Annotated in this window: 105 protein-coding genes and 6 pseudogenes; 84 read left to right on the top strand and 27 right to left on the bottom strand. The window is 62.4% G+C overall.

Translation table 11 applies throughout. The features are described from left to right. Positions 1-269: 269 nt before the first annotated feature. A complete protein-coding gene (locus H3V53_RS14450) occupies positions 270-1,553 on the bottom strand; it encodes a 4-aminobutyrate--2-oxoglutarate transaminase (RefSeq protein ID WP_336598501.1) in 1,284 nt (427 codons plus the stop codon). Positions 1,554-1,674: 121 nt separating this feature from the next. Here H3V53_RS14450 and pdxR point away from each other — a divergent pair, with 121 nt between their 5' ends. Continuing rightward, the gene (gene pdxR, locus H3V53_RS14445) at positions 1,675-3,237 is read left to right on the top strand and encodes a MocR-like pyridoxine biosynthesis transcription factor PdxR (protein ID WP_336598500.1); all 1,563 of its coding nucleotides are present in this window, start codon (positions 1,675-1,677) and stop codon (positions 3,235-3,237) included. A 21-nt stretch (positions 3,238-3,258) separates the two neighbouring features. On the opposite strand, the gene H3V53_RS14440 is transcribed toward pdxR, so the two are convergent. The 4 genes from H3V53_RS14440 to phnC all read right to left on the bottom strand — a co-directional run bounded on the left by H3V53_RS14440 (position 3,259) and on the right by phnC (position 7,399). Further along, positions 3,259-4,095: a DMT family transporter gene (locus H3V53_RS14440; protein WP_336598499.1), complete on the bottom strand. Its 837-nt coding sequence runs from the start codon at positions 4,093-4,095 to the stop codon at positions 3,259-3,261. A gap of 563 nt (positions 4,096-4,658) precedes the next feature. Then, a complete protein-coding gene (gene phnE, locus H3V53_RS14435) occupies positions 4,659-5,381 on the bottom strand; it encodes a phosphonate ABC transporter, permease protein PhnE (protein WP_336598505.1) in 723 nt (240 codons plus the stop codon). A gap of 113 nt (positions 5,382-5,494) precedes the next feature. After that, positions 5,495-6,463, bottom strand: a complete 969-nt coding sequence (phnD, locus tag H3V53_RS14430; RefSeq protein WP_336598498.1) for a phosphonate ABC transporter substrate-binding protein — start codon at positions 6,461-6,463, stop codon at positions 5,495-5,497. An 84-nt stretch (positions 6,464-6,547) separates the two neighbouring features. Continuing rightward, on the bottom strand, positions 6,548-7,399 hold the full coding sequence (phnC, locus tag H3V53_RS14425) for a phosphonate ABC transporter ATP-binding protein (protein WP_336598497.1): 852 nt from the start codon (positions 7,397-7,399) through the stop codon (positions 6,548-6,550). A 284-nt stretch (positions 7,400-7,683) separates the two neighbouring features. Here phnC and H3V53_RS14420 point away from each other — a divergent pair, with 284 nt between their 5' ends. From H3V53_RS14420 to H3V53_RS14395, 6 genes and pseudogenes are all read left to right on the top strand, one after another. Then, the gene (locus H3V53_RS14420) at positions 7,684-8,718 is read left to right on the top strand and encodes a M14 family zinc carboxypeptidase (protein ID WP_336598496.1); all 1,035 of its coding nucleotides are present in this window, start codon (positions 7,684-7,686) and stop codon (positions 8,716-8,718) included. After that, entirely contained in the window at positions 8,715-9,530 is an 816-nt protein-coding gene (locus H3V53_RS14415) for an alpha/beta fold hydrolase (RefSeq protein ID WP_336598495.1), read from the top strand. Before H3V53_RS14420 ends, H3V53_RS14415 begins: the two co-directional genes overlap by 4 nt. A 380-nt stretch (positions 9,531-9,910) precedes the next feature. Continuing rightward, positions 9,911-14,750 (top strand): annotated as a pseudogene (locus tag H3V53_RS14410) (NAD-glutamate dehydrogenase). A 140-nt stretch (positions 14,751-14,890) separates the two neighbouring features. Beyond that, a complete protein-coding gene (gene selD, locus H3V53_RS14405) occupies positions 14,891-15,952 on the top strand; it encodes a selenide, water dikinase SelD (RefSeq protein WP_336598494.1) in 1,062 nt (353 codons plus the stop codon). A gap of 42 nt (positions 15,953-15,994) precedes the next feature. Further along, positions 15,995-16,921 carry a cation diffusion facilitator family transporter gene (locus tag H3V53_RS14400; RefSeq protein ID WP_336598493.1) on the top strand — a complete coding sequence of 309 codons (927 nt, stop codon included), beginning with the start codon at positions 15,995-15,997 and terminating at the stop codon, positions 16,919-16,921. A gap of 243 nt (positions 16,922-17,164) precedes the next feature. Next, positions 17,165-18,232, top strand: a complete 1,068-nt coding sequence (locus H3V53_RS14395) for a purine-nucleoside phosphorylase (RefSeq protein ID WP_336598492.1) — start codon at positions 17,165-17,167, stop codon at positions 18,230-18,232. 199 nt (positions 18,233-18,431) lie between these two features. Here the strand turns inward: H3V53_RS14395 and H3V53_RS14390 are convergent, their stop codons facing one another. Together H3V53_RS14390 and H3V53_RS14385 are read right to left on the bottom strand one after the other, a co-directional pair. Further along, on the bottom strand, positions 18,432-18,740 hold the full coding sequence (locus tag H3V53_RS14390; protein WP_336598491.1) for a DUF4148 domain-containing protein: 309 nt from the start codon (positions 18,738-18,740) through the stop codon (positions 18,432-18,434). Positions 18,741-18,912: 172 nt separating this feature from the next. Next, on the bottom strand, positions 18,913-19,917 hold the full coding sequence (locus H3V53_RS14385; protein WP_336598490.1) for a LysR family transcriptional regulator: 1,005 nt from the start codon (positions 19,915-19,917) through the stop codon (positions 18,913-18,915). A gap of 196 nt (positions 19,918-20,113) precedes the next feature. Between H3V53_RS14385 and H3V53_RS14380 the strand changes: the two genes are divergently transcribed. The 4 genes and pseudogenes from H3V53_RS14380 (at position 20,114) to H3V53_RS14365 (ending at position 27,189) form a co-directional block, all read left to right on the top strand. After that, positions 20,114-20,980, top strand: coding sequence for an alpha/beta hydrolase (locus H3V53_RS14380; protein ID WP_336598489.1), 867 nt, complete (start codon positions 20,114-20,116; stop codon positions 20,978-20,980). A gap of 33 nt (positions 20,981-21,013) precedes the next feature. Next, positions 21,014-22,363, top strand: coding sequence for an efflux RND transporter periplasmic adaptor subunit (locus tag H3V53_RS14375; protein WP_336598488.1), 1,350 nt, complete (start codon positions 21,014-21,016; stop codon positions 22,361-22,363). A 73-nt stretch (positions 22,364-22,436) separates the two neighbouring features. After that, a complete protein-coding gene (locus tag H3V53_RS14370) occupies positions 22,437-25,622 on the top strand; it encodes an efflux RND transporter permease subunit (RefSeq protein WP_336598487.1) in 3,186 nt (1,061 codons plus the stop codon). 14 nt (positions 25,623-25,636) lie between these two features. Further along, a pseudogene (locus tag H3V53_RS14365) lies at positions 25,637-27,189 on the top strand (efflux transporter outer membrane subunit). A gap of 66 nt (positions 27,190-27,255) precedes the next feature. On the opposite strand, the gene gcvA reads toward H3V53_RS14365, so the two are convergent. Continuing rightward, entirely contained in the window at positions 27,256-28,161 is a 906-nt protein-coding gene (gene gcvA / locus H3V53_RS14360) for a transcriptional regulator GcvA (protein ID WP_336598486.1), read from the bottom strand. 116 nt (positions 28,162-28,277) lie between these two features. Between gcvA and H3V53_RS14355 the strand changes: the two genes are divergently transcribed. The 8 genes from H3V53_RS14355 (at position 28,278) to H3V53_RS14320 (ending at position 36,595) form a co-directional block, all read left to right on the top strand. Then, a complete protein-coding gene (locus H3V53_RS14355; RefSeq protein WP_336598485.1) occupies positions 28,278-29,120 on the top strand; it encodes a DMT family transporter in 843 nt (280 codons plus the stop codon). Positions 29,121-29,161: 41 nt separating this feature from the next. Then, the gene (locus H3V53_RS14350) at positions 29,162-29,584 is read left to right on the top strand and encodes a GFA family protein (RefSeq protein WP_336598484.1); all 423 of its coding nucleotides are present in this window, start codon (positions 29,162-29,164) and stop codon (positions 29,582-29,584) included. Between the two features lie 337 nt (positions 29,585-29,921). Next, positions 29,922-30,722, top strand: coding sequence for a MetQ/NlpA family ABC transporter substrate-binding protein (locus tag H3V53_RS14345; protein WP_336598483.1), 801 nt, complete (start codon positions 29,922-29,924; stop codon positions 30,720-30,722). Positions 30,723-30,727: 5 nt separating this feature from the next. Then, on the top strand, positions 30,728-32,116 hold the full coding sequence (locus tag H3V53_RS14340; RefSeq protein ID WP_336598482.1) for an LLM class flavin-dependent oxidoreductase: 1,389 nt from the start codon (positions 30,728-30,730) through the stop codon (positions 32,114-32,116). A gap of 29 nt (positions 32,117-32,145) precedes the next feature. Further along, positions 32,146-33,312, top strand: a complete 1,167-nt coding sequence (locus H3V53_RS14335; RefSeq protein WP_336598481.1) for a methionine ABC transporter ATP-binding protein — start codon at positions 32,146-32,148, stop codon at positions 33,310-33,312. Next, entirely contained in the window at positions 33,305-33,961 is a 657-nt protein-coding gene (locus H3V53_RS14330; protein ID WP_336598480.1) for a methionine ABC transporter permease, read from the top strand. The genes H3V53_RS14335 and H3V53_RS14330 overlap by 8 nt, the downstream gene beginning before the upstream one ends. A 28-nt stretch (positions 33,962-33,989) precedes the next feature. Next, positions 33,990-35,201: an acyl-CoA dehydrogenase family protein gene (locus H3V53_RS14325; protein ID WP_336598479.1), complete on the top strand. Its 1,212-nt coding sequence runs from the start codon at positions 33,990-33,992 to the stop codon at positions 35,199-35,201. 65 nt (positions 35,202-35,266) lie between these two features. Continuing rightward, complete coding sequence (locus tag H3V53_RS14320; protein ID WP_336598478.1) at positions 35,267-36,595, top strand: Nramp family divalent metal transporter; 1,329 nt, start codon at positions 35,267-35,269, stop codon at positions 36,593-36,595. A gap of 131 nt (positions 36,596-36,726) precedes the next feature. On the opposite strand, the gene flhC is transcribed toward H3V53_RS14320, so the two are convergent. From flhC to H3V53_RS14295, 5 genes are all read right to left on the bottom strand, one after another. Further along, a complete protein-coding gene (gene flhC, locus H3V53_RS14315; protein WP_054920738.1) occupies positions 36,727-37,353 on the bottom strand; it encodes a flagellar transcriptional regulator FlhC in 627 nt (208 codons plus the stop codon). Between the two features lie 16 nt (positions 37,354-37,369). Further along, entirely contained in the window at positions 37,370-37,690 is a 321-nt protein-coding gene (gene flhD / locus H3V53_RS14310; RefSeq protein WP_007585797.1) for a flagellar transcriptional regulator FlhD, read from the bottom strand. A gap of 902 nt (positions 37,691-38,592) precedes the next feature. Next, positions 38,593-39,408, bottom strand: a complete 816-nt coding sequence (locus H3V53_RS14305; protein ID WP_336598477.1) for a 2OG-Fe(II) oxygenase — start codon at positions 39,406-39,408, stop codon at positions 38,593-38,595. 172 nt (positions 39,409-39,580) lie between these two features. Next, the gene (locus tag H3V53_RS14300; RefSeq protein WP_336598476.1) at positions 39,581-40,108 is read right to left on the bottom strand and encodes a GNAT family N-acetyltransferase; all 528 of its coding nucleotides are present in this window, start codon (positions 40,106-40,108) and stop codon (positions 39,581-39,583) included. Between the two features lie 7 nt (positions 40,109-40,115). After that, complete coding sequence (locus tag H3V53_RS14295; RefSeq protein WP_473766657.1) at positions 40,116-40,982, bottom strand: MmyB family transcriptional regulator; 867 nt, start codon at positions 40,980-40,982, stop codon at positions 40,116-40,118. Positions 40,983-41,112: 130 nt separating this feature from the next. Here H3V53_RS14295 and H3V53_RS14290 point away from each other — a divergent pair, with 130 nt between their 5' ends. From H3V53_RS14290 to H3V53_RS14275, 4 genes and pseudogenes are all read left to right on the top strand, one after another. After that, positions 41,113-41,367, top strand: coding sequence for a hypothetical protein (locus H3V53_RS14290; RefSeq protein ID WP_336598474.1), 255 nt, complete (start codon positions 41,113-41,115; stop codon positions 41,365-41,367). A gap of 203 nt (positions 41,368-41,570) precedes the next feature. Then, entirely contained in the window at positions 41,571-41,936 is a 366-nt protein-coding gene (locus H3V53_RS14285) for a nuclear transport factor 2 family protein (RefSeq protein ID WP_336598473.1), read from the top strand. 26 nt (positions 41,937-41,962) lie between these two features. Then, positions 41,963-42,169, top strand: a pseudogene (locus tag H3V53_RS14280) (hypothetical protein); the annotation flags it as partial. A 567-nt stretch (positions 42,170-42,736) separates the two neighbouring features. Next, positions 42,737-44,305 carry a tetratricopeptide repeat protein gene (locus H3V53_RS14275; RefSeq protein WP_336598472.1) on the top strand — a complete coding sequence of 523 codons (1,569 nt, stop codon included), beginning with the start codon at positions 42,737-42,739 and terminating at the stop codon, positions 44,303-44,305. Between the two features lie 72 nt (positions 44,306-44,377). On the opposite strand, the gene H3V53_RS14270 is transcribed toward H3V53_RS14275, so the two are convergent. From H3V53_RS14270 to H3V53_RS14260, 3 genes are all read right to left on the bottom strand, one after another. Further along, entirely contained in the window at positions 44,378-44,779 is a 402-nt protein-coding gene (locus H3V53_RS14270; RefSeq protein WP_336598471.1) for an Hsp20/alpha crystallin family protein, read from the bottom strand. Between the two features lie 15 nt (positions 44,780-44,794). Beyond that, the gene (locus H3V53_RS14265) at positions 44,795-45,235 is read right to left on the bottom strand and encodes an Hsp20 family protein (protein WP_054920743.1); all 441 of its coding nucleotides are present in this window, start codon (positions 45,233-45,235) and stop codon (positions 44,795-44,797) included. A gap of 242 nt (positions 45,236-45,477) precedes the next feature. Beyond that, complete coding sequence (locus H3V53_RS14260) at positions 45,478-46,395, bottom strand: DUF72 domain-containing protein (protein WP_336598470.1); 918 nt, start codon at positions 46,393-46,395, stop codon at positions 45,478-45,480. A gap of 278 nt (positions 46,396-46,673) precedes the next feature. Here H3V53_RS14260 and deoC point away from each other — a divergent pair, with 278 nt between their 5' ends. From deoC to H3V53_RS14160, 20 genes and pseudogenes are all read left to right on the top strand, one after another. Further along, entirely contained in the window at positions 46,674-47,681 is a 1,008-nt protein-coding gene (gene deoC, locus H3V53_RS14255; protein ID WP_336598469.1) for a deoxyribose-phosphate aldolase, read from the top strand. A gap of 13 nt (positions 47,682-47,694) precedes the next feature. Continuing rightward, the gene (locus H3V53_RS14250; RefSeq protein ID WP_336598468.1) at positions 47,695-50,088 is read left to right on the top strand and encodes an aldehyde dehydrogenase family protein; all 2,394 of its coding nucleotides are present in this window, start codon (positions 47,695-47,697) and stop codon (positions 50,086-50,088) included. Between the two features lie 84 nt (positions 50,089-50,172). Next, positions 50,173-50,643 (top strand): RbsD/FucU family protein, encoded by a 471-nt coding sequence (locus H3V53_RS14245; RefSeq protein WP_336598467.1) that lies wholly within the window; start codon positions 50,173-50,175, stop codon positions 50,641-50,643. Between the two features lie 5 nt (positions 50,644-50,648). Next, a pseudogene (rbsK, locus tag H3V53_RS14240) lies at positions 50,649-51,607 on the top strand (ribokinase). 46 nt (positions 51,608-51,653) lie between these two features. Then, the gene (locus H3V53_RS14235; RefSeq protein WP_054920760.1) at positions 51,654-52,673 is read left to right on the top strand and encodes an ABC transporter permease subunit; all 1,020 of its coding nucleotides are present in this window, start codon (positions 51,654-51,656) and stop codon (positions 52,671-52,673) included. 125 nt (positions 52,674-52,798) lie between these two features. Beyond that, positions 52,799-53,803 (top strand): substrate-binding domain-containing protein, encoded by a 1,005-nt coding sequence (locus H3V53_RS14230; RefSeq protein WP_054920762.1) that lies wholly within the window; start codon positions 52,799-52,801, stop codon positions 53,801-53,803. A 76-nt stretch (positions 53,804-53,879) separates the two neighbouring features. Beyond that, on the top strand, positions 53,880-55,412 hold the full coding sequence (locus H3V53_RS14225) for a sugar ABC transporter ATP-binding protein (RefSeq protein WP_336598466.1): 1,533 nt from the start codon (positions 53,880-53,882) through the stop codon (positions 55,410-55,412). Between the two features lies 1 nt (position 55,413). Beyond that, a complete protein-coding gene (locus tag H3V53_RS14220; RefSeq protein WP_336598465.1) occupies positions 55,414-56,460 on the top strand; it encodes an ABC transporter permease in 1,047 nt (348 codons plus the stop codon). An 831-nt stretch (positions 56,461-57,291) separates the two neighbouring features. Then, complete coding sequence (locus H3V53_RS14215; RefSeq protein WP_336598464.1) at positions 57,292-58,548, top strand: MFS transporter; 1,257 nt, start codon at positions 57,292-57,294, stop codon at positions 58,546-58,548. A gap of 29 nt (positions 58,549-58,577) precedes the next feature. Then, a complete protein-coding gene (locus tag H3V53_RS14210) occupies positions 58,578-59,372 on the top strand; it encodes an alpha/beta fold hydrolase (protein WP_054920769.1) in 795 nt (264 codons plus the stop codon). Positions 59,373-59,417: 45 nt separating this feature from the next. After that, entirely contained in the window at positions 59,418-60,182 is a 765-nt protein-coding gene (locus H3V53_RS14205) for a dienelactone hydrolase family protein (RefSeq protein ID WP_336598463.1), read from the top strand. A gap of 317 nt (positions 60,183-60,499) precedes the next feature. After that, positions 60,500-62,038 carry an FAD-dependent monooxygenase gene (locus tag H3V53_RS14200; RefSeq protein WP_336598504.1) on the top strand — a complete coding sequence of 513 codons (1,539 nt, stop codon included), beginning with the start codon at positions 60,500-60,502 and terminating at the stop codon, positions 62,036-62,038. Between the two features lie 12 nt (positions 62,039-62,050). Beyond that, positions 62,051-63,118, top strand: coding sequence for a 3-oxoacyl-[acyl-carrier-protein] synthase III C-terminal domain-containing protein (locus tag H3V53_RS14195; protein ID WP_054920776.1), 1,068 nt, complete (start codon positions 62,051-62,053; stop codon positions 63,116-63,118). Positions 63,119-63,180: 62 nt separating this feature from the next. Next, entirely contained in the window at positions 63,181-64,191 is a 1,011-nt protein-coding gene (locus tag H3V53_RS14190; RefSeq protein WP_054920777.1) for an aldo/keto reductase, read from the top strand. Between the two features lie 814 nt (positions 64,192-65,005). Then, on the top strand, positions 65,006-66,190 hold the full coding sequence (locus H3V53_RS14185) for an efflux RND transporter periplasmic adaptor subunit (RefSeq protein WP_419539497.1): 1,185 nt from the start codon (positions 65,006-65,008) through the stop codon (positions 66,188-66,190). A 15-nt stretch (positions 66,191-66,205) separates the two neighbouring features. Beyond that, on the top strand, positions 66,206-66,331 hold the full coding sequence (locus tag H3V53_RS14180) for a hypothetical protein (RefSeq protein WP_336598461.1): 126 nt from the start codon (positions 66,206-66,208) through the stop codon (positions 66,329-66,331). Further along, positions 66,322-68,028, top strand: a pseudogene (locus H3V53_RS14175) (efflux RND transporter permease subunit); the annotation flags it as partial. The gene H3V53_RS14180 and the pseudogene H3V53_RS14175, both read left to right, overlap by 10 nt. A gap of 10 nt (positions 68,029-68,038) precedes the next feature. Next, positions 68,039-69,547 carry an efflux transporter outer membrane subunit gene (locus tag H3V53_RS14170; protein WP_336598503.1) on the top strand — a complete coding sequence of 503 codons (1,509 nt, stop codon included), beginning with the start codon at positions 68,039-68,041 and terminating at the stop codon, positions 69,545-69,547. A gap of 393 nt (positions 69,548-69,940) precedes the next feature. Continuing rightward, positions 69,941-70,483: an HAD family hydrolase gene (locus H3V53_RS14165; protein ID WP_336598460.1), complete on the top strand. Its 543-nt coding sequence runs from the start codon at positions 69,941-69,943 to the stop codon at positions 70,481-70,483. Between the two features lie 19 nt (positions 70,484-70,502). Then, positions 70,503-71,525, top strand: a complete 1,023-nt coding sequence (locus tag H3V53_RS14160) for an aldo/keto reductase (protein ID WP_336598459.1) — start codon at positions 70,503-70,505, stop codon at positions 71,523-71,525. A 140-nt stretch (positions 71,526-71,665) separates the two neighbouring features. Here the strand turns inward: H3V53_RS14160 and H3V53_RS14155 are convergent, their stop codons facing one another. Continuing rightward, positions 71,666-72,607, bottom strand: a complete 942-nt coding sequence (locus H3V53_RS14155) for a LysR family transcriptional regulator (protein ID WP_336598458.1) — start codon at positions 72,605-72,607, stop codon at positions 71,666-71,668. A gap of 223 nt (positions 72,608-72,830) precedes the next feature. Here H3V53_RS14155 and H3V53_RS14150 point away from each other — a divergent pair, with 223 nt between their 5' ends. Next, complete coding sequence (locus H3V53_RS14150; protein WP_336598457.1) at positions 72,831-73,022, top strand: hypothetical protein; 192 nt, start codon at positions 72,831-72,833, stop codon at positions 73,020-73,022. 262 nt (positions 73,023-73,284) lie between these two features. Here the strand turns inward: H3V53_RS14150 and H3V53_RS14145 are convergent. Further along, positions 73,285-74,005 (bottom strand): annotated as a pseudogene (locus H3V53_RS14145) (DeoR/GlpR family DNA-binding transcription regulator). A 257-nt stretch (positions 74,006-74,262) separates the two neighbouring features. Here H3V53_RS14145 and H3V53_RS14140 point away from each other — a divergent pair. Both H3V53_RS14140 and H3V53_RS14135 read left to right on the top strand, forming a co-directional pair. Continuing rightward, entirely contained in the window at positions 74,263-74,697 is a 435-nt protein-coding gene (locus H3V53_RS14140; protein WP_054920787.1) for a DoxX family membrane protein, read from the top strand. 127 nt (positions 74,698-74,824) lie between these two features. Further along, positions 74,825-75,097, top strand: coding sequence for a hypothetical protein (locus H3V53_RS14135; RefSeq protein ID WP_054920788.1), 273 nt, complete (start codon positions 74,825-74,827; stop codon positions 75,095-75,097). A gap of 129 nt (positions 75,098-75,226) precedes the next feature. Here the strand turns inward: H3V53_RS14135 and H3V53_RS14130 are convergent, their stop codons facing one another. Together H3V53_RS14130 and H3V53_RS14125 are read right to left on the bottom strand one after the other, a co-directional pair. Next, a complete protein-coding gene (locus tag H3V53_RS14130; protein WP_336598456.1) occupies positions 75,227-76,813 on the bottom strand; it encodes an MFS transporter in 1,587 nt (528 codons plus the stop codon). A gap of 165 nt (positions 76,814-76,978) precedes the next feature. Then, positions 76,979-78,298: an MFS transporter gene (locus tag H3V53_RS14125; protein WP_336598455.1), complete on the bottom strand. Its 1,320-nt coding sequence runs from the start codon at positions 78,296-78,298 to the stop codon at positions 76,979-76,981. 268 nt (positions 78,299-78,566) lie between these two features. Between H3V53_RS14125 and H3V53_RS14120 the strand changes: the two genes are divergently transcribed. Continuing rightward, positions 78,567-79,271: a response regulator transcription factor gene (locus H3V53_RS14120; protein ID WP_336598454.1), complete on the top strand. Its 705-nt coding sequence runs from the start codon at positions 78,567-78,569 to the stop codon at positions 79,269-79,271. Between the two features lie 50 nt (positions 79,272-79,321). Continuing rightward, a complete protein-coding gene (locus tag H3V53_RS14115) occupies positions 79,322-79,711 on the top strand; it encodes a hypothetical protein (protein WP_336598453.1) in 390 nt (129 codons plus the stop codon). A gap of 132 nt (positions 79,712-79,843) precedes the next feature. Here the strand turns inward: H3V53_RS14115 and H3V53_RS14110 are convergent, their stop codons facing one another. Both H3V53_RS14110 and H3V53_RS14105 read right to left on the bottom strand, forming a co-directional pair. After that, the gene (locus tag H3V53_RS14110; RefSeq protein WP_336598452.1) at positions 79,844-80,929 is read right to left on the bottom strand and encodes a phage integrase central domain-containing protein; all 1,086 of its coding nucleotides are present in this window, start codon (positions 80,927-80,929) and stop codon (positions 79,844-79,846) included. Then, a complete protein-coding gene (locus H3V53_RS14105; protein ID WP_336598451.1) occupies positions 80,919-81,125 on the bottom strand; it encodes an excisionase in 207 nt (68 codons plus the stop codon). Before H3V53_RS14105 ends, H3V53_RS14110 begins: the two co-directional genes overlap by 11 nt. Before the next feature lie 88 nt (positions 81,126-81,213). Here H3V53_RS14105 and H3V53_RS14100 point away from each other — a divergent pair, with 88 nt between their 5' ends. Continuing rightward, positions 81,214-81,591 carry a hypothetical protein gene (locus H3V53_RS14100; protein WP_336598450.1) on the top strand — a complete coding sequence of 126 codons (378 nt, stop codon included), beginning with the start codon at positions 81,214-81,216 and terminating at the stop codon, positions 81,589-81,591. 71 nt (positions 81,592-81,662) lie between these two features. Beyond that, positions 81,663-81,887: a hypothetical protein gene (locus tag H3V53_RS14095; protein ID WP_336598449.1), complete on the top strand. Its 225-nt coding sequence runs from the start codon at positions 81,663-81,665 to the stop codon at positions 81,885-81,887. A gap of 36 nt (positions 81,888-81,923) precedes the next feature. On the opposite strand, the gene H3V53_RS14090 is transcribed toward H3V53_RS14095, so the two are convergent. From H3V53_RS14090 to H3V53_RS14080, 3 genes are all read right to left on the bottom strand, one after another. Beyond that, a complete protein-coding gene (locus H3V53_RS14090) occupies positions 81,924-82,724 on the bottom strand; it encodes a phosphoadenosine phosphosulfate reductase (protein WP_336598448.1) in 801 nt (266 codons plus the stop codon). Positions 82,725-82,796: 72 nt separating this feature from the next. Then, on the bottom strand, positions 82,797-82,985 hold the full coding sequence (locus H3V53_RS14085; RefSeq protein ID WP_336598447.1) for a hypothetical protein: 189 nt from the start codon (positions 82,983-82,985) through the stop codon (positions 82,797-82,799). A 1-nt stretch (position 82,986) separates the two neighbouring features. Further along, positions 82,987-83,238: a hypothetical protein gene (locus H3V53_RS14080; RefSeq protein WP_336598446.1), complete on the bottom strand. Its 252-nt coding sequence runs from the start codon at positions 83,236-83,238 to the stop codon at positions 82,987-82,989. 929 nt (positions 83,239-84,167) lie between these two features. Between H3V53_RS14080 and H3V53_RS14075 the strand changes: the two genes are divergently transcribed. After that, a complete protein-coding gene (locus H3V53_RS14075) occupies positions 84,168-84,368 on the top strand; it encodes a hypothetical protein (RefSeq protein ID WP_336598445.1) in 201 nt (66 codons plus the stop codon). A 224-nt stretch (positions 84,369-84,592) separates the two neighbouring features. Here the strand turns inward: H3V53_RS14075 and H3V53_RS14070 are convergent, their stop codons facing one another. Continuing rightward, a complete protein-coding gene (locus H3V53_RS14070) occupies positions 84,593-85,375 on the bottom strand; it encodes a LexA family transcriptional regulator (RefSeq protein WP_336598444.1) in 783 nt (260 codons plus the stop codon). A 95-nt stretch (positions 85,376-85,470) separates the two neighbouring features. On the opposite strand from H3V53_RS14070, the gene H3V53_RS43625 reads away from it, so the two are divergent. After that, positions 85,471-85,806 carry a transcriptional regulator gene (locus H3V53_RS43625; protein ID WP_419539496.1) on the top strand — a complete coding sequence of 112 codons (336 nt, stop codon included), beginning with the start codon at positions 85,471-85,473 and terminating at the stop codon, positions 85,804-85,806. A gap of 125 nt (positions 85,807-85,931) precedes the next feature. Here H3V53_RS43625 and H3V53_RS14065 read toward each other — a convergent pair whose 3' ends face one another. After that, complete coding sequence (locus H3V53_RS14065; RefSeq protein ID WP_336598443.1) at positions 85,932-86,165, bottom strand: hypothetical protein; 234 nt, start codon at positions 86,163-86,165, stop codon at positions 85,932-85,934. 91 nt (positions 86,166-86,256) lie between these two features. On the opposite strand from H3V53_RS14065, the gene H3V53_RS14060 reads away from it, so the two are divergent. The 32 genes from H3V53_RS14060 to H3V53_RS13905 all read left to right on the top strand — a co-directional run bounded on the left by H3V53_RS14060 (position 86,257) and on the right by H3V53_RS13905 (position 106,511). Next, positions 86,257-86,478, top strand: coding sequence for a hypothetical protein (locus tag H3V53_RS14060; protein WP_336598442.1), 222 nt, complete (start codon positions 86,257-86,259; stop codon positions 86,476-86,478). Position 86,479: 1 nt separating this feature from the next. Continuing rightward, a complete protein-coding gene (locus H3V53_RS14055) occupies positions 86,480-86,683 on the top strand; it encodes a hypothetical protein (RefSeq protein WP_336598441.1) in 204 nt (67 codons plus the stop codon). Positions 86,684-86,781: 98 nt separating this feature from the next. After that, on the top strand, positions 86,782-87,222 hold the full coding sequence (locus H3V53_RS14050) for a phage regulatory CII family protein (RefSeq protein WP_336598440.1): 441 nt from the start codon (positions 86,782-86,784) through the stop codon (positions 87,220-87,222). Between the two features lie 5 nt (positions 87,223-87,227). Further along, the gene (locus tag H3V53_RS14045; RefSeq protein ID WP_336598439.1) at positions 87,228-87,506 is read left to right on the top strand and encodes a hypothetical protein; all 279 of its coding nucleotides are present in this window, start codon (positions 87,228-87,230) and stop codon (positions 87,504-87,506) included. Beyond that, positions 87,503-88,603 carry a hypothetical protein gene (locus H3V53_RS14040; protein WP_336598438.1) on the top strand — a complete coding sequence of 367 codons (1,101 nt, stop codon included), beginning with the start codon at positions 87,503-87,505 and terminating at the stop codon, positions 88,601-88,603. The genes H3V53_RS14045 and H3V53_RS14040 overlap by 4 nt, the downstream gene beginning before the upstream one ends. Continuing rightward, a complete protein-coding gene (locus H3V53_RS14035; protein WP_336598437.1) occupies positions 88,600-89,091 on the top strand; it encodes a PDDEXK family nuclease in 492 nt (163 codons plus the stop codon). The genes H3V53_RS14040 and H3V53_RS14035 overlap by 4 nt, the downstream gene beginning before the upstream one ends. A gap of 136 nt (positions 89,092-89,227) precedes the next feature. Then, positions 89,228-89,467, top strand: a complete 240-nt coding sequence (locus H3V53_RS14030; RefSeq protein WP_336598436.1) for a hypothetical protein — start codon at positions 89,228-89,230, stop codon at positions 89,465-89,467. Further along, the gene (locus H3V53_RS14025; RefSeq protein WP_336598435.1) at positions 89,464-89,826 is read left to right on the top strand and encodes a DUF4406 domain-containing protein; all 363 of its coding nucleotides are present in this window, start codon (positions 89,464-89,466) and stop codon (positions 89,824-89,826) included. Before H3V53_RS14030 ends, H3V53_RS14025 begins: the two co-directional genes overlap by 4 nt. After that, the gene (locus H3V53_RS14020) at positions 89,823-90,257 is read left to right on the top strand and encodes a hypothetical protein (RefSeq protein WP_336598434.1); all 435 of its coding nucleotides are present in this window, start codon (positions 89,823-89,825) and stop codon (positions 90,255-90,257) included. Before H3V53_RS14025 ends, H3V53_RS14020 begins: the two co-directional genes overlap by 4 nt. After that, positions 90,257-90,571, top strand: coding sequence for a hypothetical protein (locus H3V53_RS14015; protein ID WP_336598433.1), 315 nt, complete (start codon positions 90,257-90,259; stop codon positions 90,569-90,571). The genes H3V53_RS14020 and H3V53_RS14015 overlap by 1 nt, the downstream gene beginning before the upstream one ends. Before the next feature lie 71 nt (positions 90,572-90,642). Continuing rightward, a complete protein-coding gene (locus H3V53_RS14010) occupies positions 90,643-90,819 on the top strand; it encodes a hypothetical protein (protein WP_336598432.1) in 177 nt (58 codons plus the stop codon). Further along, positions 90,816-91,061, top strand: coding sequence for a hypothetical protein (locus H3V53_RS14005; RefSeq protein WP_336598431.1), 246 nt, complete (start codon positions 90,816-90,818; stop codon positions 91,059-91,061). The genes H3V53_RS14010 and H3V53_RS14005 overlap by 4 nt, the downstream gene beginning before the upstream one ends. 29 nt (positions 91,062-91,090) lie before the next feature. Further along, entirely contained in the window at positions 91,091-91,663 is a 573-nt protein-coding gene (locus tag H3V53_RS14000; protein ID WP_336598430.1) for a hypothetical protein, read from the top strand. Between the two features lie 115 nt (positions 91,664-91,778). After that, the gene (locus H3V53_RS13995) at positions 91,779-92,267 is read left to right on the top strand and encodes a hypothetical protein (RefSeq protein ID WP_336598429.1); all 489 of its coding nucleotides are present in this window, start codon (positions 91,779-91,781) and stop codon (positions 92,265-92,267) included. A gap of 220 nt (positions 92,268-92,487) precedes the next feature. Then, a complete protein-coding gene (locus H3V53_RS13990; protein ID WP_336598428.1) occupies positions 92,488-92,625 on the top strand; it encodes a hypothetical protein in 138 nt (45 codons plus the stop codon). Beyond that, positions 92,622-92,939: an HNH endonuclease gene (locus H3V53_RS13985; RefSeq protein WP_336598427.1), complete on the top strand. Its 318-nt coding sequence runs from the start codon at positions 92,622-92,624 to the stop codon at positions 92,937-92,939. The genes H3V53_RS13990 and H3V53_RS13985 overlap by 4 nt, the downstream gene beginning before the upstream one ends. Before the next feature lie 156 nt (positions 92,940-93,095). Next, positions 93,096-94,310 carry a site-specific DNA-methyltransferase gene (locus H3V53_RS13980; RefSeq protein WP_336598426.1) on the top strand — a complete coding sequence of 405 codons (1,215 nt, stop codon included), beginning with the start codon at positions 93,096-93,098 and terminating at the stop codon, positions 94,308-94,310. A 25-nt stretch (positions 94,311-94,335) separates the two neighbouring features. Continuing rightward, complete coding sequence (locus H3V53_RS13975; protein ID WP_336598425.1) at positions 94,336-94,734, top strand: hypothetical protein; 399 nt, start codon at positions 94,336-94,338, stop codon at positions 94,732-94,734. A 2-nt stretch (positions 94,735-94,736) separates the two neighbouring features. Further along, positions 94,737-95,990, top strand: a complete 1,254-nt coding sequence (locus H3V53_RS13970; RefSeq protein ID WP_336598424.1) for a terminase large subunit domain-containing protein — start codon at positions 94,737-94,739, stop codon at positions 95,988-95,990. Beyond that, a complete protein-coding gene (locus H3V53_RS13965) occupies positions 95,902-96,393 on the top strand; it encodes a terminase TerL endonuclease subunit (protein WP_336598423.1) in 492 nt (163 codons plus the stop codon). Before H3V53_RS13970 ends, H3V53_RS13965 begins: the two co-directional genes overlap by 89 nt. Further along, the gene (locus tag H3V53_RS13960) at positions 96,390-97,754 is read left to right on the top strand and encodes a phage portal protein (protein ID WP_336598422.1); all 1,365 of its coding nucleotides are present in this window, start codon (positions 96,390-96,392) and stop codon (positions 97,752-97,754) included. The genes H3V53_RS13965 and H3V53_RS13960 overlap by 4 nt, the downstream gene beginning before the upstream one ends. Beyond that, positions 97,751-98,500: a head maturation protease, ClpP-related gene (locus tag H3V53_RS13955; RefSeq protein ID WP_336598421.1), complete on the top strand. Its 750-nt coding sequence runs from the start codon at positions 97,751-97,753 to the stop codon at positions 98,498-98,500. The genes H3V53_RS13960 and H3V53_RS13955 overlap by 4 nt, the downstream gene beginning before the upstream one ends. A 93-nt stretch (positions 98,501-98,593) precedes the next feature. After that, complete coding sequence (locus H3V53_RS13950) at positions 98,594-99,853, top strand: phage major capsid protein (protein WP_336598420.1); 1,260 nt, start codon at positions 98,594-98,596, stop codon at positions 99,851-99,853. A 65-nt stretch (positions 99,854-99,918) separates the two neighbouring features. Then, positions 99,919-100,200, top strand: coding sequence for a hypothetical protein (locus H3V53_RS13945; RefSeq protein ID WP_336598419.1), 282 nt, complete (start codon positions 99,919-99,921; stop codon positions 100,198-100,200). 3 nt (positions 100,201-100,203) lie between these two features. Beyond that, positions 100,204-100,884 (top strand): head-tail connector protein, encoded by a 681-nt coding sequence (locus H3V53_RS13940; RefSeq protein WP_336598418.1) that lies wholly within the window; start codon positions 100,204-100,206, stop codon positions 100,882-100,884. 144 nt (positions 100,885-101,028) lie between these two features. After that, complete coding sequence (locus H3V53_RS13935; RefSeq protein WP_336598417.1) at positions 101,029-101,349, top strand: phage head closure protein; 321 nt, start codon at positions 101,029-101,031, stop codon at positions 101,347-101,349. After that, entirely contained in the window at positions 101,346-101,816 is a 471-nt protein-coding gene (locus tag H3V53_RS13930) for an HK97 gp10 family phage protein (protein WP_336598416.1), read from the top strand. Before H3V53_RS13935 ends, H3V53_RS13930 begins: the two co-directional genes overlap by 4 nt. Next, positions 101,813-102,169, top strand: a complete 357-nt coding sequence (locus tag H3V53_RS13925) for a DUF3168 domain-containing protein (RefSeq protein ID WP_336598415.1) — start codon at positions 101,813-101,815, stop codon at positions 102,167-102,169. Before H3V53_RS13930 ends, H3V53_RS13925 begins: the two co-directional genes overlap by 4 nt. A 105-nt stretch (positions 102,170-102,274) precedes the next feature. Further along, positions 102,275-102,922 (top strand): phage tail tube protein, encoded by a 648-nt coding sequence (locus tag H3V53_RS13920; RefSeq protein WP_336598414.1) that lies wholly within the window; start codon positions 102,275-102,277, stop codon positions 102,920-102,922. A 104-nt stretch (positions 102,923-103,026) separates the two neighbouring features. Further along, entirely contained in the window at positions 103,027-103,407 is a 381-nt protein-coding gene (locus H3V53_RS13915; RefSeq protein WP_336598413.1) for a phage tail assembly chaperone, read from the top strand. Continuing rightward, entirely contained in the window at positions 103,404-103,715 is a 312-nt protein-coding gene (locus H3V53_RS13910) for a DUF1799 domain-containing protein (RefSeq protein WP_336598502.1), read from the top strand. Before H3V53_RS13915 ends, H3V53_RS13910 begins: the two co-directional genes overlap by 4 nt. A 78-nt stretch (positions 103,716-103,793) precedes the next feature. After that, positions 103,794-106,511: a phage tail length tape measure family protein gene (locus tag H3V53_RS13905; RefSeq protein WP_336598412.1), complete on the top strand. Its 2,718-nt coding sequence runs from the start codon at positions 103,794-103,796 to the stop codon at positions 106,509-106,511. Positions 106,512-106,601: the final 90 nt, after the last annotated feature.

Below are 106,601 nucleotides of genomic sequence, written 5' to 3'. Positions count from 1 at the left end.
GTGCCGCCCCGCACAGGGGTAACGCCTGCGCCGCGAGGCGCCATCGCGGATGCCCGCGCAAAGGGCAAACACACACCGGCAACGCCCGCGCCGCGTAGGCGCAACGCGAATGCCCGCGCAAAGGGCAAACACACCACGGCAACGCCCGCGCCGCCTAGGCGCCATCGCGGGTACCAGCAAAAAACCAAAAACCAAAACAGCCGTCGCAGACAAAAGAACAAAAAATCAACGGCGATTTAAAAACAGCCGCCGCAGGCAAAACATTACGATCAGGCAGCCACGCCAACAGTCTCTTTCAGCACGTCTTCGAGAATCACGAGAGCCTCATCGAAAACGGCATCCTGAATCGTCAGCGGGAACAGGAAACGAACCACATTCGAATACACACCGCACACCAGCAACAACAGCCCGCGCTCGAGCGCGCGCGCCTGCACGCGCTTCGTGAAATCGGCATCCGCGTCCGATGTGCCCGGCTTGCAGAACTCGACGGCGACCATGCCGCCCGGGCCGCGCACGTCGGCGATCTGCGGCACTTCCGATTGCAGCGCCGTCAGCTTCGCCTTCAGCTTGTCGCCCAGCGTGACTGCACGCTCGCACAGCTTCTCCTCGTCGATGATGTCGAGCACCGCGTGCGCCGACGCAACGGCCAGCGGGTTGCCCGCATACGTGCCGCCAAGTCCGCCGGGCGCCGCTGCATCCATCACATCGGCGCGGCCCGCTACGCCCGACAGCGGCATGCCGCCCGCCAGGCTCTTCGCCATCGTCATCAGATCCGGCACGACGTCATAGTGATGCATCGCGAACAGCTTGCCCGTGCGCGCAAAACCCGTTTGCACTTCATCGGCGATCAGCAGGATGCCGTGCTCGTTGCACAGCTTGCGCAGCGCGCGCACGAACTCGGCAGGCGCCGGATAGAAACCGCCTTCGCCTTGCACCGGCTCGAAAATGATCGCCGCGACACGCTTCGGATCGATGTCGGCCTTGAACAGGAAATCGATCGCCTTCAGCGAGTCCGCCGTCGTCACGCCGTGCAGCGGATTCGGGAACGGTGCGTGGAAAACGTCAGCCGGGAACGGGCCGAAGTTCAGCTTGTACGGCGCGACTTTGCCCGTCAGCGCCATGCCCATCATCGTGCGGCCGTGAAAGCCGCCCGTGAACGCGATTACGCCCGGTCGGCCCGTCGCGGCGCGCGCAATCTTGATTGCGTTTTCGACGGCTTCGGCACCCGTCGTGAAGAAAGCTGTCTTCTTCGGATAGTCGCCCGGCGCGCGCTGGTTGATCTTCTCGGCCAGCTCGACATACGACGCGTACGGCACGATCTGATAAGCCGTGTGTGTGAAGTTGTCCAGTTGCGCGCGCATCGCCTCGACAATCTTCGGATGACGATGCCCCGTGTTGCACACCGCAATGCCAGCTGCGAAATCGATGTAACGGCGGCCCTCGACGTCCCAAAGCTCCGCATTCTCGGCGCGCGCGGCGTAGAAATCGCACATCACGCCCACGCCGCGCGGGGTGGCGGCGTCCTTGCGGCTCTTCAGTTCAGCATTCTTCACGGAGATCTCCTGTCATGGGTTCGTTCAGGCGCTCGCGCTCTTCGCGGCACATGCAGCGACTATAATCAGATTTGGCTCTAAACTTCAGAGCCATTTCAGTAAAAAATTAGGAGCCAATTCCATGCGCGCGAGTGTGTTGTCCGACTGGCTGGCCCAGCGTCTGGATCGCGGCAGCGGTCAGCCGATCTACCGGCAGCTGCATCGGCTGCTGCAGCAGGCCATACTCACGCGCGAATTGCCGGCGGGCAGCAAGGTGCCGTCGTCGCGGCTGCTGGCGAGCGAGCTGGGCATCGCGCGCAATACCGTCACGCAGGTGTACGAGCAGTTGGCGCTGGAGGGCTACGTGTCGTCCGCGACGGGGCGCGGGACCTTCGTCGCCGATACGTCGCCGGATGAAATCGTCGATTCGTCCGATGCACAGACGGCGTTCTCGCCCGCATCGGCGTCCGCGCAGCATCTGCAGCAGACTTCGCCCGTGCCGCACGCCAGGGCGCTTGTGCAGGCGCAACAGCCAGCGGCGCGCGCCCTGTCGCAGCGCGGCGCGCGGCTGATCGCAGGTGCGGGCGTGTCGAAGCGCCAATGGGGCGCGTTCATGCCTGGCGTGCCCGACGTCACGCGCTTTCCGGCACGCGTCTGGAGCCGCCTGCATAACAAATACTGGCGTCGGCTGCGGCCCGACTTGCTGACATACGCGCCGGGCGGCGGCCTGTCGCTGCTGCGCCACGCGTTGGCCGACTATCTGCGCACGTCGCGCTCGGTGCGTTGCACGCCCGAGCAGATCATCATCACAACAGGCATTCATCAGTCTGTCGATCTCGCCGTGCGCCTGCTGTCCGATCCCGGCGACGTGATCTGGACGGAAGATCCGTGCTATTGGGGCGTGCGCAGCGTGATGCACGTGTCCGGTCTGAAGTCGCGCCCGATCGCCGTCGACGAAGAGGGCATCAATCCGTCAGCCGACGATCTCGCGCATCCGCCGAAGCTGATGCTCGTCACGCCGTCGCATCAGTATCCGCTCGGCATGGTGATGAGCCTCGCGCGGCGCCGGATGCTGCTCGAATACGCACGGCAAAACCAGTGCTGGATCATCGAGGACGACTACGACAGCGAATACCGTTACGGCAGCCGGCCGCTCGCCTCGCTGCAAGGGCTCGATACGGCGGGGCAGGTGATCTATGTCGGCAGCTTCGGCAAGACGCTGTTTCCTGGTCTGCGGATCGGCTATCTGGTCGCGCCCGAGGCGCTTGCCGAAAGCTTCGCGACGGCGAGCGCCGAGCTCTATCGCGAGGGGCAGTTGCTGCAGCAGGCGATGCTCGCGGAGTTTATCGCCGAAGGGCATTTCACGTCGCACATCCGCAAGATGCGTACGCTGTACGGCCAGCGTCGCGCGACGCTGCTCGATGCCGCCGCGCGCCGGTACGGCGATGCGTTGCCTGCCGTCGGCGGCGATGCGGGCCTGCATCTCGTGATGCAACTGCCAGAAGGCACCGACGACCGGGCCGTCGCCGCGGCTGCGCTCGAGCGCAATATCGTCGTGCGTCCGTTGTCCGGGTATTACGCGCAGCGCTCGCGCGCACAGGCGGGGCTGCTGATCGGTTATGCGTGCGTGCCCGACGAAGAGATCGCGCCTGCTTTCGACACGCTCGCCGACGCGATCGACGCGACGTTGCCACTGTTTGCATGAGCAAGTCGCGCGCTGGCGCGCCTAAAGCCGGATGAGAACCGCGCCGAGCGTGACGAGCGTGCACGCGAAGATACGGCGCGCCGTGAGTTTTTCCTTCATGAACGAGAAGCCGATCAGCACGGCGAAAATCGAACTGAGTTCGCGCAGCGCCGAGACCATCGCGATAGGCAGATACCGATAGGCCTCGATGATGAGGCAGTACGCGCACAGCGCGATTACGCCCGAGAGCATGCCTTTGACCATCATTTCGCGCGACGTGAAGAGTCCCTTTGCGCCGCCGCGCCAGTGCCATACGAGCAGAAACTGCGGCACGTTCCACAGCAGATAGACCCACATGATGTAGCTGAGTCCGTTGCCGGCGACGCGCGCGCCAATGCCGTCGACCACCGAGTACGCCGAGATGAACAATCCCGTGAGCAGCGCATAGGGAACACTTTCGCCCGAGAAGCGCAGGTCGCGGCGAAACGCGAGCGAGACGATGCCGAGCGACACCAGCGCGACGCCCGTTGCCGCGAGCGGTTTCAGCGATTCATGGGCGAACACGAGCGCGCCGGCGAAGACGAGCAGCGGCGAGAGTCCGCGCGCGATCGGATAGATCTGGCCGAAATCGCCGCTGCGATACGCGCGGACCAGCGCGAGGCAGTAGCCGAATTCGAGCACGACGGAGGCCGCGATATAGGGCCACGCGCCGGGCGCCGGAAGCGGCAGGACGACGACGCCGATCGCGCTGACGACGAGGTAGGGGATCGACATGATGCCAAGCAGCCAGATGCGGTCTCCCGCGAGGCGCAGGAAGGCGTTCCAGCTTGCATGAAGCATGGCGGACAACAGGACGAGCAGGACGACGACGGTTTCCATCGGAGGGGATTATTCCGCAAGTTGTGCGGTCTGTGGGGATTTTTGTGGTGATTTGTGGTGGTTTTTGCTCCCTTGCGCTGGGTTTGGTGGACGAACTGGTTTGGTACAGCGAAGACGGGACTTTGATGCTCTTTAGCGCGACTACGACCGTTAAGAGCAGGCGGATGGCTCCAGGCGAACCGTCTTTGAGGCCTTTCCCGCATGTCCTGCAAGACCGTGAAGGATTTTCAGCGTACGCTGGCGATTGCTATGTGTTGGTTAAAGCAGAGAGAAATAGAACGTCATCCATAATGTACTGGATGGGTCCGGCATCGTTTCATCGTTCGAAAGCGCAAGCCGTCAAAGAAGCGACTGATATCTTGCAATCTATAAAACTAAAGTAAATCACCGATCACCGGTCATGTCGTCCGGGCCGCGCAGAAAGGGCACCAGTCGGCATGCGGTTGCAGCCTGATTTTCACTCTCGTATAACAACGCGCGGCGCCGATTTCCTCGCCGATGCGCGGAGTCGCGATGGCAAGCAAAAAAACCGGTTGGCCCCTTCGTGCGAAGAGCGCAAAAAATCAAATAACCCGCTCCCTCAACTTCGCAGAAACCAGATCGATAACCGTCACCACCACAATCACCATCAGCATCAGAGCCGCTGTCTGCGCGTAGTTGAACGACCGGATCGACTCATACAGCACCACACCGATACCACCCGCGCCCACCATCCCCACCACCATCGCCGAGCGCACATTCGATTCGAACCGGTACAGCGCGTAAGAAATCCACAGCGGCAAAACCTGCGGCAGCACGCCATAGACGATTTCGTCGAGACTGGTCGCGCCCGTCGCGCGCACACCTTCGGCAGGGCGTGGATCGATCGCTTCGACGGCTTCGGCGAAGAGCTTTGCGAGCACGCCCGTCGTGTGCACCCATAGCGCGAGCACCCCCGCGAACGGCCCAAGTCCGACGGCGACGATGAACAGCATCGCGAATACCATTTCGTTGATCGCGCGGCACGCGTCCATCAGACGGCGCACCGGCTGCACGACCCATGCGGGCGCCATGTTGTGCGCTGACATCAGGCCGAACGGCACTGCGCACACCAGCGACAGCGCCGTGCCCCACACCGCGACTGCGAGCGTCACGGCCATTTCGTGCACATACGTGCGCCATTCGGTGAAGTCGGGCGGGAAAAAATCTTTCGCGAACTGGCCCATGTTGCCCGAGTCGGACAGCAGGTCGAGGGGGCGCATGTCGGCGGCGCGCCACGACAGTCCGAGTATCGCGATCACCGCCATCCAGCCGAGCAGCGAACCCCAGCTGCGTTTGCCCGCCGAAGCGGCCAATGCTTTTTGCGTCGGCTGTTGCGTGGCCTCAGGCGTCGAACGGCTCGCGCTCAGGTCCGCTGCGTTCATTGCTTTTGCGCGTTGAGTGCGGACAGCTTCGCATCGATCGCGGCCATCTGCGTCTTCTTGTCGGCGTCCGACATCGCCGCATCGTTTTCGATCTTCTGCTTCTGCTGGAACAGCGCGACCTGGCGGATGGGCAGCAATTGCGCATCCGACGACGCCGAGAAACCGCTGTAGTTGAAGATGTTCGCGATCACGGCTTTTTCATGCGCGTCGCTCTTCGCATAGTTGAGGAAGAACTTGCGCACCTTTTCCTTCGTTGCGTCGGGCAGATCCTTGCGCCACACGAGCGGGTCCGACGGAATCAGCGGCGATTGCCATAGCACGCGCACCTGTGCGAAGCGGTCCGGATGCTGTTTCTTCAGCGTGTCGAGCATCTCGGTGTTGTTGGTCGCGATATCGACCTTGTTGTTCACGACGGCGAGCAGGTTCGCTTCGTGGCTCGACGGCAGCACCGTCTTGAACGACGTGCGCGGGTTCGCGTTGTGTTGCGCGAACAGGTAATAGCCCGGAATCAGCGTGCCCGACGTCGAGTTCGGATCGCCAAAGCCGAGCGTCACGTCTTGCGTGTTCCTGAACACGTCGTCGAGCGTCTTGAAGCGGCTGTTGACGTTCGTGATCAGCACCGAGTAGTAGCCGGCTTCACCATTCGAATAGGTGGTTTTCGCAAACACTTCGCCGTAGGAGCGATCGACGGCTTCGATGGCCGACGCGTTGCCGAGATACGCGACCTGCACCTTGTTGAAGCGCATGCCTTCGATGATGCCGGCGTAGTCGGTTGCGAAGAACGCCTTCACGTTCAGACCCGTCTGCTTGTTCATGTCGTCGATGAGGGGCTGCCAGCGTTGCTTGAGCACCGCCGACGAATCGGTCGAAATGATGCCCAGGTTCAGGTCTTCGGCATGAGCGGCGAAGCTGGCAAAAGCCGACACGGCCGCGACGCCGACAAGCAGAGAGCGCAGGAATTTCATGAGTTCCGTTCCAGTTGAGTGAGTCGTTGCAGTGCTGCGTGATGTGCTTTCGTAGGTGACGTCGTTACTTGCGCGAAGCGCGATCTACGCGGAGCGCGCTGTGTTGAACGCGAGCACGCGCACACGGGGCGACGCGTTCGGCGTGCTGCCCGCGGGCTGGCTTTCGTCGAGCAGTTCGCGCGCATCGTCGCCATAGAGCTTTTGCAGCAATGCCGGCGTGAGCGCGGAAGTCGGGCCGTCGTAGACGATCTTGCCGCGCCGCATGGCGATCGTGCGCTGGCAATACTGCATTGCGATATCGACCTGATGCAGCGAAACCAGCACCGTCAGCTTGTGTTCGACGTTCAGCGTGCGCAGCATGTCCATCACGCGACGCGACGATTCGGGATCGAGCGAGGCAATCGGCTCGTCGGCGAGGATGATGCGGGCCTGCTGCACGAGCGCGCGCGCGAGCGCGGCGCGCTGCTGCTGACCGCCCGACAGGTTTGACGCGCGCTCGCGCGCATGCTCGCCGATGCCGACCTCGGTCAACGCCGCCATCGACAGCTCGCGTTCGCTGCGCGGAAAGCTGCCGGTCAGGCGCCGCCACAGCGGCAGACGCGCGAGCGCGCCGATCAGCACGTTCGCTTCGACGCTCAGGCGGTTCACCAGATTGAATTGCTGAAACACGAATCCGATATCGCGGCGAATGCTGCGCACTTCGCGAACGATGCGGCCGTTCTGCTGGATCGGGCGGCCCAGGATCGATATCTGCGAAGGTTGTGCGTCCGAAACCGTGAAGCCTGCGATGTGCCGCAGCAGTGTCGATTTACCCGACCCCGACGCACCGATCAGCGCAACCATTTCACCCTGCTCGACACGCAGGTCGATGTCGTCGAGCGCCTTGCGTCCATTGCCGAATGTCTTGCTCAGACGTTCGATGCGGATTGCTTCCATGTGTGTCCTGTCGATGACTCCGGTGCCTGCCGGAAGTTGTGGGACATTCTAGAAAGCGTCTGTGACGGTTGAGTGAAGGCGTCGCAACATCTAGACGACTATATCTCTCAGGAATGTCGCTCGCACGTTGTCATTGCCTGTTGCGACGCATCGTCGTGTGTCACGAATATGACAAACGCAGCGATGCAGGCCCGCTGTCATCCATTGGGAAGCGCGAACGGCTATAGTTGGAGCGTCAAGCGTGAGCCGTCTCCAATAACCTCGCACCACAACCGGCGCAGCCCATGCAGGCCTTCAGCTTTCTGCCCAACACCTTCACGGAGTACGAAGATTTGCAGGCGCTGCTCGACGAGGGCGCGCGCTCGTTCGACATCACGAGCGTCGCCAGCGTCGAAGTGCGGGGGCGCAGTTTCGAGGTGTACGTTGCGTCGATCGGATCGCGTGATCCCGCGGCGCCCGCGGTGGGATTTTTCGGCGGCATTCACGGGCTGGAGCGCATCGGCTCGCGGCTCGTGCTGGAGTACATGCGCTCGCTGCTGTCGCGGCTCGCGTGGGACGAATTGCTGATCCAGCAACTCGATTCCATCCGCGTGTATATCGTTCCCATCGTCAATCCGGGCGGCATGTGGGCGGCCACGCGCGCGAATCCGAACGGCGTCGACCTGATGCGCAATGCGCCGCAGGACGCGGAAGAGCGCGTGCCGCTGCTGGCGGGCGGACAGCGCGTCGGCGCGTGGCTGCCGTGGTATCGCGGGCGGCGCGGCGCACCGATGGAAGCGGAAGCGGCGGCGCTGCTGCGGGTAGTCGAAGACGAGCTGGCGACGCGTCCGCTGTCGTTCGCGCTCGATTGTCATTCGGGTTACGGATGGAGCGACAGCATCTGGTTTCCGTACGCGAAGACGCGCCGCGCGATGCCGCATTTGCCGGAAATGTACGCGTTGAAGACGATGTTCGAGCGAGCGCATCCGCATCACGGCTATACGTTCGAGCCGCAGAGTCACCAGTACCTGCTGCATGGCGACCTGTGGGATTGGGCATACGACCGCGTGCCGCCGCCCAACATCTTTCTGCCGATGACGCTCGAACTCGGTTCATGGCTCTGGATCAAGAAGAATCCCCGGCAGATTTTTTCGCGTCAGGGCATGTTCAATCCCGTGAAAGCGCATCGTACGGCGCGCGTGCTGCGGCGTCACGCGAACCTGCTCGACTTTCTGACGCGCGCTGCCTACGCGTCGCAGCGCTGGCTTCCGCAAGGCTGCCGCCGCGAGCAACTGCTCGATAGCGCGCTCGAACTCTGGTACAAACCCGCACAAAAATGAGCACATGGATTCTGTTGCGTGGGTTGACACGCGAAGCGCGGCATTGGGGCGTGTTGCCCGAAGCGCTGCGCGCGTCGCTGGACGGGATCGCGGACGGCGTGCCGTCGCGCGTGCTCGCGATCGACCTGCCCGGCAACGGCGGCCACGCGCGCGTGCGGGCGCCGCAGGAGGTCGGCGCAATGGTCGATTTCGTTCGCGTGGCGGCGCGCGAGAGCGGTGCGCCAGGCCCGTACTGCGTGCTCGCGATGTCGCTCGGCGGCATGGTCGCGACGTGCTGGGCGCAGCGCCATCCTGCCGAGATCGCGCGGCTCGTGCTGATCAACACCAGCATGCGGCCGTTCAGCCGCTTCGACGCGCGGCTGCGTCCCGCCGCGTGGCCGGTGCTCGTGAGGATCGCTGCGCACTGGGGCGACGCGCGGCGAGCGGAGAACACGATTCACCGGCTGACCTGCAACCATCGCGAGTCGCGCGACGCGGACGTGCAGACGTGGGCGGCGATACGCTCGAGCGCGCCCGTGAGCCGCGCCAATGCACTGCGTCAACTGATCGCGGCCGCGCGCTTCAAGGCACACGCGCAGCCGCCCGCATGCGGGACGCTCGTGCTGTCGTCGAGCGGAGATGGACTGGTCGACCCTGCGTGCTCCGCCGCGCTCGCCGCGGCGTGGGGCGCCGAACACTGGCGGCACCCGTGGGCGGGCCACGACTTGCCGCACGACGACCCCGCGTGGGCCGTCGCGCGCATTCGCGCCTGGCTGCTGCAAGCGGACGCCGAACGGACATCGGTGACCGCCGGGCGTGACATTAAGTACTAACCCTGAGATGTCGTCGTGTTGGCGGTTCGGGGTTCCGCGCATGGCTCGTGTGAATCGAATGCTTTTCTCTACGTGTATCCGCGATAAGGCTTTCTGCCCGATGGACTCGTGCCTTATTCAGAGCCTTAAAAGCTAGCGCATCAATGGTTAGAGCGCTAACAAGCGCAACCGTGACCTGTGATGGCTAGCCAACAGAGCGAAGCAATTTCGTTCTCTCTTTAACGCCCTTTGCGCTGCTATCGCCGGCTCGATTCGACATGCTTCTGTCACACGCGCGATCATGCATCGACCATGTGCGCGTGCACAATCCGTTTCTGCTCAACGGGTGCATAATGCGCATCTGTCGATGCAGTCGATTGTCGCCCGCCGCGGAGGACGTCATGCAAGCGAAGAACGAAGAAGCCGTTGCTCACCTGCTCAACGATGTCGTCGAATTCGCGCGAGGACGGCTGCCCGAGCCCGCATTCGCAGCCGTCGAACCTTTCCTGCGTCACTACTACGATTTCGCCGACGCGGACGACCTGCAAAGCCGGAGCATCGCCGACCTGTACGGCGCCGCGATGGCGCACTGGCAAACGGCGCAACGCTTCGTCCCCGGCAGCGAACGATTGCGCGTCTACAACCCGATCCTCGAACAGCACGGCTGGCACTCCGATCACACCGTGATCGAAATCGTCAATGACGACATGCCGTTTCTGGTCGACTCCGTGTCGATGGCCGTCAACCGTCTTGGGCTCGCGCTGCACTCCGTGTTGCACCCGGTGTTTCGCATCTGGCGCGGCCAGGGCGGGGGCATCGAGCGCGTGGCGCCCGGTGGCGCCCCGGGCGACGAAGGCGGCTCGCAACTCGCGTCGTTCATTCATTTCGAAGTGGACCGCTGCGGCGACGCCGCGAAGCTCGACACGTTGCGCAGCGAGATCGCAAAGGTGCTCGGCGACGTGCGCGCCGCCGTCGAGGACTGGCCGAAAATCGTCGAGATTGCGCGCGCGACCATCAAGGACATGGCCGCGCGCGAGACGAGCCCGGAAGGCGTCGAGGCGCGCGCGTTCCTCGAATGGATGGTGGCGGATCACTTCACGTTTCTCGGCCAGCGCGACTATGAGCTTGTCGAGCAAGATGGCCAGTATGGCCTGCGCGGCGTGGCGGGCTCAGGCAGCGGCATTCTGCGCGAGTCGCTGCGGCCACAAGGGGCATCGGATGTGACGCCGTTGCCGCCCGCGGCCGCGGGCATCATCGCGGGCGCGGCGCCCATTTTTCTGACCAAGGCCAATTCGCGCGCAACCGTGCATCGCCCGGGCTATCTCGACTATGTCGGCGTGAAGCTGGTGGGCCCCGAGGGCAAGATCAGCGGCGAGCGGCGCTTTATCGGCCTCTATACGTCGACGGCGTACACGTCGTCCGCGTCGGACATTCCCATCGTACGCCGCAAGTGCGCGAACATCGTGCGGCGCGCGGGCTTTCTCCCCAAAGGACATCTCGGCAAGTCGCTCGTGACGGTGCTCGAAACCTATCCGCGCGACGAGCTCTTTCAGGCCGACGAAGACGAACTCTACGACACGGCCATGGGCGTGCTGCGTCTGCAGGAACATCAGCGCACGCGCATGTTCGTGCGCCGCGACCGCTTCGACCGCTTCGTGTCCTGTCTCGTGTTCGTGCCGCGCGAAAAGTACAACACCGATTTGCGGCGGCGCATTGCGAAGCTGTTGCGCTCGGCGTTCAACGGCACGAACGTGGAGTTCACGCCGCTGCTGTCCGAGTCGACGCTCGCGCGGATTCACTTTGTCGTGCATGCGGAGCCGGGCGCGATGCCCGATGTCGACACGCGCGAACTCGAAGCGCGGCTCATTCAGGTGTCGCGCCGCTGGCAGGACGATCTCGCCGATGCATTGCTCGACGCATTCGGCGAAGAGCAGGGCAACCGTCTGCTGCAGCACTATGCCGATTCGTTTCCAGCGGGCTATCGCGACGACTACCCCGCGCGCACGGCGGTGCGCGACATCGAACTGATCGAGCGTGTGCAGGGCACCGAGCAGATCGCGATGAACCTGTACCGGCCCATCGAGGCTGGCCCGCGCGCGTTTCGCTTCAAGGTGTATCGCGTCGGCGATCCCATCGCGCTGTCGCGCAGTTTGCCGATGCTCGAACATCTCGGCGTGCGCGTCGATGAAGAACGGCCATACCTGATCGAAGCACCGGGTGCGGCGCCTGCGTGGATTCACGACTTCGGCCTCGAACTCGCCGACGACACCGAGTTCGACATCGAGCGCGTGAAGGGCCTGTTCGAAGACGCGTTCGAACGCGTGTGGACGGCCGACATCGAAGACGACAACTTCAATCGCCTCGTATTGCGCGCGCAGTTGAGCGCGCGCGAAGTGACGATCCTGCGTGCGTACGCGAAGTACTTGCGGCAGGTCGGTTCGACATTCAGCGATGCGTATATCGAACGCGCGTTGACGGGCAATCCGGCAATAGCGCGCATGCTGGTCGAGCTGTTCATCGCGCGTTTCGATCCCGCTGCGCAGGCGCAGCGCGAAGCGCGCGTGGAGCTGCTGCTGAAAGCAATTGAAGGCGCGCTCGACGAAGTCCCGAATCTCGACGAAGACCGCATCCTGCGCCAGTTCCTCGGTGTCATCAACGCGACGCAGCGCACGAATTACTATCGCCGCGACGCGGGCGGCAAACCGCGTCCGTATCTGTCGTGCAAGTTCGATCCGGCGAAAGTGCCCGGCTTGCCCGAGCCGAAACCGATGTTCGAAATCTGGGTGTACGCGCCGCGCGTCGAAGGCGTGCACTTGCGCGGCGGCCGCGTGGCGCGCGGCGGTCTGCGCTGGTCCGATCGTCGCGAGGACTTCCGCACGGAAGTGCTCGGTCTGATGAAAGCGCAGATGGTGAAGAACGTGGTGATCGTGCCTGTCGGCTCGAAGGGCGGCTTCGTCGTGAAGAACCCGCCGCCGCCGACCGACCGCGAAGCATGGATGCGCGAAGGCGTCGCGTGTTATCAGACTTTCCTGCGCGGCCTGCTCGATCTCACCGACAACCGCGTAGGCGGACAGATCGTGCCGCCGCCCGAGGTCGTGCGCCATGATCCCGACGATCCCTACCTTGTCGTGGCCGCCGACAAGGGCACGGCCACGTTCTCCGACTATGCGAACGCGATCTCGCAGGAATACGGCTTCTGGCTTGACGACGCTTTCGCGTCGGGCGGCTCGGTTGGCTACGACCATAAGAAAATGGGCATCACGGCGCGCGGCGCGTGGGAATCCGTGAAGCGTCACTTTCGCGAGATGGGCGTCGATACGCAGACGACGGACTTCACCGTGGTTGGCGTCGGCGACATGTCGGGCGATGTGTTCGGCAACGGCATGCTGTTGTCGCAGCATATCCGTCTCGTCGCCGCGTTCGACCATCGGCATGTTTTCCTCGATCCGAATCCCGACCCGGCGACGAGTTTTGCCGAACGTCAGCGGCTATTCGCGCTCGACCGTTCGAGCTGGGCCGACTACGACCCCGCGCTGATTTCGGCAGGCGGCGGCGTGTTCGCGCGCACCGCGAAGACGATTCCGCTGTCGCAGGCCGTGCAATCGATGCTCGGCGTCACGGCCGCCGCGTTGTCGCCCGCCGAACTGGTACGCGCCATTCTTCAGGCACCCGTCGATCTTCTGTACAACGGCGGCATTGGCACCTATGTGAAGGCGAGCCGCGAAACGCATGCGCAGGTCGGCGACAAGGCCAACGACGCCGTGCGCGTGAACGGCTGTGATCTGCGCTGCAAGGTCGTGGCGGAAGGCGGCAATCTGGGGCTCACGCAACTCGGACGCATCGAGTTCGCACAGCATGGCGGCCGCATCAATACGGATGCGATCGACAATTCCGCGGGCGTCGATTGCTCGGACCACGAGGTGAACATCAAGATTCTGCTTGGCCTCGTCGTCGCCGATGGCGAGATGACGGAGAAGCAGCGCAATGCGTTGCTCGCGGAAATGACGGAGGAAGTGGGCTTGCTGGTGCTGCAGGACAACTATTACCAGACCCAGGCGCTGTCGATTGCAGGCCGCTATGCCGCCGACATGCTCGACTCTGAGACGCGCATGATGCGTTATCTCGAACGCGCGGGACGTCTGAACCGCGTGATCGAGTTCCTGCCGACCGACGACGAAATCAACGAACGCGCGAGCGCCAAGCAGGGCTTGACGTCGCCCGAGCGTGCCGTGCTGCTCGCGTACAGCAAGATGTGGCTCTACGATGCGCTGCTCGAATCCGATGTGCCCGAAGACCCGCTGGTCGCGGGCATGCTGACGGAGTATTTCCCGAAGCCGCTGCGTCAGCGCTTTGGCGAACCGATGCATCGTCATCCGCTGCGCCGCGAAATTCTGGCCACGCATCTGACGAATGCGCTGGTGAATCGCGTCGGCTGCGCATTCGTGCACGGCATGATGGAAGAGACGGATGCGACACCCGGCGACATCGTGCGCGCATGCATGATCGCGCGGGACGTGTTCGATCTGAACGACGTGTGGCGCAATATCGATGCGCTCGATAATCGTGTCGCCGACGACGTGCAGGCGCGCATGTTCGTCGAGATCACGAAGCTGCTTGAGCGCGCGGCGTTGTGGTTCCTACGTCATCTGCAATCAGGCGAAGTGAAGAACGGGACCGTGACGGATCTGATCGTGCGCTGCCGCGACGCCGCGCAACGGCTCGCACCGCAACTGCCGATGCTGTTGCCCGCAGCGGAGCTGGAAGCATTGTCCGAGCGGCAGCGCGTGCTCGTCGATGCGGGCGTCGACAGCGAACTCGCGGTGCGCGTCGCGAGCGGCGACATTCCTGCCGCGCTGCTCGATATCGCCGACGTGTCGGCAACCACGGAGCGTGGGCTCGAACTGGTGGCGGGCGTGTACTTCGCGCTCGGCACGCAGCTCAATTACGGCTGGATCGGCGAACGCGCGGCCGCGCTGCCCACCTCGACGCATTGGGACGTGATGGCGCGCGCCGCGGCGCTTGCCGAACTGGCGCGTCTCAAGCGCGTGCTGACGACGAGCGCGCTTGCCGAAGCGCCCGAGGCGACGACGGCGGAAGGCGTCGTGGAAGCGTGGCGCGCGAACGCGACACGCGCTCGCGCGCTATGCGCAACTGCTGACGGACTTGCGCGCGGCAGGCGGCGCGAGTTTGTCGATGCTGCTCGTGGTCGTGCGCGAAATGTCGACGCTCGAACGGCGCTGACGCTCGCGCGGCGGCGGCTGTTGGCAACGCGCCTTCGCCATTGCAGGCGAGGGCGCGTTTTCATTGCGCCGCGCGCTTTGCCAGCAAGTTGGCGGATTGCCCGATAATAGACGCTATCGACCATCCGTCACTTCACCACCATGAACGAATCCGCTGTCAGTTCCCCTGTTCCCCGTCTCACGAGCCTGTCGCACGGCGGCGGCTGCGGCTGCAAGATCGCGCCCGGCGTGCTGTCCGATCTGCTCCGGCGCAAGCTCCCGATGCCTACGTTTCCGGACCTGTTGGTCGGCACGGAAACCTCGGATGACGCCGCCGTCTACCGGTTGAACGACGAGCAGGCGATCATCGCCACCACCGACTTCTTCATGCCCATCGTCGATGATCCCTACGACTTCGGCCGCATCGCCGCGACCAATGCGCTGTCCGACGTGTACGCAATGGGCGGCAAGCCGATTCTCGCGCTTGCGCTGGTCGGCATGCCGATCAACGTGTTGCCGCACGATGTGATCGCGGCCGTGCTGCGCGGCGGCGAGGACGTGTGCACGCAGGCGGGCATTCCCGTCGCGGGCGGTCATTCGATCGATTCCGTCGAGCCGATCTACGGGCTTGCCGCGCTCGGCGTCGTGCATCCGCAGCGCGTGAAGCGCAATGCGTCGGCGCAGGCGGGCGATGTGCTCGTGCTCGGCAAGCCGCTGGGCGTCGGCGTGCTGTCGGCGGCACTGAAGAAGGAGCAACTCGACGCCGCGGGCTATGCGGCGATGATCGCGGCGACGACCAAACTCAATCGCCCCGGCGCCGACCTGGCCGCGCTCGACGGCGTGCACGCGATGACCGACGTGACCGGCTTCGGGCTGCTTGGCCACACGCTCGAACTGGCGCGCGGCGCGCGATTGACCGCGCGCGTGCGATACGCGGATCTGCCGTGGATCGCGGGCGTCGACGCGTTCGTGGCGGCGGGTGTGTTCACGGGCGCGTCGGGTCGCAACTGGGCGTCGTATGGCGAGGACGTGCGTCTCGCGGATTCGCTGCCTCGCACGGCACGCACGTTGCTGACGGATCCGCAGACCTCGGGCGGCTTGCTCGTGTCGTGTGCGCCCGCAGCCGTCGACGACGTGCTCGCGATCTTTCGCGCCGACGGCTTCGATCAGGCCGCGGTGATCGGCGAATTGCACGACGGTGCGCCGCGTGTCGAAGTCGTGTGATCGTTATTCAATCCATTTGCATCGCGACAATTCGAAGAGCCTATGAACGAAGAATCACCGAAGGCCATTTTTTACGCGCTGGCGGCAAATCTCGGCATTGCCGTGTGCAAGTTCGCGGCGGCGGCATTTACCGGTTCAGGGGCGATGTTCGCCGAAGCGATTCACTCCACAGCCGATTGCGGCAATCAGGTGTTGCTGCTGTTCGGGCTCAGGCAGGCGCGCAGGCCGGCTAGCCCGCTGCATCCGCTCGGCGCGGGGCGCGCGATCTATTTCTACTCGCTGATCGTCGCGCTGTTGCTGTTTTTCGTGGGCGGCGCGTTTTCGGTGTATGAGGGCGCGCATCGTCTGATCGCGCACGAGCCGTTATCGCATGCTTATATCGCCTTGGGCGTGCTCGGCATATCGGTGGTGCTCGAAACGTTTTCGCTGATGGGCGCGATCAGGGAAATTCGCAAGACCAATGCCGGCAAGTCGATGTGGCGGTGGTTTCGCGAGACGCGCGAATCCGAACTCCTCGTCGTCACGGGCGAAGACGTGGCCGCGCTGCTGGGCCTTGCCATCGCGTTCATCGCCGTGCTGCTCACGATGATCACGGGTAATCCCGTGTTCGACGCGTGGGGTTCGATTGGCGTCGGCGTGCTGCTGATGGTGATCGCGTTTCTCGTGGCGCGCGAGGTGAAGTCGATGATCATCGGCGAGTCGGCGAGCCCCGAAGTGCGGCGCGCGATCGAAGCGCATTTGCGCACGCGTCAGGAGATACGCAGCATCATCAATCTGATTACGCTGCAATGGGGGCGGCATGTCGTCGTCGCGGTGCAGGCGGAAATGATCGATTACGAAAGCGGCCGCGCGATGGTCGATGCGATCAATATCGTCGAAGCGGATTTGCAGGAGACGTTTCCGCAGGTACGGTGGGTATTTTTTGAACCGGATGTGCCGCGTGTAAGAACGGCAGCATCGCCGGATTAAAGCACTGCGCTACACCAATGGGTCCGCGAACAATGCACTGAATGCATGATTCGCGGATCTTTTCTTTTGGGGACGCGGCATGGGAAACCAATAAGCCGCTTATGCGATATAGCTAATTACATCCCCAGTCGCCATTAGCCAATGGAAAACAATTCAATGCCGCCTATACTAAGCTCCGCCCTGTTAAGCGAGGGCATGCATTCCGGTTCCCATCCTTTAACGCGCTTAAAGAAAGGACTCGTTATGGTAACTCGCACGGTAGGCGCTTTGACGGCTTTGACATTGGCGGCGTGCTCGGCTATTTCACCGCTTGCCAATGCGCAGGACGACAGCTTTGCGCATGGCGATGGCGGATCGAATGGTCGCCCCGTCAAAGTCATGATCATTTCGATGTTCGGGCCAGAAGGGCAGGTGTGGCTCGATAAACTCGGTCCGTGGCAGGACATTCCCGTCGCTGGATTGTCGCCGGATTATCCGAACATTCACTGCAACAGGCAGGACATCTGCGTGATGACGACGGGCATGGGCCACGCCAATGCCGCCGCATCGACCATGGCGCTTGCGTTCTCGTCGCGCTTCGATCTGCGGCACACGTATTTCATGGTGGCGGGCATTGCCGGTATCGATCCGATCCAGGGCACGGTAGGGTCGGCTGCGTGGGCCAAATATCTTGTCGACTTCGGCATTCAATGGGAAATCGACGCCCGCGAAATTCCGCCGAACTGGAATACCGGCTATCTCGGCATCAATACAAAGAGTCCGGCCGACAAACCGCCGCTCGATTACCGTACCGAAGTATTCCAGCTCAATACACGTCTTGCCGATACCGCGTTCGCACTGTCGCGTAACGTGGTGCTCTCTGACAATGCGCAAGCCCAGGCCGCGCGCGCCAAATACAACTACGCGCCGGCAAACCGTCCGCCTGCCGTCATTCAGTGCGATACGCTCGCGGGAGATACGTGGTGGTCCGGCACGAAGCTAGGCGAACGCGCGCGCCAATGGACGACCATTCTCACCGACGGCAAGGGCGTCTACTGCACGACGCAACAGGAAGACAACGCGACCTATGAAGCGCTGAAGCGTGCCGCAAGCGTGCATCGCGTGGACTTGAATCGCGTGGCGGTGCTGCGTGCCGGCTCGGATTTCGATCGTCCCTATGACGGACAAACGAGCGCCGACAATCTGCTCAACTACGCCGATCAAGGCGGTTTCACTATTGCACTCGAGAATCTGTTCCGCGCGGGCAATCCGTTGGTGCAGGATATCGTTTCGCACTGGGGCGAATGGCGCAGTGGCGTGCCGCAACGCTGATCGAGCGCGCTAAAGGTTAAAACCGGCAGGAATGCAAAGCGCTCAATCGCACTAAAGCGATTGAGCGCCTTCACTGCTCCAGCGTTTCGCCGCGTGCGAATCAGTTCGCGCGATACGGCGTCCAGACGGGGACATCCGTGCCCCAGTCATCGAGTTCCGATGGGCTCATGTTCATCTCCTGCAAATAAAGTCTCAAGCGTTACTGACGGCGCGCGACGCGCACACTGCCATCGCCTTGCGCGTCCAGACGTTCGGCTTGCGTGCGGCCAATCAGCCCTTGTTCCGGATACGAGGTCTTGTTCAGCGAAGGCAGCGTGCCGTCGCGATACGCTTCATTCACTTCCGCGCGCACTTCAGCGCGCGACTTCGGTGCCGATGCGTCAGCCGAATGCTGCCACCATTGATCGTTGTACGATCCGGCACGGCCAATGCCGCCGCCACCGCCGGCAAATGCCGGGGCGCTGACCAACAGCGAGAGAGCAAGACCTGCCAGCAGATTGCGTTTCATGATTCACCTCTGTCGATTCGTTTGCTGCGCCGTCGTTCGGCGCTGCGACAGGGTGAAATGTAAGGGTTGACGCGCGGGCGATAAACCCGGCTTTCATGAAATGAATTGTCGCAATTTCAGAACAATCGCGGCGTGCTGCCGCGATCGTCCTGATGCGTAACGGCCGCGTGACCTACGCGACCCACTCCGTCATGACGGGCGTATTGAAGTCCGGCGCGGTTTCCTTCTGTTCGAACGTGCGCTGCGTGCAGGTTTTGTCGAGGCTCGCGCGGCCGCTCAAAAGCGGGCAGCGGTCGAAAATTTCTGCGATCCAGTCGACGAACACACGCACTTTCGACGACAAGTGGCGGCTATGCGGATATACCGCGGAAATGGGCATGGGCAGCGGTTTCAGGTCGGGCAGCACTTCGACGAGCTGGCCCGAGCGCAGTTGCGGCAGCACCATGAAAAGCGGCGGCTGGATCAGTCCGAAGCCTTCGAGGCCGCACGTCACGTAGGCATCGGCGTCGTTGACGGACACCGACCCCTTCATTTTCACCTCGATTTCCTTGCCGCCGACGAGAAACGACCAGTCCATCACGCGGCCCGTGCGGCTCGAAAAATAATTGACGGCCTTGTGCTGGTCGAGTTCTTCGAGCGTCTGAGGAATGCCCGCGCGTTCCAGATACGAGGGCGCCGCGCACGTCACGCCTTCGAATAACCCTATGCGGCGTGCGACCAATGACGAATCCTGCAACGCGCCGACGCGCACGACGCAATCGACGCCTTCCTGCAGAAGATCGACGGGACGATCCGACAAGCCGAGCTGCAGATCGATATCCGGATACTTCGTATGGAATTCGCACAGTTGCGGTATCACGAGCAAACGTCCGATCGATCCCGGCATATCGACGCGCAGCTTGCCGTTCGGCTTTTTGTTGCCGCTCTGGAAGCTCGCTTCCGTTTCTTCGACGTCCGCGAGAATGCGCACGCAACGCTCGTAATACGCAGCGCCGTCGGGCGTCAGCGACAGACGGCGCGTCGTGCGATGCAGTAGGCGCGTGCCGAGAAACGCTTCGAGATTCTGGATGATCGTCGTGACGGAAGCGCGGGGCAGATCGAGCGTTTCCGCAGCCCGGGTGAAGCTGTTCGTGTCGACGACCCGGGTGAACACTTGCATGGCCTGGAGCCGGTCCATTGCAAACCTCCGAAAGAGCCGGAGCACTGGTGAAGCATTCGCCCTCGCCATTTAACGTTTGGCGAGGGCGCCGAATAAAGGCATTCGATTGTTCAGGTGCACCGAATTGTGTTGCCGGATTATAGGCATTTATTTGGAAGTCTGCTGGTCGCACAATGCGCACCATTCGATAGCTTCGCGCATTGCGCTGTTCCAAATGGATGCATTCAACCCGCGCCAAACCTTTATTCCGACGGACTCGCCGAGCGGTTCGAGTGTCGCGGTCAGCGCTGCATCGCTCGACGTCACCGACGTGAAGATAGAAGGCTACGCGCAGGACATCACATTGCGCCTTTACCGGCGTGCCGCCGCCAGAAGCGGCCTGCCGATCCTGCTCTATTTTCACGGGGGCGGTTTCGTGCGCGGCTCGCTCGAAGAAGCGGATTACGCCGCGCGCTACTTCGCGCAGCACACGCCCGCGCTCGTCGTATCGGTGGGCTATTCGCTCGCGCCGCAGTTTCCGTTTCCCGCGGCGCCCGAAGACGCACACCGCGCCGCGCTGTGGGTGCAAACGCGCGCACGGGCGTTCGGCGGCAACACGAAGAAGATCGGCGTGACGGGTCACGACGCGGGCGGCTCGCTTGCCAATTGTCTTGCGTTTATCGGCCGCGATCGGGGCGATGTGCGGATCGATGCGCAGGCGCTGTTCGGCCCGATGCTCGATCCGAGCTTGACGCGCCTCGGCGACGAAAAGCGGCTGAGCTCGGACATCACGGCAAGCGAATGCGCGGCGTGTTATCGCGCGTATCTGCCGCAGGCGGCGCAGCGCATGCACCCCTACGCGGCGCCGCTCGAATCGGTGCGCCTTGCAGGCTTGCCCGCGACGCTGATCGCCACTGCGCAAAACGACGTGCTGCACGTCGAAGCGGAGAAGTATGCGAGCAACCTGATTCAGGCAGGCGTGCAGACGCAGGTGGTCCGTTATCCGAGCGTGTCGCACGCGGCGCTGGCCAATCATCCGGCGGCCTTGCTCGAAGCAGTTCGATTTTTTCAGTGGCGCTTCGATGAGCGCGCACTCCGATAAACAAACTTCTATTAATTAAATCCGGAGTCTGTCATGTCTGTTTTCCCTCTCTCGCGTTCGAAGCTGGCGATTGCGGCGCTCGCTGTCATTGTGATTGCCGGGCTCGGCACGTTCGGCGCGATTCGCGTCGATGCGCGCGCGCCCGCGCAGTCCGCGCCGACCATCGTGCCCGAAGTCGACGTCGCGACTGTCGTGCAGAAGACCATCACCGACTGGCAAACCTATTCGGGCCGCCTTCAGGCAGTCGAGAAAGTCGACGTGCGGCCGCTCGTGTCGGGGACCATCGTGTCCGTGAACTTCCAGGACGGCGCGCTCGTGAAGAAGGGCGATGTGCTGTTCGTCATCGATCCGCGCCCGTATCAGGCGGAAGTAGACCGTGCCGCCGCGCAACTCGCGGCTGCGCAGTCGCGCGCGGGCTACGCGCAAAGCGACTGGGAACGCGCGCAACGCCTGATCGGCGATAACGCCATTGCCAGGCGCGATTACGACGAGAAGCAAAACGGTGCGCGTGAAGCGAGCGCGAACGTGAAGGCGGCGCAAGCGGCGCTCGAAGCGGCGCAGATCAATCTCGGCTACACGAAGATCGTCGCGCCCGTGTCGGGCCGCGTGTCGCGTGCGGAGATCACGCTCGGCAACGTCGTGAACGCAGGCGCAAGCGCCGCGCCGCTGACCACGCTCGTCTCCGTGTCGCCGATCTACGCGGAGTTCGACGCCGATGAGCAGACCTACCTGCAATACATCAGCCAGGTGAAGAACGACAGCAAGGTGCCCGTCGAACTAGGGCTCGCGAACGAATCGGGCTATTCGCGCAAGGGCACGATCCAGTCGGTCGATAACCGCCTCGATACGTCGTCGGGCACGATTCGCGTGCGTGCGCGTTTCGACAACACGGACGGCGCGCTCGTGCCGGGTCTCTACGCGCGCGTGAAAGTGGGCGGCAGCGAGCCGCATTCCGCGCTGCTGATCGACGATGCCGCGATCGGCACGGATCAGGACAAGAAGTTCGTGTTCGTCGTCGACAAGGACGATCACGTCGTCTATCGCGAAGTGCAGGTGGGCAATCTGCAAGGCAATCTGCGCGTCGTGAAGGGCGGCCTGCAGGCGGGCGACCGTATCGTCGTGAACGGCACGCAGCGTGTGCGGCCGGGCGCGCAGGTGCGCGCGCACATGGTGCCGATGGGTGACGGCGATGCGGGCAACGCGCCCGTCGCCGACGACGCGCAAGCCGACAAGGCTGCGCAGCTCGACGCCGCATCGAAGCAGAAGCACGCCGACACGCAGGCACAGCCCGAAGCGCAACCGAAGACGCAGGCGAAGGCCCAGGCAACGCCGCAGACACAGGCCCAAGCCCAGCCGCATGCGAAGTCGCACAAGGACTCGTGATCGGCGCGGCCGTCACAGCATGCCTTCGCTGCGCGCACACAGGATGTAAGCGCTACAACATCAAGAGCTTTACATGAACATATCCAAATTCTTTATCGACCGGCCGATCTTCGCAGGCGTGCTATCCGTCCTGATCCTGCTCGCGGGTCTGATCGCGCTGTTCCAGTTGCCGATCTCCGAATATCCGGAAGTCGTGCCGCCTTCCGTCGTCGTGCACGCGCAGTATCCGGGCGCGAACCCGAAGGTGATTGCGGAGGCGGTCGCGTCGCCGCTGGAAGAGCAGATCAACGGCGTCGAGAACATGCTGTACATGCAGTCGCAGGCGAATAGCGACGGCAATCTGACGCTCACCGTCACGTTCAAGCTCGGCACGAACCCCGACCTCGCGACGCAACTCGTGCAGAACCGCGTGAACCAGGCGTTGCCGCGTTTGCCGGAAGACGTGCAGCGTCTCGGCGTCACGACGATCAAGAGCTCGCCGACGCTGACGATGGTTGTGCACCTGATCTCGCCGAACGACCGCTACGACATGACGTATCTGCGCAACTACGCGCTGCTCAACGTGAAGGACCGGCTCGAACGGATCACGGGTGTCGGTCAGGTGCAGCTGTGGGGCGCGGGCGACTACGCGATGCGAGTGTGGCTCGATCCGCAGAAAGTCGCGCAGCGCAATCTGACGGCGATGGAAGTGGTCAACGCCATTCGCGAGCAGAACATTCAGGTCGCGGCGGGTGTGATCGGCGCGTCGCCTTCCGTGCCGGGCACGCCGCTGCAACTGTCGGTCAATGCGCGCGGCCGTCTGAAGACGGAAACCGAATTCGGCGACATCGTCGTGAAGACGGCGCCGGATGGCGCGGTGACGTACCTGAAGGACATCGCGCGAATCGAACTCGCGGCTTCCGAATACGGCCTGCGCTCGCTGCTCGACAACAAGCCGGCAGTGGCGATGGCGATCAACCAGTCGCCGGGCGCGAACTCGCTGCAAATCTCCGACGAAGTCCGCAAGACGATGAAAGAGTTGAGCGCGGACTTCCCGGCGGGCGTCGAGTACAAGATCGTCTATGACCCGACGCAGTTCGTGCGTTCGAGTATCGAAGCCGTCGTGCACACGCTGCTCGAAGCAATTGCGCTCGTCGTGATCGTGGTGATCGTCTTCCTGCAAACGTGGCGCGCGTCGATCATTCCGCTGATCGCGGTCCCGGTCTCGATTGTCGGTACGTTCTCGCTGTTGCTCGCATTCGGTTTCTCGATCAATGCGCTGTCGCTTTTCGGCATGGTGCTCGCGATCGGTATCGTCGTCGACGATGCGATCGTGGTGGTGGAAAACGTCGAGCGGAACATCGAAAGCGGCCTGAGTGCGCGAGATGCGACGTATAAGGCAATGCAGGAAGTGAGCGGGCCGATCATCGCGATTGCGCTGACGCTGGTCGCCGTGTTCGTGCCGCTCGCGTTCATGACGGGTCTGACGGGCCAGTTCTACAAACAGTTCGCCATGACGATCGCGATTTCGACGGTGATCTCGGCGTTCAATTCGCTGACGCTGTCGCCCGCATTGTCGGCGATGCTGCTGCGCGGTCACGGCGCGAAGGAAGACTGGTTGACGCGTGCGATGAACCGCGTGCTCGGTCCGTTCTTCCGGGGCTTCAACAAGGTGTTCCATCGCGGCTCGGATAGCTATGGCCGCGGCGTGAACGGCGTGCTCAAGCGCAAGGGCGCGATGCTCGTCGTGTATGCCGTCCTGCTGGGCTTGACGGTGCTCGTGTCGCGTATCGTGCCGGGCGGCTTCGTCCCCGCGCAGGACAAGGAATACCTGATTGCATTCGCGCAACTGCCGAACGGCGCATCGCTCGATCGCACCGAAAAGGTGATCCGCGACATGGGCGCAATTGCGCTGAAGCAGCCGGGCGTGGAAAGCGCGGTGGCGTTCCCGGGGCTGTCGGTGAACGGCTTCACGAATAGTTCGAGTGCGGGCATCGTGTTCGTCACGCTCAAGCCGTTCCATGACCGCAAGGGCAAGGCGCTGTCGGCGGGTGCGATTGCGGGCGCTCTGAACCAGCAATACGGCGCGATCAAGGATTCGTTCGTCGCGGTGTTCCCGCCGCCGCCCGTGTTGGGTCTCGGCACGCTGGGCGGCTTCAAGATGCAGCTGGAAGATCACGGTGCCGTCGGCTACGCGGAATTGAACAGGGCGACGGAAGCGTTCATCAAGAAGGCATCGACGACGCCTGAACTCGGCCCGACCTTCTCGAGCTATCAGATCAACGTGCCGCAGCTGAACGTCGATCTCGACCGCGTGAAGGCGAAGCAGCTGGGCGTGCCCGTCACCGACGTGTTCAACACGATGCAGGTATATCTCGGCTCGCTGTATGTGAACGACTTCAACCGCTTCGGCCGCGTGTATCAGGTGCGCGTGCAGGCGGACGCACCGTTCCGTCAACGCGCCGACGACATCCTGCAACTGAAGACGCGCAACACGAATGGCGACATGGTGCCGCTATCGTCGCTGGTGACGGTGACGCCGACTTATGGTCCGGAGATGGTCGTGCGCTACAACGGTTACACGGCCGCCGACATCAACGGCGGACCGGCCCCTGGCTATTCGTCAGGCGAGGCCCAGGCCGCTGCCGAGCGTGTCGCGGCGCAAGTGCTGCCGAAGGGCGTGAAGCTCGAATGGACCGACCTCACGTATCAGCAGATTCTTGCGGGTAACGCGGGCCTGTGGGTGTTCCCGATCAGCGTGCTGCTCGTGTTCCTCGTGCTCGCTGCGCTGTACGAGAGCCTGACGCTGCCGCTCGCGGTGATCCTGATCGTGCCGATGAGCGTGCTGTCCGCGCTTGCCGGCGTGTGGCTCACGCAGGGCGACAACAACATCTTCACGCAGATCGGCTTGATGGTGCTGGTGGGTCTCGCGTCGAAGAACGCGATTCTGATCGTGGAGTTCGCGCGCGAGCTCGAACACGACGGACGCACGCCGCTGCAGGCCGCCATCGAGGCGAGCCGCATGCGTCTGCGGCCTATCCTGATGACGTCGATCGCGTTCATCATGGGCGTGGTGCCGCTGGTGGTGTCGAGCGGCGCGGGCTCCGAAATGCGTCACGCGATGGGTGTGGCCGTGTTCTTCGGCATGCTTGGCGTCACGCTGTTCGGTCTGCTGCTGACGCCCGTGTTCTACGTGGTGCTGCGCACGCTGGCAGGCGGGAAGATTCATGTCGCGCAGAAAGATTCGCCGCATCTCGTCGCGCATACGACGGACGCCTGAGGGAGAAAAACATAATGAAAAGATTTGAACAGATGAGCGGCATGGGCCGCGCGGCGGCGAGTGCGCTGCTGATGTTGCTGCTCGCGGCGTGCTCGGTCGAGCCGACGTACAAGCGTCCCGATGCGCCGACGCCGGCAGCGTTCAAGGAAGCGCCCGCAGCGCATCGACGACGATCGCAGCGAATCCTCCTCTGCCTGCAAGCGAAGCAGGCACGTGGAAAGCGGCCGAGCCCGCCGAAGAAGCGCAACGCGGCGAATGGTGGACCGTGTTCGGCGATACGACGCTCGACGCGCTGGAGAAGCAGGCCGCCGATGCGAACCAGGACCTGAAGGCGGCGGCGGCACGCGTGCAGCAATCGCGTGCAGTGACGCAGGAGGCGCGCTCGCACTGGTTCCCGTCCGTCGATGGCGGCTTCGGCCCGACGCGTGAGCGTCTGTCGCCGGCTTCGCAGTTCCTGCCGAACGACGCCCAGGTGCCGACGCAAACGCTGTGGCGCGCGCAGGTGACGGCATCGTATGAAGTGGACCTGTTCGGCCGCGTCAGTTCGAGCGTGCACGCCGCGCGTGCCGACGAAGCGCAAAGCGAGGCGCTGTTCCGCTCGGTGCAGCTCGCGCTGCAGGCGGACGTCGCGCAAAATTATTTCCAGCTGCGCGAGTTCGATACGCAGCTACGCTTGTATCGTCAGACAGTGACGCTGCGTGAAGACACGCTGAAGCTGGTCGAGCGCCGCTTCAATGAAGGCGACATCAACGAGCTGGATGTGTCGCGCGCCCGCAATGAACTGGCGACGGCGCGCGCCGATGCGGTGGGTGTCGCGCGTCAACGCGCAGCTTCCGAGCACAGCCTCGCGATTCTGCTCGGCAAGCCGCCTGCGGACTTCTCGTTCCCCGAGACGCCGCTCGTGCCGGTGACGGTGAGCGTGCCCGCCGGTTTGCCGTCGGCGCTGCTCGAACGCCGGCCTGATATCTCGGCGGCGGAACGCGCGATGGCAGCGGCGAACGCGCGCGTCGGGCTGGCGAAGTCGGCTTTCTTCCCGAAGCTCGATATCACGGGCGCATTCGGTTACGAGTCGTCGACGCTCGGCGATCTGTTCCAGTGGTCGAGCCGCGCCTTCCTGCTTGGACCGTTCGCGGGCACGGCGCTGACGGTGCCGTTGTTCGATGGCGGCCGACGCAAGGCGAACCTCGCCAACGCGCGCGCGAAGTATGACGAGGACGTCGCGCAGTATCGTCAGCAGGTGCTCGTCGCGTTCCGCGAAGTCGAAGACAATCTTTCCGATCTGCGCTTGCTGGGCGACCAGACGCGCGAGCAGACGGATGCCGTCAATGCATCGAAGCGCGCGGAGCATTTGTCGCAGACGCAGTACCAGGAAGGGCAGGTCAGCTATCTCGACGTGATCGATGCGCAGCGGCAGACGCTGCAATCGCAGTTGCAGTTGAGCCATCTGGCGGGCACGCAGGCGGTGTCGACCGTGAACCTGATTCGCGCGCTCGGCGGCGGCTGGGGCGATGTGAAGACGGATGTCGGCAGCGCCGATGCGCAGGCGCAGCAGGTAGCGAAACGCTGATGCTTGCGTGATGACCACTGCAGTCTAAGGCGTGAAGCGCGTGAAGCGTGAGAAGCGGACCTTGTTTCAAGGTCCGCTTTTTTTGTCAGCACGCCCCTCGCGTTCGAGCCACGAACGCAATAGCGCAACCAGTTCGTCGCCAGACTTCTCTTCGGGAACGTACGTGCAATAACTGCGCGACAGCAGACGCGGAAGCGGAAACGGTGCGACGAGCCGCCCAGCAGCGAGGTCGTCGGCGACCAGTGCGGTCGGGCCCATTGCGATGCCGATTCCATCGATGGCCGCCTGCAAGGTCAGATAGAAATGATCGAAGGTCAGCGACGCGGCCGGCCGCAGCGCAGGCATCTGGGCGCTTGCCAGCCAGTCGGGCCAAAGCCGCGGAAGACTCGACGTGTGCAGCAACGTGTGCTGCCGCAAGTCGCCGGGTGAGCGAAGCGGCACGCGCGCCAGCAGCGCCGGACTGCACACGGGAAGCCGTTCCTCGGACAGGAAAGGCCGCATCGAGTAACCGTAGAACGTGTCCGGACCACCCCGGATCACGATGTCATAGCTCTCTTTCAGACTTTCGAGCGGCCCGTTCGACGTCTCGACTCTGACCTCCACGTCAGGATGTTCTGTGCGGAATGTCGCGAGTCTTGGCACCAGCCAGCGCAGCGTGAACGTCGCGGGCGCGTTCACGGACAACGTGCGAGGGGCCGTTTCAATCGCGCCATATCTTGCGGTTGCCTGCGCGAGCTGTTCGAACAGCGGACCGATTTCGTCCAGATAAGACTTCGCCGCAGGCGTCAGCTTCACGCGCCGGTTGTGCCGCTCGAACAGCGGCGCGCCCAGCCATACTTCGAGCAGACGCACATGCTGGCTCACCGCACCGTGCGTCACGTGCAACTCCGTGGCGGCTTCCTTGAAGCTGCCGAGCCGGCCCGCAGCCTCGAAGGCCCGCAAGGCATTGAGCGGCGGCAAGATCCGTTTCATCTGGTGATAGTTTTTCTAACTCGAACAGCCAATTTATCTGGTTTGTCGCGCAGCGACAAGATAGATATCCTGCTGACAGCACTCGCTTACTTCACTCCTGTCAGTCCAACCATCGCATGCTCAGTTACACCGGCGGTATCGTGTTGTTCGCTGCGTTGCTCCACGCGAGCTGGAACGCGATGCTGCACGGAAATCGCGACCGGTTCCTGTCGATGACATGGATGAGCATCGCGATTGCCGCGATCTCCACGCTCGTCATCCTGTTCAGTCCGCTGCCGGCCAGTGCGTCGTGGCCGTACATCGTTGCCTCGGGGCTCGTGCATTTCTTCTACAACGTGAGCCTCGTGCGCTCGTATCGACGCAACGACCTCGCGCTGGCGTATCCGATCGCGCGAGGCTCGTCGCCGCTGCTCGTCGCGCTCGGCGCGGCCCTTTTCGCGCGTGAGGCGATTGGGCCGTTGCACGCGCTCGGGATTGTAATGATCTCGGGCGGCATCATCGCGATTGCGCTGTGGGGGCAGCATGTGTCGCGCGCGGGTGTGCTCGCTGCGCTGACGACGGGCGCGACGATTGCGCTTTACACCGTGATCGACGGCATCGGCGTGCGCGTGTCGGCCGGCCAGTCGCTCGCATACACCGCGTGGATGTTCATGTCGTACTGGCTGATGCCGCTGCTGTTCGTCGCGATGCGCGGGCTCACGCCGCTACGCACGTCGATACTCGGGGAGCCGATGTCGGTGGGTTCATCGGTCGTAGGCGGCGTGGTGTCGATTGCTGCGTATGGCATCGTGATCTGGGCGTTGCAATCGGGCGCGATGGGCGCAGTGTCGGCGTTGCGCGAAACCAGCGTGGTGTTCGCGGTGTTGATCGGGCGCGTGTTTCTGCGCGAATCGGTCAGTGCAACGCGCTGGCTCGGGTGCATGGTCGTCGCAGCGGGCGCCATGTGTCTGGGGCTTTGAGATCGCGTGAAGCGGATTGTTAGAGAGGAGATACAGACGACATGACGGGCAATTCGAATCATCGGACGGGCCAATGCCATTGCGGCGCGGTGCGTTTCAGCGTGACCCTCGGCGACGGCTTCGATTCGGTGCGCCGCTGCAACTGTTCTTACTGCCGGATGCGAGGCGCCGTCGTGGTCGCCGTCGAGAAGGCCGGGTTCGAGATTCTGCACGGCGAGGACGTGCTCACCACTTACCGCTTCAATACACGGACAGCGCAGCATTTCTTCTGTTCACGCTGTGGCATATCCACGCATCTTCAACGGCGATCGAATCCGAATCTATTGGGTATCAACGTGGCGTGCCTCGACGGCGTGAGTCCGTTCGATTTCACCGACGTGCCCGTGATGGATGGCGTCCATCATCCTGACGACACGGGCGTGCCGGCGCGTCGCGCAGGCACGCTTCGTTTTATTCCCGACTGAAAACCCAGCGCTGCCGGCTCGCCTTCCACGCAGCGGTCGCGGAATTTCTCACATATCGCATTTCACGATTTCCATTCGAAAATCGCTTCGTAGACCGCTGTCGGGCGCGTCTCTATCATCGTCTGACCTCAAATGGAGAGAGGCGATGACCCATCCTGTTTCCCGTTGTCGGTGCTGACCCCTCGCAGCGCCCGCTAGCGTGCCGTAGCCCGGCGCAGCATGTCGCGATCGGCCACGCCGACGAGCGCCATTCCTTCTTGCATCGTGTCGGGACGCGCACAAGCGCCCGCGGACTCGCGCATCCCCAGCCAATCATCACGTCCAAGCAGAGTTGATCATGAGTCTCTTTCGATTCGTCCAGGCGATCACGTTCGCGATCGTATTGAATGCCACCGCCGCATTCGCCGCCGACACCTCGACACTGAAGATCGGCACGGCAACCAGTCCGCAGATCGAAGCGCTGAAAGTGGCGGCGCGCGAGGCCAAGGCGCAAGGACTCGATGTGAAGATCATCGAATTCACCGACTGGAACACGCCTAACGCCGCGCTCGCGAACAAGGACATCGACGTCAACTATTTCCAGCACATTCCGTTTCTGGAGAACGCCAAGAAACAAGGCGGCTATGACTTCGTCGCGATCGCGCCGGGCACGATCATGAAGATCGGTCTGTATTCGAAGAAGGTCAAGCGCTTCCAAGATCTGAAAGACGGCGCGACCGTCGCCATTGCGAATGATCCCGTCAACGGCGGGCGCGGCCTGTTGCTGCTGCAGCGGGCGGGGCTCATCAAGCTCAAGCCTGGCGTCGACTATCGCGCGACCACGCTCGATATCGTCGAGAACCCGAAGCATCTGAAGATCGTCGCACTCGAAGCGTCGCAGCTCGCGCGCTCGCTCGACGACGTCGATCTCGCGCAAGGCTACCCGAGTTTCATCAAGCTCGCGGGCACGACCGATCCGAACAGCGCGCTGCTATTCGATGGACTGGAGAACAAGAACTTTGCGATTCAATGGGTGGTGCGTCCGGAGAGCGTCAATGACTCGCGCATTCGCAAGTTCATTTCAATCTATCAGCATTCGCCCGCCGTGCGCGCGGAACTCGACAAGGCGTTCGGCACGCTGTACGCAGTGGCATGGTGACGACGATGGCAAAGAAAAAGATCTTGCTGAACGCGTTCAACATGAATGCCGTCGGCCATATCAACCATGGCTTATGGACGCATCCGCGCGACCGTTCGGCGCATTACACGGACCTCGACTATTGGACGAATCTCGCGCAGACGCTGGAGCGCGGCAAGTTCGACGGCATCTTCCTCGCCGATATCGTCGGCGTGTATGACGTGTACCAGGGCGGTCCCGGCACGCCGCTGCGCGACGCGGTGCAGATTCCCATCAATGATCCTGCGCTGATCGTGCCCGCGATGGCGCATGTGACGAAGCACATCGGCTTCGGCGTGACGGCGAACCTCACTTACGAGCCGCCTTATCTGTTCGCGCGGCGCATGTCGACACTCGATCATCTGACGAAGGGCCGTGTCGGCTGGAACATCGTGACGGGCTATCTCGACAGCGCCGCGCGCGGCATGGGGCTCGCGCAGCAGGTGAGTCACGACGATCGCTATGATCGCGCCGACGACTACATGGACGTCGTCTACAAGCTCTGGGAGCAGAGCTGGGAAGACGATGCCGTCGTGCGGGATCGCGAAGCACGCGTCTTTTCGCAGCCGGGCAAGGTGCATCGGATCAAGCACGCCGGGCCGTACTACTCGATCGATGCGATCCATCTGAGCGAGCCGTCGTTGCAGCGCACGCCTGTGCTGTATCAGGCGGGTTCGTCGGCGCGCGGCGTGGATTTCGCCGCGCGTCACGCGGAGTGCGTGTTCATCGGCGGGCAGAACAAGGCGCTGACCAGATCGATCGTCGACGACATTCGTTCGCGCGCGGTGCGTTTCGGCCGCGCGCCCGACGACATCAAGATATTCGTCGGCATCACGGTGGTGGTCGATCGAACGGAAAAGGCGGCGCAGGAGAAGTTCGACGAATACCGTCGCTATGCCAGCGCGGAAGGCGGCCTTGCGCATTTCTCCAGTTCGACGGGCATCGACTTCGCCGAATACGCGCTCGATGAGCCGATCAGCTACGTGAAGACGAACTCGATGCAGTCGGCTGTCGAAGCCATTTCGAGCCGCAGCACGACGGGCGTCTGGACCAAGCGCAAGGTGCTCGAGCAGATGCAGCTGGGCGGCCGCACGAAGCCGTTTGTGGGCTCGCCGCAGCAGGTTGCCGACGAGCTGCAATCGTGGCTCGACGAGGCGGGTGTGGACGGCTTCAATCTGACGCGCACGGTGATGCCCGAATCGTTCGAAGACTTCGTCGATCTCGTCGTGCCGGAGCTGCAGAATCGCGGCATCTACAAGACCGACTATGATCCCGCGCCGACGTTGCGCGAAAAGCTCTTCGGCGCGGGCCGCGCGCGCTTGCCTGACGAACACGCGGGCGCGCAGTATCGTCTGCGCGCGAAAGCGTTGGCGTGAACCTGGCCGTCCGAAAAGGAATCGACGATATGACCCATCTGCTCGACATCGCGCGTTTTATCGAAGACGGCCCGGCGTTCGCCGCGAAGCAGGCGCCGCAGGACGACACGCAGCACGCCGTGATATTCGACGACGTGGGCAAAGTATTCAGCGCGCGGCGCGGCGAACAGTCAGCTGCGCTTGCGAATGTGCAACTGGGCGTGCGGCGCGGCGAGGTGTTCGGCATCATCGGCCGCAGCGGCGCGGGCAAATCGACGTTGCTGCGCCTCGTGAACGGACTTGAAAAGCCGACCTCCGGCACGGTGCGCGTGAACGGCGTGAGCGTCGGGGAGCTTGACGAGCGCGGACTCGTCGCGTTGCGCCGGCGTATCGGCATGGTGTTCCAGCACTTCAATTTGCTGTCGGCGAAAACCGTACGCGAGAACATCGCGTTGCCTCTGAAAATTGCGGGCGAGCCCAAACAGAAGATCGATACGAAGGTGGATGCACTGCTCGAACTCGTCGGTCTGACGGCGAAACGCGACGCGTATCCAGCGAGTCTGTCGGGCGGGCAGAAGCAGCGCGTCGGTATTGCGCGCGCGCTGGTGCACGACCCCGACATTCTGCTATGCGACGAAGCGACGTCCGCGCTCGATCCCGAAACCACGCAATCGATCCTCTCGCTGCTGCGCGATATCAATCAGCGCCTCGGTCTCACGATCGTGCTGATCACGCATGAGATGGAAGTGATACGCGAAGTGTGCGACACGGTCGCCGTGATCGAAAAGGGCGAGGTGGTCGAGACGGGGCCTGTATGGCGCGTGTTCGGCAATCCGCAGCACGATGCGACGCGTGCGCTGTTGCGCACGCTGGTTCACGATCTGCCTGCGGATCTCGCTTCGCGCGTGAAGCCTGCACGCGATGCCGTGCCGCGCGACGCGACACAAGTGCTGTTCGATGTGCGCTACACGGGCGCCGATCCGCAAGAACCCGATCTCGCCGCGCTGAGCGCCGCGCTGAGCGAAGCGGGCGGTCGCGTGAGCTTCGTGCACGGCGGCATCGATCGGATTCAGGGGCATGCGCAAGGGCGTCTTGTGGTGGCCGCGCCGTTGCCCATGTCATCGCACGATGAAGGCGCATTCGACGCGCGCCTTGCCGCGCTGATCGCGAACGCGCGACGGCACGCGAATCACGTGGAGGTGCTCGGCTATGTCTGAACTCTGGCTATCCGAACTCGCCGGCGCGATTCGCGACACGCTGCTGATGGTCGGCATCTCGGCCGTGATTGCGCTCGCGATGGGCATTCCGCTTGCGCTGGTGCTGGTCACGACGACGCGCGGCGGCATCTTCGAACGGCGCTCGGTGAACACGACGCTCGGCGCGCTCGTCAACGCGTTTCGCTCGACACCCTTCATCATTTTGCTCGTCGCGCTGCTGCCGCTCACGCGTGTGCTGATAGGAACGACGATCGGCGTGTGGGCCGCGATCGTGCCGCTGTCGATTGCGGCGATTCCGTTCTTCGCGCGCGTTGCGGAAGTGAGCCTGCGCGAAGTGGATCGCGGCCTGATCGAAGCCGCCCAGGCGATGGGCGCGCAACGCCGTCACATCATCTGGCATGTGCTGCTGCCCGAAGCGTTGCCTGGCATTCTCGGCGGCTTCACGATCACGGTCGTCGCGATGATCGGATCGTCGGCGATGGCGGGCGCCGTCGGCGCGGGCGGACTCGGCGATCTCGCGATCCGCTACGGCTATCAGCGTTTCGACACGACCGTGATGGTGACGGTGATCGTGCTGCTGATCGCGATCGTCACGGCCGTGCAGTTCGCGGGCGACCGGCTGGTGCGCCGCCTCGCGCATCGCGCATGAAGCGCTCGCGCGCACTCACGGAGACGGCATGAACGATCCACGCATTCCCGCGCCGTCCGCGGGACAAGACTTAGGCGCTGCGCAAACCACGCAGGACTTGCGCGCGCTGATCGACAGGCTGCAGCAGACAGCCGCCGCGCGCGACCGCGCGGGCGGTCATGCAGCGCAGGAAAAACAATGGATCGCGGACGCAGGCTTGCTGACGCTCGCCGTGCCGCGCGAATTCGGCGGCGCGGGCGCGCGCTGGCTCGACGTGTACGAGACGATCCGCGCCATCGCGCGTGTAGACAGCGCGCTCGCGCATTTGCTGGGCTTTCAGTATCTGCAGATCGTGAGCATCGATGTGTGGGGCAACGACGCGCAGCGCGAGCGCTATCTGCGCGGCACGGTGGAAGGCCGCTGGTGGTGGGGCAATGCCGTGAATCCGCTCGATGCGCGTCTGGTTGCAAGCGCAACGGATGACGGCGGCTATCTGCTCGACGGCGTCAAGGGTTTTTGCTCGGGCACGCGCGGCTCGCAGATGATGACCGTTTCCGCGCACGATCCCGCGACGGGCAAGCCGATATTCGCCGTCGTGCCGACTGCGCGCGCGGGCATCGTCGTCAACGAGGACTGGAATCCCATCGGTCAGCGGCAAACGGATAGCGGCAGCGTGTCGTTCGCGCGCGTGAAGGTCGAAGCGCAAGAGGTGCTGCATCGTTCGGAAACGGCGCCTGCGCCGCGCGCGACGCTGCGCACGCTCGTCTCGCAACTCGTACTGACCAATCTGTTCGTCGGCATCGCGGAAGGCGCGCTCGAAGAGGCGCGCCGTTACGTGACGCAGCATGTGCGGCCGTGGATCAACTCGGGTGTCGAGCATGCGCGCGATGATCCGTATCTGCTCCAGCGCTTCGGCGAGATGCGGCTCAAGGCGGTGGGGGCCCAGGCGCTCGCCACGCGTGCGGCGCTCGCGCTCGACGACGCATGGAGCAAAGGCCATACGCTGACCGCCGACGAACGCGCGCACGTCGCGCTGGTCGTATCGGAAGCGAAGATTTACGCGCATCGCGCGGCGCTCGACGTGAGCGAGTCGCTGTTCGATGCCTGCGGCGCGCGCGCGACGGGCGCACCGCTCGCGCTAGACCGTTTCTGGCGCAACGCGCGCGTGCATACGCTGCATGATCCCCTCGACTATCGTGTGCGCGATGTCGGACGCTACGCCCTTGATGGGACACTGCCGGACGTTTCTTTGTACACTTGAGGTCGTTTAGCGGCACGCATCTTGCCTTGCGTGCCGCGCGTTCGTTCACCTCGAGGTCACCGGCTTTGCAGTTCAAACTTCCTACTACAGCAACCGCGCCGTTTTGCCCTTCCGAGGTGCAGGGCTCCGTCGCCGTCTCGCAGTCCGCACCGTTCTGGAAAAAGATAGTTCAGTTCGCGGGTCCCGGCCTGCTGGTCTCGATTGGCTATATGGACCCGGGAAACTGGGCCACCGATATCGAAGCCGGCTCGCGCTACGGTTACAACCTGCTGTTCGTCGTGGTGCTGTCGAGCCTCGCCGCAATGGTCCTGCAGTGTCTGAGCATGCGGCTTGGCATCGTGACGGGCCGAGACCTCGCCGAGCTGTCGCGCACGCGCTATTCACCGGGCGTTGCGCGGGGCCAGTGGCTGCTCGCCGAGCTGTCGATCATCGCGTGCGATCTCGCCGAAGTGCTGGGCGGCGCGCTCGCGTTTCACCTGCTGTTCAAATGCTCGCTGACGGTCGGCGTGATCCTGACGGCCTTCGATACGCTGATCGTGCTCGGCCTCAAGGGCAAGAACTTCCGCGATCTCGAAGCGATCATGCTGGGCCTGATCGCGACGATCGGCGTCGGCTACATCATCGAGCTTGCGCTGGTGAAGCCGCACTGGCCGTCTGTGGCGGCGGGGCTCGTGCCGTCGTGGCAGGCCATCGACACGCGCGAGCCGCTCTATCTCGCGATCGGCATTCTCGGCGCGACGGTGATGCCGCATAACCTGTATCTGCATTCGTCCGTGGTGCAGACGCGCGCTATCAAACGCGATCGCGAGGGCATTGCGGGCGCCATTTCGCTGTCGCGCATCGATACCATCGTCGCGCTGTTTCTCGCGCTGCTGATCAACGCGGCGATCCTGATTCTGGCGGGCGCTGCGTTCCATTCGACGGGCCACACGCAGGTCACCGAAATCGAGGACGCGTACCGGCTGCTTGCGCCCATCGTGGGCACGGGTTTCGCGGCCGTGCTGTTCGCGATCACGCTGCTCGCGTCGGGACAAAGCTCGACGTTCACGGGCACGGTGGCCGGGCAGGTCATCATGGAAGGGTTTCTGCAGCTGAAGATTCCCTGTTACCAGCGCCGCTTCATCACGCGCGCGCTCGCGCTGATTCCCGCCCTCGTCGGCGTGCAGATGCTGGGCAACGGTGCCGTCGGCCAGTTGCTGGTTGCAAGCCAGGTGGTGTTGAGCCTGCAATTGCCGTTCGCCCTTTATCCGCTGATCCGCATGACCGGCGACCGCGCGCTGATGGGCGAATTCGCGAACCGGCTGCCCACACGTTTCATCGCGTGGGCGCTGTTCGTGCTGATCAGCGCGGCGAACCTCTGGCTCGTGGTGCAGACGTTCGGCCTCGCGGGCTGACCGCCCGGTGGGCATGACGCTGCCGGCGTCATGATCGATGAATGCGCTCGGCAGACGTAAAAAAAGCCGGTCTCGAAAGACCGGCTTCAAAAGTAATTCTGTGCTTCGGAAGGAGTGTGCGGTGAGCGGCGCTACGCCGCTAGCGCGGTTTCCTCGATCAGCTGTTCTTCGAGCAGTTCTGCTTCTTCCGCGATCTGCGGCACGGCGGCGATTTCCTTTTCGGCTTCACGCTTCGCGGCGGCAGCCTTCTTCGTCTTGCCCGCGCGCGACGGCGGCTGGCAGGCACCGCACACGACGTTGTGCTGCAGGTCGTGCTTGTGCGCGACGAACTTGCCGCTGCAACGGCAGCAGGGCGTCAGTTGCAGGATGTCGGCGTCGAAGAAGCGCACCAGCGTCCATGCGCGCGTCAGGTCGAGCACCGGCTCGGTCTCGCTATGACGGCAATGTTCCAGATACAGACGGTAACCCTTGGTCAGCGCGTCGAGATGCGAGCAGCGCGCTTCGTTCTTCAGGAACCGGTACGTGTTGTAGAACAGCGAGGCGTGAATGTTCGCCATCCACGTCATGTACCAGTCCGCCGAGAACGGCAGCATGCCCTTCGGCGGCGATACGCCCTTGACCTCGCGATACAGGCGGATCATGCGGTCGCGCGAGAGCGTCAGTTCGCTCTCGAGCACCTGCATGCGCGCGCCCAGTTCGATCAGTGCGATCGCGCGGAAAACTTCTTGAGCGTCCTCGGTGAGGCTCTTTTTCAGCATGGCAGTTTCCCTCGGTTTAAGCGAACTGCTCTGCGGGTTGCCCGGCCAGCAGAATGGCGGCGTGCGTCGACGCGACTTCTGCGTGCCTGGACGTGTGCGTCAACGCCGACAACATCGTGTGATCGTTGAAGCGGAAAAAACATAAGAGCTGATCGGAGCTGGCCAGCTTGACGATCTGCGCGAGCGACAGCCCGGCAAGAATATCGGCCAGCTCCGACGACAAGCCCAGCCGGAACATGCCGACCGCCTTGTCCTCGCGCAACATACGTTGAGCGAGCATGATGTAAGACAAGTTGATTTCGCGGATAGAATCCAGCGTCTCGCTGCTACGGTCCATTTTTTCTGTTTCCGAAGCCCCGAATTACTTATGTCGGCATTTTCTGCCGTTTTGGTCTTATGCCCCGCCGGACACTGAAGATTTCCGGCGTCAAGTTGGTGCATCGATACAACCGCCAACCTTTGATACAAGCCGTTACATTTCGTAACAGCTTGGGCGGAATTGTATGAACAGGAAATCTAGAAATCAACACCTTTCTCAAAAAAAAGATACGACAAAACAACAGTTATTTCGGTAAGTCTTTCATGGCGCCGTCATAATCGCCCGGCAAGCCGAAAACGTTTGCCGCGGGCCTCCGGAAAACCCTTATGAGATAAGGCTTGACGAAATAGTTTCCGATTGCGGAGCGCATCCGGTTTTATGCGAAAGCCATATGAATTCGGAAAGCCGCGAGAAAGAAAACAAAAGGCTGACAGGTAAAAAATGCGGCGCCGCCTGACGACTCCGGGATAACCCGAGTTGTAACCAAATACACGGCCAAGACGTTACAAAGAGGCAGGGATTTGTAACGGCCGCCGGCCGAGTTGTTACAGACGCCTAAGGGGAACATGTCAACTTCCGCAAGTTCCGTGGCGGATGCGCGCTGATTCAAGTTAGAAAAATAGGGAACGGCCGGACGTCGGCCGCACGGCGCCCGAACGCCGCCTTGAGCCGCCGGCGGGCGAGCATGCTGCCTGACAGATGTCGCCGAAACAGGTACCGATATGACAACCGTGGGCCAGCCGTTGCCCGCGTAGCTGGGCATCAGGCCGCTCGTTACACCGCGTGTAACCGATGCGGCGAGGGGGGCATTCGTGTGAGCACGCACGTAAGGCAGCACGCCTTTACTCACGGATGCCGCGCCGTGCCTGGGCGCTTGCCCACGGCGCCCACGAGCGATGCGGGCTGCGGATGTCGACTGGCTACGTGGCGTCGTGGAAGATCACTCCGAGCGTATGCCGACGCCCGGAGCGCAGCCGGCTCACGCCATGCCGCAGGTTCACGCGGTACGCGCCGCGCGTGCCTTGCACCGGGCGATGATGCACGGCGAACAGCACGGCATCGCCCTGGTGCAGCGGGACGACTTCGGCGCGCGACTGCATGCGCGGACGCTGTTCCGTCAGCACGAATTCGCCGCCCGTGAAGTCCTTGCCGGGCTCCGACAGCAGGATCGCAAGCTGGATCGGAAAGACGTGCTCGCCGTACAGGTCCTGATGCAGGCAGTTGTAGTCGCCTGCTTCGTACTGAAGCATCAGCGGCGTGGGGCGCAGCTGTCCGGCCTCGTGGCAGCGACGCAGGAAAGCGGCGTGGGTCGGAGGAAAGCGCGCGTCGATGCGCATTGCCGCGTACCACGCGTTCGCCAGCGGCGCGAGGCGCGGATAGACGGCTGTGCGCAGCGCGCCGACGACGTCGGGCAGCGGGTAGCCGAAATACTTGTACTCGCCGCGTCCGAAGCCATGCCGCGCCATCACTACGCGGCTGCGGAACAGGCCGTCGAGGTCGTCGCGCGGGTAGAGCGCGGCGAGCGCCTCGCACTCGTCGGCACGCAGCATACCTGGCAGCATCGCGCAGCCGTGCGCGTCGAGTTCGGCTGTGGCTTGCGGCCAGTCGAGGGCGTCGATGCGCCGCGCGATGGACGTCGGCGAGGCGTCGGCGGTCGCGGATTCGCGCGGCCGTCGAAGCGGCGTGTCTGTGCGGTCGAACAGTGTGGCCTGGGTGTCGGATGCAAGGTTCGGCATGTGGGCTCCCGTAGCGGCGGTTGCGCCGCTCTGCGGTTTGGGATGCCGTTCAGTCTATGCAGGCGGGCGCGCTCGCACACTCCGCGTCTTGCGCTCTCATTCGATGCAAACCCCGACGCAAACCCCGACGCAAACCCCGACGCAAACCCCGACGCAAACCCAGAACGGCCGCTCAGACGAAGCGCACCATCAGATCGGCGTCGTAATAGACGCCATCGATGCACATCGAATCCGGCTCGGTGCCATACACGCGAAAGCCGAGCGATGCGTACAGCGCGCAGGCGGGAACGTTCGCGCTCGTGACGAGCAACATGACCTGACGCAAGCCGTCGACCTGCGCTGCGCGCGTGAGCAGCGCCGACAGCAGCGCGCGGCCGATGCCTCGTCCCGCCGCCTCGTCCGCGACATACATGCCGACCACGTAGCCTTTGTGCCGCTCTTTGTGCCGCGTCTCGCGCATGAGGCCGACCGTACCGTGCAGCGCGCCTTGCGCCGACGAAAACGCGCCCAGCAGGAAATTGCCGGACGTGGCGTGCGTGCCCGCCAGCATCGCATCGTGTTGCGACGGCCCGCGTTCGAGCGCTTCCTCGTAGCTTTGCCCGAACGCTTCGGGGTGAGCTTGCAGGCCGCGCAGACGCAGCGCGAAAAACGCGTCTCGGTCGGCGGCGCCAAGCTGGCGAATCACGATGTCGTCAGCCATGCGCGCCTCAGGCTTGCGTTGCGGATGCGGCCCGCGTATCGGCGAACTTGCGCAACGCGTCGGCTGTTTGCGGATCGGCGGGAAAGAACGCTTCGATGGCCAGTTCCGACAGCGTGACATCGACGGGCGTGCCGAACACCGTCGTCGTGCTGAAGAACGACAGCATGCCGATGTCGGTGCGCAGGCGCAGCGGCACGGCGATCTGTTCGAGGGGCGACGCGTGGCTGTCGCCGGCGGGCTCGGCGTCGGGCGGCGTCGGATAGGCGGCGAGCTCGTCGTAGAGCGCGGCGAGCGTCGCGTCGGCGCTCACGTCGATCTGCCGCTGCAGGCGCGACAGCAGATGCGCGCGCCACGCATGCCAGTTGGCGATCCGCGACGCGATGCCGTCGGGATGCATCGACAGCCGCAGCGCATTGACGGGCGCCTCCAGCAGCGCGGGCTTCGCGCCCGACAGCAGCGGCGCAAGCGCATGGTTCGCGGCGACGATCGTCCAGTGACGGTCGACAGCCACGGCGGGATACGGTTCATGGCCTTTGAGCACGAGCTCGACGGCCTCGCGCGCCGCGTCCAGCTGCGGGTCGCTCAGCGCGCGCTCGCGATAGAGCGGCGCATAGCCGGCCGCGACCAGCAGCGCGTTGCGCGCGCGCAGCGGGATGTCGAGCCGCTCGGCCAGATGCATGACCATCTCGCGGCTCGGCAGCGCGCGGCCGGATTCGACGAAGCTCAGATGGCGCGTCGAAATCTCGGCCTCGGAGGCGAGCAGCAGCTGGCTCATCCGGCGTCGCTGGCGCCATTCGCGCAGCATGTCGCCGACCGTGCGGCTCATCGAGGCGGCGCCCGCGGGCGCGCAGGAAGTGGCAGTGAGCGTGTTCATGCCGACGATGATAGCCAAAGCGCGACACGATTCCATTACCTCCGAGGTAATCCCGCCCGCGCACGTTCGATCGCCGGCGTGCGCGAACGCGCTCATACTGGAGTTCTCGCGACGGCTCGTGGAGGCGAACATGTGGGACAAGATCGAGCATAACGGCCAGGAAGTGTGGGTGCTGCCCGTCACCGCGTATGGGCCGCCCGTGCCGGAAACCTTGTGGCACTACATCGGCTACGTGTGCCGGCACGGCGCCGACGCGCACCTCGCGGGACAGAGCCGGCGTTTCCAGCAACTCGTCGCGACCTTCCACAGCGAAGAAGAAGCCCGCGAAGCCGGCTACGAGGAAGGCCGGCGGCTCGCCGATCAAACGGACGCGGCCACGGCGTAGCGTGTTGTCGCGCCACGTCGCGCATCCCGTTCATCCCCTCTCTTTTCACGGCGCGGGCACGCATCGAAGTCGCTCGCGCCGGCGAATCTTTACCTCCCGCGTAATCGACCCGCGCACGCCTATCGACGAACCTTCAGTCCGAGGCCGCCGCATCCATGTTCATGGTGGCCGTCTCGACCATCCACCGACTGAAGGAGTCTCAGATGAACGCGCATACCGCACTGATCGACCGTTACTTCGACGCCTGGAATGAAACCGACGCGGGCCGCCGCCGCGAGCTGATCGCCGCGACCTGGTCGAAAGATGCTGCGTATGTCGATCCGCTTTTGTCCGGCAACGGGCACGACGGCATCGACGCAATGATCCGCGCCGTGCACGAGCGCTTTGCGCATCACACATTCCGGCGCACGACTGACGTCGACGGCTTCGGCAACCGGCTGCGTTTCTCGTGGGCGTTGCTGACGCCCGCGGGCACGCCGGTGGTGAAGGGCTCGGACTTCGGCATCGTCGATACGGACGGGCGGCTGCAGGCGGTGACGGGGTTTCTCGATGAAGCGCCTGGGATGTGACTTGCCGTCAGAGCGGAGAAACAATCATGTATGAGCACGCCGATACCCCCAACGCCGCCACATGCGAGCGCATGCTGCGCGCCATCGATGCCGCTTCCGTTGCCATCGCGGGCTTTGCGCTGCTGGCGGGCACCCGCGCCTTCGCGTTCATCGCGATCGTCGCGTGGCGCGAGCCCGTGGTCGGCGGCGCGGGGCTCGTCGTGCTCGCGCTCGTCGGCTGGATGCGCTGCTGCTGGCGCCGTCATGTCATCGCACACACGTTGACGTCCGCATCCGGCCCCACTACAGTGCGCTTCGCGGTATGCGCAAGTCGATTCGAACTTCAACGAGACCCCGGGGAACGCAAGACCATGCAAACAACCAATAATGTCGGCACTATCGGTATGGGCAGCACAGGGAACACAGCGAACACAGGCGGCACGAGCGGCACGCGCGCTCGCAATCAGCCGAGCTTCAAGGCGCTCCTCGACGAACTGACCGAACACACGAAGGGCTCGACAGCAGAACAGATGCAAAAGGCGATTCTCGCGCAGCTAGGCGTCAGCGAAGAGGACCTGAAAAAGATGTCGCCCGAAGAGCGCGAAAAGGTCATGCAGAAGGTCCGCGAGATGTTGAAGAAAGAACTGGAAGCGCAAAAGCAGATCGAGGAAATGCAGAAGGGCAACAAGATCCGCGTGTCGGTTTGATGACGCGCGGCCGTCCAGCTTGACGGCAGTGGTGCGAGGGGCTCGCGTAGAATCGACCCCTCCGTCCCAGCACGCAACCGGGCACGCCCTGGCGCTGCGTCGAACCGCTGCATCATGAGTCACGATCCCGCCCACAGCCTCGCGCAGGCCCAGCAGAAATTCGCCGCCGGCCAGTATGACGAGGCCGCCGCGCTGCTGCACGGCATTCTGTCCGTCGATCCCGCTCACAACGAGGCACTCGAAGCGCTCGGCTACGTCGCGGCAAAGCAAGGCGATTACGCGCGCGCGGCCGACTACGCGATCCGCGCCGCGCAGCCCGCATCGACCAATCCCCAGCAGCTTCATTTCGCCGCTCACATCTGCCAGCTGGCCGCGCGTCACGCCGATGCCGTCGCGCTGTACGAGCGCGTGCTCGCCGCCGTGCCGGATCACGCCGAATCGCTGCATGGCGCGGCGATGTCGCTCGTGCAGACGGGCGAGCACGCGCGCGCGCTGCAGTATCTCGCGCGGCTTGCGCAGCGCTATCCGCAATCGGCCGAAGTGCACTACAACCGCGGCACGCTGCTCGGCACGATGGAGCGCTACGACGAAGAGCTCGCCGCGTATCGGCAGGCGATCGCGTTGCAGCCGAACTTCGTGCGCGCCTATGTGAATCTCGGTGTCGCGCTGCGCGATCTGCATCGTTTCGACGAAGCGCTGCAGCAGTTCAGGAAGGCCGTGTCGATCGATGCGAACGACGCGGGCGCGCGCACCAACCGCGCGCAGACCAATCTGCTGCTCGGCGAGTTCGAGCACGGCTGGCGCGAGTACGAGTGGCGCTGGCGGGACGGCACGATGCAACACGGCTTGCCCGATGCCACGCTGTGGACAGGCAAGCAGAACCTGCGCGACAAGACCGTGCTCGTGCATGCAGAGCAAGGTTTCGGCGACACGCTGCAGTTCATCCGCTTCATTGGCCGCCTGAGCGCGATGGGCGCGCGCGTGGTCTTGCGTGTTCAGGACGCGCTGTGGCCGCTGCTGCGCGACTTTTCCGGCACAACCGATGTGATCGGCGAATCCGCGCCGCTGCCCGCGTTCGACTATCACATTCCGATGCTGAGTCTCGCGTTTGCATTGAAAGTGCGCGAAGGCGATCTTCGCGTCGAAACGCCTTACGTCCACGCCGATCCCCAGCGGTTCGCGCAGTGGACGGACGTGTTTGCAAAAGACGATGCACGGCCGCGCGTCGGCATCGCGTGGTCGGGCAGCCGCACGCATCTGAACGACCACAACCGGTCGATTCCCCTTGCGCAGTGCGCGCCGCTATTCGACGCTGACGTGCACTTCGTGTCGCTGGTGAAGGACGTGCGCGAACGCGATCGCGCATATGTCGACGAACTCGCCGCGCGCGGCGTCTTGCGCGATGTGGCGGACCGCCTGACGAGTTTCGCCGACACGGCTGCGCTGATCGCGCAACTCGATCTGGTGATAACCGTCGACACCGCCGTTGCGCATCTGGCTGGCGCACTCGGCAAGCCCGTGTGGATAGCGCTGCCGTTCACGCCTGACTGGCGCTGGCAACTGAAGCGCGACGATAGTCCGTGGTATCCCCAGATGCGCCTGTTCCGTCAGACGAAGCGCAACGACTGGAGCGACGCGTTACGCGATTTGCGCACGGCGCTCGACGCTTGGCATAGCGCATAGTGCGGCCAAGCTTCGCGTCGGCAAAAAAAACGGAGCACTGTGCGTGCTCCGTTCTTTACATCGACGACGGGATCAACCCACTGTCACATCGATTCGCCGCGGCTGTGCCTGCTCGCGACGCGGAATGACGAGCTTCAGCACGCCGTCCTTCAGGTTCGCTTCGATCTTCGACGTATCGAAGTCGTCGCTGATCGTGAAGCGCCGCGCGAAAAAGGGCGCGCGCACTTCGGCATGCGAGAGCCGCACGCTCGCAGCGCCAGCAAGGGCCGACTCGCCTTCGATCGTCAAGCTGCCGTCGTGAACACGAATATCGAGCTTGTCCTTCGATACGCCGGGCAGATCCGCCCATAGCGTCACAGCCTTGCTGTCCTCGACGATATCGACGGGCGGCGTCAGCGTCATGCGCCGCTCGCGTGCGCTATTGCCGCTCACTGCGCTTTCGTCGCGCTGGGTCACTTGAGTGTTGTCGCTCATGATTTCACCTTGCATTCATTGAACCGTGATGGCGCGCGGCTTCGACGCTTCGCGTTTGCCGACCGTGATGACGAGGCAGCCGTCGACGTATCGTGCCTGCACGTTGTCGGGATCGGCGTACTGCGGCAATTCGACGACGCGGCGGAACGCGCCGCTGAAGCGCTCCTGCGCATAGGCGCGCTCGCCTTCCTGCGTGGACGTACGCGTTGCCGCGCGCTCGCCCGCGATGGTCAGCAGGCCCTTGTCGATCGATAGTTCGAGCTTCGACGGATCGATGCCGGGCGCGAAGGCAACGATCTCGATTGAGTTGTCGGTGGTGCCGATATTGAGGCTCGGGAAGGCGCCCGCGCGGCTGGAGCGCAGGCTCGAAGGATGGCCGCCAAACAGGCTCGACATGTGCCGCTGCAAACGGTCGAGTTCGCTGAACAGATCGGGTCGGTAATAGAAGTCACTCATGGTCGCGCTCTCCTCTGAGCGGCAACGTGCGCGGGCCCGAATGTGCGGGACGTCCGCGATGCCGCGACGAACGATGTGGATAGGCAGCGCCTGTCATGTCGACGCAGCGTCTGCCTGCCTGATGCGATAAATAGGAAGCCAATCGAAATTTTCAAGTGCGATTTCCGCAAAAAAAGTGCCCTTGAAACGATTAGAAAAGGCCTCAAATCACGCAGTTTTTCGACACATTGCGATGTTCTGGATCAGGCGGCGCGCCCTGATGTGTGCACCCGTGCAACCGTTGCCGTAAAGGACGGATCGAGACGCTGTTTCAGCCGCGCCGCGTCGAATGGCGCTTCCACTTTCTTGTCGTTGTCGAAGTAGACGAGTACGTCGCGCGAGCGCGCGGGCGGCGCGGCGCGGCGGCCCAGGCGCACCGCATCGGGCGGTTCACCGCCATGCGACCATGCATCGATACGCGCGGCAAACCGGTCGAGCGCCGCGTCCGTGTAAGCGCCGCCGTACAGCGTCTCGCTGCCGTGCAGGCGCAGATAGACGAAATTGCTCGTCACGTCCTCGGTATACGGCCAGTTCGCCACGGCATCCGATACCACCAGCGCCGCCTTGTATTTGCGCAGCAGCGCGGCGAACGCTGGCACGCAAAAGCTCGCATGACGGATTTCGATGGCGTGCCGCAAGCGGCGATTCGCTTTCACCTCGAACCACGGCTCTTTCACGCGGCCGTCATGCTGGCGCGCGAGGGCGGCCGCCGCTTCGGCATCGCGCGGCAACAGCGCAAGAAACGCTTCGAACGATTCCGGTGCGAATGCGAAATTGGGCGGGAATTGCCACAGAAAGGCATCCAGTTTGTCGCGCAACGCGAGCACGCCCGACGCGAAGAAATTCGCAATGGCGGGCCGTGCGGTGTCGTCGCGAAAGCGCAGCATGTGCGTCAGATAGCGCGGCCCTTTGACGCTGAACGTGAAGCCGTCGGGCGTCGCGTCGTACCACGATAGATAGCTGCCGATGCTTTGCAGCGAATAGTGCGAGCCGTTGATCTCGATGGTGTCGACGGCTCGCGACGCGAATTCGAGTTCGCGCTTCTGCGGCAGTTTCGGCGGATAGAACACGCCGCGCCAGCCACTATAGCGCCATCCGGAGATGCCGATCCTCACGGTCATGGGCGTTGCCTCGATGTCACGGATGCTCGCATGCTGCAAACCGCGTTCCCACGCTCGCCGCTTCATCGCCGGACCCTGGTGAAAACACTAACCAGTGCTTTCAGCCGCCCTCGAACCGCCGCCATATAACCGTCCCCGCGACGTTGACCCGCTTCGATCGACCACAAATCAGGGAAACGATCATAACGACACTTGTTAGAATCCTATCAACCGATGTACGATGGCTGCCAACAAATCATCAGCCGTTGTTGTGCGTTGCACAAACCTGTGGACGTCTTATGCCTGATCCTTCCATGTCTTCCTCCGTCGTCGCGTTGCGGCGTGCGCCCGTCGTTCATCCCGTACGCAATCCCGGCGTGCCTTTCGATCTCGCGTGGCTCGATGGGCTGCGCGTGAACCAGTCGGCCGTCGAGCGGCGCACGGCCACGCTCGGCACGCGCCGCACCGTCAAGAAAGATGCGCAGGCCGCGTGGCTGTTGAAGGCCGTCACCTGCATCGATCTCACGACGCTCAACGGCGACGACACGGAAGGCCGCGTGCGCCGGCTGTGCGCGAAGGCGAGGCAGCCGGTGCGCGCCGACATCCTCGCGGCGCTGGGTGTGCCGCCGCACAGCATCACGACGGGCGCCGTGTGCGTCTATCACCGCTACGTGGCCGCCGCCGTCGATGCGCTCGAGGGCAGCGGCGTTCCCGTCGCTGCCGTGTCGACGGGCTTTCCCGCCGGCCTGATTCCGCATCCGCTGAAGCTCAAGGAGATCGAGGCATCCGTCGCGGACGGCGCGCAGGAAATCGACATCGTCGTCACCCGCGAGCATGTGCTGACGGGTAACTGGCAGGCGCTGTACGACGAAGTGCGCGAGTTCCGCGCCGCGTGCGGCGACGCGCATCTGAAAGCGATTCTCGCGACGGGCGATATCCAGACGCTGTCGAACGTCGCGCGCGCGTCGATGATCTGCATGATGGCGGGCGCCGATTTCATCAAGACGTCGACGGGCAAGGAGGGCGTCAACGCGACGCTCGACGTGTCGCTCGTCATGGCGCGCATGATTCGCGAATACCACGCGCGCACGGGCATCCTGATCGGCTTCAAGCCGGCGGGCGGCGTGTCGAACGCGAAGACGGCGCTGTCGTATCAGATCCTGATGAAAGAAGAACTGGGGCGCGCTTGGCTCGAACCCGAACTGTTCCGCTTCGGCGCGTCCAGTCTTCTCGCCGATATCGAACGCCAGCTCGAGCACTACGCGACTGGCCGTTACTCCGCCTTCAACCGTCACCCTGTAGCCTGAGCAGATCGATCCCATGAGCGTAGCCGAGTATTTTTCATCGATGGAGTACGGTCCCGCACCCGAGGACGATCAGCCCGTGCGCGCCTGGCTCGCGCAGCATGACGCGACGTTCGGTCATTTCATCGACGGCGGATGGCGCGCGCCCGTAGCGGGCGAGCGCTTCGCGTCGCACGAACCCGCGACGGGCGAACTGCTCGCGCACATCGCGCAGGGCGACGCCGCGGACATCGATGCCGCTGTTGCCGCCGCGCGCGCCGCGCAGCCGGGTTGGCTCGAACTGGGCGGCAAGGGCCGCGCGCGGCATCTGTATGCGCTCTCGCGGATGGTGCAGCGTCATAGCCGTCTGTTTGCTGTGCTCGAAGCGCTCGACAACGGCAAGCCGATCCGCGAGACGCGCGACATCGATATTCCCCTTGTTTCAAGACATTTTCTGCATCACGCGGGCTGGGCGCAGTTGCAGGACAGCGAGTTCAGGGACTTCGCGCCGCTTGGCGTGATCGGGCAGATCGTGCCGTGGAATTTCCCGCTGCTGATGCTCGCGTGGAAGATCGCGCCCGCCATCGCGACGGGCAACTGCGTCGTGCTGAAGCCCGCCGAATACACGCCGCTCACGGCACTGCTGTTCGCCGAACTCGCGCATCGCGCAGGTCTGCCGAAGGGCGTGCTGAACGTCGTGACGGGCGACGGTCGCACGGGCGCGGCGCTCGTCGAGCATTGGGGCGTCGACAAGATCGCGTTCACCGGTTCGACGGAAGTGGGCCGCCAGATTCGCGCGGCCACGGCGGGCTCGGGCAAGTCGCTGACGCTGGAACTGGGCGGCAAATCGCCGTTCATCGTGTTCGACGATGCGGATCTCGACGGCGCCGTGGAAGGCGTGGTCGACGCGATCTGGTTCAACCAGGGCCAGGTGTGCTGCGCGGGCTCGCGTCTGCTGGTGCAGGAAGGCGTCGCGGCGCGCTTCGTCGACAAGCTCAAGCGCCGCATGGCGACGCTGCGCGTCGGGCCGTCGCTCGACAAGAGCATCGACATGGGAGCGATCGTCGATAAGGTGCAGCTCGAGCGCATCGAATCGCTCGTGGAAGCAGGGCGACTCGAGGGCTGCGAGATTTATCAGGCAGCAGACAGCGCCGTGCCCGCCGACGGCTGCTTCTATCCGCCCACGCTCGTCACGGGCGTCGCGCCGGCATCGACGTTGGCACAGGAAGAGATCTTCGGGCCCGTGCTCGTCACGATGACGTTCCGCACGCCCGACGAAGCCGTCGCGCTCGCGAACAACACGCGCTACGGCCTTGCGGCGAGCATCTGGAGCGAGACGATCGGCCGCGCGCTGGATATTGCACCGCGTCTTGCGTGCGGCGTCGTGTGGGTCAACGCCACGAATCTGTTCGACGCGGCTGTCGGTTTCGGCGGCTATCGCGAATCCGGCTATGGACGCGAAGGCGGCCGCGAAGGCATCTACGAATATGTGAAACCGAAAGCGTGGCTTGCTTTGCAAGAGCGCCGCCCTGTGCATCAGCTGAGCGCAACGCATGCTGACGACACGCGGCGCGACGCCGATGTGTTTGCGATCGACCGCACGCCCAAGCTTTTCATCGGCGGCAAGCAGGCGCGGCCCGACAGCGGCTACACGCTGCCCGTATATGGCGCCGACGGCGTGCTCGTCGGCGAAGTGGCCGAGGGCAACCGTAAGGACATTCGCAACGCTGTCGCGGCGGCGCGCGGCGCGCACAAGTGGTCGCAGACCACGGCGCACAACCGCGCGCAGGTGAGCTACTACCTCGCTGAAAATCTCGCCGTGCGCGCGCACGAATTCGTGCAGCAACTGATGAAGCGCACGGGCGCGACGGAAGCCGAGGCGCGCCGCGAAGTGGACGCATCGGTCACGCGGCTTTTCACGTATGCTGCATGGGCCGACAAATTCGACGGCGCGGTGCATGCGCCGCCATTGCGCGGCGTCGCGCTGGCCATGAACGAGCCGCTTGGCGTGATCGGCATTGCGTGCCCGGATGAAGCGCCGCTGCTGTCGTTCGTTTCGCTGGTCGCGCCCGCGCTCGCGATGGGCAATCGCGTCGTGGTATTGCCGAGTTCGTCAAGTCCGCTTACAGTGACCGACTTCTATCAGGTGGTGGAAACGTCGGACGTGCCGGCGGGCGTGCTCAACATCGTCACGGGCGAACGCGGCGCGTTGCTGCCGGCGCTCGCGAAGCATGACGACGTCGATGCGCTGTGGTGCTTCGGCACCGCGAAGGATTCGGCGCTGGCCGAGCGCGAGTCGGTCGGCAACCTGAAGCGCACGTTCGTCGATCACGGCCGCGCGTTCGACTGGTTCGACAATGCAAGCGAGGGCCCGGCGTTTCTACGCCATGCAACACAGGTCAAGAACATCTGGATACCGTATGGCGACTGATCGCAAGCTGATCGCCTGATAGAGACTGACCGCCCTGAAAATCAAGGCCAAATAGCGCGCCAACCGAAAAACGGAGGAGACAACGTGCTGAAGAATCTGGACCCGCTGTTGAATGCCGATGTGCTGCACGCGCTGCGCGCGATGGGCCACGGCGACGAAGTCGTGATTTGCGACGCGAACTTTCCGGGCGACTCGGTCGCGCGTGAAAGCGTGACGGGCAAGCTGCTGCGGCTCGACGGGGTCGGTGCGCCGCGCGCGGTTCGCGCGGTGCTGTCGGTGCTGCCGCTCGATACCTTCGTCGATGATCCTGCGCTGCGCATGGAAGTGGTCGGCGAACCCGATACGATTCCCGTCGTGCAGCGCGAAGCGCAAGCCGAAGTGAACGAGGCCGAAGGGCGCGACGTGCCGTTCGTCGGCATCGAACGTTTTGCGTTCTACGCGCGGGCGAAGAAGGCGTACTGCGTGATCGCCACGGGCGAGACGCGCGGCTACGGCTGCTTTGTGTTCAAGAAAGGTGTGCTGCTTGCGCCGGATGCTCCTGCAACGAAGGATTGAACACGATGGCCATGCAACAGAAACAAGGCCGCGTCGTCATTCTCGGCATCTATGTGACCGACCTCACGTTCCGCGCGGACCGCATGCCGCTGATCGGCGAAACGGTCGCGGGCAACGCGTTCAAGATGGGCCCCGGCGGCAAGGGTTCGAACCAGGCGGTCGCGGCCGCGCGCGCAGGCGCCGACGTCGTGTTCTGCACGCGCATCGGCAACGACGCGTTCGGCCAGATCGCACGCTCGACGTGGGACGCTGAAGGCATCACCGCGCGCGCGTCGGTGATCGACGGTGCGTCGACGGGCGCGGCGCATATCTTCGTCGACGACATCACGGGCAAGAACGCGATCATCGTCGCGTCGGGCGCGGCAGGCACGATGAATCCCGGCGACGTCGATGCAATCGAAGCCGACATCGCATCCGCGCGCGTGTTCGTCACGCAACTCGAACAACCGGTTTCCGCCGCGAAACATGGGCTCGAAGTCGCGCGCAAGCATGGCGTGACCACCGTGTTCAATCCCGCGCCGGCATTGCCGCTCGACGACAGCATCTATCCGCTGTGCGACTACATCACGCCGAACGAATCGGAGACGGCCGCGCTGACGGGCGTCGAAGTGAACAACGTCGACGATGCGCGCGCGCCGCCGACGTGCTGCTGAAAAAAGGTGTGCGCAACGTGATCGTGACGCTCGGCGAAGCAGGCGCATTGCTGCATTCGGCTGAACAATCGGTGTTCGTGCCTGCGTTCCAATGCGGGCGCGTCGTCGAGACGGCAGGGGCGGGCGACGGCTTCACGGGCGGCTTCGCGGCGGCGCTCGCGCGCGGCGCGGATGCCGTCGAGGCCCTGCGTTTTGGCTGCGCGCTCGCGGGCATTTCGGTGACGCGCCCCGGCACCGCGCCGTCGATGCCGATGCTGCACGAAGTCAACGAAGTGCTGGCACGCAACGGTCATACGCTTTCAACGCATTGAGCGCGCGGGCCGCTATGCGGCGCGCGGCGAAGGAGTTCGTTTCGACATGAAGTCCTTGCTTTCCTCCGGCCTGTTTCGCGACCGGCAACTGAATTTTCTGCTGGCCGTCAACGTGCTTGTCGTGCTGGTGGCGACATGGGTGTCGCAGGGCCAGTTCGTCTCGCTCGACAACCTGCAGTCGATGGGCGGGCAATTGCCCGAACTCGGGCTGCTCGCGCTCGGCATCATGCTGTCGATGGTGTCGGGCAACGGCGGTATCGATCTGTCGGGCGTCGGGCTCGCAAACCTGTCGGGCATGGTCGCGGCGTTGATCGTGCCCAAGTTCATCAGCGGCGACGATTCGCCCGCGCTCTATACGAGTGTTTTTTGCGCGATCGTCGTCGCAATGGGTTTGATCGGCGGCTTTATCAACGGCGTGGTGATTGCGCGTCTGCGCCTCACGCCGATTCTCTGCACGCTCGGCACGCAACTGCTGTTTACGGGCGCCGCTGTCGTGCTGAGCAACGGCGCTTCCGTGCACGTCGATTATGTCGAGCCGCTGTCCGATATCGGCAACGGTACGTGGTTTCAGGTGCCCGTCTCGTTCGTGATCTTCATCGCCGCCGTGATCGTGCTCGGCTGGGTCCTCAGGCGCAGTCCGTTCGGCTTGCGGTTATATCTGATGGGCACGAATCCGAAGGCCGCGTTTTACACGGGCATTCCGCGCGCGCGGATGCTGATTCTCACCTACACGATGTGCGGCGTGCTCGCGTCGCTCGCGGGGTTGATCAGCGTCACGCATACGTCGAGCGCAAAGTGGGACTACGGCAATTCGTATCTGCTGATCGCCATTCTGATTGCCGTGATGGGTGGCGTGAATCCGGCGGGCGGCTATGGGCGCATCGTTTGCGTGTTTTTCGCGGCGACGGTGCTGCAGTTTCTGTCGAGCCTGTTCAATCTGCTCGGCGTGTCGCAGTTCTTCGGCGATTGCGCGTGGGGATTTCTGCTGCTGCTTTCGCTGGCGTTTGCGGGCGGTGAGCGGGTGCGCGCGATTTTCGGTTTTGCGCAGCCGAACCAGCGGCGTTAGCGCGGCAATAACGGTTTTATCGGCGGTTTGAGCGGATATCGGTGCCCTGGATTTCCGCATGCAGATGAAGGGGCGACAAAACGGAAAGTCATAGCGGAACGACGAAAAGCAAAGGAGACAGACGCATGAAACTGACACGACTGAGTGCTGCAATTGCAGCGGGCGCACTTGCAGTAGGCGTGATCGCTGCCGCGCAGGCCGCGACCAACGAAACGATCGTCACCGTGGTCAAGGTGACGGGCATCAACTGGTTCAACCGGATGGACGAGGGCGTCAAGGAGTTCGCGAAGGACAACCCCGGCGTGCAGGCCTATCAGACGGGGCCGGGCCGCGCCGACGCCGCGCAGCAGCTGAAGATCATCGAAGACCTGATTGCGAAGAAGGTGACGGCGATCGCCGTCGTGCCATACGACCCGCCGACGCTCGAACCCGCGCTGAAGAAGGCGATGGATCGCGGCATCAAGGTCGTCACGCATGAAGCGGACAACGAGAAGAACACGATGGTCGACATCGAAGCGTTCGACAACTCCGCCTACGGTGCGGGCCTGAACGAGCGCCTCGCATCGTGCATGCACGACGACGGCAAGTGGGCCGTGCTGGTCGGCTCGCTCGGCAGCCGCTCGCAGGTGCAATGGGCTGACGGCGGCATCAACAACGCCAAGGCCAAGTACCCGAAGATGAATCTCGTCGAGCCGAAGCTCGAAACGAACAACGACGGCGAGAAGGCGTATGAAGTCGCGAAGGAAGTGCTGCGCAAGCATCCGGACCTGAAGGGCTTCCAGGGCTCGTCTTCGCTGGACGTGATCGGCATTGGCCGCGCCGTCGAGGAAGCCGGCCTGCAGGGCAAGATCTGCGTATACGGCACGGGCCTGCCGACGGAAGCGGGCAAGTTCCTCGAAAGCGGCGCTGTGAACGGCATCGCGTTCTGGGACCCGAAGCTCGCGGGCATCGCGATGAACAAGGTCGCGCAGATGCTGGTGGACGGCAAGACGGTGCAGAACGGGCAGGATCTCGGCATTCCGGGCTACACGAAGGTGACGGTCGAAAAAGGACCGGGCAAGGGCATCATCGTGCGCGGTCAGGGTTGGGTGAACGTCGACAAGACGAACTACAAGCAATACAACTTCTGATCCAGCAACAGCGCGTGCGGACTTTCGAACGAAAGTCCGCACGCGGCGACATTCATCTGGAGCACGGCTTTTCAGCATGAATCAAAACGTTTCCCCCACGCCGTTTTTGCAGGTCGTCGGCGTACACAAGCGGTTCACGGGCGTGCACGCGTTGCGCGGCGTGAGCCTCGCGTTCGAGCGCGGGCAGATCTATCATCTGCTCGGCGAAAACGGCTGCGGCAAGAGCACGCTGATCAAGATCATCTCCGGCGCGCAGCCGCCCGATGAAGGCGAGCTGATCATCGAAGGCGTGAGTCATGCGAAGCTGACGGCGCTCGAATCGCTGGCGGCAGGCATCGAAACGGTCTATCAGGATCTGTCGCTGCTGCCGAACATGAGCGTCGCGGAGAACGTCGCGCTGACGTCGGAGCTTGCCGAACATGGCGGGCGTCTGACGCGCACGTTCGACCGCAAAGCGCTGGCACGCACGGCGGCGAAAGCGCTCGAAGCCGTGGGCCTGCCTGGCGACGCGGAATTTCAGGCGACATTGATCGAACAGTTGCCGCTCGCGACGCGGCAACTCGTGGCGATCGCGCGCGCGATTGCGAGCGAAGCGAAGTTCGTCATCATGGACGAGCCAACCACGTCGCTCACGCAAAAGGAAGTGGATAACCTGATCGCCGTGCTCGGCAATTTGCGCGCGCAGGGCGTGACGGTGCTGTTCGTGAGCCACAAGCTCGACGAATGCTATGCGATCGGCGGCGAAGTGATCGTGCTGCGCGATGGCCAGAAGATGGCGCAAGGGCCCATCGGCGATTACACGAAGGCGCAGATCAGCGAACTGATGACGGGCCGTCATCTGACGAACGAACGTTATCGGGTGGGCGAGATCGGCAAGGAAGTCGTACTCGACGTGCGGGGCTTCACGCGCGGCGCGCAGTTTCGCGACGTGTCGTTCGCGCTGCATCGTGGCGAGATTCTCGGCGTGACAGGGCTGCTCGACTCGGGCCGCAACGAACTGGCGCGCGCGCTCGCGGGCGTTGCACCCGCCGAGAGCGGCAAGGTCACGCTCGAAGGCAAGTCTGTCTCGTTGCGCACGCCGTCGGACGCGAAAGATCATCGCATCGGCTATGTGCCTGAAGACCGCCTGAATGAAGGGCTTTTTCTCGACAAGCCGATTCGCGACAACGTGATCACCGCGATGATTTCGAGTCTGCGCGACCGCTTCGGCCAGATCGACCGCGCGCGCGCGACACAGCTTGCCGAACAGACCGTGAAGGACCTGCAGATTGCGACGCCGGGCGTCGACAAACCGGTGCAGTCGCTGTCGGGCGGCAACCAGCAGCGCGTGCTGATCGGCCGCTGGCTGGCCATCGATCCGCGCGTGCTGATCCTGCACGGGCCGACGGTGGGCGTCGATGTGGGATCGAAGGACATCATCTATCGCATCATGCAGAAGCTGTCGCAGCGAGGCATCGGCATCATCCTGATCAGCGATGACCTGCCCGAACTGCTGCAGAACTGCGATCGCATTCTGATGATGAAGAAGGGTCGCGTGGCGAGCCAGTACCGCGCGGACCAGTTGAACGAAGCGGAGCTGTATCACGCTCTGTTGTCAGAGGCTGCATGACATGTCGTCTATCACGAACCGGACCATGACTACCCCCAACGTCATCGAAATCGCACCCGAGGTCAAGCCGCCGACGTGGCGCGCCAAGCTCTCGCGCAACCCGGAGTGGTTCACGGCGGGGCTGATCGTCGTGATGTGCGTGGTCGTCGGCGCGATCAATCCGCGCTTCTTCCAGCTGGCGACGCTGTTCGATCTGCTGCATTCGGCGACGACGATGTCTCTGTTCGCACTCGGCACGCTGGTGGTGCTGGCGTCGGGCGGCATCGATGTGTCGTTCACGGCGATCGGCGCCTTGACCATGTATGCGATCACGAAGGCCGTGTTCGCATGGTGGCCCGATGCGCCGTTTGCGCTGATCCTGATTGTCGGCGCACTGGGCGGCATCGTGCTCGGCGTGATCAACGGTGTGCTCGTGCATCGGCTGAAGGCGCCATCGCTGATCGTGACGATTGGCACGCAGTATCTGTATCGCGGCATTCTGCTGACGTTCATCGGTACGACGTTCTTCATGAACATACCGCACAGCATGGATCATTTCGGCCGCATTCCGCTGTTCTTCTATCACACGGCCGATGGCTTGCGCGCGGTGTTGCCGGCATCGGTGCTGGCGCTCGTGATTGCGGCTGTCGTCACATGGTGGCTGCTGAACCGCACAATGATGGGACGCGGTGTCTATGCGATGGGCGGCAGTCTCGCGATTGCCGAGCGGCTCGGCTACAACCTGCGCGCGATTCATCTGTTCGTGTTCGGATATACGGGGATGCTGGCGGGTATCGCGGGCATTCTGCATGTGTCGAACAACCGGCTCGCGAATCCGTTCGATCTCGTCGGCACCGAACTCGATGTGATTGCGGCTGTGATTCTGGGCGGCGCGCGCATTACGGGTGGCACCGGCACGGTCGCGGGTACGTTGCTGGGTGTTGTGCTTGTCACGCTGATCAATAGCGTTCTGATTCTTGTCGGTGTGCCGAGTACCTGGCAGAAGGTGATTATCGGGGCGTTCATTCTGATTGCCGGGACGTTGTTCGCTTTGCAGCGGAAGAGTTAGTTGTTGTTGTTGTCGGGTGCTTGCGGTTTGTGCTTGCCCCGGTGGTGGACGCGAACTCGACGCTCGACGAGCGCTGCGCATTGTTCAATGTGAACGTTGCGAACCGCGGTCGCCTGCGCGACGACGACGGGTTGGTGCGCCTGATCTGATGCCTGCTCGTCGCGGGGCTATCGTAAGTCATGCACCGGCACGACGCCGACGGCGAAGTTCCTGAAGCATTGCGTGTCGTTGCTCACGATCGCGCTGTCGTTGTTGCACTCGATGACGATGGCGCACGCCACGCGCAAATCACGATCCCGATCGACAGAACACCGTGCAGTTTCGGCTGCGCGCTTGCATGGTGACGTTGTCCACTATGTGGCCGTCGTATCGCCTTGCTGTACCTGCTCAACGCGATAGCATGCCGACAATGCCTGGACCGGTCTACGCCGCAGCGCCGAGTATGCGATGACCCGCACGTGCCATAAACAACTCAAGATTGAGCACCGGTTGTCGGGCAACGACGACCGATGGAGCGGCCCGGGAGAGCCCCAGGCGATGCGCCGGGCGACGTTTGACCGGCTACGCGTCGCGCTGGCGGACGTCGAAACCCGACGCTGAGTTTCACGCAAACGGGCAGGGTACTTCAAGACTTTCCCCGAAACGCGTGACTTGCACAGCGCGTTCCTTTTGTAGCGACGAGATTGCAAAAGTGTCCGCACGTCTGCGCACCAGCCAATTCGCCTGACTGATCCCCTGTTTCATCCAATCACCGACGCGCGCACTCGGGACAAAAGTTCCATTCAGAACGGAAACCGGGTTCGATTCGTAAGGAATGCGAATGACCCTAGAATGGCGATTCCCGTCACCCTGATCACCGTCTCATTCTCTATCGCTATCCCGGGTGACATCCGACGAGGAGTTTCCATGCGCTTTATCCACCCCATCTTCTTTATCGCGTTGGGTTTATTCGGTCTATGCACGATTGAATTTGGTGTTGTCGGCCTGATGCCCGAAATCATCTCCCGCTTTGGTGTGACCGCGCCCATCGCTGGTCAACTCACCGGGATCTTTGCGCTGGTCGTGGCGGTATGCGGCCCATTGCTCGTACTGCTGTTTTCGCGTTTCAATCGCAAGGGCATGCTTCTGGTGTCGCTTCTGATGTTCACGTTGAGCAGTTTCATTTCCGCGTACGTTACCGACTTCAACGTGCTCCTCATTGTGCGCATGGTTCCGGCGCTCTTCCATCCGGTGTTCTTTTCCCTCGCGTTTGTCTCCGCTGTCGCGCTTTATCCGCCGGAACAGGCCGCGCGCGCATCGTCCCTCGCGTTCCTCGGAACCAGTATTGGCATCGTCCTCGGCGTGCCGATCGTCGCTTGGGTTGGCAGCCACTTTTCCTACGAGTCAGCGTTTCATTTCACTGCGGCGGTGAATCTCCTTGCTCTCCTGGGCATATTCCTTCGCCTGCCGCAAATGTCAAACGTCGGCAACGGTTCGACCCGTCACCAGCTCAGAATCCTGAAAAAGCCCGCGCTGTGGCTGAACATTGGGTCCACCGGACTGATCTTTGCAGGGATGTTTGCCGTGTATAGCTATGCTGCCGAATACCTCAAGACGGTAGGTGGTATGAACGTCGACACCGTCAGCTTCCTTCTGGTGCTGTTCGGTCTCGGCGGCATCGGCGGCAACATGCTGGCCGGACGCCTCATCGGCTATAGCAAGGTCGCGACGGTCATGGCGCACCCCATCGCCATCGCGCTCGGCCTCTTGCTACTGGTTACCTTTAAAACCGAATTCACGCCGATGACGGTCATCATGATTTTCTGGGGCGCGGCGCATACATCGAGTCTTGTGATCACGCAAATCTGGCTGACATCCGAAGCACCGGAAGCACCGGAATTTGCAACGTCACTCTTCGCATCCATCGCCAATCTGGGTGTGGCAGTCGGCTCGTCAATCGGCGGTTGGTTCATCAAGACGTTTGGCATGTCCGCCATGTTCTGGTCAGGATGGCTGCTGCTCGGCGGTGCTCTCGCTCTGATCCTGATCCGGGTCGCAGTGATGAGGCAGACCGTCGGCGTGAAGCCCATGGGGCAAACCGTCGCTTGATTCCGAACAGTCCACTTTCAGAAAGCACAATGGCACATCATCTCTCCCGCGCGATCCTGCGCATGCTCGGGGCCGCGGCGGTCGGTGCGTTCATCATGGCGAGCGGCTCTTCCCTCGCGTATGCCGAAGAAGTCCGCAACGTCGTGCTGGTCCACGGAGCATTCGTCGATGCCAGCATCTGGGATGGCGTCATCCGTCGCCTTCAGAGGGACGGTTACGAAGTGCGCGCGGTCCAACTTCCGTTGACGTCGCTGGCAGAGGATGTCGCTGCTACTCAAGCCGTCCTGCGCCGCGTCGATGGACCTACGGTTCTGGTCGGCTATTCATGGGGCGGCGTGCCGGTCAGCGTAGCGGGCGTCGACTCGAAGGTGAAGGGTCTCGTTTATTTTGCGGCAGTGACCCCAGATCCGGGTCAATCGCTTAAGCAAATGCTCGCACCCTACGCCGAAAAAGCGATGCCAGGCATGGCCGCGGTGCAACGCGATGATGAGGATTTTTTATGGCTGGACCCCGCCCGCTTCGGCTTCGCGCTGGCACACGACGCCCCGCCGGACCTCGTTCGTGTCATGGCGGCAGCGGAAAAACCTACGGCCGAGCGGATTCTCTCGGACAAGCCTGAGCGCGCAGCGTGGCAAAGCAAGCCCACGTGGTATGCCGTCTCGACCGAAGACAAGATCTTCCCTGTTCAGTTGCAGCGCGACCTTGCCCGGAAAATCGGCGCTCGTGTTATCGAGCTCCCCACGGGGCATGCGTCGATTCTTTCCCGGCCAGACGACGCCAGCGCCTTAATCGAAAACGCTGCGCAGACGTTGTCGAAAAGGTAACGATTCCGAGGCAGCGCACTTCTGAAGGTTGAAGAAAACACTTCCATGAACACCCGAATCTACACTCCAAAACCCACGAGTTTTATCTACTCGATCAATGAATCCGATCAGTACTGGGCTCAGCATCATACCGGTGGAGACAACGCAAGAATCGTTCTTCTGCCTGACTGGGAAGGCGCTCACACGGCTTGGGCGCAGCGTATCGCATCGACCTATGCCATGACGTGCCAGGCGGAGGTGATTCTCACCGATCCTTACGGGGTGGATAACGCGTGCCCCTCCTTCGACGCCGCGGCCGTTTTCAATCAGAGATGTCTGAACCATCCCGACCAGGCTCGTATCATGTTGCGCGGAATGGCAAAGGCGCTCTCAAATCAATGGTGTAATGACGGCCCCCTTATCTTCGTGGGGTTTTGCTCCGGCGGTGCCTATTCGTTCGAAGCCGGGCGTGCGGATCTCGGCGCTGATGCGGTCTTCTGTGTCCATGGCAATCCACAAAGTCCAATGCCCCTGCAACATGCCGGCCGCTATCCGGTCTTTTGGGTGGTTCATGGCCACGATGACCCAATCATCACATCCGATCAGATCATGAGCTTTGAAAGCGAGATGCTGCAGGTCAACGCCGTCTGGTCCCTACACGTCATCAGCGGTGCAAAGCACAGTTTCACGCGCTTCGACAGCCGGTTTGAAAACGACGCTGTCGGGTATTCGCAAAGAGCCGAGGTTGAAACCCGGCATCTGGTGCGTTCCCAAATAGCGTCTTTTCACGAGATGCGGGCGTCGAGGATTGAGACGTGCAAAAAAGGGTGAACGCATAACCCGACGAAGCCCTGAGCAAGCCCTATAAGCCCGGTGCGAGTCCTTACTGCCTATTTCCGTGGGTACTGTTACATAAGCGAATTTGTGCGGCGCCTGTAGATCGCAGCCCGGGCCGGGAATAAAGTTCCATCCTGACGGTCGTTTCGCCTCATATTCTGATCCATTCGCCATTGTGAAAACTCCATTCCACGGCCACTAATTTATGCAATTTGTATTCCTTAGTAACCATTGGACTAAACTAAGCCAAAGAGAGAAGAATGGTTTCCATCGTCAGAGAAGTCAGCCAGCCCACGCCGGCGAAAGTATAGATCGTCGGTGCGGGGCCCACGGGTTTGACAGCAGCCGCATTTTTTGCCAGACAGAATGTCGATTTCGATCTGATTGACACGCGTTCGGCACCTGTGGATGAGTCGCGCGCATTGGGTGTACATGCGCGTTCGCTTGAATTCATGTCAATGCTCGGCCTCGACGAAGCGTTCATCGAACAAGGGCACCCTACGCGTTACATGACCTTTCATCGTGGCGAGAAGAAGCTGTTCAAGTTCGATTTCGGCGTGTTGGCGAACGAGACACGCTATCCCTACATGCTGGTTCTGCCGCAATCGCGATCCGAACGCATTCTCGCCGAGCATCTGAAGCAGGTGGGCGCGCGCATCGGCTGGCAATCGAAGCTGCGAAGCTTCAGCCAGGACGACGAAGGAGTCAGCGCAGAGATTGAGGATGCCGACGGCCAGATCACCCGGCGACGGTATAGCTATCTGATCGGTTGCGACGGCGCTGCCAGCCTCGTGCGCAATACGTTGGGCATTTCCTTTGAAGGCGAAACGTACCCGCTACAGTTTCTGCTCAGCGAGGTGAAGATCGACCGCAATGCAATCGACCGCAGTTCGAGCCACGTTTTTATGGGAAAAGAGACGACGGTTGCTGTGATCCCGCAACCGGACGACGTGTACCGCATAGTCGGCCCCGATTTCTCAGTTGGAAAGCAGTCTGAAGAGATCGCAGGAAAAAGGGAACTCGAATTCAATGATTTCGATCGTTTTCTGATCCGCAACGATCTGCTGCAACATGTTCGCTTGCAAAACCCGAGCCGTCTCGTCTCCTATCGAATTCACAAACGCGTTGCGGCCCGCTATAGACAAGGCAGAGTCTTCATTGCGGGCGACGCGGCGCACATCCACTCCCCGGCGGGTGGTCAGGGCATGAACACCGGTTTGAACGACGTGGCAAATCTGACCTGGAAGATCGCGGCGGTGCTTCAAGGTAATGCGGACGTGTCGCTCCTCGACAGCTACGAAGATGAACGCCGTCCGGCCGCGCTTAGTATCGTAACGAATGCTGATGCCGCGATGATGAAAGTGGTGTCTCGCAGCCTCGGAGCGAGGTTCCTCTTCGATTATATTGCGCCGCTTGTCACGCGTTACTACCAACCGTATCGCCTGCTCGCGACCATGGCGCAGTTGTCATGGCACTACCCGCAGCTAAAGGCCGGCCCAGGCAAAGCGGGAGCCAGCGACCCCGCCGTCGGCGCTCGGCTGGCCGATTACCCCTTGCGCGGCGGCGGGCGCGCCAATCAGCGGCTCGGCATAAGCCAATATGTGGCTTTCAGGTCGGGCGACGGTACCCGCACCGATACCGTCGACCACCCGCTCGTGCCGTCGAACGCGCGGCCGGGCAGGGGGATTGCATCGTTCGCGCAACCCGTCACGTTGGGGCCGGCGAAGAAGCCTTTCTCGGGGATCGTGCTCGTTCGGCCCGACGGCTATGTCGCGGCTACGTATGCATCGGAAAGTGAGTTGGACTCGACGCCGGTTCCGCAAGACTTTCCCCATGTGTCCCGGCTTTGAAGGATATCCGCGATGACGATTCTAGGCTTGCCCGGAAGCGCTGGCGAAATGCGCATGAAGCCCGTTTTCCTCAAGGCACTCGCGACGTGCGTCGGACGTCAGCAACTCAGCGTCGACGACGCGATCGCGCAAGGCTTCTATAGCCAGCGCCAAGCCGAACGCGATGGATACAGGATCATCCGTCGCGCCGAAACCGACGTACCTACCATGTCCGAGACGGTGTCGCTGACCGCGCTGGACAATGCGAACTTATCGGGCGATGCGATCAGGCTGTTGACCTTCGTGGCCATTCACGATCATGGTCACCGCCGGCTCTGGCAACCCGCGGCGTTTTTGCAGCATAAGCTTGGCGCGCGTGATTCGGTGGCGTGGTCGATGAGCCACGGCTGCAACGGACTGGCATTGGCTGCGATGCACGCGGCAATGATGTTGCCGGTGACAGGGGGAGCCGCACTCCTGGTTGGTGCGGATCGCTTCGAGGGCAGCGGGTTTGATCGATGGCGGTCGGACCGTGGCCTGGTTTACGGCGACGCGGCTGCTGCAACGATTCTTTCACTCGACGCCGGCTTCGCGGAAATCCTGTACGCCGACGTCGAATTCATTCCCCAACTCGAAGAAATGCACCGTATGTCCGAACCTGACCATGACCGCAAGCACGCGTGGGATATCGCGGGCAGCAAGGACGCTTTTCTCGAGAAAGGGGGCACATCGAGCTTTTTCGACGCGATGGAAGACGGCATCAAGCGCTTGCATCAACGTCTCACGGGCGCACTGGGACGCCTCGGCGTGCAGGGTCGCGCCGTCGTTACACCATTCTCGGGCAGGGGGATCAGCGGCAACACCTACGGACGGTATTTTCACCCACTGGCTGAAGTCAACACCGATGAACTGGCCGCGACCACGGGTCACACGGGTACGGCGGATCAGTTGGTGGGCTTGGCCAGTCTGATCGATAGCGGCACCGTGCAGGCCGGCGAATGCGTCATTCTGATTGGCGCCGGTGCGGGCTTTAGCCTGTCTGCTATGGTCATACGCCTGCTGCGAAAGCCCGACTACGCGATAGCTACGGACATCGACTGATTACGATGTGCCGAGCTGATTTTTCATGTTGTTTTATATATATTAATTAGGAAACCGATATTATGAATCGCCGTCAACTTGGAACATCCGATCTCATGATCTCTCCGCTTGGTCTAGGAACGTGGGCCATTGCCGGTCCTCACTGGACTTTTGGCTGGGGGCCGCAAAAAGACGAAGACAGTATCGCGGCCTTGCGACAAGGGATCGATGGGGGCATAAACTGGATCGACACCGCACCGGTTTATGGTCTGGGTCATGCCGAGAAAGTGATAGGTACTCTTCTCTCACAGATCCCCGGATCGGAGAGGCCGCTTATTTTCAGCAAGTGCAGCGTGCTTTTCAACGAGAAAGGTGAATTCAGTCACTCGCTGTCGCCAACCTCAATCGCCGCCGAAGTCGAGGCGAGCATTAAGCGACTGCGGGTCGAGACCATCGATCTGCTGCAGATCCATTGGCCCTCGTTCCCTCCAGGCGGTCCTGACGAAGGCATCGAAGAAGCGATTGGCACGATGCAGCAGCTCAAGGCAGCCGGCAAAATTCGCGCAATTGGAGTATCGAATTTCAGTACCGAGCAACTCGAACGAGCGCACACAGCCGGCCAGATTGATTCGATACAACCCCCTTACTCACTACTGATGCGCAACGCCGGGCAGACCGTGCTGCCATGGGCAAAGCAACACAGCGTAGGCGCCATCACGTACTCGACCCTGCAATCGGGCCTATTGTCTGGGCGCATGACGCGTGAAAGAATCGCGGCAATGCCTGATAACGACTGGCGCAAAACCATGAGTCCGGAATTCCAGGAGCCGAACCTGAGCCGCAACCTGGCGTTGGTCGAGGTCTTGCGCGGAATCGGCGCGCGCCGGAGGCAGTCGGCGGCGTCGATCGCGATCGCCTGGGTTCTCGAAAACGATGCCGTCACCGGCGCAATTGTCGGTGCCCGCGACGCAAATCAGGCGAAAGAGCTCTTGCCGGCTTTGACGTTCCGTCTAAACGAAGAGGATCTCGCGGAAATCGACGCCGCATTGCCCGAGGCATTGGGATCGGACCTGGCATTTGCTGCGGCGACGTGAAGTCAATCGAGACGGTGAAGCAGCAGCGGGCGCGCAATCTGCCGATCGCATAGATTGCACGATACGATGTGGTCGTGCACGGCCGCATCCCGACGATGAAGACATCCGGCTCGTACGTTACCTTTGCTCACCATCATGCATGCGACCATCGGGATGCCTTTATTCATGATGGTCCAACCCACTTTCCCATGGGGCCGCCTTCAATGATTTATACGCTCTCGTGGATCGTCTTCCCCGGCGTGTGGTGATCAAGCCTCTCTGAACACCCCAAAGAGGCTTTCAAGAAAGCGAAGTTTCATACCGCGCTGGCGGCAGTCCGCTTGCCGCTGAATGTATGCGCTGTATCGCCTTGAGTAGTGCGGATGATGTGCCCACAGCCTGGCCGTCGGCTTGCAAAGGCGTAATAGCCGATTCGCGGGGACCGCCAGCGGCCGGCATATCAGACTCAATGGCTAACTTCTTGAGTGAACGGGTCACTTCGAGAAGCAATCCATTTCGTTGATTAAGAAGGCCGTAGACTCCCTTAATATCTCGCGCTTCCTTTCCAGCGCTGTCACGCGAACTTCGAGTTCACACGTTGAACGGCGAAGTGGATGTGATCCGCCGGAGCATGGCGGTCAGACTCCGCATCCTCTGGACAGCGCTGAACCACGACAAATTTTCCCTTCAAAACGGAATCCAACCCCCTTTTTCAATCGCATCGCTCAGCCGTAGAATTCGATAAAGCCGTCTAGCATTTTACCCAATGCGCTGCTTTGCTTTTGCCGATACGATTGCAATAGAACAAGTTATATATCGATGGAGTCTCCACATTATGCTTTCCATTCGCAAACCGATTTCGGTGTCGTTAGGAATCCTATGTAGTGTCATGGTCGCGTCCGGTATCGCGGTCGTGCAGAAGAACGGCGGGGCCGGCATCAATACCGCCAGAGCGGCTGAAGACCCATCTGGCGCAGCGAAGGTGGATGTCGCTACGGTCATATCTCAGGAGATTACCGAGTGGCAGGATTACTCGGGGCGGCTTGAGGCAGTGGACAAGGTCGATGTCCGGCCACTCGTGCCGGGCGCGATCGTCGCGGTTCACTTCAAGGATGGCGCCACTGTCAGGAAGGGGGAACCGCTTTTCACGATCGATCCGCGCCCCTTTCAGGCCGAGGTCGAGCGTGTCGCCGCGCGGGTCGCCGCGGCGCGAGCGCGAGCCACTTACGCGGCAAACGACGCCGCGCGCGCGGAGCGCCTCCTGACCGACAACGCTATCGCCCGACGCGACTTCGACGAAAAGCAGAACGCGGCACGGGAAGCCAGCGCTAATCTCAAAGCCGAACTCGCGGAACTGGTCAACGCGAGGGTCAGGCTGTCCTACACGAAAATTGTTGCGCCCGTCGCGGGTCGCGTCTCGCAGGCGGAATTGACGGTCGGCAATGTCGTATCGAGCGACGGCGCCGCGCCAGTCCTCACGACAGTGGTGTCCGTTTCCCCCATCTACGCCTCCTTCTCCGTCGACGAGCAGACCTATCTGCATTATCTGAATCGCCATGCGGGCGCTGCCGTGCCTGTTCAAATGGGTCTCGCCGATGAAGATGGCTTCTCGCGCACGGGTTCCATCGCGTCGGTGGACAACCACCTGGATACCCAGTCCGGCACGATTCGCGTGCGTGCCCGTTTCGATAATGCCGATGGCTCGCTCCTGCCTGGCCTCTATGCGCGGGTGAAGGTGGGTAGTGGCGAGTCTCACTCTGCAATGATGGTCAACCCCGCTGCAATCGGCACCGACCAGGCGGTGCAGTATGTCCTCGTCGTCGACAACCAGAACCGCGTGCACTATCGGAAAGTGACGCTGGGCGCGATGCATGCCGGGATGCGGATCATCACCGGTGGCCTTAACCCTGGCGAGCGAATTGTCATCAATGGACTGCAGCGTGTGCGTCCAAACGATATCGTCAACGCCCATCTCGTGGACATGTCCGCGTCCCAGTCGACCGAAAAGCCGGCGGCATAACACGCAAAGGTCATCATGAATATTTCCCGATTCTTTATCGACCGTCCCATCTTCGCGGGTGTGCTGTCGATGGTGATTCTGCTCGCCGGCCTCATTGCGCTCACTAGCTCCAGGATCACGATGCCCCGAAGGACAAGCTGACCCGCGCGATCGACTATGTGTTCGGCCCCTTCTTCGCACTCTTTAACCGGCTGTTCCACCGGAGCTCAGAGTTGTATGGCCAAAGCGTCAGCAAGGTCATCGGCCGTAAGTTCACGATGATGGTGATTTATGGCGTTCTGTTTGCGACCACCGGGCTACTCGCGAAAGTCGTGCCGACCGGGTTCGTGCCCGCGCAGGACAAGGACTATGTGGTCAGCGTCGCTCAGTTGCCCAATGGCGCGTCGATCGATCGTACGGACAGGATCATTCGCCAAATGACCGACATCGCGCGCAAGCAGCCGGGCGTGGAGAACGCTGTCGGATTCCCGGGGCTGTCGGTCAACGGCTTCATGAATTCGTCCAGCTCAGGCGTACTGTTCGTCGTGCTCAAGCCTTCGCGAACCCGCGGCAAAGGCGAATCCGCCGATGAAATCGCCGCCGCGTTGAATGAGAAGTATGCGCAAATCAAAGAGGCGATGATTGCCGTGTTCCCACCGCCACCCGTGATCGGCCTGGGTTCCCTTGGCGGCTTCAAGATGCAGATTGAAGACCGTGGCGAAATGGGATACGAAGCGTTGAATGACGCCACTCAAGCCTTCCTCAAGAAGGCAGCGCAAGCGCCTGAACTCGGCCCGAGCTTCTCAACCTACCAGATCAATGTGCCCCAGCTCGACGTCAAGCTCGACCGCGTGATGGCCAAGCAGATGGGGGTCTCGGTGACCGACGTGTTCGACACCATGCAGATTTATCTTGGTTCGATGTACGTGAACGATTTCAATCTATTTGGTCGCGTTTTCCAGGTTCGTGCGCAAGCCGACGCGCCTTTCCGTGCGACGGCGGCCGACATCGGCCAGTTGAAAACCCGCAATGCGGCGGGGGACATGGTGCCGCTTTCCTCCCTCGTTCACGTGAAGCCGACCTATGGCCCCGAAATGGTCGTGCGCTACAACGGCTATCTCGCCGCAGACATCAATGGCGGCCCGGCTCCCGGCTACTCAACCGGTCAGGCGGAGGCCGCGGTCGAGCGCATTGCCCGGGAAACGCTGCCACGCGGGATGAAGTTCGAATGGACCGATCTGACCTATCAACAGGTGCTCGCAGGAAGTGCTGCCCTTTGGGTGTTCCCGATCAGTCTGCTGCTGGTGTTCCTCGTGCTTGCTGCGATGTACGAGAACCTCGCGCTGCCGCTCGCGGTGATTCTGGGTGTGCCAATGACGCTGTTCTCTGCGCTCGCGGGTGTGTGGATCACGAGGGGCGACAACAACATCTTCACGCAGATCGGGCTGATGGTGCTGGTCGGGTTGTCGGCGAAAAATTCGATTCTGATTGTGGAGTTCGCCCGTGAACTGGAGATGAAAGGTCTCTCGCTCGTTCAGGCGGCGATTGAAGCCAGCCGGCTTCGGCTGCGCCCGATCGTCATGACATCAATCGCTTTCGTCATGGGTGTCGTGCCGCTGATCACCTCGACCGGCGCGGGAGCGGAAATGCGTCGCGCGATGGGCGTTGCAGTGTTCTTCGGAATGCTTGGTGTCACGCTGTTCGGCCTGATGTACACACCGGTGTTCTATGTCGTACTACGCAAGCTCACGGGCGAAAGATTGCCCCAGCGCGAGGTCGTGCGGCAGCGAATGACGAAGCAGGGCGAACCGCGGCCAGCACACGCTTCGCTGACCGATGCGGCATTGACCGAGGATTAAGGAGCGCATGATGAAAGTCTCTCAACGTCGACGGCACGCACTGAGCCTGGCTTCGCTGGCCGTCGTGCTCGGTGCGGCCGGATGCTCGATGGCCCCTCCTTATGAACGCCCCTCTCTGCCTCAGATACCTTCCGCATTCCGGGAAGCGTCCGAAAAGCAGATCGTCTTTGACGGAATGCGCGCGAAGGATGGCGTGGCCGAAGAAACGCTCGAAGGGCAATGGTGGACGGTGTTCGACGATGTGGCGCTCAACCGCATCGAACAGCAAGCACAGGAGGCGAACCAGGATCTAAAGGCAGCCCTGGCGAAGGTCAAGCAGTCCAGGGCGATGAACGAGGCGGCTCGATCCAGTTTGTTCCCCACGCTCGATGCGGGTTTTGGACCGACTCGGCAGAAGCTTTCGGCGGTATCGCAGTTCCAGCCCGACGGTACTAACATCCCGGTCCAAACGTTGTGGCGAGCGCAGGCCCGTGTGTCTTATGAGGCAGACCTGTTCGGCCAGGTGGCATCGCGCATCGATGCTGCAAAGGCCGACGCAGAGCAAAACGACGCACTGTATCGCGCGGTACGGCTCGCGCTTCAGGCGGACGTCGCGCAAAATTACTTTGCGTTGCGCGATCTGGATGCGCAGGCCAGCGTGCTCGACAGAACTGTCGATCTGAGAAAGCGGGCACTCCAACTCGTGCAACGTCGTTTTGACCACGGTGAGATTTCCGAACTCGACGTCAGCCGTGCGAAGACGGAACTGGCCAATGCACACTCGGACGCAATGACGGTCAGACGTATGCGCGCCGCGACGGAACATGGTCTGGCTGTGCTGATGGGACAGACGCCCGAAGCGTTCTCCATGCCTTCTCACGCGCTCGAGCCTGTCAGCGTGCGTATTCCCGCCGGGCTGCCGTCCTCGCTGTTGCAGCGTCGTCCGGATATCGCCGCGGCGGAACGCATGATGGCCGCCGCGAATGCCCGCATCGGCGCCGCGAAGGCCGCGTTCTTCCCGATGCTCGAACTGACCGGCGCGGGAGGCTTCGAATCGGCGACGCTGGCGGACCTGTTCAGGTGGAGCAGTCGAGTCTTCCTGCTCGGCCCGCTTGCCGGCGCAGCGCTGACGGTGCCGATCTTCGACGGGGGACGCCGCCAGGGAAACCTGGACCGCGCGTACGCGGTGTATGAAGAGGACGTTGCGCGCTACCGGCAACAGGTGTTGACGGCGTTTCGCGAAGTTGAAGACAGTCTCTCAGATCTGAGGATTCTCGAAGACCAGCTCGATACTCAATCCGACGCTCTCAAAGCTTCGGAGCGCGCGGCGCAACTGTCGAGCAAGCAGTATTCGGAGGGAGCGATCAGCTATATCGACGTAATCGATACGGAGCGCACGTTGCTGCAGGCGCGCCGTGCACTGATTCAACTTCAGGGGCGAAAGGCGAATCAAACCGTCGAATTGATCCGCGCGCTGGGCGGCGGTTGGGATAAGGCGGTTCTCCCACCTGACACCGGAGTAAATGTCGCGCAAAAGTAATGCCACGCGTCAGTCGCGCTCGCCTGACCCGGTGAGAAAACACGCTTGCAGATTAATGAAATGTCGCGATCACGCACGTCCATTGTCTGAATGCGGGAAAAGTCATTGTCGGCATTCCGCGAGCTTAAACCATATTGAGGAATTTTCATCTCGGCTGATCTGATTGATCGCAATCCGGCATTATGATGTGTCGTGTCAATATGTTCTGTGTCTGATATGAGGAGGATATTTTTCATACTGATAGTTTGCTGAAAAAAGAAAAGTCTGAGATTTCCGCATTAAAATCAACTTTAATTCGTAAAAGTCCAATTTTTAATGGAGTCGAGAGATGAAAAGCATTCTTGTTGTAGGAGATAAGATGAACGACCGGCGGTACCAGGCTTTCAGGACCTGATGCGGACGATCCGCCTTCTTACCGAGGCAGGCGCTTCGCGCGAGACGGTCAACGCCGCTTACTACCGCGCATTCGAGGGCCACAGGCAAGACCGGGTGCGCGCGGCCGCCCGTGTGCTGTATGACACGCAGCCGTTTCCCCTCAAGGCCGCGAGCGTTGAGCGCCTGCGTGAGCATCAGCAGGCCGGAGATGAAATCGTGTTGGTGTCGGGGGCGATGGTGGACATCCTTCACCCCCTGATGGATCACTTGGATGTACGTTTCGCCTACTGTTCGACGCCCGCCGTCGCTAACGGGCGCTACACCGGGGAGCTGGAGCAGCGAGCCGTCGGCGAGGGCAAAGTACAGGCGGTTATGCAATATTGCGCGATGCTCGATGTCCCGCCAGCGCGATGCTCCGCGTACGGCGACCATATTTCCGATGCGCCCCTGCTGTGCGCAGTCGGGCGTGGACATGTCGTCGATCCTGATGCGGCGCTGGCGTCGCTTGCCCGCGAGAAGGGTTGGAAGGCACTGATGACGAGTGGCGCCCGGCTACCATAAACAATAAGAACTACGGAAGATGCTGAAACGAAAACTTGGTCTTTTTGAGATCAATCCGCTTGGCCTAGGATGTATGGGCATGTCCGAGTTCTACGGCTCGGTAGACGACGAACGTTCGGAGCGCGTGCTGCACCGCGCGCTTGAACTGAGCGTCGATCACTTTGACACAGCGGACATGTACGGCTACGGCCACAATGAAACGCTTTTGGGTCGCGTGCTCAACGCGAGCGGGCGGCGGAACTGCGTGGTCATAGCCACGAAGTGCGGCATCGTGCGAGACAGGACCGATCCTACCAGGCGGGGAATCGATAATTCGCCGGCGTATATCCGCGAGTCGTGCGCGAGGAGCACCGACCGGCTCAAAACTCACATCGATCTCTTTTACCTTCATCGGATTACCGGATATGGTGAGCGGATCGAGGAAAGCATGTCAGCAATAGCTGATCTGCTGGCAGCCGGTGCGATCGCCGGGGTCGGCCTGTCCGAAGCAAACGCCGCGACGATCGGGCGCGCGCATCGCGAACTGCTGCGATTGAGCCACGGCCGGCATGGGCTCTCGGCGGTTCAGACCCAATATTCGCTCATGTCGCGCGATATCGAGCGAAACGGTGTGCTCGCGATATGCCGGGAGCTTGGAATTGCCGTGGTAGCTTATAGTCCGATTGGACGCGGACTACTTGGCGGTGCGCTGCGCTCGACAGATGATCTCGACGAAAAGGACTTCCGCCGAACCCTACCCCGGTTCTCTAAAGAGGCGATTGTTGCCAATTCCCGATTCGCGACTTCGCTTGATAACGTCGCACAGCGCCTCGGGTTGTCGGCTAGCGAACTGGCGATCGCTTGGGTGCTGCACCAAGGTCAAAACGTCCTCGCAATTCCGGGCACGACGCAATTGAAAAACCTCGAGCGCAATGTCGCTGCAAGGGACATTGCGCTGACAGCCGATACCTTGCAGACCCTCGACGCTCTCGTGCAACAGACGCCGACCCAAGGTGCCCGCTACCCGACGGAGGTTATGAGCGCATACGGTTTGAATCGTTAGTGTATTTTTCCCGCACCCCGTCCGTCGGGAATTTGTCGCAGCGTGAGCCGTCATTCGCCCGCGCCGTTTGAGAAATACCAGGGCGCAATTGGCAGCTCCGCCACGCCTGTGGCTGAGGACATGAGAGCCATGCCCAGACCTCACGACAAAGCAGACGTCTCCGAAACCGGCCAGTTCTCATGGTCACCCAGCGCAACGGAGTCTGAATTGTTCAGAAAGTGATTGGCCATAAACTCGATGAAGACCCGCAGTTTGGGCGGACACCAGTTGCTCGCGGGCCAGACCAGATGAAAATCGATCGCGTTTCTCGTCTCGGATTCGAGCACCGTCTTAAGCAGGCCGTGCCGCAACGAGTCACCGATCAGGAAATCTGGCAGGCATGCTATCCCTGCGCCACCTAGCGCCGCATAGTGCAGCATCTCTATGTTGGAGCAGGTCAAACGGGTGCGAAGATTTACATGTGGCGTCTCAGGCAACGGCCATGGCTGCAGTTTGCCGGTCGTCGACGACTTGAACCTCAGGCAGCTATGTGTTTCCAACTCCTCGATACTTACCGGGAACCCGTTTGCGCTGAAATATTCAGGGGCTCCTGCCAAGAGCAGGCGACATTTTCCAAGATTGCGAGAAACCAGCCGCGAGTCAGTCAGTTGTCCGGTCCTAACCACCGCGTCAAAGCCTTCTTCGATGATATCGACCAGTCGATCTGAGAAATCAAGTTCGAGCTCGAGTTCGGGATAGTCTTTGACAAAGCGCATCAACGTCGATTGGAATGGACCGCACACCAGCGGCAGGCTCACTCTGAGCCGTCCTCTTGGTGCCTGACTTTTTTCCGACAGCCGCCGCCCGCCTTCCTCAATTTCCCTGATCGCGCGTTGACAGTGCTCGATGTATTGAGCGCCTTCGCTCGTGAGATGGATCGCCCTGGTACTGCGATGGAAGAGACGCACGCCCAGTCGGCTTTCCAGCCTACTGATACTTTTTCCCACCGCAGACGCCGACAGTCCAAGCCGCTGGCCCGCCTGAGCAAAGCTCATCGTCTCGCATACCTTGACAAATATCTGTATTCCGTTGAACGAGTGCAAAGCTGTTAGCGTCTTGTGAAGACACTCCTCGCAAGTGGCTTATTTCTGAGGTTCAGGCGGGTTTAAACCTTGTAAACCATCGACCGTTGAGCGCACGTTGATGATAGGCATGCGAATTTTACCGCTCAGTCTGGATATTATATCGAAGCTCTCGATCGTCATAATTAAAAAGGAATGCTTATTGTTAATCCAGGGCACTCTCCTACAGAGTCTCAGGACATCGATGTACGCGCTGGACAATCAGTCTTCCGATAACAACGAAGCACGTAAGTGGGTTATCGCCGAGCACGTCGGAAGAAGTGCTTTCGTATTGCAGCGCGACGTATGGCGCGATGGCGGCGGCTTCATCAACACGTTACACGCGACGCTGGCGAAGCGGCTGGTCGACGAAAGTGGCGGCGAATACAACGAGTAGGACATCGAAACCAGATGGTGCAGATCAACCTGACGGTGAACGGACAAACGAAATGTGGCGGGGCAAGGAGGGCGCGACCGCGGGATGGAACCGGCCGGCGGTCATACGGCGCGAACGACGGAACAACAAGTGTCGTTGCAAGGCCTCGGGCCAGGTGATTTCGATTCACACGCGTATATGCGAAAGGTGCTCAAGGTAGCAGACTGTCGTATCAGCCGAAAGCTACGGGCTCGAACCTGCGTCGCAGCCAAAAAACAAAAAATCACTTCCGCTTCGCCTGGCCCTTTTCGGTGATGATCGAAGTGAAGTCTTCGACTTTCGAAAACCGGACTGCCTTCACCACACCGAACTTGCTGCTATCGACGACAAGATGACTTTCCACGGCGCTTGCCATCGCCGCCTGCTTAAGCGCCACTTCATGAAAATTCCAGCACGTGACGCCGCGCGCGTCGTCGACGCCCCCCCGCCGAAATAAACGCCTTGTTGATCCCCATGCGCCTTAGCATCTCGATGCTCTCTTCGCCGGAAAACGAATCCGACGAAGGCACGTACATGCCGCCCAACAGAATCATCCGCACATGGGGTTTGCGCCGCAAAATCTCCGCGACGTTCAGCGAATAACAGACCACCGTCACGTGCATGTCGTTTGGAATCAGCCGCGCAAACGTCGTGAGCGTCGTGCCGCAATCGATGAAGAGCGTCTCGTTGTTGCCGATCAGCTTTGCCGCAATCGCCGACGCCTCCGCCTTGGCCTGCGCGAAATGGTCCTTTTCCTGTTCCAGCGAATAGCCGGCCGAGTTCGGCACGTCCGTCGCGCTGACGATGTAGCCGCCCAGATACGTGAAGTGATCAGGGCTTGCGGCGATGTCCCGGCGCACCGTCATCTCCGACACGCCCAGCAGCGACGCCGCGTCGCGCAGGCGCATCACGTTCTGTTTGGCCAGAGCTTCGGCGAGCACGCGCAGACGTTCAGTTTTCAGCATGGGGAAGGTCTCTTCAACGCGATGGCGGAAATGGCGCGTTAGATTTTGTTCGATTTCCTGAGAGGATTATAACAAATCTGTGGATCGACCGACTGATGAATTTGCTTTCCGACGCTGCGAGAAGGTAGCCATGGATAAGAGGCAGCGGGTCATTCGCCTTGGAAAAGCGATCCATACCACTTATCCTGACTTCAGCCTCCGGGAACTGATGACGTGCGGCCCGGTCATCTGCTTAATTCAAATCAGGAGCCACACCCATGACGCGTCCCGTCGATTCCGGCGTAATTCTTCTTGCCCGTCTCGCGCTTGCCGTACTTTTTCTTTGGGGCGGCGTGATGAAGCTGATCGGCTACGCGGGTTTCGTCGGATATCTGCAATCGAAGGGTGTGCCTTTCGTGCAGATTGCCGCGCCGATTGCGACAGCCGTCGAGGTGCTGGGCGGCATTTTTCTGGTCGTCGGGTTCAAGATTCGCGCGCTGGGCCTGATCATGGCGATTTACACGATTGCGACGGCCGTCCTCGGGCACGATTTCTGGAACATCACCGACGCTGCCATGCAGCGCGACACAATCATTCATTTCTGGAAGAACGTCGGCATCGCGGGCGGCTTCCTGTTGCTCTGCGTGACGGGTGCGGGGCGCTTCAGCATCGACGGCGCGCGCGCCCCACGCAGCGGCCTGAGCAGTCTGTGATCGTTGTGCGCGCAGCGGCGCAGGCTGCGCGGCCGTTCCACTGCAAGGCGGGGAGCAAAGCGGGCATCATTCGTGCACCAGCCCGTATGCAGCAGGGCAAGCCAACTCGACCAAAAGGAGCACACGCATGATTCAAGCTTTTGACCAAACGATCGGCAGCACGGTCATGCAGTTCTGCGCGAGCCTCGGCGAGGGGCCGACGCCGCATCGCGTGATCATCAGCCGCGCCGATACCGCGGAAACGCTGGTCATCCTCGACGCAGCCGGATTGATCAGCTCGATCAAGGCGGAAATCGAGGAGCCGGAAAAGCTCGTCGCCGATGCAATTCGCAAGGTGCAGAGCGAGGGGCTCATCGAAAAGGCGCTCGACACGGGTGTTATCCAGGAAACGTCGCTGTAAAACCTGCTTTTTCGCGCTTTCTCACTGTTCCACCTATGACAACACCCACGGCGCCCGGCGCGTCCGTGGGTGTTGCTTTTTTGCGGGAACCGTCTACGCGCTGCGGGCGGGTCGGGGCGCCGCTGCGCGTCAGTCGCTGATGCCGGCGGGGCGCGCGCCGTTGCGCGCGTGTTCGCGCGCGTGCGGCTCGCGATGCACGAGACACGCGAGCCCGAGCGCGATCAGCAGCAGGCACGCTGAGATCAGCGTCGACGACTTGAGGCCGCTCACCACGTGCGCCGCGCCCGCGCCGCCGACTGCATCGGATGCGCTCGCGAGCGCGCCGAAGGCTGCAACGCCGATCGCGCCACCTGCCTGCCGTGCGGTGTTGAGAACCGCCGACGCCGTGCCCGAGCGCTGCCTGTCGACGGATGCGAGTACGGCCGTCGTCATCGCCGGGACCGCGAGGCCCATGCCGGATGGAATCAGCAGGAACGGTATCAGCAAGGTCCATAGCGGCGAGGCGGCCTCGGCGAAGTGCAGCATCCCATAGCCGAGCGCGGCCGTGATCGCGCCCGCGATCATCGGCACGCGCGCGCCGAAGCGGCCGACCACCCAGCCGCTCGCGACGTTCGACACGAGAAATCCGCCCGTCAGCGGCAGGAACGCGAGACCCGCCTGCAGCGGCGTCTCGCCGCGCGCATGCTGCAAGTAAAGGCTCAGCACGAACACGACGCCGTAGTACGTCAGATTCACGCAGAGGCCGAATAGCACGGCCGCGCTGAACGTGCGATTGGCGAAGAACGCGAGCGGCAGCATCGGCGTGTCGACGCGCCGTTGCGTCACGACGAACGCGAGTGTCGCGAGCAGCGCGAGCACGAAGCCGCCGCCGACGAGGGGATGCATCAGCCCGAGCGGCCGCCATTCGATCACGGCGCCGGTGAATGCCGTCAGCGCGACGATCGCGAACAGCTGGCCGGCTGGGTCGATGCCGCGCGTGTCGATGGCTGGCCGCGCCGGATAGGGCGAAAGTCCGGCGGAAGAAGTGGAAGAAGTGGAAGAAGTGGAAGAAGCGGAAGAAGCGCCCCACGTCGAAGCAGCCGAAGAAGCGGAAGCGCCCGAAGGCGCGGAGCCGGGCAAACGCGGCACCCACGCGAAAGTCGCGACGAGTCCCAGCGCGCAGATCGGCAGGTTCACGAGAAAGATCGCGCGCCAGCCGAACGCGGCAATCAGCAGCCCGCCGACCACCGGTCCCGCCGCGATCGCGACAGCGCTCGCCGCCGTCCAGAGCCCGACCGCGCGGGCGCGCAATGTCGGATCATGGCCACACGCCTGATTCAGCAGCGCGAGCGAGTTGGGCAGCATCGCCGCCGCGCCAACGCCTTGCACGGCGCGCGCGGCGACCAGCGTCGAGGCGTCGGAGGCAAGCCCGCAGGCGAGCGAGGCTGCCGCGAACAGCGCGATGCCGCACGCGAACATCCGGCGCGCCCCGAAGCGATCGCCGAGCACGCCCGCCGACAGCATCAGCACGGCGAACGCCAGCGTGTAACCATCGACGATCCATTGCAGGCCCGTGACATTTGCGTGCAAGTCCGCGCCGATCTTCGCGAGCGCGATGTTGACGATGGTCACGTCGAGCTGTGTGACGACGAAGCCGATGCTCACCGTCGCGAGGATACGCGACAGCGACGGCGTGAATTGAGGGGACGGCGAAGGAGGGGAAGTCCAGGTATCCATGCGTCGATGTTAGGCCGGGCCTGACATGCGACGTTTCGGACCGGTCTGAAGTGTCGATGCATTGCGACCTGGTCCCCAGTCGGCGGCAAGCGGCGTGCCTGTGCACGCCGCTTCGCGCGCCTCGCGCGCACGGTGTTTCCGCTGCGCGCGATGTCTGCCGCGTTGCTAGCGCGCGGCGTCGTTTCGTGTGGGATTGCGCACGAAACACGCCGTCAACGCGCCGATCGCGCACAACGCGCCGACGTAGAGCGCGGGCGCCATCGGATACGACTTGAGCATCAACGACACGACGATCGGCGTCAGGCCGCCGAATACGGCATACGCGACGTTGTACGAGAACGAGATGCCCGAGAAGCGCACGACGGGCGGAAAGGCATTGACCATCACGAACGGCACCGCGCCGATCACGCCGACGAACAGGCCCGCGACGGCGTAGAGCGGCACGAGCATCGCGCTATCGGAGGCAAGCTGCTGGAAAAGAACGTAATACGTGATGCCGAGCGCGGCGCAACCCGCGAAAATCGTGCGGCCCGCGCCGAAGCGGCCCGCGATCGAGCCCGCCAGCACGCAGCCGATGGTCAGACACAGCGTCGCGACGCTGTTGGCGAAAAGCGCCGTGGCGGGCGCGATGTGAAACTGCTTTTGCAGCAGCGTCGGCGTCATCAGGATCACGACGACGATCGCAGCCGACAGCATCCACGTGAGCAGCATCGACACGACGACGGCGCGGCCGTGATCGCGCAGCACGGCCTTCAGCGGAATTTCGGCGGCGAGCGACTTGCGCTGCTTCATTTCGGCGAACACGGGCGTCTCATGCAGCCAGCGGCGCAGATAGACCGATAACAGCCCGAACACGCCGCCGAGCAGGAACGGAATGCGCCATGCGAAATCCGCGATCTCACCCGGCGCGAAATGCCGATTCACGGCAGAGGCGACCAGCGAGCCAAGCAGGATGCCCGCCGTGAGCCCCGCCGTCAGCGTGCCGCACGCATAGCCGACGTGGCGTTGCGGCACGTGTTCGGAGACGAACACCCACGCGCCCGGCACTTCGCCGCCGACGGCCGCGCCCTGCATCACGCGGAACAGGAGCAGCAGCACGGGCGCCATGATGCCGATGCTCGCGTAGGTGGGCAGCACGCCCATCAGGAGCGTGGGCAGCGACATCAGCAGCACGCTCAGCGTGAACATGCGCTTGCGGCCCAGCAGGTCGCCGAAGTGCGCCATCACAATGCCGCCGAGCGGCCGCGCGAGGTAGCCCGCCGCGAAGATGCCGAAGGTTTGCAACTGGCGCAGCCAGTCGGGAATCGATTGCGGGAAGAAAAGCTGTCCGATCGCGGGCGCGAAGAACACGAAGATGATGAAGTCGTAGAACTCGAGCGCGCCGCCGAGTGCGGCGAGGCCGAGTGTCTTGTAGTCGTTGCCCGTCAGCGGGCGCGCGTGCGCGATCTGCCCGGCATGTGGTCTACCCAGTTCTGTTGCTTGCATTGCCTGTCGTTGTAGGAATGAGAAAAGCCGCGCGTTGCGCGCGGAGTACGGCGGTCGTCAGGCGGGAAGTGCGACGGTGCGGGGTAGGGCACGAGACACGGCGCGCCGGCCCGGATAGGGCGGCGCGATGACGATTTCTAAGCCAGCCCGCGATTTTACAGGATGAAATTTGTCGCAGAATTTTTGCAAATTCAGAGCAGTCTGATGGGCTGATCGGGATTGGCTGAACAGAATCGCGCTCCTGGACCCAATTGTCGAGGACCTATCCATGCGTATCGCCATACTTCAGCGTGATCCCGTGCAGGGCAAGTTGCTGGAAAAAATCATTGTTCAGGCCGGTCACAGTTGCGTCCTTTATGACGACGGCCTGGCGCTTTCGAAGGTGCTCGCCCGCTCGACGGTCGATCTGCTCGTGCTCGACTGGCACGCGCTGCGTCTGTCGGGCACGGACGTGCTCAAGGCGGTGCGCTCGGTGGGCGGCGAGCGGATGCCGGTGATCTTCGCATCGGAGGACGGCTCGGAAGAGAGCGTCGTACGCGCGTTCGTGCTGGGCGGCGACGACTACGTGACGCTGCCCGTGCGGCATGCGGAATTTCGCGAGCGTGTCACGGCGCTGCTGCGCCGCGCGTATCCCGAGCGCTTCGGCAAGGACAGCTTCGACGTCGGGCCGTATCACTTCGATAAGGGTCGTCGGCGGGAAACCCTTGTCCCACGCAGCCTGTTCAATATCTGTTCAAAATTTGTTCAAAACAGGCGAGAGCAAACCGGGGTAGTAAGGCAACGAACCCGCGCAATGCAGCACTGCTCCCATAGACACTTGCGCATAGTTTCTCAGCCCGCAGTCTTTGTTAGCGTGTTGTTCGAGACACGACGTTCTGCCTGTGTGATTGAAGGTCATTGTCTGTGCGCTGCCCAACACAACTTGATAAAACTTCCTCCGGGGTTATCCCGACTGATGCCTTTCATTTTGTAGCCTATCTTTCGATTGCAGTGATCGGACAATGAATAATTAAGGAGAGCGAAATGGGCCAAGCAGATGTCAAGCTGCGTCTTGAGGGTCATTTGTACGTGAAGAATTTCTCTGGGCGAAGAATCAATGTCTTGGTGGTCGGCGACGGGGATGAAGTATCCGTTGATTTTCCGCCGGGCCACGACACAGTTATCAATTACACGATTTACAATGGGGGCGACCTGTTCCCGCGCGACGACTATATATTTGATGTCATATTGACGAACAAGGACACGGGCAAGAAGTTTGACTTAAAAGGCCTGCGCGCACACGCAGCAAGCGCTTATTCGGGCGTTTTGACGGTGGCCGATGGGATTCCCGACCCTAACGAACTAGAGGTGGTTTACGTTGAAGGCTTGCCTTCATTGATTCAATCCGCCAACACGAAATTTAGAAGGGCATAGCATTTGTTTGCTGTAATCGCATCCTCACCGGTCCACTCTTGAGTTGGTTGCCGGGGGGCTAATCGGACCGCGAGACATCGGGCCATTCTAGGTGCTAGGAGCAATGGGAATGGCCCAAATATGCAAGACGGGCTAAGCGCCGTTGATTTTTACCTTCATTGGTTCCAGACCGCGCGAATTCGCATATAACTCTGCCATTGCTTCTGTCAGATGGCCGAGGAGCGCCTTTGTATCGACGCCACCCTGTTCCATGTAAGTCCGTTTCGAAAGACTACGTATTTCGTGAAAGGTGGGCTCGTCCTCTGCCGTGTACCCGGCAAGCCGCCTGGCCTCAAGAAATTTTTCCGAGATTGTCTTCAGCTTGATGGCCGAGCCGCGCGGCGCCATAACGTTTCCCCGGATGTGATGAATTAGGTATTTGCTGACGACGCCCGTCGACTTGCAACGCACGATCACTTCCTCAAGCGAATAGCCGATCGCATCCATGCGCAGAGCGAGCGGAATCGCGATGCTCACGTCGGTCTTCGCGCGCGTGACGATCGCTTCGCCGCCCTTCACAGACGTCCGCTCCCAACGTCCGACAGTCGAGAGCGCCTGTCCTGACACCAGTGCGAGCAGCATCGCATTCTCCAGCCACGGCGCGACTTCGGGAGCTTTCGCGAGCGCTGCTTTGAATACCTCCATCGTCATGCGCTTCCGCTTTACTTTGACCTTCGCTTTGTCCGTAGCCTCGGCGGGGTTTTTCTCCATCCACCCGAGCGCCATGCCGCGGCGGCAAACGGCCTTCATTCGGCTTCGAATATGCACGGCCCACTGCATCTTCCCGCGAGCCTCGATTGCCTCGAGCATGTCGGCAACGTGCTTCGTCGTGAGCGCAGAGCACTTGATATGGCCGAGCGTGGCGCGGATCGCCTTGTCCTGATGCTTGCGCGCTGCGATTGTCGCCGGCTTGACACCCGTGTTCGGCATCTTCAGCAGCAGATCGGCGATAGTTTCTTCTCCGTCCTCCATCCGCTCGACCAGCCGCTTCGTCGGCACGATTTCTTTCGCCTTGGCATTCGCTTCGAGCACCTCGAAAATTGCCTGCTCGACCGGCACATAGCCGAGCGACAGCGTCTTCTTCGTGACCGGGTTGCGCCAGACGTAGTAGCCGGGCCGAGGTTCGTGCAGGTTTTCCGGCCAGTTCGCACGACGCCGGATGCGCGGCCTAGCTGCCATGGCCGAAAGCCCGATGAACCAGACGCGGCTTCTGCACACCGTCGCGGAAGACGGCATCTTCCTCGACGTAGTACGAGCGGCCGACCTTGACGGGTGCGGGATAGATTTTGCCCGCGTTGACCCAAAGGCGCGCCGTGCGGATTGCCGGCGGCGGATCAAACTCACGCTTAAGCCATTCATCAAGTCGGATCTTCATTCGATACCCCAGTGTTTTCTCGTTGTTTCGATTACTCGTTGTGCTGCTTCGGTCATGCTAGGATTCGCGGGAAAATCGGAGACCAAGCATGGGTGACTTCATCCACGAACATAAAGTCGAGACGTACAAGTCGCTCATTACCATCTCGCTCGAAGCCTTCAAGTACCTCGCATTGTTGAATGGCGGCGCGGCGGCGGGCATGCTGACTGGCATGGACCGTGTCGTTATCCTGATAGGAAAATCCGCATTCAGGGAGTCGATGGTCTTTTTCGTCGCTGGGCTTGCCTGCAGCGGATTGGCAATCATCCTGGCTTGGTGCACTCAATATCGGCTGCATGCCGAAAATATCGGTCGAGCGAAACTTGATAGCCATAAGTCGATCGTTAATATTGCGCTTGTGTGCGTCATTCTCAGCTTTGCTGCGTTCTGCATCGGCTCGCTGCATGCGGCTTTCAAGATTCATTGAGACCTATCTCCCTTCTCTGCGGATGCCGCGATACGAGTGTGTTTAACAGTTGACTGCGCAGGAGTGCCGACGTGGAACTTTGGATTCAGCCCTGTGCGCCATGTGCTGACCTTTACGGGCAGCCGTCGGCGATCGAACCGCACGAGACGCTGGCTCTGACCGGAGCCGGGGCGGTTAAAGACGCCCGAGTTGAGCAGCACTACACCTGTACGCGGTGCGGCGCCGCTTTCGCACGCATCCTCAAAGGCGAGGCGCGAAAACAAGTCTGGATGCTGCTGAACGCCGGGCAACATTGAGCGTTTCATCGTCATTGTCCTAGCGGTTAGATCAGATCAGGCGGCGCCGTCGTAGCAGTCGCAGGCTTCTTCGATATACGACTCGCGGGGAATGTCACAGAGCGGACCGCCGATGGCGTGATCGCGCCATGCGAACCGGCGCCCGAGCCCCTTCACGCTCGTCAGCTCGGCGTTCGACTCCATTGCGAGTGCGCGAGCGAACAGATGCGGGTGGTTATCACGAAGGTCCCGAATCTCGGCGACTTTGCTCGACGGGCAGAAGAAGCACGCCGACTTGCCGGGGCGCGGCAGACCCGTGCGATCAGTAGCGGCGATGCAGTCGTCGCGATCCCAGCCCCACTCGATAAGCGGGTAGCGATACTCATATTTAGCGTCTTCGGTGATCTTGGCGCGGCGCTCTTCGCCAGCGTCATAGCCGATCAACTTGACCACCTTCCGACCGCATTCCCACGCCAACTGCGCGGGCTCCCAGCTGTTCACGAAACGATCCTGCGGCTCGCGTTTGAACTTCAACGAGCAGCCCTTGAAGCCATACGCAATGCTCGGCAGCATGCTCATGCGCAGGCAGTTCTCTTCGAGCGTTTCTGCGCGGCCGCCTTTACGGATGGTGACGATCGGCGGGAAACCGACCTTCTTGCACCATTCGTCCATCATGTCGCGGTGCTCGTATGTTTGCGGCCGCTCGCCGCCGGTGTCAGCGGACAGAATCAGGTCCGGCCGCTCGCCACGCTCGTGCATTCCCACCAGCAGGGCGACTGAGTTAGTTCCCATTCCGTAGGCGACCACGACTGGCGACGGGCTCATCGCGAAGTCAAAGCGGGGCTGATTTTGTTCCATGCTGTCCTCGGTGTTTCAGGTTGCGCAGCCACTGCGCGGCGTATGGGTCGATCTCGTTGTAGTAAGCGGGCATCAGAATCGATCAGGGACGCAGTCGATCAGCACGAAGCCGCCATCGGCGCCGCGCAACTCGACGATCGACGCTTCCGCCTCCGAGCCGAAAATGTTCGTCTCGCTCGGCTCGTCGTCCTCATGCGTGACGATCACGGTGTGGTGCGGCGGGAAGCGCTGCAGCTCGGCAATGAGCTCGGCGACTGTCATGTCAGGCCTCGGCCGCGCGTGCCATGCCGTCGCGCGCATTGCGGAGCTTTGCCAGCGTCGGAGCCTTGGATTCCGCGAGGCGAAGGGCGTCAATTGCACGCTTCTTCCACGCGACGGCGCGGTCGTAGCTACCCGCGAGAACGCATTGCGGAACCTTGTTGCAGAGGCGCGTCAGTTCAGCGCGCAGCAATTCAATTTCAGCCTGTTCCGCCGCGATTGCCTCCGGCGTCTTGACTTGCTTTTGCTCTTTCATGTCAGTGTCCAAAAAAGAGAGGGTCGGGACTGCACCCTCGAATCACCGGCTCGGGGGAGCCGCCTCGGAGTGTTCTATTCATCGAATCGCCGGTAGGGCGCATCCGATTCGCGCTCGCCGGAGTCTTCGTCCTTCTTCGTTGCTCGGTCCATGCTTCCAAACATCAGTCCCAATGTCGCCCCAACATAGAAAGCCACTAGGACTGCTAAACACAAAATCAGCTTTGCATCCATCGATAAGCCTTCGCGTGATCAGGTGCAGCGGACTACGCTGCAGCGCTCAACTTCGGCCGCACGCTGGTCCGACGTCGAGCACATAAGGAGATAGATTGCGACGAGCGCCGCTGCGCCGGCCCAGATCTTGATCATTTCCATAGCGCGTGTGCCGGAATTGCAACGCAGAGAAACCATGCGCAGCCGATCGTCAGGAACAGAAGCACTGCGAGCAGTGCAGTAACTCCGTGTGTGCGCTCGCATGCGGCTAGAAGATCGTTGTCACAAGCGGTTCTATTCATTTTCCGGCCCCTTTTGTTCTTCGCTTCTGTCAGGTTCGTCAATAACCTCTTCCAAGCGTGCGGCCCTTTCTAACGCGGCCCTGTCAGCCCAGCTTGCCGCAAGCGAAACTTGTTATCGCCCTTTGTTATCGGTTTCCCGGCGACGGACCATCCCCGCGCTTGCATCGCGACCGGGAGCACAGCAATGAAGGCGCGTTCCCAGAACGCAATTGCGTATTCAGGGCGGCTGGGGTAGGTTGGTCTTCGCTCATCTAATCGCACAAATGGGGGCACTCGGTGAGTGCGTGAGACGAATGGTAAGCGACGCTTACTCGAAATGCAAGCATTGCTTTCGAGATAGTGAAAGTGATGCTTACTCGGCGTATGGTGGATCGCTTGGGATCGCCTAAACTGGCTTCATCGACGGGAGGCTGCGATGAAGCCGGAAATCGTGATTGAGATGTTCGAGAGGCTGAACATGGAAGGGCGGGCCGATTTGTCGGTCGACGACACGTGCGCTGGACTGGCCGGTTGGCTCGCAGGCGCATGGGATCGCCTAAAGGATGATGACATCGCGCTATTGACGGCTGTTGGCGCGGTGCTTTGGAGAGAGGGCTTTGCACTGCGCCATAAGTGATGCCGCGAGCCTATTCGTCGGGCCAAGCACCCGATTGCGCCGAATTGTTAAATGAGTAAGCTCTGATGGCCGGGCAGAGGGCCGCCTGGCGCGTGTATTTGGCCGCGGCTCGCTCGCGGCCTCTTTTTTGCGCGCAAAAATATAAAGCCCCGCACTCGGCGGGGCTCTGCGGCTGAATAGAAGGGGCAATCAGGCCGGGCGCTCGACGCCGAGTCCACGCTTTTCTAAAAATCGCCCATGCCCGAGCGGTATTTCACCCGGCCAACGATTGTTATGTGTTCCAGCTTATCCGGCGCTACAAGGAACGGCTCATGTTTTTCCTTGTTGTCGCTGACGATTCGCAGCGATCCGTCAGGCAATCTAAACAGACGCTTGACCAGCATCTCGCCGGCATAGACGAGTGCAAAAACGCCGCCACTGGCCGGTATGCGCAAGTCTGCACGATCAACTACGACAGTGTCGTCGTCAAAGAGGCGGGGCTCCATGCTATCGCCCGTAACCTTCACCGCCACCAGATTCTTTGGCTTTGCATCGAGCCTTCGAATGTAGTCCGCCTGAAATGGAAGAGGGTCCCGTTCTTCGATATGCCAAGATTCTTTACCATTTCCGGCCGACAGCTGCACGTCAATCCTCGTCAAGAGAACCGTCGACTCCGGCGGGAGTTCATCCAGACTCTCGTAAGTTGTTATTGGCCGCACCACGACAGATTTCAGTGTCGTAATGGGCGATGCGACTGGATTGTAAGATTCGCTTAATTGATTTGATGTGACGGCCGTCACATCCGCTGGGTCGTCGGGCGACAGCCACCACGAGAGCGATTTCCCGGAGAGCTTTTCGAAAACAGGAAGGCGTTCCTTCGCGACCCTTCCCGTCTTGAGCCAGCCATACACAGCTTGCCGGGTGACGCCGCACGCGCGCGCTAGTTCTGCCGCATCTATGGCGCCGCTATCGATCATTGCCCGCAGCTTTTTCCCTATGTCAACGCGGTCGTCTTTACTTTGAGGCATACAAATCCCAGAAATGCTTAGTTGCTGAGTGTAACCACTGCTTTCAATGCAAACAATGCTTTACACAAAAGTAAGCATCGCTTACACTGGTTTGCATGAGAGCCATCGACAGAGCCATCAAAATCGCCGGTAGCAGATCTCGCCTCGCTCGCGCCATTGGGGTTGCGCCTCAAATGGTGTCCCAATGGGCGAGAGAGGTGAATCCCAAGCCGATCTCCATTCCCAGTTGCGCGCGCATCGAAAAAGCCACGGGCGTACCGTGCGAGCAACTTAATCCAAATGAAGACTGGGTGACGCTCCGCGCCGTTCTTTGCGCGCCCGCGCGCGACTTAGCGGAATCCATTGATGCCAACGACGACGTCCAACCCCCAGTCGGCGGCACGAACAAAAGTAGCAAAATGGCTCGACATGGTTTGAGGGAGGCTGCTTGATATGAAGCAAACGCGCATAGACGCCGTCGGCATGCCGATCTCGCGTGCCGATTTTCTCGACGAAGCGGCCAAGCTACTCCGCTTGGCCGCTTCTGGCATCGCTGATGAGTTCAACGGTGTCGACGTTAAGTTTGCGATGCGGGCTGATCCGACGACTGAGGAAGTGTCGATCTCAGTAACTCGATCACTTGCGCAATAGTTTCCTGGTGGATCTCCACCACTGACTTGTGCATACCGTCCTTGACGGGAACCGAGAAGGAGACTTGGCTGCCGTCTCCGAAAGAGAAAGTCCGATCGAGCCTGTAACCCTTGCTGTCCGCGCTGAGGTTGAGCGTCGCTTGATCGAGTTTTGAAGTCATGGGGTCTCCAGTTGAAGGGTGTTTCGTGGTGTGGGAGCCCGATTCTGCCACGGACTGAAGACCCCACCTTTTAATGAATCAGGGAATCCACATGCACCTTCCGCACCATCAAGACATGCTCCGCAACGCGTCCAAGTACGGCGGTGTCGACGCCGTCACCGAACTGATCCGCAAGGAGAACCCTTCGGCACTGCACGTCGAACAGGGAGACGACGAAACACTGTCGTCGCGCGTGTTCCAACACCAGCCGATGCGCAACGAACCGGCCAAGGGCTTTATCCGCTTCTACGATCCGGTCAAAGCGGCGGCCTGACATGGCGCTCAGTGCATCCGAACAGAAACAGATCCGGGAGGCGCTGTGCGCGATTGCGGTGCGCGGTGCCCGATACCCGGACGAGCTTGAAACTGTACGCCAGAACCTGACGACGCAGTTTGAGGCACTGAAAGAGGCTGCAGGGCAGCCAGCAGCAGCAAAGACGCAATCGGCGCTCCCGGCTCGGGACGCACGAGCGCTCTAGCGGTCAGCTTCTTACCCATTGATTCCTCCCGTTTCCTTGATTATTGCTTGGACTTTAGTAGTCCTCAGTGCGGGAAAACACGTTTGATTGGAGAGACAGTGAACATTCTCGATACAGCGCACGCAGTCGTGCATAGCTATCCCGGCGGATGCGAATCGCTCGCCCCGCGGATCGGCATGTCTGCACAAGTCCTTCGCAACAAGGCCAACCCCAATACCGATACGCACCATCTGACGCTCAAGAACGCCGTCGACCTGACGGAGTTGGCCGATGACGACCGGATTCTCGAAGCGTGGGCGCGCGCTCGCGGTTATGCGCTCGTCACGGTTCCAGACGTCGGCAACTGCAATGACGCCGCGATCGTCGAGCTGATGGGCGAGGCGTGGGCGACACACGGCGAGGTAGGCCGGGAGATCTGCAAGACGCTCGAGGACGGCCGCGTTGAGCTGAAGGAAGTCGATCGGGTCGAGCAGCACATCTACAAGCACGCGCAGGTCTTGTTCAACATTTCCGCGCGTCTGCGCGGCATGGCGGAGTGATACGTATGCGAGCCACACGTACTCAGCTGGCCGGCTGCGACTCGATGACCGGGACAAAGCGCTGCACGCAGAAGCAGATGATCCTGAATCTGTTCTACAGCCCGCACATGACGCTGACGCGCCAGGAGATCGCCGATCGCACGAACCTGCGCCTGTCGAGTGTCTGCGGCCGTGTGTTCGAGCTGATAGAGGACGGTGCGCTGAAGGTGCGCGGCTCGCAGAAGTGCGCGGCGACGGGGGTGTACAACGACACGGTCGGCCTTCCGGAAGGGGTTGCTGCGTGAAACTCGCCGACCTGCTCCGCGAGATCGGTCGTCCGATCGCGTATCACCCTGGCCTCGCGCCCAAGCTTGGCGGTGTGAACGCAGCGGTTCTTTTCGGCCAGCTGTTCTACTGGCAAGCACGCACGCAGAACCCGCTGGGCGTCTTCAAGACGGCCGACGAGCTTGAGGAAGAGACGGGGCTTTCCTACGAAGAGCAGCGCACGGCGCGCAAGGCGCTGCGCGCGCGCGGTGTGCTGGTCGAGACGAACAAGCGGCTCGAACACAAGCTTTATTTCCGGATCGACGAAGACGCTCTCGAAGCCCTTCTTTCCGCCCCTTCTCCGAAATCGGCAAAGTCCGTTTCCCGAAATGGGGAAAGTCCATTTCGGGAAACGGGGGAAGTCCAGTCCGCCGACGAGGGAAAACCGTGCCCGCCGACAGGTGAAACCCTCGACCGCGGAGAGGGAAATCGCCAAGTCGTTATTAAGACAAAGACTACTGCAGAGACTACTTCAGAGATTACAGCAGCAGCAGCGCGCACGAAGCCGCCTGTGGATAACTTTGCCGCTGCTGCTGCCGGGAATTCGAAAAGCGAAATCAACCCCGAGAGCGAACTCACGGACCTGTTGATCGCTTTGGAAGCAGAACGCGGCAAAGCTTTGACGATCGATCCCAGCAAGGATCGCGTCCACGTGCTGACGTGGGTGGGCAAGGGCGCGACTGCGGAGCAGATTCGCGAAGCGCATCGCCGCGCCGTGATCCGCCGCGACGAAGACGGCGACGCGCGCCCGACGTATGCCGCGTTCCTGTCGCCCTTCGTCGCTGAAGTGCTGACGCCGACCGCCGCGCCTGCGATGGCAGCCGCCGCGCCCGCTGGTGAATGGTTTAAGACGCCGGAAGGCGTCGACGCCAAGGGCGCAGCGCTCGGTCAGCGCGAGCGTAAGGCGGAAGAGGACTGGCGCTATTACCGGGTGATCGTTGCGCGCGCCGCGAAGGACATGAAGGCCGTCGAGCACGTGCTCAATGACGCGCAGCGCTTCAACTCGATCGATCTGTACCAATTCGCGCGCCGCACGTTTGGCGATGCGCTGATGCCCGTGGACGACTACGCATCATGAGCAAGAACGCACTGCGTTTCCCGGAAAGCGCAATCGCAGGCGGCCGCATGGGCACGGCGCGCGTGCGAGGCTCGATCGTCGAATCGGCGGCGCTCCTCAAGTCGCCCGAAACACCGGCACTCGGCGCCGAGATCACGAAGATGGTCGGCGATCCGCGCGCGGTGCATCGCCAGCTGGGCCGACTCGGCGGCGGAAAGATGAACAAGTCAGAGGCGGCATATGCGGCGCACCTCGAGTCGCAGAAGCACGCCGGCCAGATCCTCTGGTACCGCTTCGAGGGCATCAAGCTGCGTCTTGCCGACAACACGTTCTTCACGCCGGATTTCGCCGTGATCGTGGCCAGCGGCGCGCTCGAACTGCACGAGTTCAAGGGGTTCATGGAAGACGACGCGAACGTGAAGCTGAAAGCGGCTGCGTCGCAGTATCCGTTCGTCATTCGCCTTGTTCGCAAGGGGAAGGGCGGCGCTTTTGATGTCAGGGAGGTTTGAAATGAATCAGCCTGCAAAAACTCGTTCACGCACGATGAGCATGGAGCAGCGTCTGGTATGCGAATGGTTCCAAGTCAATCCGAATACGACGCGACCGCAATGCGCAGCTGGCGTTGGCCTCGATCACAAGTCTGTTATGCGTAAGGTGGAATCGCTCGTCCAGTCGGGGCATCTGGTCGCGATGTCGGACACGCGATTCCGCGCATTCTCGTACACCGGGAAGCCGTTCCCGCATTCGGATGCCTACGTCGCGAACCAGAAGTGGCTCGCGCAGTGCGCGCGCCATGCCGATCTGCTCGCGAATCACGCCGCAGTGGCGGACATCGTCGCGGCGTCTGTGCGCGCGATGGTGTTGGTGGGGAGGGCTGCAGCATGAAGCTGTACGTCTCTGGCCCGATGACGGGGCTCCCTGGCCTGAACAAGCCAGCTTTCCACGTAGAGGCCGCGCGTTTGCGCGCGATGGGGTTCGAGGTTGAGAACCCGGCCAATGTCGAGCTTGGGCCGAATGCAGTATGGCTCGATTACATGCGCGCGGACCTGAAGCTACTGATGGACTGCGACGGCATTGTGTTGCTGCCAGGTTGGGAAAAGTCTCGCGGCGCTGCGGTCGAGCATGGTCTCGCGCGTTCGCTGGGGCTGCAGGTATTCGACTCGCACGCGATCATCGGCCGCGCTGGCGACTTTCCAGTGCTCAGCCTCGTCGTGTTTCTGCCGGCGCCCGCGGAGGCTGCTTGAAGCGATCCGGTTTCAAGTCGCGCACGAAGCCGATGTCACGCGGCAGCTGGTCGCGCAAGGATATGCCGCTGCCCGATACGCCATTGCGCCGTGCTCGCATGAAGTCACGAATCAAGAAGCCGACGGTTGCAGAGGGCTCGAAGTATCTGGCCGCGTGCCGAGGCGAACCGTGCTTCCTCAGATTGCGCGGCTGCCTTGGAGGTGGCGAAACGGTCGTGCCGTGTCACTCGAATCAGGGGAAGCACGGGAAGGGCATGGGCATCAAGGCGAAGCATGAATTCACGGTGCCAGGGTGCGCGAACTGCCACGTGCTGATTGACCAAGGGCCGGGGTTGCGCGAGCAGAAATTTGCCGCGTGGGATGTCGCGTTCGATGCATGGAAGCCGGTGCGCGCGCGGAAGTTGGGGATTGAATTGAAGGAGGCAGCTTAATGCAGGTATTCGCAAACCTCCCGCTGAAGCGGATGGCGACAGTGCGAGGCAACAGGCAGTCGACGTATCACGGCGGTTGGTTCAACGCAGTTCGATTGATCGGTCCAGAACGCGAATCACGCGACCGCAGCACGCGCGGGCGCAGCTACATCATGGTCGACGTCGAAGTGCCGGAAGACTTGAAAGAGTACGTCGCCGGGCCGTTTCAATCCGACGGCACGCTGCGGGTTCAAATTTTCACTGGACCGTATTTCAAGACCTTCAGGGCGTTCTTGGAAAGCGGCGATCTTGAATGGGATGTAAGGGGGCAATAGTGAGCGAGATCAAAAACCATGAATCGAAGACGCACACCACGACGCACCGCGCTGTGCTGGACGGACACGCCATGAAAGACGTCCTCGGCGCGCACGTTGCGCAGCTCGCGGGCGTTGATGTGAACTCGCCGCAAGTGCGGATTGGCGTTCACCTGTCGTCGCGTATGGGCAACTACAACACCATCGAAGAGGCGATCGTGACGATTACCGTCGATCATCGGCCGCTCGCCGAGGCCGCCGGATCATGAGCGCACACGCATACGTCAACCTTGAAGACGTGCCACTCCGGTTGCGCGAGACATCGGCGCAGCGTGTCGGCGATGAGTCCGGCGTGACGTTAGTCGCCTTCGATGGCTGCCCGTTTGTCGGGCATTGCGAGCTCGGCGCGTCGCAAATTGAGTATCCATTTCCCCGTGCGCCGGAGCTGCGCGGCGCGCTCGTCGAATGGTTACTCCACTGGAGCATCAACTTCTACGTCATTGCAGGATGATCGACCGAGCGAATAACAAAAAGGCGGATATGGAAATCAAGCACGAAGGCATTTTCAAGAGCGCACAAGAGGCGATCGTCTTCGCATGCAACTATTCGAGCCAGCAATACGCGATGTCGGCAATGGGGAAGATCCTGCAGCGCGGTGCGTCGGGTAGCGGGCGCGGCCTGATCGGTCTGGATGGCGCAGGTCAGGCCGGCATGGTGTTCGCCGAGCTGCAGCACATCGATTACTGGCAGCTCGCCGCGCTCGTCACGGGCAAGCTCACGCGCAGCGAGCGATGTGATTGCCGTCGTGCATGCTGCCGTGGCTGGCGGTTGAGTCGGGTGTTCGAAGAGGCGGTCAACCAGCTGGCCGACTATGTTGCGCTGACGCTAACGCCCGTGCTGCCCGTGAAGGAGTTCCGGGTTGCGGTGCTGATGAAGTACTTCGGCGAGAAGGTCAGTCCGCTGGAGACAGCGAAGCACCTCGGCATCCCGAAGAACGCAGCCGAGCGTCACATCACGGCGATACGCAAGTGCATCCGTGAACTGGAGAAGGACGGACTCACGGCATTCGCTGAACGGCTCGACAAGATCGGTATGATCATCAGCCACGCTTGACCTGCGGGAAACGCCCGCATAAACTCCGTTTTCATATACCGTACCGATGGTGCGAACACGAAGCCCGCAAGCGAAAGCACGCGGGCTTTCTTATTTGGTGGAGATGATGGGGAAAATGGACCCAGACGAGAAAAGTCGGTTGGATTGGATCGAGCAGGCGGCTGTAGAAAACATGAAGGCGCAACATGTTTCTGCGGACAATCTCGCCAAAGACTCCGCGACGACGCTAACAGTATTCTTGGCGGCAATGGCTGGTAGTATGACTTACGCGGCGACCGCTATGCAGCAACATCAGTGGACTTGGTTTTCGATTGCGGCCGGAGCATTTTGCGCTTGGTTTTTTGTTCTTAGCAGCTTGCTGGTGTGCAAGTGCCTGATGATTCGGGCGATCCCGCCGGTGTACAACGAGCCGAAGAACCTGAGTCAACCGGGGTTTGACCTGCTGATTCTCAAGGAAGAGGAACTGCTGGGGTTTCAGCGTCGCATCGACGCTTCCGTAAAGCGAAACGGTTCGGTCGCGGGCTGGTTGAACCGGCTACGCCTCGGGGCGGTAGCCAGTCCCTTGATTTTCGTCGTCGCGGCGCTCGCGTCTATTTTGATCTAGTCGGGATCGGCGGCCTGCCCGTTGGAGTCGTCGGGCGCTTGTTGTTGTGGTCGCGAACGGGGCCACGGTACACTGGCTGCGGATCAGGAATTTTTGGTCTGTTGGTATTTGACATGGTCTGTCGATGTTGAGTGTGAGAACTCGTAACGTTAGCAGACCGCGCATCAACAACAAAGCCCGCCAAGCGAAAGCCTAGCGGGCTTTTTGCATTGGAGCTGCGATGTTCGACTTCGATGACATGCTCGAAGTATTCAGCATCCTGCTGCGTTGGGAAGCCCGATCGTCATGGTTAGCTCCAATGGCGTTCGATGACGCCGCCGACTTCTTTTGGGTTGCAACCGACGAGACCTCACGATGACCAGACTGCGGACGCTGAAGCCGCGCCTCGCGGCCTCAACACTCAGCCGGGTAAAGACGCTCGAAGTGAAGGCGGGTGCGACCGAGCGCGTGCGCGGCAGCGTGTGGATGAAGACGCGCCAGCGTGTCGCACTGGCTCACGGTCACCGGTGTGCAGGATGCGGGCGCGTGTGGGTGGCGAACCGCGATCAGATCGACCATGTAGTGTCACTTGAGCAGGGCGGCGGCAACGACGATGCGAACCTGCAGCCGCTGTGCGACGACTGCCACAAGGCGAAGACAGCAGCAGAAGCCGCCGCGCGTGCGAGGCGGTGAGAGAGCCCCTTGTGAGGCCGCCTGGCGGCTCCCAAAGCAGATGGCAAGGCGACCTACCCCGGGGGGGGGGGGGGGGGGGCGAAAGTCTGAGGCCCGCCAGGCGGCGAAACCGACCGGTACCCCACGCACAGAATTTTTTTCCCCTAAAAAGAACCCATGCACGCATCGGAATCCATCGTCATGCGCGAGGTGGCGGCGCTGATCCCGTACGCCCGCAACAGCCGCACCCATGACGACGCCCAGGTTGCGCAGATCGCCGCCTCGATCCGCGAGTTCGGTTTCACGAACCCGGTACTGATCGACGGCGACGGCGGCATCATCGCGGGCCATGGTCGCGTCATGGCGGCCCGCAAGCTGGCGATGGAAGTGGTGCCGTGCATCGTGCTCGACTACCTGACGGAGACGCAGCGCAAGGCGTACGTCATCGCCGACAACAAGCTGGCACTCAATTCCGGATGGGATGACGCGCTTCTGAAGCTTGAGCTTGAAGAGCTGACCGACGCGGGATTTGACATCACGTTGACGGGTTTCTCGCTTGAGGAATTCGATGAAATGGATGTCGAGATCGAAGAAGTCGAAGGCAACACTGACCCAGACGATATTCCGGAGCCGCCCACAGATCCAGTGACGAAACTTGGCGACGTGTGGCTGCTGGGCAAGCATCGCCTCATGTGCGGCGATTCGACGAGCATTGATGCTGTCGGGGAGCTGATGGCGGGCTCGCTGGCTGGAGTGCTTTTTACTGATCCGCCGTATGGATACCGATACGTATCGAACCATCAGAAAAAGCATGAAATGCTGATGAACGATGACGTGCTGCTTGACTTCATGCCTGCCGCTTATTCGGCGATGAAGGATGATGCTGCGGCATTCATCTGCGGATCGCACCAGACGATTCATCAGTGGCGCGCAAAGGTGGACGAGCATTTTGCGTACAAAAACCTGATCGTCTGGAAGAAGAACAACTGGTCGATGGGCGATCTCACTGGCGCATTCGCTGGCCAGCACGAGTTGATCATCTTCGCGCACAAAGGGCGCGTGGAGCTTCGTGGCGGTCGGGCGCGCGATGTGTGGGAGTTTGACCGCGACCCTCCGGAGCATCATCCGACGCAGAAGCCGGTAGAACTTGTCGAATTCGCCATAGGCAGCGTTTCGGACAAGGGAGAGACCGTGCTCGACCTGTTCGGTGGATCTGGCTCGACGCTGATTGCCTGCGAAAAAACTGGCCGCATGGCTCGCCTGATGGAGCTGGACCCGAAGTACTGCGACGTTATCGTCAAGCGCTGGCAGGAATTCACCGGCAAGCAGGCCACGCTGGAAAGCGACGGGCGCGCGTTCGACGAAGTCAGTGCAGGCAGCACGCAGCCGTGATGGACGCGGCATAGCGAGGTAAATAATGGGCCGTCCAGCATACAAACCAACGGACAGGGACCGGGAGCAGGTCAAGATGCTGTCCGGCATGGGTATCGACGGAGCCAACATCGCCGCGCTGCTCGGGATTTCCGAGCCGACCATGCGCAAGTACTTCCGGCGCGAGCTGGAGATCGGTTACGTGCAGGCGAACGCGCAGGTCGCGCAAAGCCTGTTCCGGCAGGCGACCGACAAGAACAAGCCGAACGTCGTCGCCGCAATTTTCTGGATGAAGACGCGGGCAGGCTGGGTCGAGGCGAAGCCTGAAGAGGCAACCAAGGGCAAGAAGGACGTCCAGAAGGAAGCGGCGCAGAAGGTCGCGAGGGGCAAGTTCGCGCCGACGGCGCCGCCGAAGCTGATCGCGTCTGGCGGCAGGAAGGTCTGATCATGGAATGGACGACTGCGTGTCCCGACTGGGCAGACCGGCTGCGCACTGGCCGCTCGATCATTCCGCCGCCGATTTTCCCGGACCAGGCCGCGCAGGCGCTGGAGGTGTTCAAGCAGCTCAAGATCGTCGACGCACCGGGCAGCCCGACCTTCGGCGAAGCGTGCGCGGACTGGGTGTTCGACCTGGTGGCGTCGGTGTTCGGTGCCTATGACGCCGAATCGGGGCGCAGGCTGATTACCGAATGGTTCATCTGCCTGCCGAAGAAAAATTCGAAGTCGACGCTCGCGGCCGGGATCATGATGACGGCCGTCATCCTGAACTGGCGCATGTCGGCCGAGTACGCGATTCTCGCGCCGACCATCGAGGTGGCGAACAACAGCTTCGCGCCGAGCCGCGACATGGTGAAGTACGACGAGGAGCTCGACGAGCTTTTCCAGGTGCAGACCCATGTCAAGACGATCTCGCACCGCACGATGGGCGCCACGCTGAAGGTCGTTGCAGCTGACTCGAATACGGTCGGCGGCAAGAAGAGCGTCGGCACGCTGGTCGATGAACTGTGGCTGTTCGGCAAGCAGCCGGACGCCGAGAACATGCTGCGCGAGGCGATCGGCGGGCTGGCCTCGCGGCCCGAAGGCTTCGTCATCTACCTGACGACGCAGTCCGACGATCCGCCCGCGGGCGTGTTCCGTCAGAAACTGCAGTACGCGCGCGACGTGCGCGACGGCAAGATCGAAGACCGGCGATTCGTGCCCGTGATCTTCGAGCACCCGCCCGAGATGGTGGCCCGCAAGCTGCACCTGCTGCCGGAAAACCTCGGCATGGTCAATCCGAATCTCGGCTATTCGGTCGATCAGGAGTTCCTGGAGCGCGAGTTCAGGAAGGCGCAGACCGAGGGTGAAGAATCGTTTCGCGGCTTCCTTGCGAAGCATGCGAACGTCGAGATCGGCCTTGCGCTGCGCTCGGACCGCTGGGCGGGCGCGGACTTCTGGCAGCAGCAGGCCGGCGCCGCGATCTCGCTCGCGATGCTGATCGCGCGCTCCGAAGTGATCGACGTCGGCATCGACGGCGGGGGGGCTGGACGACCTGCTCGGGCTCGCCGTGCTGGGCCGCGAGAAGGGCACGGGCAAGTGGCTGTTGTGGGCGCATGCATGGGCACATCCGTCCGTGCTGGAGCGCCGCAAGTCCGAGGCCGCGCGCTTTACCGATTTTGCGAAGGACGGCCACCTGACGCTGGTCGAGGCCATCGGCGATGACGTGCACGAACTGGCCGGCTACGTCGCCGAGGTCGAGGCGTCGGGCAGGCTCGACCGTGTCGGCATCGACCCGGGCGGCATCGGCGGGGTGCTGGACGCGCTCGTCGAGCTCGACATACCGGAAGAGAAGGTGCTCGGCATCTCGCAGGGCTGGAAGCTGGGCGGCGCCATCAAGACGATGGAGCGCAAGCTCGCCGAGGGCGCGCTGGTGCACGGCGGCCAGCCGATGATGGCGTGGTGCGTCGGCAACGCGAAGGTCGAGCCGCGCGGCAACGCCATCCTGATCACAAAGCAGGCCAGCGGGACGGCGAAGATCGACCCGCTGATGGCGGCCTTCAACGCCGTGAACCTGATGAGTCTTAACCCGCAGGCAGCACCAACCCCAGGGATCTTCATCCTATGAGCAAAGAAGCATTCGCGAACGCACAGGCGCGGGCCCGCGTGCCGGGCTCGCCCGTGCTGAATGCCTGGCGGGCTCAGCACGGTCCGGAAACGACCGGGCGCATCAACAACCTGAACGAGACGCGGCAGAGCCTCACGGTTCAGGAGCTGGCGAACATCATCGGCGGCGGTGCCATCAGCAACGCCGGGCCGGTCGTCAACGAGACGACGGCGACGAAGGTCTCGGCGGTCTACGCATGCGTCGCGCTGATCGCGGGCGCGATCTCGACGCTGCCGATGCCCGTCTACGAGCGCACGCCGACCGGCCGGGCGCGCGTCGAGCACCCGTACTGGTGGCTGCTGAACGAGCAGCCCGAGCCGGATGTGTCGGCCGCCGTGTTCTGGGAGTACATGGTCGCCGCGCGCCTCTTTTACGGCGACTGTTTTGCCGAGATCGTGCGGCCGTCATTCCGCAGCAACGGCGTGTCGGCGTTCCGGGCGCACCATCCGCTGCGCGTGTTCCCGTTCCGCGATAGTGCCGGCGATCTCTGGTATCGCGTGCAGCCGCTGGTCGGTGCCGAGTATGTGCTGCACCCGGCCGACATGATCCACGTGCCGAGCCTCGGCTATGACGGCATCCGCAGCCCGAGCCCGATCACGTACGCGGCGCGGCAGGCGGTCGGCACGTCGCTCGCGGCGGCCGAGTACAGCGCGCGCTTCTTTTCAAACGGCGCGCGTCCCGACTTCGCGCTGATGACACCCGGCGACATAACGGAAGAGCAGGCGCGGCTGCTGCGCGCGACGTGGGGCGAGCGGCACAGCGGCGTCGCGAATGCGCACCTGCCGGCGGTCCTGACGGGCGGCCTGCAGGTCAAGGAACTGACGATGACGCCCGTCGACGCGCAGATCCTCGAAACCTCGAAGTGGAACCTCGAGGAAATCTGCCGCACGCTCGGCGTCCCGCCGTTCATGGTCGGCTCGACCGAGAAAACCACCTCGTGGGGCAGTGGCGTCGAGAACATGAGCCGCGGCTTCGTTAAGTTCACGCTGCTGCGTGACCTCGTGAAGTTCAACCAGGAGTTCAACCGCAAGCTGTGGCCGACCCGTCAGCGGCTGTTTGTCGAGTTCGACGTGTCCGGCATGGAGCGCGGCGACCTGCAGGGCGAAAACGCCGCGCTGCGCATTGCGATGGGCAGCGCCGGCACGCCGGGCTGGATGACGCCGAACGAGGTGCGGCACATCAAGCTGCTGCCGCCGATCGAGGGCGGCGACGTCCTGTTCAGCGGTGTCAACCCGTCAGCTGGTGCCGCGTCAACCGAGCCCGCCAGCCCGACCGAAACGGCGCCCAAACCGGCAGGCCAACCCGACGAAGGAGCATCATGAGCAAACTGATCAAGCTGCTGGCGCGCAACCGCCGGCCGACGGAGCGTCCGCGCGCGCTCGAAACGAGCGGCGACGAGACGACCATCTACCTCTACGACGCGATCGTCGCCGATGACGACACGGCCGAATGGTGGGGTGGTGTCTCGGCGCAGTCGCTGGTGCCGCAGATCCGCGGCATCCAGGGCGGCACCGTCAACCTGCGCATCAATTCGCCCGGCGGTGATGTGTTCGCCGCACAGTCGATCGTCGCCGCGATCCGCGACACGGGCGCGAAGGTCATCGCGCACATCGACGGCGTCGCGGCGAGCGCGGCCACCGTGATCGCGTCGGCGGCCGACGAAGTCGTGATGTCGGACGGCGCGATGTACATGATCCACTGCGCGTGGACGGTGGCCATCGGCAACGCCGAAGACCTGACGGCGACGGCCGATCTGCTCGACAAGACGGACGGCGTGATCGCCAGCCAGTACGCGAAGCGCAGCGGGAAGAGCGTCGACGACATGAAGGCGTACATGAGCGCCGAGACGTGGTTCACGGCGCAGGAGGCCGTCGACGTCGGGCTGGTCGACCGCATCGCCGAGAACGCACCGAAGGCGCAGGCATCGTGGGATCTGAGCGCCTACGCGAACGCGCCGAAGCCGTCGGCATCGGCCGCGCCCGAGCCGCCGATCGACGCCATCACCGCCGAACACCGCGAGCGTCAGCAGCAGCGCCTACGCATGCTGAACCGCCTCAACCATCAGTGACGCGCCTCGCGCAACTGAGAACGGCCGCCGCAAGGCGGTTTTTTTTTCGTCCCCACGACCTGCGCGAGCGGTCAACACACTGGAGAGTGACACATGAGCAAACTCGCTCAACTGCGCGAACTGCGTAATTCGAAGGCCAAGGAAGCCAACGACCTGAACAACAAGTATCCGGCCGAGCAGCGCATGCCGTCGGCTGACGCGACGCGCATGGATGCGATCCTTGCCGAGATCGAGGCGATCGACGGCGACATCGCGCGCGAGAACCGCCGCGCGCAGCTCGCTGCGGAAACGCCCGAAGCCCAGCAGACCGCCGCGCTGAACGCCGCGACGCGCACGCCGGGTGCCCACAGCGACGAATCGCGTGCGCTGCGCGCGTTCATGTCGGGCGGCATCTCCAACATGGCCGACGAAGACCGCGCCCGCATGCTCGCGCGCCAGACGCCGGACATCCGCAACGCGATGTCGACGACGACGACCACGGAAGGCGGCTTTACGGTCGCCACCGAATACCAGCGCTCGCTGGAAATCGCGATGAAGGCGTACGGTGGCATGCGTGCCGTCGCGCACGCGATCCGCACGGCGACGGGTGCGTCGATGAATTTCCCGACGACCGACCCGACCTCGGAAGTCGGCGAAATCGTCGGCCAGAACAGCCCGGTGTCGGCGCTCGACACGACGTTCAGCAACATCTCGCTGGACGTCTACAAGTACAGCTCGAAGAAGATCGCGCTGCCGTTCGAACTGGTGCAGGACTCGTTCATCGACATCGAGGCGTACATCCAGTCGCTGCTGGCGATGCGTCTGGGCCGTATCCAGAACGCGCACTTCACGACGGGGACCGGCACCGGCCAGCCGAAGGGTCTCATCACCGCCGCCAACACGGGCAAGACGGGCACTACCGGCCAGACGCTGACGGTGATCTATGACGACCTCGTCGATCTGGAGCACTCGGTCGATCCGGCCTACCGCAACCAGCCGGGCGTCGGCTACATGATGCACGACTCGTCGGTGAAGGTCGTGCGCAAGATCAAGGACAGCCAGGGCCGCCCGATCTTCGTGCCGGGCTACGAGGGCGACGCGATGATCAACGGCGGCGCACCGGACCGTCTGATGGGCCGTCCGATCTACATCAACCAGGACATGCCGGTGATGGCCGCGAACGCCGAGTCGATCGCGTTCGGCCAGCTGTCCAAGTACGTCATCCGTGACGTGATGGACCTGACGCTGTTCCGCATGACTGACTCGGCCTTCACGCTGAACGGCCAGATCGGCTTCGTCGGCTTCCTGCGCACGGGGGGCAACCTGATCGACGCGGGCGGCGCCGTCAAGACGTACGCGAACTCGGCCACCTGATCGGCCTGATCACGCAGTCCGGCGGGCTTCGGCCCGCCGCTTCCCTCATCCCTGCAGGAGCCAACATGGCAGCCAAGAACCCCGCCGCACAAGCGGCGAAAACCGCGCAAGCCGGGCAGACCGCGAAGGCGCGTGTGCTCGTCGACCATCCCGCACACGGCCTGAAGTGCGGCCAGATCGCCGAAGGCCCGGAGGCGCTCATCCAGGCGCTGGCCGATGCCGGTGCGCTCGACGCGCACCCGGATGCGGTCGACTATGCCGCCGGGCAGGGCGCCGAAGTCGTCGCGATCGGCGTGCCGGCCGAGGCCGACGAAGCAGCCGACGCGTCCAACCCGGCAGCGGAGTAACGCATGGGCCTCCGGATGACACAGGGGCCGGCCGAGGAACCGGTGTCGCTTCAGGAGGCGAAGCTGCACCTGAACCTCGACCTCGCCGACACGACGTGGGACGCGAAGATCCAGAGCCTGATCACGGCCGCCCGGATTCACGCGGAAAACGTGTGCCGGCGCGTGTTCGTGACGCAGAAGTACGACCTCTATCTCGACGCGTTCCCGTTCTACACGTATTACGGCGTGATCCCGGGCTACGTGCCCGTGGACCAGCTGCCGTCTGCGTGGATGACGATGCGCAACTACGCGGTGCGTTTCCGGGGCAGCCGGATCGACATCCCGTTCCCGCGGCTGCAGTCGGTCGATGCCGTCACCTACATTGACCCGACGGGCGCCACGCAGACACTCGACCCGTCGCTGTATGTGGTCGATGCCATCAGCGAGCCGGGCGTGCTGACGCCGAAAACAAACACGTACTGGCCCGACACCGAGAACACGACCAACGCGGTGAAGATCAGCTTCACGGCGGGCTATGGCGACGCCGCTGCGGTGCCCGACGGCATCAAGACGTGGATTCTGCTGCGCGTCGGCTCGCTGTTCGAAAACCGCGAGGAAGTGCTGGTCGCGTATCGCGTGACGGTGCAGGCGCTGCCCTACGTCGACACGCTGCTCGATCCGTACCGGATCATGGGGTATGCCTGATGAAACTCATTCGGCGCATGAGAGGCGCGGCCAGCGCGTTCAGGCTGGCACGCGCATTTGGTCGCAGCGTGGTCGTGGCTGTCTTTCTCGCGGCCCGCTTTGCGGTCACGGGCGCTACTGGCCAGTACCGGGTCAAGGGACTTTATGCGTATCGGTGACTTCAACCGTCGCGCGACGGTGCAGGTGCAGCAGGCCACCGTCGACGAAGTCGGCCAGCCCTCGGTGGCATGGGTCGATCTGGCGACCAGCGTGCCGTGCAATGTGCTGGTGAAGTCGGGCAGTGCGCAGATCGCCGCCGGCGCGGATGTCAGCCGCATCCAGGGCAGCATCCGCCTGCGCTGGCGCACCGACCTTGCGCCGGGCATGCGCGTCGTCATGGGCGGCACGGTCTTCAGCGTGAAGGCGGTGCTGCCCGATTACGACAAGCGCACGTTCGTCGATCTCGTGTGCGAGGTGGTCGAGTGAGCCTGACGATCAATGCCGATATGGCCGGCATCGACAGCCTGCTCGACGAGCTCGCCGACAACGCCGAGGCCGCGGTGCGACCGGCGGCGCAGGCGGCCGCGCAGGTGCTGTACGACGCAGTCATGCGCAACGTCGCCAGCATCGGCCGCGTGACGGGCAACCTGCAGAATTCGATCTATCAGGTGTACAGCCGCGATGACTCGGCCGAGGGTCGCGCGACCTATCACGTGAGCTGGAATCACCGGAAGGCGCCGCACGGCTGGCTCGTCGAGAACGGCCACCTGCAGAAGTACAAGGTCTATCTCGGCCGAGACGGCAAGTGGTACACCGACAAGAAGGCGCCGCTGCCGGCGCCGCGCCATGTCGGTGCGCGCCCGTTCGTGCGGCCGGCGCAGGCGCAGTTCCCGGCCGCGCTCGATGCCGCCGTTGCCGAGCTGCTCAAACGCATCAATGGAGGCACGCCATGACGGTCGAAGCGAGCATCTTCGCGCTGCTGTCGCCGCTGGTCGGCGCCCGCGTGTTTCCCGATGAGGCGCCGTTCGACACGCCGCGCCCGTATGTGATCTACCAGCAGATCGGCGGGCTCGTGATCCGGCCGCTCGCGAAGGAAGTGCCCAACAAGCAGAACGGCTTTTTTCAGGTTGCGGTGTGGAGCGACCGGCGCGCCGAGGCCGACGCGCTCGCGCTGCAGATCGAGGCAGCATTCATCACGGCCACGGCCTTCGACGCGAAGCCGATGGCCGGGCCCACCTCGGCCAGTGACGCTGACCTGAAGCGCTACGGCAAGCATCAGGATTTTTCCATCTGGTCCGATCGCTAGGACCGCCACAGCAAACCGGCCCGCCGCGCGCGGGTATTTTTCGCCCTACGGGGCATGTCCGATACCCGCCTCGCGCGGGTTTTTTCATCTGAAGGAGCCCTTACCGTGGCCTACGCATTCCCCGAAGGATCGAAGTTCTATTTCAGCGAAACGTTCGCGGCGGCGAAGAACATCACCGCGCTGAGCAACGCGAATCCGGCCGTCGCGACGTCGGTCGCGCACGGTTTCGCCGACGGCAACGAAATCCTCATCGAGTCGGGCTGGGAAGACGCCAGCGACAGCGTGTTCAAGATCGACCAGCTGTCGGTCGACACGTTCAGCCTGCTCGGCCTGAACACCAACGACACCGACTGGTACAACCCGGGCGGCGGTGCCGGCACCGCGCAGCTGATCAGCAACTGGGTCGAGATCCCGCAGGTGCTGACGATCGCGACGCAGGGCGGTGACCCGAAGTTCACGACCATCGCGCCGCTCGCGAAGCGCAACGCGATCAACGTGCCGACGGGCTTCAACCCGACGTCGATCACGCTGACGCTCGGCCACGACGCGTCGAACGTGAACTATCAGGAGATGCTCGACATCTCGCGTTCGCTGCGCAAGGTGGCGTTCAAGATGGTGCTGTCGGGTGGCGTGTCGTCGTACGGCTACGGCTACATGAGCGTGTCGGAAATGCCGTCGCTGAACGTCAACCAGGCCAACCAGGTGACGGCGTCGCTGTCGCTGCTCGGCCGCTCGATCAGCTACGCATCGTAAGCAGTTTCGCAGTCTGTCCTCGGGGCCGTTCGCGGCCCTTTTCCCCGCCGGGGTCATTCCCGGTGGGGCTTTTCATCCCACACAAAATATCGAGGCAATCCATCATGGCAAAAATCACGCTCGGCCAGCGCCCGGCCAACTTCAAGCACGTCGTCAAGTTCGCGCTGCTCGATGGCAGCGAGGCGGCGATCGAGATCACGTACAAGTACCGCACCCGCAAGGAATTCGGCACCTTCATCGACGAGGTGTTCGCCGCGTCGAAGGAAGAGCGCCCGGCCGACGACACGTTCTCGTGGGCCGCGCTGATGGAAAAGACGGGCAGCACCAATGCGGACTACGTGATGCAGGCCGTCGAGGGCTGGAACCTCGACGAGCCGTTCACGCGCGAGAACGTCCAGCAGCTGGCCGACGAACTGCCCGCAGCGATCACGGCCATCATGGACAGCTACCGCAACGCGATCACGCAGGGCCGCCTGGGAAACTGAAGGAGGCGGCCGGCGCGCTGTATCGGCCGCCCAATGCGGCGCCCGCCAATGCGTTCGACCTCGGCCAGCTGTTCCGCAAGGATGAGGTCGAAATCTGGCCCGAGAACCACGACGCGGTGCTGCTCTTCTGCCGGCTCGGCACGCAATGGCGCACGGGCGTGGCGGGCCCGACCGGGCTCGACTACTGCGTCGTGCTCGCGATGATCGACCGGCTGGGGCTGCCCGCCGATGAGGCCGACGCGCTGTTCGAGGATGTGCGGCATCTCGAAATGGCGGCGCTCGGCGTGCTGCGCGAAAGCGCGACGTAACACCTGTACTACCCCGCTGCGGCGGGTTTCTTTTTTTCAGGCCCGCCGCGCGCGGGCCTTTTTCCCTGGTGGTGCGCGATGGCGACTGATGAACGGAAAGTCCAGCTCGGGGTGAGCGTTGATGCCACCGAGGCGCGCAAGGGATTCAGTGACGTCAAGGACGCTGCGCGCGACATGGCGCAGTCGGTCACCAAGGAAGGCGCGGCCGCTGGCAAGGCGATCGACTCGGTGGGAAGCGGTGGCGATGCGTCGGCGAAGAAGCTCGATGCCGCCACGCGCAGCATGATCCAGTCGATCCAGCGCACGACGGCGGCGATGGAGGCGGGCAGCAAGTCGAGTTCCGCCTATTTCGAGGTGCTCGCCGGCCAGCGCGGCATCCCGACCGATGCGCTCGCGCCGTATCTCGCCGCGCTCGATGCGGCGAAGAAAAAGCAGGACGAGGCGGCCGAATCGCTGCACAGCTTTTCGCTGAACAGCACGCGCGCGCGCACCGAGCTGGTCGTGCTCGGGCACGAACTCGCGCAGGGCAATTTCTCGCGCTTTGGCAGTTCGCTGATGGTGATGGCCGAAGCGACCGACGCGCTCAGCATCGCGATGAGTCCGCTCGGCGTCGCCATCGGCGTCAGTGCGGGCGCGATCGCCGCCTTTGCCGTGGCCGTCTACAAGGGCCATCAGGAATCCGAAGAACTGCGCAATTCGCTGATCCTGACGGGCAACGCGGCCGGCGTCACGGCGAACAGCTTCACGGTGATGGCCCGCGCGATCGCCGACAGCACCGGGCAGGGCATCGGCACCGCGCGCACCGCGCTGCAGGAACTGGTGTCGACGGGGCAGCTGTCGGGCCAGGCGCTGCAGCTTGCGACCGAAGACGTCGTCACGTTCGCGAAGCTGTCGGGCGAAAGCACCGACAAGGTCGCAGGCGATTACGCGAAGATGGCCGACGGCGTCACGAAATGGGCCACGGAACACAACCGTCAGCTTAACTACATGACGGAGGCGGACTACGAGCGCATCAAGTCGCTCGAAGACGCGGGCAAGACCGAGCAGGCGCTGATGGACAACCTGTCGCTCCTGCACCAGCATTTTGCGGACGTCGCCGACGAGAAGCTCGGCTATGTCGAGCGCGCCTGGCGGGCGGTCAAGGGTTCGATCACGGATACGTGGGACGCGCTGAAGGCCATCGGCCGCGACCAGACGCCCGAGGACCAGCTGCAGGCGATCGCGGACAAGCGCAAGCGCTCCGACGGCGGCGGCATCACGTCGTCGTGGGAAGACCCGCGCAACGTCTATACCGCGCAGGATGACGCCGACGCGATGGCGCTGCAGATGCAGGCCGACAAGTCGGCCGTCGCGGCCTTCGCGAAGGCGCAGTCCGATGCGGACCAGAAGGCGGGCATCGCCGCGGCGGAAAGTCTCGACAAGGCGATGCACTCGTTTGACAAGGCATTCGCGAAAAAGCAGGAACTCGACCAGCGCAAGGCCGAGTTCGTCAAGCTGTTTAAGTCCAACCCGAACGCCGATCTGCTGAAGGGCGTCAAGGTCACGGGCAGCGATGAGGCGGGCTATTCGGTGTCGGGCGGCGCCTATGACAGCCTCGTTGCCGACATCAACAAGCGTTACACCGACCACGCGCCGAAGTCGACGGCGGAATCCACCAGCAACCGCGACGTCGCGGCGCTGAAGGCCGACATCGCGGCGCGCCAGCAGCAGCTGGCGCTGCTCGACCAGTACGGCACGAAGCAGGCGCAGATCAGCGACGGCGACAAGAAGGTGATGCAGATCGAGCAGCAGCTCGGTCTCGCGCAGAAGGACCGCATCGGCAAGGTCTCGGATGCGCAGCTGAAGGAACAGCTGGGCTATGCGCAGCAGCTGGCCGCCGTCGAAAAGCAGATCGACGCCACCAAGCGGGCGGCCGAGGCGCAGCAGGTCTACAACACCCAGCTCGACAAGTGGTGGGCATCCGAGCAGTCGTCGCAGTCCGCGCTCGATCAGGATCTCGCGCTGTATGGCACTGAGGGCGAGGCGCGCAAGCTGATGACGCTGCAGCTGCAGGCCGAGGCCGAGGCGCGCGAGGTGATCCGCAAGGCGCAGCAGGACGGCCATCCGCTGTCGGCGCAGGAGCAGAACGACCTGCTCGCGCTCGCCGATGCGCACGCGAAGGTGACGGGCAGCATCCAGGCGCAGCGCGACGCGCTCGCGGGCGCCGACCAGCTGCGCCAGCAGAACGCGCGCTTCGCCGCCGACAGCATCCTCGACGAAAAGCAGCGGGCGGCCGCGATCCTCGAAATCGACGCGAAGAAGTGGCAGGATCTGATCGCGAACGCGGGCGACGGCACCGAGGCGCAGAAGAAGCTGATCGAGCAGTACAACCAGTGGTACGCCGACCAGTCGAACAAGCCCGTCATCGACCAGTGGAAGAAGACGGTCAGCCAGATCGACCAGGACTTCCACGACGGCTTCCTGCAGATGCTGACCAACGGCGAAAAGGGCTGGAAGAGCTTCACGCAGTCGCTGATCAACACGTTCAAGGTCACGGTCGTCGATGCCGTCTATCAGGCTTTCCTCAAGCCGCTCGTCGTGAACGTCGTCGCGAACGTGGCGGGGCTGACGGGCAATTCGGGCGTCGGCAGTGCGCTGCTCGGCCAGAATGGCGGGTCGGGTGCGCTTGGCAGCCTCAACAACCTGTCGAACGCGTACAGCACGCTGACGAAGGGCGCCAGCTTCGTCAGTAGCCTGTTCGGTGCCGGCTACGGGTCGGCCGGCTCGGCGATCGGCGGTGCGGCGGTGGCGGCGTGAGCGCGTACATCTGCCGTCCCTTGTTGTGCCAGCGTGCGATCAGCTCGGCGCTGTCGTCGTAGCCGGATTGCGCCGTGTCGCGCAGGAACT

This window comes from Paraburkholderia bengalensis (genome assembly GCF_037126505.1).
Classification (GTDB): domain Bacteria; phylum Pseudomonadota; class Gammaproteobacteria; order Burkholderiales; family Burkholderiaceae; genus Paraburkholderia; species Paraburkholderia bengalensis.
Note: the sequence above shows the minus strand (reverse complement) of the source record. Positions and strands in the feature narration are given on the sequence as shown.

Excerpts from the sequence above, each read along its gene's own strand:
- pdxR (WP_336598500.1), top strand. The coding sequence starts at position 1,675 with ATGCGCGCGAGTGTGTTGTCCGACTGGCTGGCCCAGCGTCTGGATCGC.
- H3V53_RS14440 (WP_336598499.1), bottom strand. The coding sequence starts at position 4,095 with ATGGAAACCGTCGTCGTCCTGCTCGTCCTGTTGTCCGCCATGCTTCAT.
- phnE (WP_336598505.1), bottom strand. The coding sequence starts at position 5,381 with ATGGCGGTGATCGCGATACTCGGACTGTCGTGGCGCGCCGCCGACATG.
- phnD (WP_336598498.1), bottom strand. The coding sequence starts at position 6,463 with ATGAAATTCCTGCGCTCTCTGCTTGTCGGCGTCGCGGCCGTGTCGGCT.
- phnC (WP_336598497.1), bottom strand. The coding sequence starts at position 7,399 with ATGGAAGCAATCCGCATCGAACGTCTGAGCAAGACATTCGGCAATGGA.
- H3V53_RS14420 (WP_336598496.1), top strand. The coding sequence starts at position 7,684 with ATGCAGGCCTTCAGCTTTCTGCCCAACACCTTCACGGAGTACGAAGAT.
- H3V53_RS14415 (WP_336598495.1), top strand. The coding sequence starts at position 8,715 with ATGAGCACATGGATTCTGTTGCGTGGGTTGACACGCGAAGCGCGGCAT.
- selD (WP_336598494.1), top strand. The coding sequence starts at position 14,891 with ATGAACGAATCCGCTGTCAGTTCCCCTGTTCCCCGTCTCACGAGCCTG.
- H3V53_RS14400 (WP_336598493.1), top strand. The coding sequence starts at position 15,995 with ATGAACGAAGAATCACCGAAGGCCATTTTTTACGCGCTGGCGGCAAAT.
- H3V53_RS14395 (WP_336598492.1), top strand. The coding sequence starts at position 17,165 with ATGGTAACTCGCACGGTAGGCGCTTTGACGGCTTTGACATTGGCGGCG.
- H3V53_RS14390 (WP_336598491.1), bottom strand. The coding sequence starts at position 18,740 with ATGAAACGCAATCTGCTGGCAGGTCTTGCTCTCTCGCTGTTGGTCAGC.
- H3V53_RS14385 (WP_336598490.1), bottom strand. The coding sequence starts at position 19,917 with ATGGACCGGCTCCAGGCCATGCAAGTGTTCACCCGGGTCGTCGACACG.
- H3V53_RS14380 (WP_336598489.1), top strand. The coding sequence starts at position 20,114 with ATGGATGCATTCAACCCGCGCCAAACCTTTATTCCGACGGACTCGCCG.
- H3V53_RS14375 (WP_336598488.1), top strand. The coding sequence starts at position 21,014 with ATGTCTGTTTTCCCTCTCTCGCGTTCGAAGCTGGCGATTGCGGCGCTC.
- H3V53_RS14370 (WP_336598487.1), top strand. The coding sequence starts at position 22,437 with ATGAACATATCCAAATTCTTTATCGACCGGCCGATCTTCGCAGGCGTG.
- gcvA (WP_336598486.1), bottom strand. The coding sequence starts at position 28,161 with ATGAAACGGATCTTGCCGCCGCTCAATGCCTTGCGGGCCTTCGAGGCT.
- H3V53_RS14355 (WP_336598485.1), top strand. The coding sequence starts at position 28,278 with ATGCTCAGTTACACCGGCGGTATCGTGTTGTTCGCTGCGTTGCTCCAC.
- H3V53_RS14350 (WP_336598484.1), top strand. The coding sequence starts at position 29,162 with ATGACGGGCAATTCGAATCATCGGACGGGCCAATGCCATTGCGGCGCG.
- H3V53_RS14345 (WP_336598483.1), top strand. The coding sequence starts at position 29,922 with ATGAGTCTCTTTCGATTCGTCCAGGCGATCACGTTCGCGATCGTATTG.
- H3V53_RS14340 (WP_336598482.1), top strand. The coding sequence starts at position 30,728 with ATGGCAAAGAAAAAGATCTTGCTGAACGCGTTCAACATGAATGCCGTC.
- H3V53_RS14335 (WP_336598481.1), top strand. The coding sequence starts at position 32,146 with ATGACCCATCTGCTCGACATCGCGCGTTTTATCGAAGACGGCCCGGCG.
- H3V53_RS14330 (WP_336598480.1), top strand. The coding sequence starts at position 33,305 with ATGTCTGAACTCTGGCTATCCGAACTCGCCGGCGCGATTCGCGACACG.
- H3V53_RS14325 (WP_336598479.1), top strand. The coding sequence starts at position 33,990 with ATGAACGATCCACGCATTCCCGCGCCGTCCGCGGGACAAGACTTAGGC.
- flhC (WP_054920738.1), bottom strand. The coding sequence starts at position 37,353 with ATGCTGAAAAAGAGCCTCACCGAGGACGCTCAAGAAGTTTTCCGCGCG.
- flhD (WP_007585797.1), bottom strand. The coding sequence starts at position 37,690 with ATGGACCGTAGCAGCGAGACGCTGGATTCTATCCGCGAAATCAACTTG.
- H3V53_RS14305 (WP_336598477.1), bottom strand. The coding sequence starts at position 39,408 with ATGCCGAACCTTGCATCCGACACCCAGGCCACACTGTTCGACCGCACA.
- H3V53_RS14300 (WP_336598476.1), bottom strand. The coding sequence starts at position 40,108 with ATGGCTGACGACATCGTGATTCGCCAGCTTGGCGCCGCCGACCGAGAC.
- H3V53_RS14295 (WP_473766657.1), bottom strand. The coding sequence starts at position 40,982 with ATGAACACGCTCACTGCCACTTCCTGCGCGCCCGCGGGCGCCGCCTCG.
- H3V53_RS14290 (WP_336598474.1), top strand. The coding sequence starts at position 41,113 with ATGTGGGACAAGATCGAGCATAACGGCCAGGAAGTGTGGGTGCTGCCC.
- H3V53_RS14285 (WP_336598473.1), top strand. The coding sequence starts at position 41,571 with ATGAACGCGCATACCGCACTGATCGACCGTTACTTCGACGCCTGGAAT.
- H3V53_RS14275 (WP_336598472.1), top strand. The coding sequence starts at position 42,737 with ATGAGTCACGATCCCGCCCACAGCCTCGCGCAGGCCCAGCAGAAATTC.
- H3V53_RS14270 (WP_336598471.1), bottom strand. The coding sequence starts at position 44,779 with ATGAGCGACAACACTCAAGTGACCCAGCGCGACGAAAGCGCAGTGAGC.
- H3V53_RS14265 (WP_054920743.1), bottom strand. The coding sequence starts at position 45,235 with ATGAGTGACTTCTATTACCGACCCGATCTGTTCAGCGAACTCGACCGT.
- H3V53_RS14260 (WP_336598470.1), bottom strand. The coding sequence starts at position 46,395 with ATGACCGTGAGGATCGGCATCTCCGGATGGCGCTATAGTGGCTGGCGC.
- deoC (WP_336598469.1), top strand. The coding sequence starts at position 46,674 with ATGCCTGATCCTTCCATGTCTTCCTCCGTCGTCGCGTTGCGGCGTGCG.
- H3V53_RS14250 (WP_336598468.1), top strand. The coding sequence starts at position 47,695 with ATGAGCGTAGCCGAGTATTTTTCATCGATGGAGTACGGTCCCGCACCC.
- H3V53_RS14235 (WP_054920760.1), top strand. The coding sequence starts at position 51,654 with ATGAAGTCCTTGCTTTCCTCCGGCCTGTTTCGCGACCGGCAACTGAAT.
- H3V53_RS14230 (WP_054920762.1), top strand. The coding sequence starts at position 52,799 with ATGAAACTGACACGACTGAGTGCTGCAATTGCAGCGGGCGCACTTGCA.
- H3V53_RS14225 (WP_336598466.1), top strand. The coding sequence starts at position 53,880 with ATGAATCAAAACGTTTCCCCCACGCCGTTTTTGCAGGTCGTCGGCGTA.
- H3V53_RS14220 (WP_336598465.1), top strand. The coding sequence starts at position 55,414 with ATGTCGTCTATCACGAACCGGACCATGACTACCCCCAACGTCATCGAA.
- H3V53_RS14215 (WP_336598464.1), top strand. The coding sequence starts at position 57,292 with ATGGCGATTCCCGTCACCCTGATCACCGTCTCATTCTCTATCGCTATC.
- H3V53_RS14210 (WP_054920769.1), top strand. The coding sequence starts at position 58,578 with ATGGCACATCATCTCTCCCGCGCGATCCTGCGCATGCTCGGGGCCGCG.
- H3V53_RS14205 (WP_336598463.1), top strand. The coding sequence starts at position 59,418 with ATGAACACCCGAATCTACACTCCAAAACCCACGAGTTTTATCTACTCG.
- H3V53_RS14195 (WP_054920776.1), top strand. The coding sequence starts at position 62,051 with ATGACGATTCTAGGCTTGCCCGGAAGCGCTGGCGAAATGCGCATGAAG.
- H3V53_RS14190 (WP_054920777.1), top strand. The coding sequence starts at position 63,181 with ATGAATCGCCGTCAACTTGGAACATCCGATCTCATGATCTCTCCGCTT.
- H3V53_RS14185 (WP_419539497.1), top strand. The coding sequence starts at position 65,006 with ATGCTTTCCATTCGCAAACCGATTTCGGTGTCGTTAGGAATCCTATGT.
- H3V53_RS14180 (WP_336598461.1), top strand. The coding sequence starts at position 66,206 with ATGAATATTTCCCGATTCTTTATCGACCGTCCCATCTTCGCGGGTGTG.
- H3V53_RS14170 (WP_336598503.1), top strand. The coding sequence starts at position 68,039 with ATGAAAGTCTCTCAACGTCGACGGCACGCACTGAGCCTGGCTTCGCTG.
- H3V53_RS14165 (WP_336598460.1), top strand. The coding sequence starts at position 69,941 with ATGCGGACGATCCGCCTTCTTACCGAGGCAGGCGCTTCGCGCGAGACG.
- H3V53_RS14160 (WP_336598459.1), top strand. The coding sequence starts at position 70,503 with ATGCTGAAACGAAAACTTGGTCTTTTTGAGATCAATCCGCTTGGCCTA.
- H3V53_RS14150 (WP_336598457.1), top strand. The coding sequence starts at position 72,831 with ATGTACGCGCTGGACAATCAGTCTTCCGATAACAACGAAGCACGTAAG.
- H3V53_RS14140 (WP_054920787.1), top strand. The coding sequence starts at position 74,263 with ATGACGCGTCCCGTCGATTCCGGCGTAATTCTTCTTGCCCGTCTCGCG.
- H3V53_RS14135 (WP_054920788.1), top strand. The coding sequence starts at position 74,825 with ATGATTCAAGCTTTTGACCAAACGATCGGCAGCACGGTCATGCAGTTC.
- H3V53_RS14130 (WP_336598456.1), bottom strand. The coding sequence starts at position 76,813 with ATGGATACCTGGACTTCCCCTCCTTCGCCGTCCCCTCAATTCACGCCG.
- H3V53_RS14125 (WP_336598455.1), bottom strand. The coding sequence starts at position 78,298 with ATGCAAGCAACAGAACTGGGTAGACCACATGCCGGGCAGATCGCGCAC.
- H3V53_RS14120 (WP_336598454.1), top strand. The coding sequence starts at position 78,567 with ATGCGTATCGCCATACTTCAGCGTGATCCCGTGCAGGGCAAGTTGCTG.
- H3V53_RS14115 (WP_336598453.1), top strand. The coding sequence starts at position 79,322 with ATGGGCCAAGCAGATGTCAAGCTGCGTCTTGAGGGTCATTTGTACGTG.
- H3V53_RS14110 (WP_336598452.1), bottom strand. The coding sequence starts at position 80,929 with ATGGCAGCTAGGCCGCGCATCCGGCGTCGTGCGAACTGGCCGGAAAAC.
- H3V53_RS14105 (WP_336598451.1), bottom strand. The coding sequence starts at position 81,125 with ATGAAGATCCGACTTGATGAATGGCTTAAGCGTGAGTTTGATCCGCCG.
- H3V53_RS14100 (WP_336598450.1), top strand. The coding sequence starts at position 81,214 with ATGGGTGACTTCATCCACGAACATAAAGTCGAGACGTACAAGTCGCTC.
- H3V53_RS14090 (WP_336598448.1), bottom strand. The coding sequence starts at position 82,724 with ATGGAACAAAATCAGCCCCGCTTTGACTTCGCGATGAGCCCGTCGCCA.
- H3V53_RS14085 (WP_336598447.1), bottom strand. The coding sequence starts at position 82,985 with ATGACAGTCGCCGAGCTCATTGCCGAGCTGCAGCGCTTCCCGCCGCAC.
- H3V53_RS14080 (WP_336598446.1), bottom strand. The coding sequence starts at position 83,238 with ATGAAAGAGCAAAAGCAAGTCAAGACGCCGGAGGCAATCGCGGCGGAA.
- H3V53_RS14075 (WP_336598445.1), top strand. The coding sequence starts at position 84,168 with ATGAAGCCGGAAATCGTGATTGAGATGTTCGAGAGGCTGAACATGGAA.
- H3V53_RS14070 (WP_336598444.1), bottom strand. The coding sequence starts at position 85,375 with ATGCCTCAAAGTAAAGACGACCGCGTTGACATAGGGAAAAAGCTGCGG.
- H3V53_RS43625 (WP_419539496.1), top strand. The coding sequence starts at position 85,471 with ATGAGAGCCATCGACAGAGCCATCAAAATCGCCGGTAGCAGATCTCGC.
- H3V53_RS14065 (WP_336598443.1), bottom strand. The coding sequence starts at position 86,165 with ATGACTTCAAAACTCGATCAAGCGACGCTCAACCTCAGCGCGGACAGC.
- H3V53_RS14060 (WP_336598442.1), top strand. The coding sequence starts at position 86,257 with ATGCACCTTCCGCACCATCAAGACATGCTCCGCAACGCGTCCAAGTAC.
- H3V53_RS14055 (WP_336598441.1), top strand. The coding sequence starts at position 86,480 with ATGGCGCTCAGTGCATCCGAACAGAAACAGATCCGGGAGGCGCTGTGC.
- H3V53_RS14045 (WP_336598439.1), top strand. The coding sequence starts at position 87,228 with ATGCGAGCCACACGTACTCAGCTGGCCGGCTGCGACTCGATGACCGGG.
- H3V53_RS14035 (WP_336598437.1), top strand. The coding sequence starts at position 88,600 with ATGAGCAAGAACGCACTGCGTTTCCCGGAAAGCGCAATCGCAGGCGGC.
- H3V53_RS14030 (WP_336598436.1), top strand. The coding sequence starts at position 89,228 with ATGCGTAAGGTGGAATCGCTCGTCCAGTCGGGGCATCTGGTCGCGATG.
- H3V53_RS14025 (WP_336598435.1), top strand. The coding sequence starts at position 89,464 with ATGAAGCTGTACGTCTCTGGCCCGATGACGGGGCTCCCTGGCCTGAAC.
- H3V53_RS14015 (WP_336598433.1), top strand. The coding sequence starts at position 90,257 with ATGCAGGTATTCGCAAACCTCCCGCTGAAGCGGATGGCGACAGTGCGA.
- H3V53_RS14010 (WP_336598432.1), top strand. The coding sequence starts at position 90,643 with ATGAAAGACGTCCTCGGCGCGCACGTTGCGCAGCTCGCGGGCGTTGAT.
- H3V53_RS14005 (WP_336598431.1), top strand. The coding sequence starts at position 90,816 with ATGAGCGCACACGCATACGTCAACCTTGAAGACGTGCCACTCCGGTTG.
- H3V53_RS14000 (WP_336598430.1), top strand. The coding sequence starts at position 91,091 with ATGGAAATCAAGCACGAAGGCATTTTCAAGAGCGCACAAGAGGCGATC.
- H3V53_RS13995 (WP_336598429.1), top strand. The coding sequence starts at position 91,779 with ATGGACCCAGACGAGAAAAGTCGGTTGGATTGGATCGAGCAGGCGGCT.
- H3V53_RS13990 (WP_336598428.1), top strand. The coding sequence starts at position 92,488 with ATGTTCGACTTCGATGACATGCTCGAAGTATTCAGCATCCTGCTGCGT.
- H3V53_RS13985 (WP_336598427.1), top strand. The coding sequence starts at position 92,622 with ATGACCAGACTGCGGACGCTGAAGCCGCGCCTCGCGGCCTCAACACTC.
- H3V53_RS13980 (WP_336598426.1), top strand. The coding sequence starts at position 93,096 with ATGCACGCATCGGAATCCATCGTCATGCGCGAGGTGGCGGCGCTGATC.
- H3V53_RS13975 (WP_336598425.1), top strand. The coding sequence starts at position 94,336 with ATGGGCCGTCCAGCATACAAACCAACGGACAGGGACCGGGAGCAGGTC.
- H3V53_RS13970 (WP_336598424.1), top strand. The coding sequence starts at position 94,737 with ATGGAATGGACGACTGCGTGTCCCGACTGGGCAGACCGGCTGCGCACT.
- H3V53_RS13960 (WP_336598422.1), top strand. The coding sequence starts at position 96,390 with ATGAGCAAAGAAGCATTCGCGAACGCACAGGCGCGGGCCCGCGTGCCG.
- H3V53_RS13955 (WP_336598421.1), top strand. The coding sequence starts at position 97,751 with ATGAGCAAACTGATCAAGCTGCTGGCGCGCAACCGCCGGCCGACGGAG.
- H3V53_RS13950 (WP_336598420.1), top strand. The coding sequence starts at position 98,594 with ATGAGCAAACTCGCTCAACTGCGCGAACTGCGTAATTCGAAGGCCAAG.
- H3V53_RS13945 (WP_336598419.1), top strand. The coding sequence starts at position 99,919 with ATGGCAGCCAAGAACCCCGCCGCACAAGCGGCGAAAACCGCGCAAGCC.
- H3V53_RS13940 (WP_336598418.1), top strand. The coding sequence starts at position 100,204 with ATGGGCCTCCGGATGACACAGGGGCCGGCCGAGGAACCGGTGTCGCTT.
- H3V53_RS13935 (WP_336598417.1), top strand. The coding sequence starts at position 101,029 with ATGCGTATCGGTGACTTCAACCGTCGCGCGACGGTGCAGGTGCAGCAG.
- H3V53_RS13925 (WP_336598415.1), top strand. The coding sequence starts at position 101,813 with ATGACGGTCGAAGCGAGCATCTTCGCGCTGCTGTCGCCGCTGGTCGGC.
- H3V53_RS13915 (WP_336598413.1), top strand. The coding sequence starts at position 103,027 with ATGGCAAAAATCACGCTCGGCCAGCGCCCGGCCAACTTCAAGCACGTC.
- H3V53_RS13905 (WP_336598412.1), top strand. The coding sequence starts at position 103,794 with ATGGCGACTGATGAACGGAAAGTCCAGCTCGGGGTGAGCGTTGATGCC.